Source organism: Tenacibaculum aquaeponti, assembly GCF_057221555.1.
This window is the reverse complement of sequence record NZ_CM170147.1, coordinates 2381955-2497297: the sequence shown is the minus strand read 5'-3', so window position 1 is coordinate 2497297 and position 115343 is coordinate 2381955. Positions and strand designations below refer to the sequence as shown.

At 29.1% G+C, this 115343-nt stretch carries 107 protein-coding genes (2 of these 107 cut by a window edge); 49 read left to right on the top strand and 58 right to left on the bottom strand.

Going from position 1 to position 115343, the window contains the following annotated elements; translation table 11 throughout:
- From AC2TEO_RS11225 to AC2TEO_RS11210, 4 genes are all read right to left on the bottom strand, one after another.
- Window positions 1-268: the 5' portion of an SMI1/KNR4 family protein gene (locus AC2TEO_RS11225; protein WP_442264913.1), read on the bottom strand. Its footprint begins 152 nt before the window's first position; the window shows 268 of its 420 coding nt (coding positions 1-268); the start codon lies at window positions 266-268; its stop codon lies beyond the left edge, outside the window.
- Window positions 269-439: 171 nt separating this feature from the next.
- Complete coding sequence (locus AC2TEO_RS11220; RefSeq protein WP_442264912.1) at window positions 440-859, bottom strand: SMI1/KNR4 family protein; 420 nt, start codon at window positions 857-859, stop codon at window positions 440-442.
- A gap of 8 nt (window positions 860-867) precedes the next feature.
- The gene (locus tag AC2TEO_RS11215; RefSeq protein WP_442264911.1) at window positions 868-3108 is read right to left on the bottom strand and encodes an HNH endonuclease; all 2241 of its coding nucleotides are present in this window, start codon (window positions 3106-3108) and stop codon (window positions 868-870) included.
- An 89-nt stretch (window positions 3109-3197) separates the two neighbouring features.
- Window positions 3198-6971: a hypothetical protein gene (locus AC2TEO_RS11210; RefSeq protein ID WP_442264910.1), complete on the bottom strand. Its 3774-nt coding sequence runs from the start codon at window positions 6969-6971 to the stop codon at window positions 3198-3200.
- 305 nt (window positions 6972-7276) lie between these two features.
- Here AC2TEO_RS11210 and AC2TEO_RS11205 point away from each other — a divergent pair, with 305 nt between their 5' ends.
- The 5 genes from AC2TEO_RS11205 (at window position 7277) to AC2TEO_RS11185 (ending at window position 13569) form a co-directional block, all read left to right on the top strand.
- Window positions 7277-8074, top strand: a complete 798-nt coding sequence (locus AC2TEO_RS11205; protein WP_442264909.1) for an XRE family transcriptional regulator — start codon at window positions 7277-7279, stop codon at window positions 8072-8074.
- A 201-nt stretch (window positions 8075-8275) separates the two neighbouring features.
- Window positions 8276-8938 (top strand): succinate dehydrogenase cytochrome b subunit, encoded by a 663-nt coding sequence (locus AC2TEO_RS11200; protein ID WP_442264908.1) that lies wholly within the window; start codon window positions 8276-8278, stop codon window positions 8936-8938.
- A 12-nt stretch (window positions 8939-8950) separates the two neighbouring features.
- Complete coding sequence (locus tag AC2TEO_RS11195; RefSeq protein ID WP_442264907.1) at window positions 8951-10966, top strand: fumarate reductase/succinate dehydrogenase flavoprotein subunit; 2016 nt, start codon at window positions 8951-8953, stop codon at window positions 10964-10966.
- 10 nt (window positions 10967-10976) lie between these two features.
- Entirely contained in the window at window positions 10977-11723 is a 747-nt protein-coding gene (locus AC2TEO_RS11190) for a succinate dehydrogenase/fumarate reductase iron-sulfur subunit (RefSeq protein WP_442264906.1), read from the top strand.
- 76 nt (window positions 11724-11799) lie between these two features.
- A complete protein-coding gene (locus AC2TEO_RS11185; protein WP_442264905.1) occupies window positions 11800-13569 on the top strand; it encodes a MutS-related protein in 1770 nt (589 codons plus the stop codon).
- Window positions 13570-13595: 26 nt separating this feature from the next.
- On the opposite strand, the gene AC2TEO_RS11180 is transcribed toward AC2TEO_RS11185, so the two are convergent.
- The gene (locus AC2TEO_RS11180) at window positions 13596-13976 is read right to left on the bottom strand and encodes a DUF1573 domain-containing protein (protein ID WP_442264904.1); all 381 of its coding nucleotides are present in this window, start codon (window positions 13974-13976) and stop codon (window positions 13596-13598) included.
- Window positions 13977-13982: 6 nt separating this feature from the next.
- Window positions 13983-14873 (bottom strand): thioredoxin family protein, encoded by an 891-nt coding sequence (locus tag AC2TEO_RS11175; RefSeq protein ID WP_442264903.1) that lies wholly within the window; start codon window positions 14871-14873, stop codon window positions 13983-13985.
- 475 nt (window positions 14874-15348) lie between these two features.
- On the opposite strand from AC2TEO_RS11175, the gene AC2TEO_RS11170 reads away from it, so the two are divergent.
- From AC2TEO_RS11170 to AC2TEO_RS11160, 3 genes are all read left to right on the top strand, one after another.
- Window positions 15349-16029: a sensor histidine kinase gene (locus tag AC2TEO_RS11170; protein ID WP_442264902.1), complete on the top strand. Its 681-nt coding sequence runs from the start codon at window positions 15349-15351 to the stop codon at window positions 16027-16029.
- The gene (locus tag AC2TEO_RS11165) at window positions 16026-16712 is read left to right on the top strand and encodes a LytR/AlgR family response regulator transcription factor (RefSeq protein WP_442264901.1); all 687 of its coding nucleotides are present in this window, start codon (window positions 16026-16028) and stop codon (window positions 16710-16712) included. Before AC2TEO_RS11170 ends, AC2TEO_RS11165 begins: the two co-directional genes overlap by 4 nt.
- 346 nt (window positions 16713-17058) lie before the next feature.
- Complete coding sequence (locus tag AC2TEO_RS11160) at window positions 17059-17391, top strand: hypothetical protein (RefSeq protein ID WP_442264900.1); 333 nt, start codon at window positions 17059-17061, stop codon at window positions 17389-17391.
- An 801-nt stretch (window positions 17392-18192) separates the two neighbouring features.
- Here AC2TEO_RS11160 and AC2TEO_RS11155 read toward each other — a convergent pair.
- The 5 genes from AC2TEO_RS11155 to AC2TEO_RS11135 all read right to left on the bottom strand — a co-directional run bounded on the left by AC2TEO_RS11155 (window position 18193) and on the right by AC2TEO_RS11135 (window position 25006).
- Complete coding sequence (locus AC2TEO_RS11155) at window positions 18193-18870, bottom strand: response regulator (protein ID WP_442264899.1); 678 nt, start codon at window positions 18868-18870, stop codon at window positions 18193-18195.
- Window positions 18863-20719: an ATP-binding protein gene (locus tag AC2TEO_RS11150; RefSeq protein WP_442264898.1), complete on the bottom strand. Its 1857-nt coding sequence runs from the start codon at window positions 20717-20719 to the stop codon at window positions 18863-18865. Before AC2TEO_RS11150 ends, AC2TEO_RS11155 begins: the two co-directional genes overlap by 8 nt.
- Window positions 20720-21599: 880 nt before the next feature.
- Window positions 21600-22001 (bottom strand): hypothetical protein, encoded by a 402-nt coding sequence (locus AC2TEO_RS11145; RefSeq protein WP_442264897.1) that lies wholly within the window; start codon window positions 21999-22001, stop codon window positions 21600-21602.
- 170 nt (window positions 22002-22171) lie between these two features.
- Window positions 22172-22711, bottom strand: coding sequence for an RNA methyltransferase (locus AC2TEO_RS11140; protein ID WP_442264896.1), 540 nt, complete (start codon window positions 22709-22711; stop codon window positions 22172-22174).
- 21 nt (window positions 22712-22732) lie between these two features.
- Complete coding sequence (locus AC2TEO_RS11135) at window positions 22733-25006, bottom strand: CocE/NonD family hydrolase (RefSeq protein WP_442264895.1); 2274 nt, start codon at window positions 25004-25006, stop codon at window positions 22733-22735.
- Between the two features lie 98 nt (window positions 25007-25104).
- Here AC2TEO_RS11135 and mutS point away from each other — a divergent pair, with 98 nt between their 5' ends.
- Window positions 25105-27714 carry a DNA mismatch repair protein MutS gene (gene mutS / locus AC2TEO_RS11130; protein WP_442264894.1) on the top strand — a complete coding sequence of 870 codons (2610 nt, stop codon included), beginning with the start codon at window positions 25105-25107 and terminating at the stop codon, window positions 27712-27714.
- Between the two features lie 90 nt (window positions 27715-27804).
- Window positions 27805-28206, top strand: coding sequence for a hypothetical protein (locus tag AC2TEO_RS11125; protein ID WP_442264893.1), 402 nt, complete (start codon window positions 27805-27807; stop codon window positions 28204-28206).
- A 211-nt stretch (window positions 28207-28417) separates the two neighbouring features.
- On the opposite strand, the gene folE is transcribed toward AC2TEO_RS11125, so the two are convergent.
- Both folE and AC2TEO_RS11115 read right to left on the bottom strand, forming a co-directional pair.
- Window positions 28418-29077, bottom strand: coding sequence for a GTP cyclohydrolase I FolE (gene folE, locus AC2TEO_RS11120; protein WP_442264892.1), 660 nt, complete (start codon window positions 29075-29077; stop codon window positions 28418-28420).
- A 12-nt stretch (window positions 29078-29089) separates the two neighbouring features.
- On the bottom strand, window positions 29090-29491 hold the full coding sequence (locus AC2TEO_RS11115) for a MerC domain-containing protein (protein WP_442264891.1): 402 nt from the start codon (window positions 29489-29491) through the stop codon (window positions 29090-29092).
- A gap of 82 nt (window positions 29492-29573) precedes the next feature.
- Here AC2TEO_RS11115 and AC2TEO_RS11110 point away from each other — a divergent pair, with 82 nt between their 5' ends.
- On the top strand, window positions 29574-29957 hold the full coding sequence (locus AC2TEO_RS11110; protein ID WP_442264890.1) for a Fur family transcriptional regulator: 384 nt from the start codon (window positions 29574-29576) through the stop codon (window positions 29955-29957).
- Window positions 29958-30034: 77 nt separating this feature from the next.
- On the opposite strand, the gene AC2TEO_RS11105 is transcribed toward AC2TEO_RS11110, so the two are convergent.
- A complete protein-coding gene (locus tag AC2TEO_RS11105) occupies window positions 30035-30430 on the bottom strand; it encodes a hypothetical protein (protein WP_442264889.1) in 396 nt (131 codons plus the stop codon).
- Between the two features lie 61 nt (window positions 30431-30491).
- Here AC2TEO_RS11105 and AC2TEO_RS11100 point away from each other — a divergent pair, with 61 nt between their 5' ends.
- A complete protein-coding gene (locus AC2TEO_RS11100) occupies window positions 30492-31829 on the top strand; it encodes an MATE family efflux transporter (protein ID WP_442264888.1) in 1338 nt (445 codons plus the stop codon).
- Here the strand turns inward: AC2TEO_RS11100 and AC2TEO_RS11095 are convergent.
- Entirely contained in the window at window positions 31824-32273 is a 450-nt protein-coding gene (locus tag AC2TEO_RS11095) for a GNAT family N-acetyltransferase (protein WP_442264887.1), read from the bottom strand. The two genes, AC2TEO_RS11100 and AC2TEO_RS11095, sit on opposite strands and share 6 nt — an antisense overlap.
- Before the next feature lie 58 nt (window positions 32274-32331).
- Between AC2TEO_RS11095 and AC2TEO_RS11090 the strand changes: the two genes are divergently transcribed.
- From AC2TEO_RS11090 to AC2TEO_RS11070, 5 genes are all read left to right on the top strand, one after another.
- Window positions 32332-33099, top strand: a complete 768-nt coding sequence (locus AC2TEO_RS11090; RefSeq protein ID WP_442264886.1) for an enoyl-CoA hydratase/isomerase family protein — start codon at window positions 32332-32334, stop codon at window positions 33097-33099.
- Between the two features lie 15 nt (window positions 33100-33114).
- On the top strand, window positions 33115-33834 hold the full coding sequence (locus AC2TEO_RS11085; RefSeq protein WP_442264885.1) for a suppressor of fused domain protein: 720 nt from the start codon (window positions 33115-33117) through the stop codon (window positions 33832-33834).
- Between the two features lie 13 nt (window positions 33835-33847).
- Window positions 33848-34297 carry a GNAT family N-acetyltransferase gene (locus AC2TEO_RS11080; protein WP_442264884.1) on the top strand — a complete coding sequence of 150 codons (450 nt, stop codon included), beginning with the start codon at window positions 33848-33850 and terminating at the stop codon, window positions 34295-34297.
- Between the two features lie 201 nt (window positions 34298-34498).
- Window positions 34499-34951, top strand: coding sequence for a 6-pyruvoyl trahydropterin synthase family protein (locus AC2TEO_RS11075; protein ID WP_442264883.1), 453 nt, complete (start codon window positions 34499-34501; stop codon window positions 34949-34951).
- A gap of 61 nt (window positions 34952-35012) precedes the next feature.
- Window positions 35013-35546, top strand: a complete 534-nt coding sequence (locus AC2TEO_RS11070; protein ID WP_442264882.1) for a hypothetical protein — start codon at window positions 35013-35015, stop codon at window positions 35544-35546.
- 75 nt (window positions 35547-35621) lie between these two features.
- Here the strand turns inward: AC2TEO_RS11070 and pth are convergent, their stop codons facing one another.
- Entirely contained in the window at window positions 35622-36254 is a 633-nt protein-coding gene (gene pth / locus AC2TEO_RS11065; protein WP_442264881.1) for an aminoacyl-tRNA hydrolase, read from the bottom strand.
- Window positions 36255-36971: 717 nt separating this feature from the next.
- Window positions 36972-38513: an L-piperidine-6-carboxylate dehydrogenase gene (amaB, locus tag AC2TEO_RS11060; protein ID WP_442264880.1), complete on the bottom strand. Its 1542-nt coding sequence runs from the start codon at window positions 38511-38513 to the stop codon at window positions 36972-36974.
- A 108-nt stretch (window positions 38514-38621) separates the two neighbouring features.
- On the opposite strand from amaB, the gene AC2TEO_RS11055 reads away from it, so the two are divergent.
- A complete protein-coding gene (locus AC2TEO_RS11055; RefSeq protein WP_442264879.1) occupies window positions 38622-39668 on the top strand; it encodes an isoaspartyl peptidase/L-asparaginase family protein in 1047 nt (348 codons plus the stop codon).
- A gap of 3 nt (window positions 39669-39671) precedes the next feature.
- Here the strand turns inward: AC2TEO_RS11055 and AC2TEO_RS11050 are convergent, their stop codons facing one another.
- Genes AC2TEO_RS11050 through AC2TEO_RS11010 form a run of 9 tightly spaced genes read right to left on the bottom strand, consistent with a single transcriptional unit; the run spans window position 39672 to window position 45199 of the window.
- Complete coding sequence (locus AC2TEO_RS11050; RefSeq protein WP_442264878.1) at window positions 39672-40202, bottom strand: GNAT family N-acetyltransferase; 531 nt, start codon at window positions 40200-40202, stop codon at window positions 39672-39674.
- Window positions 40203-40204: 2 nt separating this feature from the next.
- Window positions 40205-40564: a DUF6970 domain-containing protein gene (locus AC2TEO_RS11045; protein ID WP_442264877.1), complete on the bottom strand. Its 360-nt coding sequence runs from the start codon at window positions 40562-40564 to the stop codon at window positions 40205-40207.
- Between the two features lie 27 nt (window positions 40565-40591).
- Window positions 40592-41959: an outer membrane beta-barrel protein gene (locus AC2TEO_RS11040; protein ID WP_442264876.1), complete on the bottom strand. Its 1368-nt coding sequence runs from the start codon at window positions 41957-41959 to the stop codon at window positions 40592-40594.
- On the bottom strand, window positions 41959-42492 hold the full coding sequence (locus AC2TEO_RS11035) for an RNA polymerase sigma factor (RefSeq protein WP_442267760.1): 534 nt from the start codon (window positions 42490-42492) through the stop codon (window positions 41959-41961). The genes AC2TEO_RS11040 and AC2TEO_RS11035 overlap by 1 nt, the downstream gene beginning before the upstream one ends.
- 31 nt (window positions 42493-42523) lie before the next feature.
- A complete protein-coding gene (locus AC2TEO_RS11030) occupies window positions 42524-43246 on the bottom strand; it encodes a hypothetical protein (RefSeq protein ID WP_442264875.1) in 723 nt (240 codons plus the stop codon).
- Window positions 43247-43251: 5 nt separating this feature from the next.
- Entirely contained in the window at window positions 43252-43662 is a 411-nt protein-coding gene (locus AC2TEO_RS11025) for a hypothetical protein (protein WP_442264874.1), read from the bottom strand.
- An 11-nt stretch (window positions 43663-43673) separates the two neighbouring features.
- Window positions 43674-44066, bottom strand: a complete 393-nt coding sequence (locus AC2TEO_RS11020; RefSeq protein ID WP_442264873.1) for a hypothetical protein — start codon at window positions 44064-44066, stop codon at window positions 43674-43676.
- A gap of 2 nt (window positions 44067-44068) precedes the next feature.
- Window positions 44069-44494 (bottom strand): hypothetical protein, encoded by a 426-nt coding sequence (locus AC2TEO_RS11015; protein WP_442264872.1) that lies wholly within the window; start codon window positions 44492-44494, stop codon window positions 44069-44071.
- A 9-nt stretch (window positions 44495-44503) separates the two neighbouring features.
- Window positions 44504-45199, bottom strand: a complete 696-nt coding sequence (locus AC2TEO_RS11010) for a DUF6970 domain-containing protein (protein WP_442264871.1) — start codon at window positions 45197-45199, stop codon at window positions 44504-44506.
- A gap of 100 nt (window positions 45200-45299) precedes the next feature.
- Between AC2TEO_RS11010 and AC2TEO_RS11005 the strand changes: the two genes are divergently transcribed.
- The 3 genes from AC2TEO_RS11005 to AC2TEO_RS10995 are packed head-to-tail and all read left to right on the top strand — an operon-like array spanning window position 45300 to window position 47217.
- Complete coding sequence (locus tag AC2TEO_RS11005; protein ID WP_442264870.1) at window positions 45300-46274, top strand: LuxE/PaaK family acyltransferase; 975 nt, start codon at window positions 45300-45302, stop codon at window positions 46272-46274.
- A 44-nt stretch (window positions 46275-46318) separates the two neighbouring features.
- Window positions 46319-46771: a YHS domain-containing (seleno)protein gene (locus tag AC2TEO_RS11000; RefSeq protein ID WP_442264869.1), complete on the top strand. Its 453-nt coding sequence runs from the start codon at window positions 46319-46321 to the stop codon at window positions 46769-46771.
- Between the two features lie 2 nt (window positions 46772-46773).
- Window positions 46774-47217 (top strand): YHS domain-containing (seleno)protein, encoded by a 444-nt coding sequence (locus tag AC2TEO_RS10995; RefSeq protein ID WP_442264868.1) that lies wholly within the window; start codon window positions 46774-46776, stop codon window positions 47215-47217.
- Here the strand turns inward: AC2TEO_RS10995 and AC2TEO_RS10990 are convergent.
- From AC2TEO_RS10990 to AC2TEO_RS10980, 3 genes are all read right to left on the bottom strand, one after another.
- The gene (locus tag AC2TEO_RS10990; RefSeq protein WP_442264867.1) at window positions 47210-48481 is read right to left on the bottom strand and encodes an MFS transporter; all 1272 of its coding nucleotides are present in this window, start codon (window positions 48479-48481) and stop codon (window positions 47210-47212) included. The two genes, AC2TEO_RS10995 and AC2TEO_RS10990, sit on opposite strands and share 8 nt — an antisense overlap.
- Before the next feature lie 6 nt (window positions 48482-48487).
- The gene (locus AC2TEO_RS10985) at window positions 48488-49147 is read right to left on the bottom strand and encodes a hypothetical protein (protein WP_442264866.1); all 660 of its coding nucleotides are present in this window, start codon (window positions 49145-49147) and stop codon (window positions 48488-48490) included.
- 209 nt (window positions 49148-49356) lie between these two features.
- Window positions 49357-50352, bottom strand: a complete 996-nt coding sequence (locus AC2TEO_RS10980; protein WP_442264865.1) for an NAD(P)H-dependent glycerol-3-phosphate dehydrogenase — start codon at window positions 50350-50352, stop codon at window positions 49357-49359.
- Window positions 50353-50447: 95 nt separating this feature from the next.
- Here AC2TEO_RS10980 and dut point away from each other — a divergent pair, with 95 nt between their 5' ends.
- Window positions 50448-50879, top strand: coding sequence for a dUTP diphosphatase (gene dut, locus AC2TEO_RS10975; RefSeq protein ID WP_442264864.1), 432 nt, complete (start codon window positions 50448-50450; stop codon window positions 50877-50879).
- Here the strand turns inward: dut and AC2TEO_RS10970 are convergent.
- From AC2TEO_RS10970 to AC2TEO_RS10960, 3 genes are all read right to left on the bottom strand, one after another.
- Window positions 50876-51418, bottom strand: a complete 543-nt coding sequence (locus tag AC2TEO_RS10970; RefSeq protein ID WP_442264863.1) for a GNAT family N-acetyltransferase — start codon at window positions 51416-51418, stop codon at window positions 50876-50878. The two genes, dut and AC2TEO_RS10970, sit on opposite strands and share 4 nt — an antisense overlap.
- Before the next feature lie 129 nt (window positions 51419-51547).
- Window positions 51548-52066: a peroxiredoxin-like family protein gene (locus AC2TEO_RS10965; RefSeq protein ID WP_442264862.1), complete on the bottom strand. Its 519-nt coding sequence runs from the start codon at window positions 52064-52066 to the stop codon at window positions 51548-51550.
- A 10-nt stretch (window positions 52067-52076) separates the two neighbouring features.
- On the bottom strand, window positions 52077-52658 hold the full coding sequence (locus tag AC2TEO_RS10960) for an NAD(P)H-dependent oxidoreductase (RefSeq protein WP_442264861.1): 582 nt from the start codon (window positions 52656-52658) through the stop codon (window positions 52077-52079).
- A gap of 156 nt (window positions 52659-52814) precedes the next feature.
- Between AC2TEO_RS10960 and AC2TEO_RS10955 the strand changes: the two genes are divergently transcribed.
- Window positions 52815-53150, top strand: a complete 336-nt coding sequence (locus AC2TEO_RS10955; protein WP_442264860.1) for a winged helix-turn-helix transcriptional regulator — start codon at window positions 52815-52817, stop codon at window positions 53148-53150.
- Window positions 53151-53262: 112 nt separating this feature from the next.
- On the opposite strand, the gene AC2TEO_RS10950 is transcribed toward AC2TEO_RS10955, so the two are convergent.
- Both AC2TEO_RS10950 and recA read right to left on the bottom strand, forming a co-directional pair.
- Window positions 53263-53478, bottom strand: a complete 216-nt coding sequence (locus AC2TEO_RS10950; protein WP_442264859.1) for an amidohydrolase family protein — start codon at window positions 53476-53478, stop codon at window positions 53263-53265.
- Between the two features lie 296 nt (window positions 53479-53774).
- On the bottom strand, window positions 53775-54782 hold the full coding sequence (gene recA / locus AC2TEO_RS10945; protein WP_095074962.1) for a recombinase RecA: 1008 nt from the start codon (window positions 54780-54782) through the stop codon (window positions 53775-53777).
- Between the two features lie 91 nt (window positions 54783-54873).
- Here recA and AC2TEO_RS10940 point away from each other — a divergent pair, with 91 nt between their 5' ends.
- Complete coding sequence (locus tag AC2TEO_RS10940) at window positions 54874-55455, top strand: pseudouridine synthase (protein WP_442264858.1); 582 nt, start codon at window positions 54874-54876, stop codon at window positions 55453-55455.
- On the opposite strand, the gene AC2TEO_RS10935 is transcribed toward AC2TEO_RS10940, so the two are convergent.
- The 4 genes from AC2TEO_RS10935 to AC2TEO_RS10920 form a co-directional block, all read right to left on the bottom strand.
- Window positions 55452-55820 carry a hypothetical protein gene (locus AC2TEO_RS10935; RefSeq protein WP_442264857.1) on the bottom strand — a complete coding sequence of 123 codons (369 nt, stop codon included), beginning with the start codon at window positions 55818-55820 and terminating at the stop codon, window positions 55452-55454. The two genes, AC2TEO_RS10940 and AC2TEO_RS10935, sit on opposite strands and share 4 nt — an antisense overlap.
- A gap of 219 nt (window positions 55821-56039) precedes the next feature.
- The gene (locus AC2TEO_RS10930) at window positions 56040-56480 is read right to left on the bottom strand and encodes a GNAT family N-acetyltransferase (RefSeq protein WP_442264856.1); all 441 of its coding nucleotides are present in this window, start codon (window positions 56478-56480) and stop codon (window positions 56040-56042) included.
- A 14-nt stretch (window positions 56481-56494) separates the two neighbouring features.
- A complete protein-coding gene (gene rpiB / locus AC2TEO_RS10925; RefSeq protein WP_442264855.1) occupies window positions 56495-56926 on the bottom strand; it encodes a ribose 5-phosphate isomerase B in 432 nt (143 codons plus the stop codon).
- 783 nt (window positions 56927-57709) lie between these two features.
- A complete protein-coding gene (locus AC2TEO_RS10920) occupies window positions 57710-58624 on the bottom strand; it encodes a diacylglycerol/lipid kinase family protein (RefSeq protein ID WP_442264854.1) in 915 nt (304 codons plus the stop codon).
- 118 nt (window positions 58625-58742) lie between these two features.
- Between AC2TEO_RS10920 and rnr the strand changes: the two genes are divergently transcribed.
- The 3 genes from rnr (at window position 58743) to AC2TEO_RS10905 (ending at window position 61906) form a co-directional block, all read left to right on the top strand.
- Window positions 58743-60941: a ribonuclease R gene (gene rnr / locus AC2TEO_RS10915; protein WP_442264853.1), complete on the top strand. Its 2199-nt coding sequence runs from the start codon at window positions 58743-58745 to the stop codon at window positions 60939-60941.
- Between the two features lie 68 nt (window positions 60942-61009).
- The gene (locus AC2TEO_RS10910; protein WP_442264852.1) at window positions 61010-61687 is read left to right on the top strand and encodes a head GIN domain-containing protein; all 678 of its coding nucleotides are present in this window, start codon (window positions 61010-61012) and stop codon (window positions 61685-61687) included.
- Between the two features lie 36 nt (window positions 61688-61723).
- Window positions 61724-61906 carry a Sec-independent protein translocase subunit TatA gene (locus AC2TEO_RS10905; protein WP_095068690.1) on the top strand — a complete coding sequence of 61 codons (183 nt, stop codon included), beginning with the start codon at window positions 61724-61726 and terminating at the stop codon, window positions 61904-61906.
- 50 nt (window positions 61907-61956) lie between these two features.
- Here the strand turns inward: AC2TEO_RS10905 and AC2TEO_RS10900 are convergent, their stop codons facing one another.
- From AC2TEO_RS10900 to AC2TEO_RS10885, 4 genes are all read right to left on the bottom strand, one after another.
- Window positions 61957-62634 carry a LytR/AlgR family response regulator transcription factor gene (locus tag AC2TEO_RS10900; protein WP_442264851.1) on the bottom strand — a complete coding sequence of 226 codons (678 nt, stop codon included), beginning with the start codon at window positions 62632-62634 and terminating at the stop codon, window positions 61957-61959.
- A complete protein-coding gene (locus AC2TEO_RS10895; RefSeq protein ID WP_442264850.1) occupies window positions 62631-63668 on the bottom strand; it encodes a sensor histidine kinase in 1038 nt (345 codons plus the stop codon). Before AC2TEO_RS10895 ends, AC2TEO_RS10900 begins: the two co-directional genes overlap by 4 nt.
- Window positions 63665-64735, bottom strand: a complete 1071-nt coding sequence (locus AC2TEO_RS10890; RefSeq protein WP_442264849.1) for a serine hydrolase domain-containing protein — start codon at window positions 64733-64735, stop codon at window positions 63665-63667. Before AC2TEO_RS10890 ends, AC2TEO_RS10895 begins: the two co-directional genes overlap by 4 nt.
- Window positions 64736-64886: 151 nt before the next feature.
- On the bottom strand, window positions 64887-65834 hold the full coding sequence (locus AC2TEO_RS10885) for an SPFH domain-containing protein (RefSeq protein ID WP_442264848.1): 948 nt from the start codon (window positions 65832-65834) through the stop codon (window positions 64887-64889).
- A 117-nt stretch (window positions 65835-65951) separates the two neighbouring features.
- On the opposite strand from AC2TEO_RS10885, the gene AC2TEO_RS10880 reads away from it, so the two are divergent.
- Window positions 65952-66350: a DoxX family protein gene (locus tag AC2TEO_RS10880; RefSeq protein ID WP_442264847.1), complete on the top strand. Its 399-nt coding sequence runs from the start codon at window positions 65952-65954 to the stop codon at window positions 66348-66350.
- Between the two features lie 138 nt (window positions 66351-66488).
- Here the strand turns inward: AC2TEO_RS10880 and AC2TEO_RS10875 are convergent, their stop codons facing one another.
- The 4 genes from AC2TEO_RS10875 to AC2TEO_RS10860 all read right to left on the bottom strand — a co-directional run bounded on the left by AC2TEO_RS10875 (window position 66489) and on the right by AC2TEO_RS10860 (window position 73178).
- Window positions 66489-67337, bottom strand: a complete 849-nt coding sequence (locus AC2TEO_RS10875; RefSeq protein WP_442264846.1) for a class I SAM-dependent methyltransferase — start codon at window positions 67335-67337, stop codon at window positions 66489-66491.
- A gap of 139 nt (window positions 67338-67476) precedes the next feature.
- On the bottom strand, window positions 67477-69354 hold the full coding sequence (mnmG, locus tag AC2TEO_RS10870) for a tRNA uridine-5-carboxymethylaminomethyl(34) synthesis enzyme MnmG (protein WP_442264845.1): 1878 nt from the start codon (window positions 69352-69354) through the stop codon (window positions 67477-67479).
- A gap of 59 nt (window positions 69355-69413) precedes the next feature.
- Window positions 69414-69827, bottom strand: a complete 414-nt coding sequence (gene ybeY / locus AC2TEO_RS10865) for an rRNA maturation RNase YbeY (RefSeq protein ID WP_442264844.1) — start codon at window positions 69825-69827, stop codon at window positions 69414-69416.
- Window positions 69828-69830: 3 nt separating this feature from the next.
- Window positions 69831-73178 carry a coiled-coil domain-containing protein gene (locus AC2TEO_RS10860; protein WP_442264843.1) on the bottom strand — a complete coding sequence of 1116 codons (3348 nt, stop codon included), beginning with the start codon at window positions 73176-73178 and terminating at the stop codon, window positions 69831-69833.
- A 182-nt stretch (window positions 73179-73360) separates the two neighbouring features.
- Between AC2TEO_RS10860 and AC2TEO_RS10855 the strand changes: the two genes are divergently transcribed.
- The 5 genes from AC2TEO_RS10855 (at window position 73361) to AC2TEO_RS10835 (ending at window position 78009) form a co-directional block, all read left to right on the top strand.
- A complete protein-coding gene (locus AC2TEO_RS10855) occupies window positions 73361-73606 on the top strand; it encodes a hypothetical protein (protein WP_442264842.1) in 246 nt (81 codons plus the stop codon).
- A 105-nt stretch (window positions 73607-73711) separates the two neighbouring features.
- Window positions 73712-74545 carry a transporter family protein gene (locus AC2TEO_RS10850; protein WP_442264841.1) on the top strand — a complete coding sequence of 278 codons (834 nt, stop codon included), beginning with the start codon at window positions 73712-73714 and terminating at the stop codon, window positions 74543-74545.
- A 108-nt stretch (window positions 74546-74653) separates the two neighbouring features.
- Complete coding sequence (gltX, locus tag AC2TEO_RS10845; protein WP_442264840.1) at window positions 74654-76177, top strand: glutamate--tRNA ligase; 1524 nt, start codon at window positions 74654-74656, stop codon at window positions 76175-76177.
- A gap of 112 nt (window positions 76178-76289) precedes the next feature.
- Window positions 76290-77246, top strand: a complete 957-nt coding sequence (locus tag AC2TEO_RS10840) for an MBL fold metallo-hydrolase (RefSeq protein ID WP_442264839.1) — start codon at window positions 76290-76292, stop codon at window positions 77244-77246.
- Between the two features lie 10 nt (window positions 77247-77256).
- A complete protein-coding gene (locus AC2TEO_RS10835; RefSeq protein WP_442264838.1) occupies window positions 77257-78009 on the top strand; it encodes a DUF481 domain-containing protein in 753 nt (250 codons plus the stop codon).
- Here the strand turns inward: AC2TEO_RS10835 and AC2TEO_RS10830 are convergent, their stop codons facing one another.
- The 3 genes from AC2TEO_RS10830 to AC2TEO_RS10820 form a co-directional block, all read right to left on the bottom strand.
- Window positions 78010-78363, bottom strand: coding sequence for a 7(1) septoil knot domain-containing protein (locus AC2TEO_RS10830; RefSeq protein WP_442264837.1), 354 nt, complete (start codon window positions 78361-78363; stop codon window positions 78010-78012).
- A 9-nt stretch (window positions 78364-78372) separates the two neighbouring features.
- A complete protein-coding gene (locus tag AC2TEO_RS10825; RefSeq protein WP_442264836.1) occupies window positions 78373-78969 on the bottom strand; it encodes a putative outer membrane beta-barrel protein in 597 nt (198 codons plus the stop codon).
- Between the two features lie 64 nt (window positions 78970-79033).
- A complete protein-coding gene (locus tag AC2TEO_RS10820; protein ID WP_442264835.1) occupies window positions 79034-79468 on the bottom strand; it encodes a TerB family tellurite resistance protein in 435 nt (144 codons plus the stop codon).
- Between the two features lie 173 nt (window positions 79469-79641).
- On the opposite strand from AC2TEO_RS10820, the gene AC2TEO_RS10815 reads away from it, so the two are divergent.
- From AC2TEO_RS10815 to AC2TEO_RS10775, 9 genes are all read left to right on the top strand, one after another.
- On the top strand, window positions 79642-80637 hold the full coding sequence (locus tag AC2TEO_RS10815) for an alpha/beta hydrolase (RefSeq protein WP_442264834.1): 996 nt from the start codon (window positions 79642-79644) through the stop codon (window positions 80635-80637).
- Between the two features lie 165 nt (window positions 80638-80802).
- Window positions 80803-81366, top strand: coding sequence for a hypothetical protein (locus AC2TEO_RS10810; protein ID WP_442264833.1), 564 nt, complete (start codon window positions 80803-80805; stop codon window positions 81364-81366).
- A 91-nt stretch (window positions 81367-81457) separates the two neighbouring features.
- Window positions 81458-82063, top strand: coding sequence for a methyltransferase domain-containing protein (locus tag AC2TEO_RS10805; protein ID WP_442264832.1), 606 nt, complete (start codon window positions 81458-81460; stop codon window positions 82061-82063).
- A gap of 1987 nt (window positions 82064-84050) precedes the next feature.
- The gene (locus AC2TEO_RS10800) at window positions 84051-86969 is read left to right on the top strand and encodes an RNA-directed DNA polymerase (protein WP_442264831.1); all 2919 of its coding nucleotides are present in this window, start codon (window positions 84051-84053) and stop codon (window positions 86967-86969) included.
- 63 nt (window positions 86970-87032) lie between these two features.
- Window positions 87033-90434, top strand: coding sequence for a transcription-repair coupling factor (gene mfd, locus AC2TEO_RS10795; protein WP_442264830.1), 3402 nt, complete (start codon window positions 87033-87035; stop codon window positions 90432-90434).
- 158 nt (window positions 90435-90592) lie between these two features.
- Complete coding sequence (locus AC2TEO_RS10790; protein ID WP_442264829.1) at window positions 90593-91924, top strand: TlpA family protein disulfide reductase; 1332 nt, start codon at window positions 90593-90595, stop codon at window positions 91922-91924.
- Window positions 91925-92003: 79 nt separating this feature from the next.
- Window positions 92004-93353 (top strand): TlpA family protein disulfide reductase, encoded by a 1350-nt coding sequence (locus tag AC2TEO_RS10785; RefSeq protein ID WP_442264828.1) that lies wholly within the window; start codon window positions 92004-92006, stop codon window positions 93351-93353.
- A 40-nt stretch (window positions 93354-93393) separates the two neighbouring features.
- Window positions 93394-94128, top strand: coding sequence for a protein phosphatase 2C domain-containing protein (locus AC2TEO_RS10780; protein ID WP_442264827.1), 735 nt, complete (start codon window positions 93394-93396; stop codon window positions 94126-94128).
- Window positions 94121-94981, top strand: a complete 861-nt coding sequence (locus AC2TEO_RS10775) for a DMT family transporter (RefSeq protein ID WP_299678164.1) — start codon at window positions 94121-94123, stop codon at window positions 94979-94981. The genes AC2TEO_RS10780 and AC2TEO_RS10775 overlap by 8 nt, the downstream gene beginning before the upstream one ends.
- Before the next feature lies 1 nt (window position 94982).
- Here AC2TEO_RS10775 and AC2TEO_RS10770 read toward each other — a convergent pair whose 3' ends face one another.
- Window positions 94983-95570 (bottom strand): acyl carrier protein, encoded by a 588-nt coding sequence (locus tag AC2TEO_RS10770; RefSeq protein ID WP_442264826.1) that lies wholly within the window; start codon window positions 95568-95570, stop codon window positions 94983-94985.
- A gap of 5 nt (window positions 95571-95575) precedes the next feature.
- Complete coding sequence (locus AC2TEO_RS10765; protein ID WP_442264825.1) at window positions 95576-96637, bottom strand: hypothetical protein; 1062 nt, start codon at window positions 96635-96637, stop codon at window positions 95576-95578.
- 85 nt (window positions 96638-96722) lie between these two features.
- Here AC2TEO_RS10765 and AC2TEO_RS10760 point away from each other — a divergent pair, with 85 nt between their 5' ends.
- Both AC2TEO_RS10760 and AC2TEO_RS10755 read left to right on the top strand, forming a co-directional pair.
- A complete protein-coding gene (locus tag AC2TEO_RS10760) occupies window positions 96723-97751 on the top strand; it encodes an energy transducer TonB (protein WP_442264824.1) in 1029 nt (342 codons plus the stop codon).
- A gap of 50 nt (window positions 97752-97801) precedes the next feature.
- Window positions 97802-98365 carry an adenylate kinase family protein gene (locus tag AC2TEO_RS10755; protein ID WP_442264823.1) on the top strand — a complete coding sequence of 188 codons (564 nt, stop codon included), beginning with the start codon at window positions 97802-97804 and terminating at the stop codon, window positions 98363-98365.
- Between the two features lie 33 nt (window positions 98366-98398).
- Here the strand turns inward: AC2TEO_RS10755 and dprA are convergent, their stop codons facing one another.
- Window positions 98399-99496, bottom strand: coding sequence for a DNA-processing protein DprA (gene dprA, locus AC2TEO_RS10750; RefSeq protein WP_442264822.1), 1098 nt, complete (start codon window positions 99494-99496; stop codon window positions 98399-98401).
- Between the two features lie 100 nt (window positions 99497-99596).
- Here dprA and AC2TEO_RS10745 point away from each other — a divergent pair, with 100 nt between their 5' ends.
- Both AC2TEO_RS10745 and AC2TEO_RS10740 read left to right on the top strand, forming a co-directional pair.
- Window positions 99597-100517, top strand: coding sequence for an HU domain-containing protein (locus AC2TEO_RS10745; protein WP_442264821.1), 921 nt, complete (start codon window positions 99597-99599; stop codon window positions 100515-100517).
- Window positions 100518-100588: 71 nt separating this feature from the next.
- A complete protein-coding gene (locus tag AC2TEO_RS10740) occupies window positions 100589-101098 on the top strand; it encodes an acyl-CoA thioesterase (protein WP_442264820.1) in 510 nt (169 codons plus the stop codon).
- On the opposite strand, the gene AC2TEO_RS10735 is transcribed toward AC2TEO_RS10740, so the two are convergent.
- The 6 genes from AC2TEO_RS10735 to AC2TEO_RS10710 form a co-directional block, all read right to left on the bottom strand.
- Window positions 101095-102138: an AI-2E family transporter gene (locus AC2TEO_RS10735; protein WP_442264819.1), complete on the bottom strand. Its 1044-nt coding sequence runs from the start codon at window positions 102136-102138 to the stop codon at window positions 101095-101097. The two genes, AC2TEO_RS10740 and AC2TEO_RS10735, sit on opposite strands and share 4 nt — an antisense overlap.
- Window positions 102138-103346, bottom strand: coding sequence for a murein hydrolase activator EnvC family protein (locus tag AC2TEO_RS10730; protein WP_442264818.1), 1209 nt, complete (start codon window positions 103344-103346; stop codon window positions 102138-102140). Before AC2TEO_RS10730 ends, AC2TEO_RS10735 begins: the two co-directional genes overlap by 1 nt.
- A complete protein-coding gene (lolB1, locus tag AC2TEO_RS10725) occupies window positions 103346-104119 on the bottom strand; it encodes a lipoprotein insertase outer membrane protein LolB1 (protein WP_442264817.1) in 774 nt (257 codons plus the stop codon). The genes AC2TEO_RS10730 and lolB1 overlap by 1 nt, the downstream gene beginning before the upstream one ends.
- Window positions 104120-104122: 3 nt before the next feature.
- Window positions 104123-105103 (bottom strand): tetratricopeptide repeat protein, encoded by a 981-nt coding sequence (locus AC2TEO_RS10720; protein WP_442264816.1) that lies wholly within the window; start codon window positions 105101-105103, stop codon window positions 104123-104125.
- Window positions 105081-106097 (bottom strand): sugar phosphate nucleotidyltransferase, encoded by a 1017-nt coding sequence (locus tag AC2TEO_RS10715; protein WP_442264815.1) that lies wholly within the window; start codon window positions 106095-106097, stop codon window positions 105081-105083. The genes AC2TEO_RS10720 and AC2TEO_RS10715 overlap by 23 nt, the downstream gene beginning before the upstream one ends.
- A gap of 62 nt (window positions 106098-106159) precedes the next feature.
- The gene (locus AC2TEO_RS10710; RefSeq protein ID WP_442264814.1) at window positions 106160-107818 is read right to left on the bottom strand and encodes an ABC transporter ATP-binding protein; all 1659 of its coding nucleotides are present in this window, start codon (window positions 107816-107818) and stop codon (window positions 106160-106162) included.
- Window positions 107819-108006: 188 nt separating this feature from the next.
- On the opposite strand from AC2TEO_RS10710, the gene AC2TEO_RS10705 reads away from it, so the two are divergent.
- The 3 genes from AC2TEO_RS10705 to AC2TEO_RS10695 all read left to right on the top strand — a co-directional run.
- The gene (locus tag AC2TEO_RS10705) at window positions 108007-111480 is read left to right on the top strand and encodes a S8 family serine peptidase (RefSeq protein WP_442264813.1); all 3474 of its coding nucleotides are present in this window, start codon (window positions 108007-108009) and stop codon (window positions 111478-111480) included.
- A 244-nt stretch (window positions 111481-111724) separates the two neighbouring features.
- Complete coding sequence (locus tag AC2TEO_RS10700) at window positions 111725-114427, top strand: GEVED domain-containing protein (protein ID WP_442264812.1); 2703 nt, start codon at window positions 111725-111727, stop codon at window positions 114425-114427.
- Between the two features lie 237 nt (window positions 114428-114664).
- A protein-coding gene (locus AC2TEO_RS10695) for a GEVED domain-containing protein (protein ID WP_442264811.1) crosses the window boundary here: on the top strand, window positions 114665-115343 show its start. Its footprint extends 1895 nt past the window's final position; only the first 679 of its 2574 coding nucleotides appear in the window; it begins with the start codon at window positions 114665-114667; its stop codon lies beyond the right edge, outside the window.

Genomic DNA, 115343 nt, shown 5'->3' with positions numbered 1-115343 from the left:
TCCCTTCTGGATAATCATTTAAACCATCTTTTGTGTTATATTTTTCAAAAGTACTTGAACCGTATTTAATTGAAAAAACATAAAAAAACTCTATCTCGTCATCCCATTCTTCCGGCTTAAAGTATAAGTCAACCGTAGATGAAAAACCATTCATCTCTAATATTTTTTCTTTGTAATCTTCCGGTAATGAGATACCATATTCCAACTCTAAATTCAAAATCTCCGATTCAGAAATCAATTTTTCTTCTCTTTTTTTAAATTTCATCATTTATTAATCAATTAATTTCAGAAGCTCCTCTATTTGTTTGTTACTTTAAAAGGCACTTTTCTTTTTTTACAACACTCTCTAAACAAACTTTATCCAACTTAAAAAATATTTTTACACAAAAAACTACCCCACAAAAACTTGTAGGGCAGCTTTACAATTAATATATGTTACTTACAATTCTTTTAACCCTTCCAAAAATTCCGTAAAAGAATCCGCCAACTTATGCATTTCTCCATCTGAATAATAAACATGAATACTACCATAATCGTCTTTTTTCACAGACAAAGATATTGTTCCTCCCTGAACATGTCCAATAGATAAATGACCATTAGGGAAATCATCTAAACCTCCAATATTAGCTCTTTCAACATTATATTTCCCATATTTGATTGGTAACAAATACTCAAAATATAATTCCTCCTCCCATATTTCTGGTTTAAAAAAATATTCTCCTAACGGATTCATACCGTTACTTTTTAGCATAAAGTTTTTATAACTCTCAGGTAGCTTCACGGAATACAAATTTTCTAATTCAATTAATTCCTCTCTAGTTAAATCATTTCCTTCTGCTTCGAATTTTATATTATTCATAATATCAGTTATTTTACCAAATTTAAAATCTCTTTTAGTTGTTTATGACTGCCCATATGTTGGGTGGTTTGCTCATGAACCTCTCTAATAACTAATTGTAAAGAGCTTTTCAAATCAGAATCTAAGTCATCCATATGATGCCAAGTTAATTTCAATTTACTATTTATAAGAGTTCCTAAGGATGGCTCAATACCTAGTTCTATCCAACAGTTAGAAAAATCAGGAGTTCTATCACTCGTAATATTAACCTTGACAATACCTTTAACTTTTTTAATTTTGTCAAAAGCACTATTAATATCTTCTAAACTATAACCTTTAATTTTATAATAGTCGCCATTACCTAACTTACCCTCTAACGAAAACATACTTTCTCCCATTACAGAAAAATCAGGCGTAACACCATTACTCTTACCTAATTCGAACTTTGAAATAGGAATATCTAAATCATAACCTAGTTCTCTTAATTTTTTAACAGACTCTTCTTTTTTATAGGATTTACCAACATTTCCTTTAACCTTGGCATACATTTTCTCTAATAAATCCTGTTTCTCATCAGGTGTCAATTTAGAATATTTAATATACTTTTCAATACCTATTTCATTTTCAGTTCTAAAAAGAACAATATCTTTATCTTCATCAATTAATTCTATTTTACTCCCTCCAGGTGTCCTTCTTACTCTCCATTTCATTGCTCCTAAGAAATCTTTAAAAATAGCATTAAATCTTTCGGCTTCAAAATCAATATCCTTTTTCATTTTCTTCAAATACCTATTAAGCTCTTTTTCATTGTTAAACTTTTTAATAGATATTCCTTTATAAACAACTTCAAACTCTTTATTTTTAATTTCTAATTTAGGTATACCTATACCAGGTGTAGCAGAACTTAAAGGAAAGTTTGTATCGAAACTTACGTTTACAGAAATTCCTTCTTTTTTTAGTTCTTTTAAGATTTTATTATCAATCTTAAAAAGCAACATATTTCTTACTTCTTTGAAACGCTTAAATAGTGCCTTACGAGTTTCATTTATTTTTTTTACGGATAGAATTACTGTTTTAGAACCTAATACAATATTAATAGCTATTTCTATTAATTTTGGAAAAAACTTCCCCAATTCATACGCTTGTTTGTATTGGTTTTCTTCACCCCAGAAAGCAAATAACTTTTGAAGCTCACCTATGATAAACCCTTTAACAATTGACCAATCAAAATTTTTAACAAGCTGCTGAATAGCATTTACAAATTCTTTTAAGTTACGATAGTTAAATAACCCAATTATAAAACCGAAGCCTTCAAAAATACCAGCAAGAACATCGATACAACCGTTAATGAACCCTACTATAAAAGCATTGTTCTTTTTTATGTATTCATTTAGAGCTTTTAGAGGCTCAAGAATAATATCTTTAAATACCACTAAAATTTGTTTCGCTATATTTCCGAATCTAACAATAATACTATTTACTTCGTCATATTGTGTAGATTGGATACTGAAAGAGCTTAATTGATCAAAAATCGCCGTGATCCCTGCTTCAACATTAGAAAAATCTTTGAAAATTGGATTATAATTAGATTTTCCTTCTTTGTCTTTGCTTTCTGGATTCCATTTAACTTCTTCTAGTTTTAGTTTTTTAATCTCCGTAGCTAACGCATTAAAAACCTCTTCAGATAAATATTTAGCAATATCATTTATTCCAATTACCCCTAAAGAGATACAATCTTGCATCAACTTAAAAAACTCTTCATAAACTTTTTCTGGTTTAAAGATTTCAGAAGGATAATTTATCGCAAAATCTTGAATATACTTGTATAGTAAATTATACGTTTCTTCTTCTCTAGGTTTTCGAACATTTAACCAATTAAACAGATCATTTATAATAACCTCTGTATTCTTCTTTTTATTTTCATTTTCTATAGCTTTTACTAGGTTTTCTCCTAATGTAACTCCGTGAATCTTTCTAAAATCATTAAATAATATTCCGGAGTCATTTAATTTTTCATATTGTCCTTGTTGCTTTTTTATTCCTTTTTTAAGCTCTATAAAAACCCTAAATTTGTTCGGGTCGTTTTTTAGTAAACCGAATTTTTTTTTAAAGTCAACTTCATCATCAACCCAAATTATTCCGGTTTTTACTAATTTTTGATTTAAAATTCTTTTTTCTTTAAAAACATCAAATTCTTGTTCTTCAAGCGTCTTAAAATCAAATGGAGGCGTAAAATCAAATTTATCAGCAAACTTAAATTTGTTACTCATGTATTTTACTTTTTAATAAATATTGAAGCTTAATACGACCCTAAAAACTTAGGGCCGTATTGATTCTATAACAATAAAATTTAATGTTTTTATCTTATATCATTAGTTTCACCAACGATATCAAAATCTACGCCTTCTGGAGAAGGCTCTGAAGTTGAGTTTCCATCTCCAAGTTTATAAGTACTTGAATCAAACAAACTATGTTCTTTACAATCTGAATTACAAGGTAACCCCCCTTCTTTTAACACAACAGAATCTGCTTGTAAAATAGTTAAAGCTGTAGGTACACGAGTTTGCCATGATTCTCCTTCAACTACCCCTGAAGGTTCTAGCATTTCTTCTGCAACAGAAACATACAGATCATCTTCTGTATCAGTTATCATTCCTTGTCCACCCCACAATTCACCAGTATTCATAAACCAGTTCACGGCATACTCAAAACCTTGTTTAACTGGCACAACTGTTCTTGCCATACCACTCTGTAAAAATGCTTTAAATATAGGATCATTACCATCTAAGAAATCAAAATTAGCATCCCAATCATCCTGATTTTTATAGAAATAAGGATAAAAAGTATATGCCATAATTTCCCAATCGAAAGCTTGCTCAAAGAATCTTACCACAGAAGCATGATTATTAAGTTTTTCAGATTTTATAACAGTTTTACTATCAGCTCCATAATGACTTTGGCTTACCGTAAACTTATCTTTAAAAGGAGCCGTGATTAAATCAATAGCAATTCGTTTTAACTCTTGTTTTTCAATGCTACGATTTAATTGTGAGCTAAATTCTCGTTGTCTTTCTTTTTCTTCAGGAGCAACTTCTTGGCTTTGTTGGAAATCATTATACTCTTGTACACGATCATAGTAAGCCTCCATAATTGCATTAAAGGTTTCATTTTGCCATTTTTGATAATATTCATCAGTTCTTGTACAAACTGCAGAAATAGAAATAGCAATAGTCCCTGTATCATAAGATTCAAAAGCAACCCCTAATTTATTCTGAACACCTCCTAAATCTGTGAAAACAATATCATCTTTTTTAAAAGCAATCCCATCAAAATCTGATGAATTTAAATTTGGATGTGATGCTGAAAAAAACTTACCAAAACTTTTACCCCCTACATGAATAGAGAAACCTGGGTATTCGCGTTCATCTTTATGAAAATGATAATCAACACTTGCATAAGATTCATTAACTTCATAACCTTCAGGAATATCAATTTCCCCTGTTTCACTAGTTAAGAACCCTACTTCTATACCTCCTTTATTAAAATTTGACCCAAAACCTTTTGTCGCTCTTAAACTTAACTGAGGTACAGGATTAACCTCTGCATTATATTCTGCAGCTATACGTTGATAATTATCCTCTGTTAAAATCGAAGCACCAAATAAACCATTATTAATAACTCCTTCTATTTTAAGTTCTATTGGATGAATTGGTTTTTTAGGTACAATTAATTTATTACTTATTTTATCTGTATTCTTTTCTCTTTTTATATAAGAACTAATATAATATTTAGCAGGCTCTGGTATTGTAAATTCATACATTAAACGCTTACCATAATTTACCAACTTGTTCTTATAAATAACATCTACCCAGCGGTACACTCCTGTTACATGCTCATCTCCTTTTCTATTATCATAACCATGGGTAATATTTTCTTCGTACTCTTTTAAAATTCTACTTGTACGTTTTTTACTTACTTTTTCTACAACACGTTCTAAAGCACGTTCTGTAACTTCCTGTGCATATGTTTGTGCTTGTAAATTAGAATCAGATGATGAATTACTTGACGATGAATTAAAACTAGTTCCTGCAGAAAATTTTCCTCCAAAAATATCGCCAGTCACACTCGCATTAGCACCAAAATTTGTAGCATTATCTTTATTTACAATAGAAGAAGCTTCACTCTGTAATTCATTACGCTCTGTAGAAGTAGTATCCGTTAATACCTCTGCTTCTCTTTCATAACTTTCTTCAGTAATGCTTTCCGAAGAAGTTAAGTTACGGGTAGTTCGCTCTTTATATTCACGCGCCATAACATTTTCTATATGAGAAACTTCTCCTGGAACATAACAACAAACCTCCTGCTCTACACGTCTAAAATCTGCAATACCTAATTGGGTAACCCCATAAATAGTTTCATTACTAGGATTACCGCTATCAGGATTACTTACATCAGAATCTCCTTTAAATGAAAATTGCCCTTCTATTCCTTTAGAAGTTAAATAACCGTTTTCATCTCTAGTAATTGTAATATGTCTATCATTTTCAAAAACGATAATTCTACCATCGCTTAACGCAAGTTCACCATACATTTTATATGTTGCTGCTCTAAGTCCTATCTTTTCTGAAAACAACTCTACATCTAATTTAGTACTTGTAGTACTTGACAAGTTCTTAAAAGATCTTCCATCATAAACAATATCGCCAGTATCACTATTTGTAATTGCATATTGCGCATCTAAAACAGTAACATTACTAGTATTATTTAGAAAAAAAGAAAGTTTTATAGAAGATAAAAGGTCGTTTACACCACTATCAACATACCCTATATAACTCATTTTCAACTCTCTATTACTAACATTTTGAGTAACAGTTTCTCCACCAATGTTAATATTAGTAGTAACTTGAGGCGTATTAGTTAGAATAATTTCTTTTTCTCTTTTTATTTTAGCCTGTAATGCTGTTTTAACCTCAGCAAATGTATCGTAAATTAAAAACTCTAATGAGTTAATTAAATCTTGAGTAACAGATGAAAGTTGCTCTAAAATTTTAGATTGAAAAACCGTTGGGGTAACACCATCTGCCAACCTAATAATCTCTTCAGATTTAATATAATCTATAGATATATTACTTACATCTCTAATTATTTTTACAACTGATTCTTCATTAGTTACAGGATCTATTATAGTATCTATTATTGGCTGATTATTAACCTCTGCTATTTTTTGTTCATAAGCAGCAACAGCATCTTGATATTTCTTTTGCTCTTCTTTATTATATACAATTTCTGCCCTTTGTACTTCTAATAAAGCTGTATTATAAACTTTTAACCTAGATTTTGCTTGCTCTACAAGAACTGTTTTATCTAAAAAATCTGATTGAATAGATGTTAATCCATTTTTACTCGTTAAATCAATCTCACTTTTTGGAGCAAATAAAACTTCTTTAGGTATAATTACACTTGCATTAGCTCTTAAAACAAATTCTTTTTTTTGTTCTTCTGTAAACTCTATAGTAATTTCAGTAGATTCATTTACTAAAAATTCTGTTTCTCTTACAGTTGTACCATCAATTATATTCGATTGCGCATAACCCTCAACAAACTCATTATAACCCTTTAAAAAATGATTAGCAATCAACATTTGAATTAAACCTTCACGAACTGGAGTTGAAACTTTATGAATCGTTTGATAAAATAAATTGTTCCATAATAAAACCTCGTCCTCCTCTTTTAAAAGCAATGCATTTTCTATAGTTAAAATTTCTTCTGGGCTTGAATTTCCATTATAAAGAATTACATCTAAATTTTCAGCAATACTTTTAGCTGTAAAATAGTTTTTATTACGCATTAACCAACTTGAAAAATCATATAGTTTCCCGTAATTTTTCCTTAGTTGCTGTCTATTTTCAATTGCTTGGAAATTCTCAATAGTATATGCATTAGCTAAAGCTTCTGCCCTTTCTTTTTCTTGTACTAAACTTAACCCTGAAACCGATCTATGTGCTAAACTTTCTGTTTCTTTTTCTTCAGGATATGATACAAATAACAATTCTTTTTTTCTTTCATCTGCCAACTGAGGCGAACGCAATGTTACAAACTTAAATAAGCTTGATGTAATCGGTTTTTTTTCCATATAAATATATTTTTTAAATAATTTTTAAACTTTCAAAAAGCACATGTTACCTTTTTGTTTCTGCTTATTTAACAGCAAAACAACAAGTCTATAAAGTTTAAATCAGTAAAATAGGTTGTGTGAAATTTAAAAACAGAAGTATTAAAAAAATGAATTATAGCAAATTAACACCTCTAAAGAATTAGCAATTTTATCACATATGTTTAAGTTTTATTATATTTGCATTTAAACACAGCACAAAAATACAAACATTTTACATTAAAAACAAATGTTTTTGTTTTTAATCATATGTTATAAAATAAAAAATGGACATTTCAAAAAAAATAGCAGAGATAAGGGATTTTCACAAATTAAATAATTTGTCGTTTTCTAAGAGAATTGGTGTAACAGGAACAACTGTTGATAGTATTGTAAATGGTCGCCCACAACCAGATGGTAGTCGTAAAAAAACCAAACCTGGTTACGATGTATTAACATCTATTATCAATGAATTTAATATTAACCCTGATTATTTGTTTGGTAAAAGCGATATTATGTTATATGACGATGTTCCAAATAATAATTATAGCGGAACTCCAAAAGTTGTAGCCACTAATTCTTCTGGAGATGAAAATATTATTTTTGTTCCCACACAAGCGCGTGCTGGATACTTAAATGGTTATGGTGATTCTGAATATATTCAAAACCTACCTTCTTTTAATATGCCACACCTACGCCATGGTTCTTTCCGTTGCTTTGAAGTTCAAGGAAACTCAATGGTTCATACTTTTTTTGATGGCGACTTAGTTTTTGGTCAATATGTTGAAGATTTACAAGACATTAAAGACGGTAGAGTGTATGTTATTGTTAGTAAAAACGATGGAATTGTTTTAAAACGAGTAATAAATAGAATTAAAGAGAGAGGGAAACTCATTTTAAAAAGTGACAATAAAAAAGGAAACTATCCAACTTACACCATAAACGCTGGCGAGGTTATGGAAGTTTGGTATGTTACTATGTATGCATCAAAACAAATGCCTGAGCCAGTAGATGTTTATGATCGTCTTCATGACCTAGAAACTCAAATTGTATTATTACAAGAAGAAATGAACAAAAAAAAATAAAAAGGAGCATTTTCTTTATTTTTTTCAATTATCTACTTTGTAGTTTGAGTGCAAAAAACCAAAAACTGTAATTTCATTAAATTCACACACCTTCTATTTAAACCCATTCTAAATATAAAACAAAAGAATATTTAATCCTTGTACAAATACTACTTAGGTCTTAACTTTGCTAGTAATTATTTCATTCAACAATTAAAAATAATGAGCGGATTATTAAAATCTTCTATAGGAAGAAAGTTTGCCATGGCACTTTCGGCACTCTTTCTAATGGTTTTTTTACTACAACACTTTGTGATCAACATTTTATCGGTTTTTAGCCCTAATGCTTTTAATGAAGCTTCATATTTTATGGGTAATTTCTGGGCTGTGCAATATTTATTGCAACCTGTTTTAATGTTTGGTGTTATTTTCCATTTTGTAATGGGATTTGTGCTAGAAATTAAAAACAAAAGTGCTCGTACAGTAAAATATGCTAAAAACAATGGTGCTGCAAACTCTACTTGGATGAGTAGAAACATGATTTGGAGTGGTTTAGCAATATTAGGTTTTGTAATATTCCATTTAAATGATTTTTGGGTTCCTGAAATGGTTGAAAAATATATAGATGGAAAAAGCCAAGTTGGTAAAGATTTTTATACTCATGTAGTTCACATGTTTGAAAATCCTATCAGAGTAGGTGTATATGTGCTTTCTTTTGTGTTTTTAGCATTACACTTATTACATGGTTTTAACTCTGCTTTTCAATCAGTAGGAGCAAATAATAAATATACTAAAGGATTGAAGACGTTTAGTAAAGTTTATGCAATTGGTATACCATTAGGGTTTATCATCATTGCTTTAGTTCACCATTTCAATCACCACTAATACAATTTAAGTATGGCAACTTTAGATTCTAAAACACCAAAAGGTCCTATTGCTGATAAATGGACTAATCATAAAAATAAAATCAACTTAGTTAACCCAGCGAACAAACGTTTAATAGACGTGATTGTGGTTGGAACAGGTTTAGCAGGAGGTTCTGCTGCTGCAACTTTAGCTGAGTTAGGATATAACGTAAAAGCATTTTGTTTTCAAGATTCTCCACGTCGTGCACACTCTATTGCTGCACAAGGAGGAATTAACGCAGCAAAAAACTATCAAGGAGATGGTGATTCTACCTACAGATTATTTTACGATACTGTAAAAGGTGGAGACTACCGTTCTCGTGAAGCAAACGTTTATCGTTTAGCTGAGGTATCTGCAAATATTATCGACCAATGTGTGGCTCAAGGTGTACCTTTTGCTCGTGATTATGGTGGATTATTAGATAACCGTTCTTTTGGAGGTGTACTTGTATCAAGAACTTTCTACGCAAAAGGACAAACAGGACAACAATTATTATTAGGAGCATATTCTGCTATGAACCGTCAAATCGGTCGTGGGAAAATCAAAATGTACAACCGTCACGAAATGTTAGACGTTGTAATTGTTGATGGAAAAGCTCGTGGTATTATTGCTCGTAACTTAGTTACTGGAGAAATTGAGCGTCATTCTGCTCACGCTGTTGTATTGGGAACTGGAGGTTACGGTAACGTATTCTTCTTATCTACGAATGCAATGGGAAGTAACGTAACAGCTGCTTGGAAAGCTCATAAAAAAGGAGCTTACTTTGCAAATCCTTGTTACACACAAATTCACCCAACTTGTATTCCTGTATCAGGAGATCATCAATCTAAATTAACGTTAATGTCAGAGTCATTGCGTAATGATGGTCGTATTTGGGTTCCAAAGAAAATGGAAGATGTAAAAGCAATTCGTGAAGGAAGTTTAAAACCTACACAAATCGCTGAAGAAAATAGAGATTATTACTTAGAGCGTCGTTACCCTGCATTTGGTAACTTAGTTCCGCGTGATGTTGCATCTCGTGCTGCTAAAGAGCGTTGTGATGCTGGTTTTGGAGTTAACGCAACTGGTGAAGCTGTTTATTTAGATTTCGCTTCAGCAATTGAACGTTACGGAAAAGAGCAAGCGACAATTAAAGGTTTAAATGTAAACGATGCTGCTTTAGTTAAAAAATTAGGACAGGAAGTTGTAAAGAATAAGTACGGAAACTTATTCCAAATGTATGAGAAAATCGTTGATGAGAATCCATATGAAACTCCAATGATGATTTACCCTGCGGTTCACTATACAATGGGTGGAATTTGGGTTGATTATAACTTAATGACAACTGTTCCTGGATTATATGCTATTGGAGAGGCTAACTTCTCTGATCACGGAGCCAACCGTTTAGGAGCTTCTGCATTAATGCAAGGTTTAGCTGATGGTTATTTCGTATTACCATACACAATTGGTGATTATTTAGCTGATGATATTCGTACAGGACCAATTTCTACGGAAACTCCTGAATTCGATGAGGCAGAAAAGAGTGTTCGTGCTACAATTGACAAATTTGTTAACAATAACGGAACAAAATCTGTTGATTATTTCCACAAACGTTTAGGAAAAATAATGTGGAACAAAGTGGGAATGTCTCGTAACGAACAAGGTTTAAAAGAAGCTATCGAAGAAATTTCTGCTTTAAGAGCTGAATTTTACAGTGATGTTAGAGTTCCTGGTGGAGCAAATGAATTTAATGAAGAATTAGCAAAAGCTGGAAGAGTAGCTGACTTCTTAGAATTAGGAGAGTTATTTGCTAAAGATGCTTTAAACAGAACAGAATCTTGTGGAGGTCACTTCCGTGAAGAATCTGTTGAATTAGACGGCCCTCAAAAAGGTGAAGCTTTACGAAATGATAAAGAATTTGCTTATGTAGCTGCCTGGGAATACAAAGGTGAACCTAAAGATGCTGTTTTACACAAAGAAGAGTTAGAGTTTAACGATATTGAATTAAAACAACGTTCATACAAATAAGGAAAGAATTATGAAGTTAACGTTAAAAATTTGGCGTCAGAAAGGCGCTAGCGATAAAGGAAAAATGGTTGATTATAGTATCAGCGATGTGTCGCCAGATATGTCTTTCCTTGAAATGTTAGATGTTTTAAACACACAATTAATCGAAACTGGTGATGAGCCTGTAGCTTTTGATCATGATTGTCGTGAAGGAATTTGTGGAATGTGTTCTTTATATATTAATGGTGAAGCTCACGGACCAGATAGAGGTGTAACAACTTGTCAATTACACATGCGAAAATTCAAAGATGGTGATACAATTTATATCGAACCATTTAGAGCTAAAGCATTCCCAGTAATTAAAGATTTAGTTGTTGACAGATCTGCTTTTGATAGAGTTCAACATGCTGGTGGGTTTATTTCTGTAAATACTTCTGGTAATACTCAAGATGCAAATGCTATTCCTGTAAATAAGGAAAATGCAGATAAAGCTTTCGATGCAGCTACTTGTATTGGTTGTGGAGCTTGTGTTGCTACTTGTAAGAACTCATCTGCAATGTTATATGTTTCTGCTAAAGTTTCTCAGTTCGCCTTATTACCGCAAGGACAAGTAGAAGCTACAGATCGTGTATTAAACATGGTGAAACAAATGGATGAAGAAGGATTTGGTAACTGTACTAACACAGGAGCTTGTGAAGTAGAATGCCCGAAAGGAATTTCTTTAGAAAACATTGCTCGTATGAACACTGAATTCTTAAAAGCAAGTTTAAAAGGATAAAATAATATTATCTATATAAAAAACCCAAGACTATAGTCTTGGGTTTTTTGTTTCTTTATTATTATAATAATTGTGTATGGATACTCCTAAAAATTTCTATCAAAAACAAGTAGAAAAACACCAACAACTTATTAGTATATTGAACAAATCTGCAACTAATTTAAGTATGTTAAGATTATTAGTGTTTTTAATAACTTGTTTTGGTATATATACTTCTTTTAATAAGTGGAGAACTATTATTCTAATAACTATTATTGGAATAATAGTATTTATTTTTTTATTGTTAAAACACATTAAACTTAAGAGAAAAAAAGATTTAACAAATGCTTTATTAAACATTAATAAAGAAGAATTAGATATCTTATCTAGGGCATTTCATGATAAAAAAACTGGTATAGAGTTTCAAGATCCAAAACACTATTATAGTTTAGATATAGATTTATTTGGCGTAGGTTCATTCTTTCAATTTATAAATAGAACAAATATTAAAGAAAGTACGCTAAAACTAGCTGACATTTTAAAAGCAAATAATATAACTCATATAGATACACGTCAGCAGGCTATAAAAGAACTAGCATCTAAACCAAAATGGCGTCAAAACTATCAAGCTATTTCGAGTTTAATTAAAGTAGAAACTTCTGCAAAAAATATTATTCAATGGCTTAAGAGCTATACCTCTTTTATTCCTTCTCAAATGGAATGGATTTCTATAGTCTTTTCAACACTATCTGTAAGCTTGTTTATTGCAGTGTATTTAAACTATATAAGTTCTACATTAGTACTCATCTGGATGTCTTTGGGATTGGGAATTACTGGTCGTTATTTAAAGAAAATAAATACTGTATCTCAAAATTCAGATCAGATAAAAGACACATTTCGTCAATATTCGTTTTTACTGAATAAAATAGAAAACGAATCATTTACAAGTACTTTGTTAAAAGAAAAACAATTAAACATTCAATCTGAAACAAAAAAAGCTTCACTAATTTTTTCAGCTTTTACTAGTGCTTTAGATGCACTTGATAATAGAAATAACATTCTTGTTGCTATTTTAGGGAACGGATTCTTTTTACTTGATATAAAAAACACTTTACGAATTGAAAAGTGGATTGCGAATTATAAAAACACGGTAGAAAACTGGTTCGAAGCTGTTACTTTTTTCGATGCTTATAATAGCTTAGGAAACTTTGCTTTCAATCATCCAGAATATACTTATCCGGTATTAAGTAATAATGCGACTATACTAAACACGAAAAATTTAGGACATCCTTTATTAAAAAAAGAAAAAAGAATAGATAATGATATTTTAATCAACAGAGAGCAATTTTTTATTATTACTGGTGCAAATATGGCTGGAAAAAGTACTTTTTTACGCACCGTATCTTTAAATATTGTTATGGCAAATATTGGTTTACCTGTTTGTGCTTCTTCTTGTAAATATTCTCCTATAAAATTAATTACAAGTATGCGTACAAGTGATTCTTTAACTGATGATAGTTCTTATTTTTTCTCAGAATTAACTCGATTGAAATTTATTGTAGATCAAATCGAAACTACTTCTTATTTTATCATTTTAGATGAAATTTTAAAAGGAACAAATAGTACAGATAAAGCTATCGGCTCTAAAAAGTTTGTTGAAAAATTAGTTGGTTCTAAAGCTACCGGAATTATTGCAACCCACGATTTAAGTTTATGTGAAATACAAAACGAACTAAAAGAAGTAAAGAACTATTATTTTGATGCAGAAATCGTTAATAATGAACTTTTCTTCGACTACACTTTTAAAAAAGGAATCTGTGAAAATATGAATGCTAGTTTTTTACTAAAAAAGATGGAAATTATTTAAATCTCCATCTTTAAATAAAAGTGATATTATTGTATAGCTTTTTCTGATGTAGCTATAAACCCTTTTATTTTTAGCATTTTTCTTTCTTCCTTTGCGTTAGAAAAAACTGTTATTGCTTTAGAGAAATTTCCAGGTCTTTTCGTATCGTATGAGATTGCTATTTTCCCTTTCTCTCCTGGCATAATTGGTTTTTCTGGCTTCTGTGGAACTGTACATCCACAAGTAGATTTAATATGTTTTATAATTAATGGAGCGTCACCTATATTGGTGAACTCAAAAACTCGTAGTCCATCAGAACCCTGAGCTACTTTTCCATAATTAATTAATTCTTTCTCAAACTTAAATTCTTGACTGTGTAATAGCATTCCGAATAAAAACACGAATACTAATGTGATTTTTGTTTTCATAATTTATTATTTTAAAATGTGATGTTCTATTTCTTTTATTAACTCTTTTGCTTTTTCATTTTTAGAATATAAACTCAGAGATCTGTAAAGTGATTCTAAGGCTTTTTTGTAGTTCTTTTCCTGATGATAAAACTTTCCTAAACTATAATGAGTGATATAATGATTTGGATAAACTTTTGCATTTAATTCAAAAGCATATCTTGCTTTTTCTAATTCATTTGCTCTAAGTTTTACAAAACCATAAGTATTCAATTCTTTAACACCCTCAGCTATTTCAGGTAAATAACTAATGAGTTGCTTCTCCTGAGTTTTTAAACTGTCTTTTTGAGTATTTAATAAAGTGTTTATCAATTCAACAGCACTGTATTTCGATGTATACTTTTTTCCTTGAACTATTTTTAATAAATCACGTTCATAGGTTTCTTTTGGATGCTCTACAATTCTATTAATTTCTTTCCCGTTTTTATAAAAAATAAAAGTAGGTACACGATGAATATTTAACCCTTTCTCTTCTCTGTTTGGTGATTGTTTATATGCTTCATCTTTTCTATCTAAAGCTATAAACTCTATGTTTTCTTTAGGAAAATTCGACTCATCTAAAATCTTTAAAAAAATAGGTACATTTCGTTTACTATCTCCGCACCAAGAACCAAAAAATACTTTTATTTTATAAGGTTTAAGTTCTTTTTTAAGCAGTTTAGTAATTTTATCATTAAATAAATACGCCCTATAATTTTTAGAAAACCAATTAAAATCTTCGTGATTAAAAGAAGCTCTATTTACTTTTCCTAATAACATAGATTTTCCTTTTTCGTTTGTAACTAGCCCTTTTGTTTTTTGAGCAAAGCCAATATTAAAGAAAAAGAAACTTATTAAAATAAATATTTGTTTATTCATAATTAACATATTGTTTTTCACAAACATACATGCTTTTTAAAGTGATAAAAAATGAAATAAACGTTCTACATTAAAACAAGTACAAACTGGTGTTTTTAAATTAATTTTGTGTTTCGTACCTTCATTTATGCATTTTATACTCTTGTAATAGAAATTATACTATTAATATGTATTTTCATATATTATTATGGAAGTTATTAAAAAGCATATCACCGAAACAATTGTTCATTTATTATTTTGGACGCTATTTTGTTTTATTTCTCTATTTGTTTTTTCACAATATTATTGGTCTGAAAATCCGTTTTTACAATATGTATTTATATTGCTAATCTTAGTTTATAGCAATAATTTCTTCCTCCTCCCTTTTTTTGTAAAAAGAAAATGGTATTTATTATACGCAGTACTTTTTGTTTTGATATCTTTTTTTGCAACTCAATTTTACTGTAACGTATTTACTTCTTGTGGTTGCACAATAATGAAATGTTTAAGTGATTATTTATGGCAAACCATTGTTCCTCTTATCTTTTTCTCATTTATTTGGCTTTTGTTTAAGTATTTAAACACAGAAGAAGAAATTCGTAAAGCTCAAGAAGAAAAAACTATTATGGAATTAAAGTTTTTGAAATCTCAGATTAATCCACATGTGTTATTTAATAACTTAAACACAGTATATTCTTACGCCATAGAAAAACCTGAAGAAACTCCTGATTTAATTTTAAAATTATCCGAAAACCTTAAACACGTTTTATATGAAAGTAATGCTGATTTTATTCCTTTAGAAAAAGAATTAAATTATATCGATAATTACATTGCCTTTCAAAAGATTAGAACAGAAGGAATAAAAAAAATACACTATAAAAAATCTATAAATTCATTACAACATAATATTGCTCCGTTATTATTAATCACTTTGATAGAAAATGCTTTTAAACATAGTACTACTAATAGCGACATTCATATAACCATTAATGTAAATAATGGAGTTTTAATTTGTACTTGTGAAAATGAATATATAGTTTCTGAAGATAAGTTGAATCAACGTATTGGTATAAAGAACATGGAGAAACGTTTAAAATTACTTTATGAAAACCATTATAGTTTGAAAATAAATAAATCAAAAACTTATCTTGTTTCTTTAAAATTAGATTTGGTATGATTACATGTATTATTATTGAAGATGAATTGCCTGCTCAAAAAATTTTAAAGAGTTTTTTAAATAAGACATTAAACATAGAGTTATTAGCTAGTTTTCAAACAGCAAAAGAAGCTCATAATTTTTTACTCACTAGTACAGTCGACTTTGTTTTCTTAGACATAAACTTGCCTGACATTATGGGGATTGACTTTATGAAAACATTGATTAATCCTCCTTATGTTATAATAACCACAGCTTACCCTGATTATGCTTTAGATAGTTTTGACCTAGAAACTATTGTTGATTACTTAGTAAAACCTTTCTCATTCGATCGTTTTTTAAAATCCATTCGTAAAATAGAACAACGAATGAAGCAAATTGAAACTGAACCTAACGATAGTATATTTTTAAATATTGATAAAACCTTACACAAAGTTTTACTTCGTGATATTCTCTATATTGAATCTGATAGAAACTATTTAACCTTTGTAACTCGCGAAAAAAAATACGTTTTTATCGATTCTTTAAAGAATTGGCCAACTAAACTTCCTGATCACTTTATTCAAGTTCATAAGTCATATATTATTAATGTAAATCATATCAATAAAATATCTGGAAATGAAATTGGAATAAACAAAATTAGTATCCCGATAGGAAGAACTTTTAAATCAAATTTCATGATGAAATTTAATACTGAAATTTGACACAAATTTTAAACTTCACGCACAAATCTGACGTCCGTTTTTTAACCGAAAATCACCTTAAATTAACAGTGTTTTTTAAATTTTTCGTTTTTTAAAATTAAATATTCAATATTTAAACAGCCTTTTCAAATGTTATAAGTAAATAATATTCAACAAAAACAACTTTTAATTGAATATTATTCAATGTTTTTTAAATGTTAATTTTCAGAGAACTTTAACAAAAAACACCCTAAAATAGACGTTTTATTAACATTTTTGATAGTCAAAAATAAAGAAGGCTGAACTACTTTTGGAGTATCAAAATTTAATAAAAAAAATTATTTAAAACCCGAAAAAAACCAGAACAATGAAAAAGCTAGTAACATTAATCGTAGTAACATTAATTAACTTTTCTGCATTTGCTAATACAGACAAACCTGTAAAAACTGTAAAAGCAGAATTAAGAACTGAAATTATTAAACTTCTAGGAAAAGCTGATTTCGATTACAAAAGAGATATCAATACTTCTATTGAGTTTACTATTAACAACAAAGGTGAAGTTATCGTTTTAACCGTTAATTCTGATAACACTAATGTTGATGCTTACGTGAAAAATAAATTAAACTATAAAGTAATTACAACTGAAGCTAATGTTATCGGTAAAACTTATAAAATGCCTTTAACAATTTTAAAGAAATAATTAGAAAACACGAATACCCCGAAATAAAAAGAGACTAGTTTGATAATGAAACTAGTCTCTTTTTTTATATAGAATAAGTAGTAAGTTCTGTTTAAAAAAGAGGTTGACTTTTAGTGACCAACCTCTCATATAATCCCCTAAAATGTTTTCATCCTCTTTATCACATCGATGATGATCACACTACAAAGATATGATAAGGTCACAATTTATAAATGGGGATTTCCGCAATCTAAAATGTGGATTTATGCAACACTGTTTTTTAACCAAAAAAAACCTTTTAAGTAAACTTAAAAGGTAATTTATTTTTCTTTCTAATCTTTTCCTTGAATTCTTCCCTAAATGGTGAATTTTCTATTGAATTCTATCCAAAAGTACTTAAGTATCTATTCTTAAAAAAAGGGATATATGTAGTTAAAAATGTGGTTTTCCGCAGTGCTATTTTTCGAACAAAAAAAAAGAGGTTGACTTGTGATCAACCTCTCATATAATCCCCTAAATGTTTTCACCCTCTTTGTTACATCGATGATGATCACACTACAAAGATATAGCAAGGTCACAATTTTTTAAAGGGGATTTCCGCAATCTAAAATGTGGATTTATGTACACTTATATTTACCTAGTTTTAAACACAAAAAACCCTTTAAGCTTTTGCTTAAAGGGCCTATTCTTCTTTTCTAATCTTTTCCAGGAATTCTTCCCAAAATTTGTGAATTATTTGATTAATTCGATTCAAAAGTAATTAAGAGATAAAGATCCTGAAAAGGGATATATGTAGCCAAAAATGTGGATTTCCGCAGTGGGTTAATCTAAAATACCTAACTCCTTAGCTTTCAAAACTAAATCGGTATTATTATTGGCTTGTAAATCTGTTCTTAATTTGGCTAATTTATTTTCAATAGAACGAATCTTTAAAAAACTACCATCATCTTTAGTGATAATTCCTTCTAGATTACTAATTTTTGGATGATTCGGAAGTTCTTTTAAAATTTGAACTGCAACATCATCCATTTGAATTTCTATTAGTGCTCTTTTTAAAAGTTTCTGATGAATTTCATGTGTATAATACACCTCATCGGCTAACATTTTCTGAATAGCAAAATTTAATTCGTTCGTATTACACTTTCCTTTTAATAAGTATGCAGATGGTTTTAAATTCTGAATAACATTAAAAATTCTATTCGTTTCAGAATGTCCTGTAATTACACCAACTTTAATTGGAATTTCTTCTCTATTAATAGTTTTTATTAAACTCTCACCTCCATCTATTTTACACGTTTCATCTGTATTATCGAAACTTAAATCTGTAAATAATATTTGAAAAGGTTCATCTACTAAGGCTACTTTAATCTTAGCATAGGCATCGTCGCACGAATTTGTAGTTTCTATTTCTAAATTATCAATCCCTTTAAGATATGAAAGTATTCCTTCTATAATTAGCTGATGATCATCAGCAATTAATATTTTAATTGTTTCAGGCATTTAGCGGAACTTGAATTTCTATACTGGTTCCTTTGTGAACTTCACTAGAAATTGTAAGCTTACCTTGTAATTCTTCTACACGTTCTTGCATGTTTTGTAATCCAATTCCTTTTTTAGAAGTTGTTGTATCGAAACCAATACCATTGTCTTGTATTGCCAAAAATACTGATTTTTTATGGACTTTAAAACTGATATCCATTCTCGAGGCTTGTGCGTATTTTTCACAATTCTGAATACTCTCTCGAATACTTAAATACAACACTCTTTTAATAGAATTATCTATCTCTTCCCAATTAATCTTTTTTAAGTTGTGTGCTCTAATAATAAAGTTCGGAGCAAAATAATCACTTATCAAATTAATAATCTGATCGGTAAAGTTTACTTTCTCAAAACTTACACTGCTTAATTGGTGCGATAAATTACGCACATTATCTTTTACTAACTCTAGTTTTTCTGCTTCTGCTAATAAACTTGTTTGTGCTAATTTTAAATGTAACAAACGTAAATCTCCAGCCACTTCATCGTGTAAAGATTTTGCAATTTGTCGTCGTTCTTTTTCTCGAGCTTCTATTTTTTGTAGTTGTGCTTGAAACAATAACTTTTTTCTACGGAAAGAAAAGAAAGAAACACTAGACGCTAAAATTAAAATACTAAGTGTAGCCACCAGCCAACCTATAATTTTTTGTTGTCGTTGTTTCTCTACCTCAATAATACGTTGCTCGTTTTCTGCTTTTAAAAATGTATTCTCTTTCTCTTTTTTATCAGTCTCATAACGAATTTTTGCAAACTGATTTTTTAGTTTACGTTCTTCATTAAACAAACTATCATTTAATGTAATATACTCTTCTAGATATTTTTTAGACTCATCACCAGTACTTAACTCAGAAAGTGTTTTTAAGGCTTCTAACCAACGTTCATTATTATGTGTTTGTGTAGCAAATTTTAAACCTTCTTTGGCATGAAATTTTGCTTTACTGTAATTCTTAATATCTTTATAATATTCTGCTAAGTTCAAATGAGTTGTACTTACACCATGTAAGTTTTTCTCTATAACCTTAATTTTAAGTACTTCTAAATATTTTTCTAATGTAAACTTATTTTTACCCAATTCTGATTGACTGTAAGTCAAATTTTCTAATAACAAACTATAATGAGCTGGGAATTTTTCCTTGATACTATCAAAACTTAAACCTTTTTCAAAATATTTAGTTGCTTTTTTATGAGCCTTAGTTTCTTGATATAATAAACCTAAATTATTTAGTATATGTAAATACGATCTATCTTTTCTTCTTTTGTTAGATGATATTAAAGAATTAACATCTAAAGCTTTACTGTAATATTCAACCGCTTTTTTTTCTTGACCTAATTCAAGTGAAACTAAACCTAAATTATTATAAATATTAACAATATATTTATATGAATTCAAAGGTTCTAAATATTGTAACGCTTCTACAGAAGTTATTTCACTACCTAAATAATCACGTGCTTCTCTTTGTAAATTTGCAATACTTAATAGACGCCTGCCAACTTCTATTGAATCTTTTAAATATTTCGATACGTTTTTAGATTGATTATAATAATAATAAGTACTATCATTTATATATTCCAACTCATATCTCATCGCTTTGTATTGAAAGAATTTAGCTAATAATAAAGAATCATTAGTCTTTTCATATAAATTATTAATTAATTTATATGAATTTATTACACCAGAAATATCTTTGTTGTAATACGAAAATCTTCCTTCATTTATAATACTTTTTTTTAAGCTGTCTTGGTTGACTATTTTCCTATTCGTATTTTGACTATATACACTAGAGATTATAAAAAAAAGAAATAAAAACCTCATAAAACAAATAATATCATATTCTAAATATAAACAAAAACCCTCAACTAAAAGGAAGAGTTGAGAGTTTTAAATGTTTTTGATTTGGTAATAACTTATTTATTTCCTCCATCATTTCCTCCATCACCACCACCACCATCTCCAGAAACTCCATCATCTCCTCCTGGAAATTTAATATCTATTGCTTGTAAATTGTGAGTAAAAGTTTTCATACACTGTATTTTTTAAAAATTATTAATAATGTTTGTTAGCGTTTTAAATTTAGCTTTTTTCTTGTAGATACGCAAAAGTCGCAATTTTTTATACACTAACAATCGACCTTGCTTATATATAACAATAATTATGCCTTTTTTAACGTTTATTTATCATTTTTAAACTCTTGTAAAGTTTAAAATCATAATTATTTGACAAAAAAACACTTACAAAAGTTAATTTTTATAAATATAAAAAATGATAAAACTGTCATTTTTTTCTGTCATTATCAAATGACATATAAAGTCAAACTTTATATACACTTATCAGTTTCTTAGCTTCGACTGTGCTCAGCTACCGAATTATTCAAACTATAATTTTGTGAGATTCTGAAAATTGTATCGAGAAAGGCGATTTTGAGCACGAAAACATAGTTCTCGATATAAAATTCTTTCAGAATTTCACTCGAACTGACATTAAACTATTTAAACAACTTCAATTCTGTGTGATTCAAATCGTCATACTGAACTTGTTTCAGTATCTCATTATCGTTCCTTGAGGCTCTCGAAGGGAAAAACAAAAAAATTAAAATCATAAAAAAAACCGTTACAAAAAAGTAACGGTTATAAACAACTAATATTTAGCGTGACTTCTGCTCTGCTCGGTCACCAAATTTCATTAATAGAAAAAATTATTCTATAGTTTTATTAATATTGAAATTAAAATTATTGTTTCTTTGACTTGTTACACTATACTCGTTTAAGCTTCCTTTTTTCTTTGCTTTTACTTTTACCGTAACGTTTCCAGAAGAACTTACTGTACCACTTGCTTTAAAAACTAAGTCATACTTAGCAGCATCAACAACAAACGATTTATTCCAATTTCCTGTTATGGTTTCTGTTTGTATTTTACCAGTTGCATCACTATATTCTACTTTTGGGTTGTTACTTAACGTACCCGATACTTCTACAGTATAATTAACAGATATTTTTGGGTCTTTCTGTCCTTCTAACATCTCTACTTCTTTATTTTTTGAACAAGAAATGAATGTTGATATTGAAACTAAAGCGATTAAAAGTGTTTTGATTTTCATTTATTAAATTTTTTATTCTGTGTGTTCTTAAACAGATTAACGCTATTGAACCCTACCTTTTTTTTAAAAAAAACAACACTATTTAATTAACTTATTTAGCCATAAAGTTTTAGAAGAAAAAAAAACTTGAAACTAACTAAACCAAACATTAAGAATATGATTAATAAACTTTAAAATTCTTGCTTTTTTATTTTACTAAACAAATCCCACAAAACTACACCACAACTTACCGATATATTTAATGAGTGTTTGGTTCCTAACTGCGGAATTTCTATACATTTATCTGAAGCAGAAACTACTTCTTGTTGTACTCCTTTTACTTCATTTCCGAAAACAACCGCATATTTCTGATTGATTTCTGGTGTAAATTCATTCAACATTGTACTGTTTTCTGCCTGTTCAATTGACAATACTTTTATATTTTCAGATTTTAGTTTTTCTACTAATGTTAATGTATCTTCAACATACTCCCAAACTACAGATTCTGTAGAACCTAAAGCTGTTTTATGAATTTCTTTACTTGGTGGTGTTGCAGTAATTCCACATAAATATATTTTTTCAATAAGAAAAGCATCTGAGGTTCTAAATACAGATCCAATATTATTAAAGCTTCTAATATTATCTAACACAACAATAATTGGAGTTTTAGTAGCTGTTTTAAACTCTTCTACAGAAATTCTTCCTAACTCGCTATTTCTTAATTTTCTCAAAAGTTGGTTTTTATTTATTATTTATTTTGAATCGCTACCTATAGTTATGTAACTTTTATTTAAAATTTGTAAAAGTACTGGTTCTCCAGCATCTTTAATAGTTTCTTCACTAACTGGTTTACCTGTTCCATAATTAATTTCCCAACTTTTAGATTTATTAACTCCTATAACTACAAAAAGTTTACTTCCTTTCTTTATTTTTTTTGAAGTCATAAATGTTCTTTTCACAGGAAAAGCATAAGGTTTATATGGTTCTAATAGTTGTCTTTTTTCGTTGTTTCTTGCATAACTTACTCTAAAAACATGTGTATCTGACAATAAAAAATAAGAACCGTCTGGCTGAATTTCATAAAAAGTCATAGCAAGGTCTACGTCTTTTTTATTTGATATTATTGTCATTTCTCCATTAAAAAGTCCTGTAAGAGTTACCTCTTTTTCAAAAGGTTCTGAAATAAAACTTAGCGCATTTTCAGGAGTAACTTCAGAATTCACAATATTATAAGAAAATACACCATGTTTATCTGTTTTTTCTCTAGTGCTTAAATCTACTTCATAAGATATATGTCCGTTGTGCTTTGGCTTGTTGGTCGTCATTTTATAAGCATCTCCATTGGTAACGTTTGTTAAATATAACTTTAATGGATTCGCATTAATTTCATCAAAAGATTTTGCATGTCTCCATTCATTTGCTCCCATTACTTGATAATTAATTTTATCTTTAAGTAATGCTGGTTTTTCTTTTCCTTTTAAAATAAAATCAAACCATTGGTAAGCCAATTCATGAATACTAATTAATGCTGTTTCATCTAATGTATATTTCATTAATTTTTTAGTAGGATAATGTTGTCCTCCACCATGAGAATAAGGTCCAATAACTAAATAATGATTTGCATTGGTGTTATATTTATAATGCTTATTAAAATAATCTAATGCTCCTACTTGATCTGCATCGTAATATCCTGTTGTTGTTAATACTGGAATATTAATATTTTTAAATTCGTTTTTATATGGAATCATGTTTTGCCAATACGAATCATAACTTGGGTGACTTAACCATCTTTGAAAAATAGGATTCTTTTTACCATTTAATAAACTATCTAATGTATTAAATGCTAAACCTTTTTCATAATAAGTACTATTTACTTTATCCCATTTTTTATAATCTCTAAATAAAGCATCGTTAGTAAACTTATTACTATCAACGTATTTAATCCATTGCAACATATAACTCATAAAAACATTATTATGCATTGGGTAATCTACACCAATACCAACAGCAACCTGTGGTATAATAGTTTTTAATGCTGGGTGTGTTTTTTTTGTAGCAGACCACTGGCTAAAACCTAAATAACTTCCTCCCATCATTCCAATAGATCCATTACACCATTTTTGCTTACTAATCCAATCTATTATATGATATGCATCTGCTCCATCGAACTCAAAAGGATTAATTTCATTCTTACTCAATCGCTTTCCTCTAGTATTTACTACTACTCCAACATAACCATTAACAGCAGCTCTTTTTGCAACCTCGTAATCGTAAGAACCTGCATAAATATTATATATAAAAATAGCAGGGAGTTTTTGTTTTGTGTCTTTTTTGGTTATGATTAAAGCAGTTACTTCACCTCCATTTTTGGTTTTAATAACTACATCTTTTGTGATATTGAAAAATTCCTCATCAGCTTTTTCTAACAACTTATTTGCTTGTCCTCCAATTTCTTTTTGAACTTTATATGTATTGTAAGTGGTACATAATTTTGTTGCCTCTTCTATAGATAAACTATCTTTATCTTCATACTCTTTTAAAAGTTTTACAACATCTTCTTTAAATTCTGATAACGATTTCTCGTCATTTATACTTCTAGTTACTTCTGGTTTTAATACATCTTTTAAATCTTTGTAAGATTCTAAAAAAACATCAGTATATGCTTTATTAAAATTAATATTGCCTTTACTCGACAACTCTTTAGCTTTAGCATAAGTATTATATAAGAAAAAAGCTCCTTCTTTTAATCTATTTATTGAGTGAGCTTCTATATAATTATCAATCGTTTCTTGTGCTTTATCAAATTTATTATCTAAAAACTGTACATGAAAAAGTGAAAAATAATATGAAGTTGTAGAGTCAGGCTTGTTTTTACTCAGCACAAATTGAGAAACTTTTTTCATTTCTTTATCAAGCAAACCTAAATCTGTTGAGATCTTTTTAGGAAAGTATACTTTTTGAGATAATACTGTAGAAGCATACAAAACAGTAATAAAAAGTAATAAAAGTTTTTTTCTAGTAATCATAAAATGTTTTTAATAGGTGTTTGAATAAGTTCTTCTTATGATCGCAAACAAATTGAACAATTTTCTATCTTCGCAAAACTAACTTAAAATAGATAAACTTGGCAAAAACAAAGGCAAAAAAGGTAACGCCATTAATGCAACAGTACAACGGAATTAAAGCTAAATATCCGGATGCCATGTTATTATTTCGCGTAGGTGATTTCTACGAAACCTTTGGTGAAGATGCTATTAAAGCTTCGGAAGTTTTAGGTATTGTATTAACCAAACGTGGAAATGGAAGTGAAAGTGAAACGGCCTTGGCTGGTTTTCCACATCATTCATTAAATACCTATTTACCTAAGTTAGTAAAATCTGGACTTCGTGTTGCGATTTGCGATCAGCTAGAAGATCCGAAAATGACCAAAAAGATTGTAAAACGTGGTGTAACAGAATTGGTAACTCCTGGGGTTTCTTTAAATGATGAGGTATTACAATCGAAAACCAATAATTTCTTAGCTGCAATTCACTTCGGAAAAAAACGATTAGGAGTTTCTTTTTTAGATGTTTCCACAGGTGAATTTTTAGTAGCTCATGGAGATGAAGCTTACATCGATAAATTATTACAAAACTTTTCTCCAAGTGAAATCTTGGTGCAAAAACAAAATAAACAACGTTTTTTAGAAGCGTTTACTAACGATTTTCACACCTTTTATTTAGAAGATTGGGTTTTTCAAAAAGATTATGGTTACGATACATTAATCAATCATTTTAAAGTTCAAAATTTAAAAGGTTTTGGTGTTGAAGAAATTACGGATGGTATAATTGCTGCTGGTGCAGTAATGTATTATTTATCGGAAACACAACTGAATAAAATAGAACATATTCAATCTATAGGACGAATTGCTGAAGATTTATATGTTTGGATGGATCGTTTTACGGTTAAAAATTTAGAATTATACGGCGGTAATTCTGTAAACTCGGTTTGTTTATTAGACATTATCGACAAAACTATTTCTCCTATGGGAGGTCGTTTATTAAAACGTTGGTTGGCTTTACCGTTGAAAGATTTAAAACCGATTCAGCAACGACAAGAACAGGTTCAGTTTTTAATTGATAACGAATCATTTTTTGATACAGTTACCTACCAATTAAAACAGATTTCCGATTTAGAACGTTTAATTTCTAAAGTTGCTACAGGTAAAGTTTCTCCAAGAGAAGTTGTTTTATTAAAGAACTCATTAAAAGCGATTCATCCGATAAAATCTGCTGCTGAGAGCACTAAAAATGCTACAGTAAAAATGATTGGTTCTTTACTGAAAGATTGCAACGATTTAATTGAAAAAATAAGCACAACTTTATTTGAAGATGCTCCAGTAAACATTAATAAAGGAAATGCAATTTCTAATGGAGTTTCTGAAGAATTAGATGAATTAAGAAGTATTGCAAATTCTGGAAAAGAGTATTTAGACAATATGTTGGCTCGTGAAACTGAACGCACAGGAATTCCGAGTTTAAAAATAGCTTTCAACAATGTTTTCGGATATTATATTGAAGTTCGAAATACACATAAAGATAAAGTTCCTGAAGATTGGATTCGTAAACAAACTTTAGTAAATGCCGAACGTTATATTACTGAAGAACTTAAAGAATACGAAGCTAAGATTTTAGGTGCAGAAGATAAAATTCAGTCGTTAGAAGCTGATTTATTTATTGAATTGATTCAATACATCGTAAAAGATGTTCAAGATGTACAAAGCAACGCGCAATTAATTGCACAACTCGACTGTTTACTGTCTTTTGCAAATTTGGCAAAAGAAAACGATTATGTCCGTCCTATTGTTGATAACTCTACAATACTAGAAATAAAAAATGGTCGTCATCCTGTAATTGAAAAACAATTACCAATTGGTGAAGAATATGTGGCTAACGATGTGGTTTTAAATCGTGAAAACCAACAAATCATAATGATTACTGGTCCGAATATGTCGGGTAAATCTGCGATTTTACGTCAAACTGCATTAATCGTTTTATTAGCACAAATGGGAAGTTATGTTCCTGCAACTGAAGCAAAAATTGGAATTGTAGATAAAATATTTACTCGTGTTGGTGCTAGCGATAACATTTCTATGGGAGAATCTACATTTATGGTAGAAATGAATGAAACCGCTTCGATCTTAAATAACATCTCAGAACGTAGTTTAGTTTTATTAGATGAAATTGGAAGAGGTACTTCTACTTACGATGGAATTTCTATTGCTTGGGCAATTACCGAATATTTACATGAACATCCTTCAAAAGCGAAAACGTTGTTTGCTACGCATTATCATGAATTAAATGAAATGACAACCACGTTTAAGCGAATTAAAAACTTTAATGTTTCAGTTAAAGAATTAGAAGACAGCATTATATTTCTGCGTAAACTCGTTGCTGGTGGAAGTAATCATAGTTTCGGAATTCACGTTGCAAAATTAGCTGGAATGCCAAATGTGGTGATTAGAAAAGCGAATAAGATTTTAAAACAGTTAGAAGAAAGTCATACTAACAAAAATGTGGAAGACACGTTAAAAGATGTTCAAAACAACGACATGCAAATGAGTTTCTTCCAATTAGATGATCCTTTGTTAGAAGATTTAAGAGAAGAAATTTTAGCTACAGATATAGATACGTTAACACCTATTGAAGCTTTAATGAAATTGAACGAAATTAAGCGAATGTTGGTAAAAAAATAGGTTCAATATTCAATTATCTTTGATCAATTATCAATCACTAATAAACTCTATATTAACGTCATGCTGAATTTATTTCAGCATCTCATTATCATGTCAATCAAAAAACTAAACATATACCAAATATTAGATCATCTTGAAAAAAGAAAAGCCTTGTATTTAGGTAATCATTATTCTTTTAATTCTCTTGATGCTTTTATTAACGGTTATAGTTGTGCCGCAGATGATAGTGATTGGTATAGCGAGGAGTTTAACAATTTTTCCTTTTTTAATGTTTGGTTACTCGGTCATTTACCAAAACATTTTGGTGAAGCTGGAGGTTGGTATTGGCAAATTCATAATAGAAATTTAAATGATGATAAAAATGCTTTTAAAGAATTTTTCTTCTTCCTAAACCTATTCAAAACTTCTAAAAAGTTCACTAATAAAATAACAGATATCTCTTACTCTATTGAAAACAAAAAACTGCAACTTCTCATAAAACAGATACTATAGAAAAAGTAACTTTTGAAAATTCTACATCAATATGGATTTTTAGTTATTCAAACAACGAGTTAGTAGATGAAAATTGGTTTGTTACAGAAGCTAATTTTTTAAAATGGGTGCAACAGGTTAATAATACTGTCATTACCAAAGAAGGTTTTTGAGGAAAAAGCTTGATTACAAATATTTATGAGAACCTAAAATAAATTCAGGTTGACGTTATTTACTCTGCATTCTTAAAATCACAAATCTTAAAAAATTCATTTCGAATACTTGCTTCGTTATAACAACCTCCGTATTCTACAGTAGTCGTAAAGCTTTCTTTATCTTTAATTCCTCTTGAAGAAACACACAAATGTTTTGCATTTACTATCACAATTACATCTTCAGTTCCTAATGTTTCTTGAAGATCTTTTAAAATTTGAATACATAATCGCTCTTGTACTTGCGGACGATGCGAATAATAGTCTACCAAACGATTTATTTTAGACAAACCTACTACCTTATCTTTAGGAATATATCCTACATGAGCATGACCTATAATTGGTAAAAAATGGTGTTCGCAAGAAGAGTCTATTGTAATATTTTGCTCAACTAACATCTTTTGATATCCGTACTTATTTTCGAAAGTAGAAATCTTTGGTTTGTTCGCTGGATTTAATCCATAAAATAACTCTTTCACATACATTTTTGCAAAACGATATGGAGTACCAGATAAACTATCATCTGTTAAATCTAAACCTAACTCTTCCATAATCTTTTTAAAATGAACCTGAATGTTAGCTATTTTTTCATCATCGGACTTATCAAATGCATTAACAATCATTGGAGTCTCAATACTCGTTAATATATGATTATCTCCTATTAATTCGTGTTTTTCCATAAATATAAGATTTTAACTCACTGAACAGCATTTCTCATTAGAACATCTACAATATTTACTATTATATAGATGCAGTATTACCAAACTCAAAGAAGCTATATAAATGGTTTCTTCAGGTATTTTAATTAGAATGAATTTCTCATTTAAAATGATAAAGCTTAAAACAATCCAAAATGAATAAAATGCATATTTAATCCAATTTTTTGATGTTTGTTTTGCTGATTTATAAATTGCAAAAAAAGAAATCACTAAGAAAATATAATCGATGCTCTTCCACCAAAAAGGAACTTCACTCCCTTCACAACACGATCCATGCGTTTGAATTACAAATAAAAAAGGAGTAAAAACGCAATGAACTAAACATAAACCACTAGATAAAACCCCTATTGTGTCTGATTTTTGAGTTAATAACATCTATTTTTTTAATTTTGTTATTTGAGGTCAAAAATACAGATAATTTATCTATCGCAACAAAGTTGCTTTAATTTTTATTTTTATGGGGATTATTAGAAAAACAAAAGCAGTAAAAACTTTACTAGATTTATTTAGTAATGAATTTTCAGCAATTTCTGCTGTTGATTTAGTAGAGCGACTAAAAAAAGAAATGAATAAAACAACTGTATATCGTGCTTTAGATCGATTAGAAGATGAAGGAATAGTACATTCTTTTATTGGAAAAAACGGACTAAAGTGGTATGCAAAATGTAAAAGTAGTTGTACATCAGATCATCATAACGATGTCCATCCTCATTTTGAATGTACAAATTGTAAAAAAGTAACATGTTTATCTATAGATGTTACCGTTCCGAACATACCAAATTATAATATAAATAAAGCAGCTGTTTTTTTAACAGGAGTTTGTAATAATTGTAATACCTAATTAAAAACTAAATCATCTTTAGTATCTATTTTTCTATCATTTCCTGCTGAAGTTATCGTGTATTTATTATTTACAACTTAATAAGTAAAAGTAGTTCCCCAAGCATCGACAAGTAAATCATTACGAAGCGGATTGTTTCTTTTAATTATATTTAACTTTTCAGGATATTTACCAAAAACTTCTTTTTCCTTTTCTAAGAGCGCTTTTATTTCAACAACTTTATTTTTAGTCACGCTTTCATTCAAACTATTTCCAGAGAAAAAAGATATAATTTTCAGTACAATAATAACTCCCATAAATACACCTAATAAAATACCAACTCTTTCATAAGGTGATCTCATTTTCCTTGGTGGTAAATTATTAGCTTTTTCGTATGCTCTTCTTTTCTCTCTCTTTCTTCTGAAAAGAAATTCTTGTATATCTAAAGCTATAGAACCAAATATCTCTATAATGCTTCCTATAAATTCTAACATAGAAACAATTTATTAAAATTTCATTTTCAAGATTCAATAATAACTATTTTTGTTGACTATTATGCAACATGATATTAGTTTTAAATACATTAATAAATTAGCTATTCCTGCTCTAATTACCGGTGTTGCAGAACCTTTACTATCTACAACAGATTTAGCCATTGTTGGAAACATTAAAGAAAATGCTACCGAAAGTATTGCTGCTATTGGAATTGTTGGTGCTTTTTTATCTATGCTAATTTGGGTATTCGGACAAACACGTAGCGGAATTTCGTCTATTGTTTCTCAATATGTTGGTGCTCAGCGTATCGATGAAATTAAAAACTTACCTGCACAAGCTACAGTAATAATTGTTGGTGTTAGTTTACTAATTTTAGGATTAAGTTACCCATTTGCAAAGGAAATTTTTCAGTTTTATAATGCATCCGGACAAGTTTTAGAGTATTCTGTTGATTATTATAAAATCAGAGCTTTTGGTTTTCCTTTTACTTTATTTACAATAGCTGTTTACGGAACTTTTAGAGGTTTACAAAACACGTTTTATCCTATGGTTATTGCAATTATAGGAACTGTTGTAAACATTGTTTTAGACTTAGCTTTTGTTTACGGAATTGAAGGATATATTCCTGCCATGCATATAGAAGGTGCTGCTTATGCTAGTGTTATTGCACAAATTGTAATGGCTGTAATTGCTTTGGTATTATTATATAAAAAGACTTCAATTTCTTTACGTTTTAAACTACCATTTAATCAAGAAATTCCGAGATTTATTTCTATGGTTCTTAATCTGTTTGTTAGAACTATAGCTTTAAATTTAGCGTTATATTTCGGGACTTCTTATGCTACAGCTTACGGAAACGAATATATAGCTGCCTATACAATTGGACTCAACTTATGGTTGATGGGCGCATTTATAATGGACGGATATTCTTCTGCTGGAAATATTTTATCAGGAAAATTATTAGGTGCAAAAGCTTATAAAACTTTAGTAGAACTAGGAAAACGATTAATTCTATATGGATTTTTACTAGGAATAGCTTTAGCAGTTATTGGTTTCGTTTTATATCAACCTATCGGAAGATTATTTACACAAGAAACCGAAGTTTTAACTAGTTTCTACGAAGTATTTTGGGTGATTCTACTAATGCAACCTTTCTGTTCTTTAGCGTTTATTTATGACGGAATGTTCAAAGGTATGGGAGAAATGAAATATTTACGAAATTTATTATTGTTATCTACAGGGTTAGTATTTATTCCAACGTTACTTTTTTTCGATTATTTAGACTATAAATTATACGCTATTTGGATCGCTTTCTTCGCCTGGATTATTGTTCGTGGATTACCACTAATTCTTAAGTTTAGAAGTAAGTTTTTAAGATTAGCTAAAGACGAATTATAAATCTTTCTCGAAAACAATCTTTTGTTGTCCGCTGGTATTGGTGTACACTTGAACAATATCAAATCCGTTTTTAATATTTAAAATCAGCATTGGTTTAAAACGATTCATCGATTTTGTTCGAAGCTTTTTATATCCTTTCTTTTTTACTAATTCTTCTTGTTTCTTAGCTAGTTCTTGTGCAATTCCTTTTCTTCTGAAATCAGGTAACACTCCCCCAACCCAACTGTAAAAAGTAGTTTCATTATATCGATATCCTATTTTAAATCCAACTGGTGAATTTTCAAAATAAGTCAATACAATTGTTATATCTGTTTTATTTGTAATTCTATCAATAAAAAAATCAGGCTTTGCATCATCGAAAATTGTTTGATATAAGTGCAAAAGTTCCTTTAAAATAATATCTTTAGGAATACCTTCTATAATTACCATTTTTATGCTTTTCATGCTTCTTTTTTTCAGAAAAAATAAAATTAAGACTATTTTTGAACAAACAACTAAATAAATGACAACAACAAGACTTAACGGAAGTTTATACACACATATAGAGAATAAAATAGCAACTATAGAATTTGGGCATCCTGCCAGTAATTCTTTTCCTAGTGAATTATTAGATCGTTTAACAAAAGAATTGAATACATTATCAGATAACGATGCTGTAAATATTATTGTTTTAAAATCTGAAGGAGAACGTGCTTTTTGTGCTGGTGCTTCTTTTGATGAATTAGTTGCAATTGATAATTTAGATGATGGAAAAAAATTCTTTTCCGGATTTGCTAATGTAATTAATGCAATTCGTACTTGTTCGAAATTAGTTATCGGTAGAGTTCAAGGAAAAGTTGTGGGTGGAGGTGTTGGTTTAGCAGCTGCCTGTGATTATGTGTTAGCTACTGAAGCAGCAAGTATTAAACTTTCTGAATTTACTATTGGTATCGGACCTTTTGTTATTGCTCCTGCAGTAGAACGAAAAATTGGAGTAAGTGGTTTAGCAGAATTAACTTTAGATGCTACAAGCTGGAAAAATGCATATTGGGCGAAAGACAAAGGATTATATGCTAAAGTTTTTGATTCTCTTTCTGAATTAGACAAAGAAGTAAGTTTGTTAGCTGAAAAATTAGCTTCTTATAATCCTGATGCTTTATTTGAAATGAAAAAAACACTTTGGGAAGGAACTGAAAACTGGAATGAATTATTAGTTGAAAGAGCAAAAATTACTGGAAGATTAGTACTTTCTGAGTTTACTAAAAATGCACTAGCTAAATTCAAAAAATAATAAGAAACAAAAACTATGGAAAAGTCTAAATCAGGATCGCCAATTTACAGATACGACGAAAACAATAAAAATAAATTTGAAATAGCTTCTGAAGAATCTTCTCTGGAAGCTATTTCAGATCATATAGAAAAACACGTAGGAAAAATCGATATGGTTTTTCATGAAATTGTTTCCGATCAAGTTCATATTGATGTGCATTGGGTTAAACCTACTCCAGCAAAACCTTTTCATACTTTAGTTACTTCTGGAATGAGCGATAAACCTATGAATACTCCAGAAGGTATTGAAGGTTGCAATTATGCAGAATTAAGTATTTGTTTACCCGAAAATTGGAAAATTTCTGAAGAAGATTTTAAAGATGAAAGCAATTACTGGCCAATTCGATGGTTAAAGTTTTTAGCGCGTTTTCCTCATGAATACAACACATGGTTAGCTTACGGACATACTATGCCAAATGGAGATCCTGCTCAACCTTTTGATACTAAAACTAAACTAAGTTCTGTTGTTTTATTACCTTCTATTGTTTTTAATGAACAATTTCACACGTTAACTTTAGAAAATAAATCTATAGACTTTTACACGTTAATTCCTTTATATCAAGAAGAGTTAGATCTTAAAATGACCAAAGGTGTTGAATCTCTTTTTAATGGTTTTGATAAGCACAATATTTCTGATGTTTTGAACCTAACAAGACCTAATATTGCTAAACGTAAAAAGTTATTTGGATTGTTTTAAATCGTATTGAATTATGATATCTCTTGTTAGAACCGATTCAGAAAACAAAGATTTTAGAACTTTAGTAAAACAACTGGATGCTTTTTTAGCTGTTACAGATGGTGAGGATCATGATTTTTATAATCAGTACAACAAACTCGATCTTATTAAACATGTTGTTCTTATTTATGTTGATAACGAACCTTTAGCTTGTGGAGCCATTAAACAGTACGATACAACTACGATGGAAATTAAAAGAATGTTTACTTCTGAAAAAGCAAGAGGTAAAGGTTTGGCTTCTCAAATATTAAAAGCATTAGAAATTTGGGCAAAAGAACTTTCTTTTAATCGATGTATTTTAGAAACTGGAATTAGGCAAGTTGAAGCAGTTCATCTTTACAAGAAAAACAATTATAAAATCATAGAAAATTACGGACAGTATTCTGGTTTAGAAGAAAGTATTTGCTTTGAAAAACAAATTTAAAATAAACTCTTTCTTATCTGTTTAAATCTCATTTCAACTTTTAATTTTTCGTTTATAATACGAGTAAATTAAAGTTGTATTTTTGCTATATAATTTAATTACAATTATGGGTGATAATATTTTATTTCTTGGATTAGCTTTAGCTGTTGGTGTTGTATACTTTGTTAACAAATTTAGAAATAACAAAAAGTTTAAAAGATAGTGAACAACATAAGAATAACAAAACAGTTTAACTTCGAAACTGGTCATGCTTTATATGGTTATGATGGAAAATGTAAAAATGTACATGGCCACAGCTATAAATTATCTGTTACTGTAATAGGACAACCTATTAATGACAGCAGTAATGTAAAGTACGGAATGGTTATAGATTTTGGTGATTTAAAAGTCATAGTAAAAGAAGAAATTGTTGATGTTTTCGATCATGCCACAGTTTTTAATAAAAACACACCACATGTTGAATTAGCTAAAGAATTAAAAGATAGAGGACACGATGTTATTTTAGTTGATTATCAACCTACAAGTGAAATGATGGTTATAGATTTTGCACAAAAAATAAAAAATAGATTGCCAGAAAACATAAAACTTCACTCTATTAAATTACAAGAAACAGATACTAGTTATGCTGAGTGGTTTGCCTCAGACAATATTTAGTTCTTTTTTACTTTACATATATAATACATTTATTCAATAAAAATTAAAAAAGATATAAGCCATGAAATTATTAAAGTCATTTTTTTTATTTTTTGCTTTTGCAACATTAATTAGTTGTGGTAGTGATGATAATACACCTGTTTTTGAGTTAACTTCTGAAAATTTTACTGGAACATACGCAGTAACTAAATTAAGAGGAACTAATAAAACCTCTACAACTGCTTCTGGTCAAGTTGTAGATATTTCTACTGAATCTTATGAAGGAGATACTTTTCAAGTAGATTTAATACTTTCTACTAACGGAACATTCACATATTCGGGTGAATATAGAGAAGTAGCTGTTACTACTTTAAATAATGGTTCTGCTCCTGTACAAGAAACTTCTATTGAAACAGAAAATAGTTCTGGAACATATACTTTAGATGTTTTAAATAAAAGAGTTACTTTTTCAGATACTAATACTGGAGTTATTCATGGAATTTTTGAAATTACTTCTTTTAGTGCAAATACTTTAGTGATTAGAAAAGAATCTGAAACTACAGACAATCAAATTACAACAACAGAAGAAATTACTATTACTTTTGAGAGGAAGTAAGATTTAATTAAAAAAATATAAATAAGAAAAGCAGACATTAATGTCTGCTTTTCTTATTTATAAACTCTTCTATTTTTACTTACCGTTAAACTCATTCATAGTATTAGAAATTCCAGCATTTATAAACGATGTAATCGCATTTACACTTGTTGGTATTCTCTCTATAAGTTGGCTCTCTTCTTCATCGCTCCATTGTCCTAAAACAAAATCTACTTGTTTTCCTTTTCTATATTCAGAACCTACACCAAAACGAAATCTAGGATAAGAACCTGTGTTTAATTTATCTTGAATATCTTTTAAACCATTATGTCCACCCGCACTTCCTCTACTTTTTATTCTTAGTTTTCCAAAATCTATATTCAAATCATCCGTAATAATTAATACATTTTCAATTTGAATATTTTCTTTTTTCATCCAATACAAAACAGCTTTTCCACTTAAATTCATATAAGTATTAGGTTTTAATACAAAAACCGTTTTCCCTTTTACTTTTAATTTAGCTACGTCTCCTAATTTTTCAGTAGAAAAAGAAGCTTCATTATCTTTTACAAAAGCATCTACAACTTTAAATCCTATGTTGTGCCTAGTATTATCGTATTTTTCACCAACATTTCCTAAACCTACAATTAAAAATTTCTTCATAATATCTTCTTCAGATTCTTGTCTTTGTCCAAAAATTCTACCGACTAAGGAAAGAAAATTCATCATAAACATTAATTTATAAAGTGCAAATCTATAAAAGAAGCATCGTTTATAAGGAATTTTTTAATATTTATCTATAGTCAAACCTATATCAACCGATATTAAGTTCCATTCATCGATAATTAAAAATACCTAGCTTTTCTTTTTCCTAAATTTATGTAAGTAAATAATTTGATAAAAAAGATAATATATAGATATTATGGCTCGGGGGGGCTATATGGTTTATAAATAAAAAAGTCGGCTTATAAAGTCGATTTTTTTATTTATAAACACCCTTTTGATATGAATTTGCTGCCATTTATCTTCATTTCTCTCCCTTTTAAACGTTATTTAATATCAGACATCGATTTTAAGTGTTTTTAAAAAAACTTAATTCTATTTTTGACACGCTTAATAATTTGACTTAAAGGGAGTTGAATATTACTTACAGTTTCTAGTCGTCATAACTTGGCGACTAGCTCTTTTTATCCTTCAAAAACATTTAAAATAATAGCTATACTCATTAATCTATAAGTAAACTTTTATTAACTCAATAAAATTACCATTCGTCGATACTTAAACTTTAAAAAATGAATTTAGTAGTAAATTTAAGTGGAAAGAAAGTATTAAATGAGTTTCTGAATAACAAAATTTAAGGTTTATAGTTCGGGGGGACTATAGTTATTTAGACACACAAAGCCGTCTCCTGGAGACGGCTTTTTAACATTATTATATGTTTTTTTACTATAAATCGAATTTAATACCTTGAGCTAAAGGTAATTCCGTTGTATAGTTAATTGTATTTGTTTGACGTCTCATATAAATTTTCCAAGCATCTGAACCAGACTCTCTTCCTCCACCTGTTTCTTTTTCACCACCAAAAGCTCCACCAATTTCAGCACCAGAAGTTCCTATGTTTACATTTGCAATTCCGCAATCAGATCCAGCATGAGATAAGAAACGTTCTGCTTCACGTAAATTATTTGTCATTATAGCAGAAGATAACCCTTGTGCTACACCATTTTGTATGTTAATTGCGTTTTCAACATCACCAGAGTACTTTAATAAATATAATACTGGAGCAAAAGTTTCATGTTGAACAATTTCATAATCATTTGTAGCTTCTGCTATTGCAGGTTTTACATAACACCCACTTTCATATCCTTCGCCTTCTAAAACTCCACCTTCTACAATAATATTTCCACCTTCAGCAACTACTTTTTCTAAAGCTTTATTATACATTGCTACTGCGTCTTTATCAATTAATGGACCTACATGATTATTTTCATCTAAAGGATTTCCAATGCGTAATTGTTTATAAGCATCTACAATTGCATTTTTTACTTTATCGTAAATAGAATCGTGAATAATTAATCTACGTGTAGAAGTACAACGTTGACCTGCAGTTCCTACAGCTCCAAATACAGCTCCTATAACTGTCATTTTAATATCAGCATCTGGAGTAACAATAATTGCATTATTACCTCCTAATTCTAATAAACTTTTACCTAAACGACCAGCTACCTCACTAGCAACAATTTTACCCATTCGTGTAGAACCAGTAGCAGAAACTAATGGAATTCTAGTATCTTTAGAGATATACTCTCCAACTACATAATCACCATTTACTAAACAAGAAATACCTTCTGGTAAGTTATTTTCTTGTAAAACTTCAGCTATAATATTCTGACAAGCTACACCACATAATGGAGTTTTTTCTGATGGTTTCCAAACACAAACATCACCACAAATCCATGCTAAAGCTGTGTTCCAAGACCAAACAGCTACTGGAAAGTTAAACGCAGAAATAATACCTACAACTCCTAATGGATGATATTGTTCGTACATTCTGTGTCCAGGTCTTTCTGAGTGCATTGTTAAACCATGTAATTGACGTGATAAACCAACAGCAAAATCACAGATATCAATCATTTCTTGCACTTCTCCTAATCCTTCTTGGTAAGATTTCCCCATTTCATAAGAAACTAATTTACCAAGAGCTTCTTTCTTTTCACGTAATTTCTCACCAAATTGACGTACTATTTCTCCTCTTTGTGGAGCTGGCATTGTTCTAAAAGTTTTGAATGCATCTGTAGCTGCTTTCATTACTTTTTCGTAGTCTTCTTTAGTTGTTCCTTTTACTTTTCCTATTAATTTACCATCAACTGGAGAATATGATTCAATAATTTCTCCATTTGAAAAGTTAATAGAACCTGTAGAAGTTCCTTCATTTATTTCTTTTAACCCTAGAGTTTGTAATGCCTCTTGTATACCAAAATCTGCCATTTTGTAGTTACGTTTTAGTTGTTTAAATTGAAAGGTCAAATTTACAAATAAATCACCATTAATAAAATTAAACAAAAACTATATTTTTTGTTTAAAATACAACTTAAAATGAAAACCTTTTTAACTAGCTTATCTATAGTATTTCTTTTAATTGGTTGTAAAACTACACCAGAAAAGAAAGAAACCAAAAATGAAAAAATTAATGAATTTGCTATTGTAATACATGGTGGAGCAGGAACTATTTTAAAGAAAAATATGACTCCAGAAAAAGAAAAAGCTTATAAAGATAAATTAGAAGAAGCCGTTAGAGTTGGGTTTAATATTCTTAATAAGGGTGGAACAAGTATTGATGCTGTAGAACAAACAATTCATGTATTAGAAAACTCTCCACTATTTAATGCTGGAAAAGGAGCTGTTTTTACACATGAAGAAACTAATGAGTTAGATGCCTCAATAATGACAGGAAATGATTTAAATGCGGGAGCAATTGCAGGTGTTACTGATATTAAAAATCCTATTTCTTTAGCTAGAAAAGTCATGGAAAACTCTGAACATGTAATGCTTTCTGGTAAAGGAGCTTCTATTTTTGCTAAATCTCAAGGAATTGAGATTGTAGATTCTAGTTATTTTTATACAGAAAGTAGATTTAAATCTTTACAACGAGTAAAAGAAAAAATGAAAGCTGAATTAGATCATGATGCTAAAACTGCTTTTTACGATCCTATTATTAAAGACTCTAAATTTGGAACTGTGGGTTGTGTTGCTTTAGATAAAAATGGAAATATTACTGCTGGAACCTCTACTGGTGGAATGACTAACAAACGTTGGAATAGAATTGGTGATGCACCAATAATTGGTTCTGGGACTTATGCTAATAATGCTACTTGTGGTGTTTCTTCTACAGGTTGGGGAGAATATTTTATTAGAGCTCAAGTAGCTCATGATATTTCTGCTTTAATGGATTATAAAGGTTTATCACTTAAAGAAGCTGCAAGAGAAGTTATTCAAAACAAACTTACTAAATTAGGTGGTACAGGTGGAATTATTGCTGTTGATAAAAATGGAAATATGGTTTTTGAATTTAATACAACCGGAATGTACAGAGCTTCTATAAACGCTAAAGGAGAAACTGAAGTTAAAATTTATAAAGAATAAAAATTACAACTTTAAAAAACATTCTCTTTGCATTTCCCATAAATTAACTTCTTGCTCAAAATTTAATGATCCTGGAACAGTAGTATATTTCTTAACAAATTTAAAACCTGTTTTTTCTAATGTTTTATTTGGAGCAGTATTTAATGCATATGGTTGACAGTATAAAGATTTTAATTGTAGTTTTTCAAAATAAAAAGGAAGTGATTTTTTAACTAAAACTGCTCCAAAACCTTTTTTTCTTTGATTAGTATTCCAAACATGTAAGTGCATGAACGCTTCTTTACCAAAAACAATATTGTTTACATTAGAGTGACCTATTTGCTCTCCATTTTCTTCCCAAATTAATGCATATGATTTTTTTTCTTTAATTGGAGAATTTATTTGATTTACCAACATAGAATAAAAATCATCTTTTAATGGAAGTTTAGTAGCATCTGCTCCCATCTTTAACAAATGTTCATTACTTAAGTTATACCAGTAATTAATAAGAAAATCTATATCTCTTAATTCTATTTCTCTAACATTTAAATTCATTATTAATTGAAGTTTTTCCAAATAATTTTTTTATCTGTTGCGTTTTTAAAAAAATCAGGGCAATTATTAGTGTGAGCCAACATGCCTCCAAACACACACAACTGTTCTTTCTTTTTATTATACAAAACTTTAGGTGAATCTGGACATTGATAACATCCTTCTACTAAAAAAACAATTTCATTTTTGTACAAATATTGCGTAATTATAGCTTTAGTTGGAAAAGGATTTTCTTTTGTTTTTTCTATGTACTCTTTAATCCAACTAATTGATTCTATTTGATTTTTATTACTATTTTTTTTCTCTTTTTTTGATGTTCCACATGAAACGAATAGTAACAAAAGAATAATTATTGGAAATTTCATTTAATTGATTTTTATCAAATTTACAATTTAAAAATCAAATGTTATTCCAGAATATATTCCGAAAATAAAAGGACTAAATCCATTAGAGTTTTCTGAAAATGTATTTAACTGCGCTTTTAACATTGGATTAAAATTTAAGTTCAATTTTTTTGATAATTGAACATCAATGTTAATTCCTAAGTTTCCACTGAAATTTAATGTATTTAAATTATTTGCTTCTCCTATAGGTTGGTTTAAAATATTTGAATTTAAAGCTATAGTATTTTCAGTTAAAAATAATGTGCTAAATCCTGTTACAATTTGTGTTTTAAATGTCTTATTCTTATAAAATAAATATTGAACTTCAACAGGTATTTCAAAATAACTATAAGTTTGTGCTATACTCGCTCGTTCTGCTGAGTTTCCACTAGCATTATCGGGTTCTAAAGACATACTTTCTTCTGTAGGTTCTAAACTTACAAAGGTGAAAGCATCATTAATAGAAAAATTAACAGCATCTAAATTATTTTCTGATGTTGCGCTTGAAAATAAACCAACATTTTCTGTATTTATGACATTCTTTTGAAACTGTACTCCTGATCTTAAAGACCATTTTTTGTTTAATTGATAACCTACTTTTACTCCATAAGCTAAAGTTCCATTTGTTGAAATAGAATTAGATTTTAAACTTTTATCAATTGAAGAACCTTCTGAAAACGAACTAGAACCAATAATACCAACAATTGGTGTGACACTCCATTTTTTGAAAGTTTTTATTTTCTCTTTTTCAATTGGATTTTCATCGACAAAAGCTACCAATGCTTGTTTTTTTTCTTTTGTTTTCTTAGTGATTTTATCTTCTTTATTTTTTGTGTTTTCTAATTGATTATCTGCTATTAAAACATCGTTTTTAAAACTATGTACTTCCTTCTTTTTTAAGATTTTATTTATCTCTTTTTTAGATGAATTTGTTTTAGTTTTTAATTTCTCTTTGAAACTTTTATTCGTTTCTGTTTTAGCTATTTCAATTGTATTTTTTGTTGTTTTATCAGTTTTCTTTTGATTCAATTTATTATCTACTAGCTCCGTTATAACCTCTTCTTTTGATATTGTTTCCTTAAATTTTGAAGTTGTTGTGTCAACCTTTATTTGCTGTGTTTCAACAACAGGAAAATCTTCATTTACTGGTGTAGAAGAATTAATGGTAGCATCATTTTTAAAAGGATTTGTAATTAATAAAGAGATTAATAAAACTGCAGCTATTCCAGAAGAAAACCACCAAAAAGGTATAATTCGCTTCTTTTTCTTCTTTGAAAGTTTATCTTCAATATTCTGCCATAATTCAGGATTAGGCATTACCTCTAAATCCTTTAACTTTTCTTGAAATAATCTGTCTATATTTTTATCTTCCATCATTATGCCTTTTCTAATTTTAACTGATATGCTTCTAACTTACTCTTCAAAATTTTCTTTGCTCTAGATAAATTTGATTTAGAAGTTCCTTCAGAAATACTTAATAAATCTGCTATTTCTTTATGTGAAAAATTATCTAAAACATAGAGATTAAAAACTAAACGATAACGATCTGGAAGTTCTTGAATTAAGCTTAGTAACACATCAATATCGATATTACTTTCATCTAAACTTACCTCCTCTTCTTTAACGTCTATCTCTTCTTTTACAATGTATAATTGCGTTTTGTCTTTATATTTTTGAAGCGCAGTAGTAATTACAACTCTTCGTAACCATCCTTCAAAAGATCCTTTGTTTTTGTATTGATGTATTTTATCGAAAGCTTTTAAAAAACTATCTTGAAGTACATCTTCTGCATCTTGATAATTTCTACAATATTTTAAACTCAACGCAAAGAGTTTCGCAGCAAAGATTTGGTAAATCTGAGACTGAGCTTGTAAGTTATTTTGCTTACACTCTTCTATGAGTTGTTCTATTTTGATACTCCGTTTGATTTAAATTGTTGATCTAATATTTTAACGTTGGTTGTCCGTTTAAGCAAATTACTTTTTGGGGTTGAGCTACCAAATCACAAGTTGAATAAATTCCCCATTTTCTATTATACTCATCTTCTAATTGTGTATACTTTTCTACCTTTTGTAAAAAGGCTGTTACATCTATTAATGTTGAATAAGCTATATACCCTTGAAAACCTCCACAAGCTTTAGATCCATATCCTACAAAAGACCAATTATTTTCATCTGTACAACTTTTATTATTTGCCATTTCATAAAACTCATTATAAAGATCCATTAGTTCTTGTTGATCTTTTTCTTGTTCCGTTAATTCTCTTTTTAAAATTAAAACATCTTTAGTTAAAGAAACTATTTTAAAGTTATATAAAAGTCCATTATCTGGTCTGTATTGATTAGTTATATTTAAATCATAAATCTTTAATATATGTCCATCTTCAATTTGCCAGCTTCCCTTTATATCAAAAAAACTAAGTGGAGGTGTTCCGCAAAAACCTGAAGTTCTTTCTAAAAACTCTGGAAATTCTTCTTTAAACGAAAATCCGTAAGCTTCTTGTGGTAACTCTTTTACTCTTTTAAAAATTAGTTTTTCATTGTCATAAACTACTTCAGACCAATTTCCTAGTAATAAATTACTTTCTATTATTTCAATTTCTTCATTCTCACTACAAGAAATAAATACTAAAAACAGTATTACTATAAATTTTAAATTTTTCATGTTTTTTATCTAATTAATGTATATCGAACATCATCGAAAGCTACTCCATAATCTATGATTAATTTTCCTTCTTCTTTTTTTATGGTTCCTTTTCTTTCACCTACAACTAAAACTTCATTGTCATTTTCTGTTGTTATAGAAAAATCATAAACTCCAGTATGATTTAGACTAAAATTTTGCTGAATTCCTACGTTATGTTCTACTGAGTTTTTTATAGTAATTGTGTTATTATCAAAATTAACAAACCATACTATTTCTCCTTTATCATACGTTACAGCTTGAGCTAAACCTCCTTCAATAGTTACTAAACTCCAAGTTCCAACCAATGAATCTTGTAATACATCATTTTCACTTTTACTACAACTAAAAAAACTTAAAATAGTTGCAAGACAAACAATTACTAATCTTTTATACATTTTTATCTTTTTTATTGAAATTGACATTCGATTTGATTTGATTTCCAAATAATTGTTCCTTGTTCAAAAGTTTCAAATGGTACATCTTCTACTCTACTGCCAACAATATTAGTTGTTATTCCGGAACAATTTTTTACTTCAAATACTGAGTTTATCGCAGGATTACAATTAGCTAAAACAAACTTCATTTCATTATTATGTTTTATCTGAACGATATAATTGTATTTAGAGAGCTCTGTAGAATTATTAATTATTTCTATTTTAGACTTTAACCAACTTAAATCTTCTATTGGTTTTTCAACCGAACAAACTAAATTTATATTATTTTCTATTTCTTTATCACTACAATTAAATAGTATAAAAAGAGCAACAATGCTTAAAATAGTGTTTACTATTCTTCTCATAATTAATTTAAAATTTTAGTAGATGAATCACAATCTTCACAAAATATAGTTCCATTTACTACGATACTATCTATTTTAACAGTTGTAAAACACTTTCCTTCTATAGTTTTATATGTAAATTCTAAATCAAAAGTTTTTGCTGGTGTTTTCAATGTGTATTTTGTAATATTAGGATCTAAAAACAATGAATTAAGTTCTTCATGTAATTCTAATCTATTTTTACATTCGTTTATTTCATCATTGACATGACAAAAGACTTCAATTATTGATAAATCTGTAATTGGTGGATTAAATTTAAAATCAAATGAAAGAGGAACTTCCGATGTCCTAAATGCTAAATCATCGCACTCATTTTCTTTTGAATCACAAGACATTAAATAAAATAAACCTAGTAAAAAAATAACTTTTAGTAATTTATAATTCTTCATAACAACCTATTAATAATTATAATTTATTGGTGAATTCCAACCATTTAAGTTTAAAATAACTTGATTGATTCGTGTTACTTGTAATTGAGAAATATTAAACTTTACTTCTTTTGTTACAACAGATGTACAAGCTTCATTGTTTATCAGTTCTAGTTTTAAATTTCTTTGTGGAGGAAAAGATTCAGAGATTTCATCAGAATCAATTAAATTCATAACCCAACTATCACCACTACAACCTGAAGAGGTAACTTCAAGTGTTAAAATATTATTTTGAATAGAAACTAATGTTATTGAATAACTATCTGTATTTGTAGCATTATATCTTCCTTCATCAATAATTAACTGATTATAATTTCTCCATAGAACTCCTAAGAATTTAGCTTTGTCTTGAAAATCTGGACAAGTATTTAATCCAGTAATTCCGCCAAACTCACAAATTACTTCACCATCACAATTATATACTTTTGTTAGCGCATCTGTACAACCTACACAATCGTTAATTAAAAACACATCATGACCTTCGTACTTGTATTGATGTATTTCTACTTTTACAGAATTCATTAGTCTTTCAAAATTTTCCTTTTTCTCTTTTAACCATTCAAAATTTTCTAAAGGATTTAAAGCATTAAAATTTGTAATATTTTCATCCTTTAAACAAGATATAAATGAAAGACTAATGATTAGACTGTAAAATACCCTTCTCATAATTTAACTATTAACTTTAATTTTTTAACTATTTTATTTATCTAATAGATTAGCTTTTTTTACAAAGGTTGCGTGAGTAACTTGTATTTTTGTCTGTATTATGGAAAATTGTTTCACACATATTAATTCTAATGATGAATTTGAAGCAAAAGCATTACAAACTTTTGCACATCAATTCGAAAATAATCGTGTATATCGATCTTTTTGTGATTTATTATACATTCACCCTAGTGATATAAAAGAAATACATGAAATTCCTTTCTTACCAATCCAATTTTTTAAATCACATAAAGTAGTAAGTGGAACAGCTTCTATTCAAGAAACTTTTAGTAGTTCTGGAACCACTGGAAGTATTACTAGCAAACATTATGTTTCTGATATTTCTTTATATGAAAAGAGTTATTTAGAAGGTTTTAAACATTTTTATGGAAACATAGAAGATTATGTTGTTTTAGCGCTTTTACCAAACTATTTAGAAAGAAAAGGTTCATCTCTAATATATATGGTTAACGACCTTATAAAAAGATCTAAAAACGCGGATAGTGGGTTTTATTTAAACAACTTAAATGAACTTGCTAATAAACTAACTTCTTTAGATAATGGACATAAAAAAGTGCTTTTAATTGGTGTTTCATTTGCTCTTTTAGATTTAGTTGAAATACATCAATTCAGTTTAAAAAATACCATTATTATGGAAACTGGTGGTATGAAAGGTAGAAGAAAAGAATTGATTAGAACAGAACTTCACCATATTTTAAAAAGTGGGTTTGGCGTTAATAAAATTCATTCAGAATATGGTATGACAGAGCTTTTAAGTCAAGGATATTCTACAGGAGATGGAATTTTTAATTGCCCTCCTTGGATGAAAATTCTTACCAGAGACACAGAAGATCCACTAACTATCACAAAAACAAAAAAAACAGGTGGAATTAACATTATTGATTTAGCTAATTATAATTCTTGTTCTTTTATTGCAACTCAAGATTTAGGAAAAATTTACGATGATAATTCTTTTGAAATTATTGGTCGTTTCGATAATTCTGACATTCGTGGTTGTAATTTAATGGTATTTTAAGAGACAAATAATATATTTATAAACTGATTTAAAATAGTTTACCAATGAAAAAAGCAATCTTTCTTCTATCTACAATTTTCGCATCAATTACATTTTATCAATGCGGACCAAAAACAGATGATAAACTAGCTGTTGGTGGTTACGATGTAGTTTCTTACTATTCAACTGATGGACCTGTAAAAGGAAACGAAACATTTACCACAGATGTTAATGGAAAAACCTATTACTTTTCTAACAAAGAAAGTTTAAACGAATTTACGAGTAATCCAGATAAATATATTCCTCAATATGGTGGATATTGTGCCTATGCTGTGGCTGAAAAAAAGATTAAAATGGGTGTAGATCCGGAAGTTTATGAAATAAGAGATGGTAAATTATACCTTTTCTATAATTCATTTTTTGCTAATAAATTAAATGATTGGCAAGAAGGAGATACAAAAGCTTTACAAGCTAAAGGAGATAAAAATTGGGAAGAAATGAAAAATTCAGATAAATAATTATGGGTCGTTTTTTATTCGCTTTACTATTTATAACAACAACTGTTTTTAGTCAAACAGAACATTTTAATACAAAAAAAGGAATTGTAGCTAAAGGTTACGATGTTGTGGCTTATTTTAATAATACTGCTGCCATTAAAGGAAAAAAGAAATTAAGTACAAATCATAACGGTGCTACATATCGTTTTTCTTCAGAAGAAAACTTAAAAATTTTTAAAGAGAATCCTGAGAAATATGTACCTCAATATGGTGGATATTGTGCTTATGCAATTGGTGTTAATGGCGAAAAAGTAGATATAAATCCTAAGACTTTTGAAATAAGAGACGGAAAATTATATCTTTTCTATAATTCTTGGGGTACCAATACCTTAAAATTATGGTTAAAAGAAGATCCAAAAAAATTAAAAGAACAAGCAGATAAGAACTGGTCGAAAATTACTAATTAGTTTTTTCTTCTTGTTCTTGCATATCTTTAGTTAAATCCAGCCTTCTTAAGGTTGGATTTAATATTCCTGTACTAATCACAGTTAATAAAGTCATTGTACCTCCAAAAACTACAGCAGTTACTGTTCCCATTAATTTGGCTGTTAATCCACTTTCTAAAGCTCCTAATTCATTTGAAGAGCCAACAAACATTGAGTTTACTGAAGCGACTCTACCTCTCATATGATCTGGTGTTTTTAACTGTAAAATAGTTTGCCTAATAACCATAGAAACTCCATCAGTAACACCACTAAAAAATAAAGCAATAAGTGATATCCAAAAACTTGTTGATAAACCAAAAATTATAATACACAAACCAAATCCAAAAATCGCAGCTAATAATTTCATTCCTGCATTTTTACTAATTGGTATATACGCGGTAGTTAACATCGTTAGAAAAGCTCCTACTGCAGGTGCAGCTCTTAAAAAACCAAATCCTTTGGAACCTACTTGTAAAATGTCTTGAGCAAAAACTGGTAATAAAGCTATTGCACCTCCAAAAAGAACAGAAATCATATCTAAAGTTATAGCACCTAATATAGCTTTAGTTTTAAAAACAAATGAAATACCTTCTTTTAAACTTTTAGAAACAGGTTCACCTTTTTTAGGATTCATAATTGGTTTTCTTTTTATAAGAAATACTAAAAAAGAAGAAAGTAAAACTAAACTAAAAACAATACATAAAGATAAATTTACACCAATTAGATATATAGTATATCCTGCAAAAGCTGGTCCTAAAACACTCGCCATTTGCCAAGTAGAACTACTCCATGTTGCTGCATTTGGATATAATTTCTTAGGTACAATTAAAGCTATTAAAGAAAAAATAGTTGGTCCAAAGAAAGATCGTAATAAACCTCCAAAAAACACTAATGCATAAATTGAATATAAAACTGTATTAGAACTCCATCCAAAAATAAAATCTGGATTAGTTAAAAAATATAGTCCAAAACTTATTAATGAAAATAAACCAATACATAACGCAAAAAGATTCCTCTTCTCTTTCTGATCTACAATATGACCAGCAAATAAAGCCATAGAAAAAGCTGGTAAGAATTCAAATGCTCCTATTAAACCTAAACTCCATGGATCTTTAGTTATCGAATATACTTGCCACTCGATTATTATAAATTGCATAGACCAAGCAAATACAAGTAAAAACCTTACCAATAAAAAAATATTAAACTCTTTAATTCGTAAGGACGCGTAGGGATCTTGTTTTTGCATAAAGTGTTAGCTTAATTTTAAATCCATAAGGATTGAAAATGTTTCATTTACATCATTCTCTTTTACAACAATTGTCATTTCATGTGTTGTTGAAATTACTTCTTGAACAGCAATGTTTGCCCAAGCAAATTGTTTTAAAATGAAATAGTAAATTCCTGATTGCTCTAAGTTTTCTTTTGGTAATTTTATAGTAATAGAGGCTAAGTTATCTACGTTATTAATTAAAACCTCTTTTAAAAAAGTTTCCTGTATTAATGGTTGTAAACTTTTACTGGCTACAATATTTGTTTCAAAAATACCTTGAGATATGGTTAAAAATAAATCGTTATTCTCTGCAGACTTACCTAAAATAGTGGCTATTTTTTTAAATAATGTGGGAGAATTTTTAAAGGTAAAATCACATAAATCCGAACGCACAATTACATCTCCTAAATCTAAAGCTAATTTCTTAATATTCTTTCGAATACGAAGTTCATTAGCAGGTGATAATCTGTTTATTGCCATCATTACAGCTCCAACTTTTACTTCTTTTTTTAATTGTTGAGCTACTTCAGGTAAAATTAACCTGGCTAATGAGGAAACGTTGATTAACTTTTCGTTTAGGGCTTCTTCTATAAAGGGAGTTTTTCTTATAGTAATTTCAACAGCTTCTTGAATTGTTTTCATCGTTGTTTAAAAATATACTAGTTGTTGTAAAAATATTAAAATTTGTTAATTTTTATTTAACTTTTTCTAAAATATTTAATAACCTATTTATGCCTCTAAAATTTTTTTTTAATTTACTTTTGTGGCGTAAAAATTTTAGGCGTTAGATGATGTTTGATTTCATTTTGTAGGTATTATTTGAAGGGTTTTTATACTTTTAATTTGAAAAATTAATCTAACATATTTGTTAGTTTCTCAAACACTTCTTTCGCCTCTTTTTTTCCATATAAAATGCTGTAAATAGCATCTATAATAGGCGTTTTTGCACCATTTTCTTCATTAATCTTATAGGCACTTTTTGTTGCATAATATCCTTCAGCTACCATATTCATTTCTAACATTGCAGATTTTACTGTATATCCTTTACCAATCATGTTTCCAAACATTCTATTTCTACTGAATACAGAGTAACCTGTTACTAGTAAATCTCCTAAATAGGCAGAGTTATTAATATTTCGTTTCATTCGGTGTACTTTTTTAATGTATCGTTTCATTTCACGAATAGCATTACTCATTAACACCGACTGAAAATTATCACCATATCCTAATCCATGTGCTATACCTGCAGCAATTGCATAAATATTTTTCAACATGGCAGAATATTCTGTTCCAAAAATATCGTCAGATACTTTTGTTTTTATATATCTTCCTTTAATACATTTACTAAGCTCCTCTGCTTTCTTTTCATCTTGAGAAGCAATTGTTAAATACGATAAACGCTCCATAGCAACTTCCTCTGCATGACAAGGTCCTGCAATTACTCCTATATTTTCATAAGATACATTATAGTGTTTATGAAAATGTTCACCTACAATTAATCCTGTTTCAGGAACTATACCTTTAATCGCAGAAAAAATGATTTTATTATCTAATGATACATTTAATTTTTCTAATTCTGAATTTAAAAAAGCTGAAGGAATAGCAAAAATTAATACATCATAGTTTTCTACTAAAGAATTAATATCATTTGTTAAATCTAATTGTTCTGGATGTAATTCTGCAGAACTTAAATAATTCGGATTATGCTTATTTCTTTTAATATGTTCTATCGCATAAATGCTTCTCATATACCAACCTATTTTGGTTTTATTTTCTGATAACATTTTAACAATTGCAGTAGCCCAACTTCCTCCACCAATAACGGCTATTTTTTCAAATTCGCTCATTTATATCGTTTGTTTTATGATGCTAAATTAATAAAACTATAATCTAGTGCGTAATTGTTAGTATTATTTATCTTTGAAACGCTAAAAAATGTGAAATGAACGTTGAAATAATTAACAAATCGAAGCATCAAATTCCTACTTATGAAACTGAAGGTTCTGCAGGAATGGACTTAAGAGCTAATTTAAACGAACCTGTTGTTTTAAAGCCTTTAGAAAGAGCTATTATTAAAACAGGATTATTTATTGCTTTACCTCAAGGTTTTGAAGCACAAGTAAGACCAAGAAGTGGTTTGGCTGCTAAAAAAGGAATTACTGTTTTGAATTCTCCTGGTACTGTAGATGCAGATTATAGAGGTGAAATTGGAGTGATTTTAGTAAATCTTTCTAATGATGAATTTACCGTAAACGATGGTGAGCGAATTGCACAATTAGTAATAGCTAAACACGAACGTGTAAACTGGCAAGAAGTTTCTGTATTAGATGAAACTGAAAGAGGTGATGGTGGATTTGGAAGTACTGGAGTTTAATTCAGTATTTTATACACTTGACTCATTTTTCTGTATTTATCAAATAATAAATCAAAAGGTAAAAAGCAATGTGAATGGTATTGGTAACCTAGTTTTTTATAAAACTCAAAAGCTTGTGGTTTTTCATCCATAGCATCTAACCAAATCATTTCATATTGTTTTTTCTTTGCTTCATTTTCCAACCATAATAATAATTGCTTTCCAACACCTTTACCTTGTGTTTTAGTATGTAAGTAAATTCGATGTAGTTTTACTGCTTTTCTTTTCTCAGTAAAATTTTCTAATTCACTATTCCAGTTTACTTTAAAATTACCAACTTTTTCTCCATCAACAACTACAAAATAATAATCTGAATTTGTTTCAGCTAACTCTTTTTCTATATTTTCTTTAGAATACTGGCTATTTATATACCAATTACCAGCGTCTTCCCAGAAATAATGATATGCTTGAGAATATATTTCGTTCATTAAAACAAACAAAACTGAAGTGTCATTTGAAGTTATTGGAATTAAACTTATTTGCTTACTTACTGTAATCACTTTTTTCTTTTAAAAATAAAAAAACAGCTGTAGTTTAACTACAACTGTTCTTGAATTTCACAGAAATCTATTCAATGTTTATTTTTTATAAATTTCATTTCCATTAAAAACAGTTGTACGCAAGCTAAACTAAAGCATTTCACCTCTTGCAGGATAACCTGACTGAACAATATAATCTACCGCTTTTACAAAAGAAGGAAGATATGGTCTTCCCCAAGGACTACTGTTTATAGCTGAATAATAAATTTGATTACTATTATCTATTAAAAATAATCCTGGTTCACTAAACTCACTTGGTTCACTATCTTTTACTCCTGCACTTAAATACAAAGCCCAATCTCTGGCTAATTTTTCAGATAAACCATAACCCAAAGTAAGATTAGACAATTCCCACTTTTGACGAGAAAGTCTTGCTCTCTTTTCTGTATCCATACTCACAGCTACGACATTAACGCCTCTTTGCTCAAATTCAGGCAACAACTCTTGTAGTTGTTGTAAGTACTTTTTGCATAGTGGACAATGCAATCCTCTATAAAAAACAACCAAAGTAAAATTTTCTGGATTTTGTTCTTCTAAAATCCATTGATTTCCATCTAATAATGGAAATTGTAAATCTGGTGCTATATGTTTTGGTGTTGGTCTATCCATAATGAATACTTTAAAAGTTTGCTTTTAAATGATTTTCAAAACGATTAAAATCATTCTCGATTTCTGGGTTTTTCATTACATCATATGCCATAAATGTTGGTAATGATTCAAAACCAAACCATTTAAAATTAAGATGCATTGGTTTTAAAAGTTCATCTTCGCTTATTCCATTAAAAAATGTTTCTTCTGGATTGTTAAATGCCTCTTTAGGTGCATTAGCAGTTACTGACATCATATACTTTCCGTTTAACTTTCCACCTAATCCGTAATTCTTCTTCGGTGCTTCTTTACTTCTTCCATCACCATCGGACATTTCGCCCATCATACCCATCGAAAAAACTTCATCAATGTATTTTTTAAACGACCAACTTACGCCCATCCAGTTCAATGGTGTTTGAAAAAAGACCACATCTGCCCATTTGAATTTTTCGATTTCTTCATTAACATCATAATTATCTTCCATTGTAGTCTTCTTTATATTATAACCATTGCTCTTAAAGTAGCTTTCTGCTTTTTCAGTTAAAGTTTTGTTTAACTTTCCTTCAGAAAATGGGTATTTCTGATGACCGTTGATTATAAAAATATTTTTCATTTTAAATTTTTAATTACATTTGTATCACAAAGAAACTAATATTAGTTTAAAAATGAAACTATTAAGTTTTCATTTGAACAAATAGTGGTAACCAAAAAGTAACTAATGGCAAGAAAATATATAGACAACCCGAATGCTTGTTCACTTGTACATACAATGAACATAATTGGCAATAAATGGAAACCGATTATTTTATATTTACTATCAAATGGTTCTATGCGATTTGGAATGCTGAACACTCTAATACCTACAATCTCAAAAAAGGTGCTGACTAATCAGCTGAAAGAATTAGAAAACGATGGATTACTTTTAAGACAGTCTTTTGCCGAAATTCCACCAAGAGTTGAATATTCATTAACAGAAAAAGCTGTTGGACTTTTGCCCGTTTTAAGAATGTTAAGTGATTGGGCAAATGAAGCTTATCCTGAAGTGGAATTTGAACAATGTAGAATAATAGAAAATGGAAAAACCAGCGTACAACAACATGAATAAGCAATAGTGATTTAAGCACTTAACTTGAACTTTATTTTACTAAAAATAAGTACATTGCTAATCGTAAAAATATTCTGATCTACAACAATAAATCTGCTAATTTCCCTACCTCTTAAGAACCAACTTCATTTTCTTGTCGCATAACATAAGCACGATTAATTGTATAAGATTTTATAGCTTCTTTTAATGAAATATTTTGCGGATTACGTGTTACTGCATTTTGAATTCCTACAAATGGATTTAATGTACTTACATTCCAATCACTACTTAATGTTAGTCGTACATTAGCATCTGTAAGAGATTTAATCGGAACTAAATTATTCGCCAATTTTGTTCCTACTAATTCAGCATTTTCTTGCCAGAATTCTGGTTTTGTAAATTTCTGTATGAAAAACTCGATAATTATTCTAATTCTGTAATAGAAATTTTCTGATTGTATTGAGTTCTTAAATAGGAAACTACTTGTTGCAAACGTTGTTTATAGAATTCTTTTGTTTCCATACCACAAATGTAATATTGAAGATAATCAGTATTTTTGTCCTAAATTGACAATTGACTTTTTAAGATACAAAAAAAGCAATTGAGTTATTCAATTGCTTTTTTACATATTATTAGAAAATCTATTTATTCTTGATTTTCTATAGCTTCTTTAATTTTGTTTTCAAGCTCTTCCATTAATTCAGGATTATCTTTAATAATACCTTTTACAGCATCTCTACCCTGACCTAATTTTGTATCTCCGTAACTAAACCAAGATCCACTCTTTTTAACAATACCAAGTTCTACACCGATATCTAAAATTTCACCAACTTTAGAAATTCCTAATCCATACATAATATCAAATTCTGCAGTTTGGAAAGGTGGTGCTACTTTGTTTTTAACAATTTTTACCTTAGTACTGTTACCAATAACACGATCTCCATCTTTAATTTGTGTTCTTCTACGGATATCTAAACGAACAGAAGCATAGAATTTTAATGCGTTACCACCTGTTGTAGTTTCTGGATTACCAAACATTACACCAATCTTTTCACGTAACTGGTTAATAAATATTACTGTACAGTTTGTTTTACTAATAGTAGCAGTTAATTTACGCAATGCTTGAGACATTAAACGTGCATGTAATCCCATTTTAGAATCACCCATTTCACCTTCAATCTCAGATTTTGGAGTTAAAGCTGCTACAGAATCGACAACAACAATATCAATAGCTCCAGAACGAATTAAGTTATCCGCAATTTCTAGTGCTTGTTCACCATGATCTGGTTGAGATATAATTAAGTTATCAACATCTACACCTAAACTTTCAGCATAAAAACGATCGAAAGCATGTTCTGCATCAATAAATGCTGCAATTCCACCAGCTTTTTGAGCTTCAGCAATGGCATGTATAGTTAAGGTTGTTTTACCAGAAGATTCTGGTCCGTATATTTCAATAATTCTTCCTCTAGGATATCCACCTACACCTAACGCTAAATCTAAACCTAAAGAACCAGAAGAAATCGCATCTACATCGTCGATTACTTTATCTCCTAATTTCATTACAGTTCCTTTTCCGTAAGACTTATCTAATTTATCTAGAGTGAGTTGAAGCGCTTTTAATTTCGCTTCTTTTTCTTTATCTGTTGCCATAAAATTGGTAAAAATTATTATAAAATAAGATATGCTAAGTTATGAAAAAAGTAGTGTAATTTTGATTCCTTTTTCAGATTAACTATTTATTATGGAACATCGTCATTTTATTATTCATAAACCTTTCGGATTTCTTTCTCAGTTTATCAACAATCAAACTAAGAGACAGAAAAAAATGTTAGGAGAATTACACGATTTTCCTGAAGGAACAATGGCTATTGGACGTTTAGATGTAAAATCTGAAGGTTTATTATTGTTAACAACAGATGGAAAAGTAAGTGATTTTATTACGACACGCGGTAAAGTAGAGAAAGAATACTATGTACAAGTAGATGGTGCAATTACTAACAAAGAAATTGAATTGTTAAAAACTGGTGTTAAAATTGGTATTAAAGGTGAAAAGTATCTGACAAAACCTTGTAAAGTTAGTGTTATTGATACTCCTAATTTTCCGGAACGATCTATGAAAATTAGAGACGATAGACACGGACCAACATCTTGGATTTCAATTATATTACAAGAAGGAAAATATCGTCAGGTTCGTAAAATGACTTCAGCTGTTGGTTTTCCAACACTACGTTTGATTCGTGTTCGAATAGGAAATATATGGTTAAATAATTTACCTTCAGGTGGTGTTAAGGAAGTTGATGATTTAATGGAACTTGTTAACTAAATTTTCATATTAACTCTCACATTTCTACCCTTCAAATCATTATAAAAATCATCTAAGTTTTTTTCTGTCCAGTTTTCATCGTAACAATCTACATCTAAATTAGAGCAATAAAACTTTCTAGTGATTGTATTTTGCAATTTTAATTTTATATAATTACTTCCTAAATCTAAAAATAACCAAGAAATTAAATTCATTGGAAAACTTTTTCCTTTATTAATTTCTATATCTCTCAAATCTTTAAAATTATATTTTTCAAATCGTGTAAAAGGAAAATTTCTATTAATAATTATAATTTTGTCTTCTAATATTACAAATGAATTACTATAGTATGCTGTAAGTAAATAACCTAAGAATAAGTATGACATTATAGGTATTAATACTATCAAATTTGATACAATAAATTTAAAAAAATCATAATTTAAAAAAATAGAAAAAGGTAATAATATTAAAAAAAGTAGAGATAAACTAAACAACCAAGACTTTACAGGACTATAATAAATTGTATAATTAGAATAATTATGAACCTTTAAATATTTATCAATCCTTCTATCTTTAAATTGAAAAGAAATTCCTGTTAACATAAACTATTTTCTAATCATATGAATATGAGGAATCCCATCTTCTATGTAACCTTCACCAACTTGTTGAAAACCATGGGATTCGTAAAACTTTTGTAAATAAGTTTGCGCTCCTATTTTTATAGTTTCTGTAGAAAATTTGTTGATAACAGTGTTTATAGAGAATTTCATTAAATCGTGGCCATAACCATATTTACGTTCTTCTTGTTTAACAATAACTCTACCTATACTTGCATGTTCATAGTAATCATTTGGTTTAAATAATCTAGTATATGCTACTAAATTCCCGTTTTTCATACCTAAAACATGTAAAGCTTTATCATCTTTACCATCAATATCTTGATACACACAATCTTGTTCAACAATAAATACTTCCGAACGAAATTGTAATATATTATAAAGCTCCCTTAAAGAGAGCTCATTAAAAGATTTTACTAAAAATTCCATTTATTAACTAGTTATTAACTACAAGCGATTTTAGATACTCTATTTTGGTGACGACCACCTTCAAATTCTGTATCAAGGAAAATTTTTACAAAACCCAACGCTTGTTGTAATGAAACAAAACGAGCTGGAATTGTTAATATATTCGCATTATTATGCTGTCTTGATAAAGCAACTAATTCATTATTCCAACATAAGGCAGCTCTAATTCCTTGATGTTTGTTTGCAGTCATTTGTGCTCCATTACCACTTCCACATAAAATAATACCTAAATCGGCTTCATTATTTTCAACTGCATTAGCTGTTGGATGAATTGTGTCTGGATAATCCATACTACCATTATCATCTGTTCCAAAATTAACTACAGTATGACCTAATTCTTCTAATAATTTGATGATTTCAAACTTATATTCTGTACCTGCGTGATCATTACCAATAGCAATAGTCATAATTTCTTGATTTTAATTGTGTTGTTGGTCACAAAAATAGTGTTATTAACGGTTATCAACAGTAATTAACAATGCTTTTTTTGAAAAGAGTAATAAACAACTTAAAATAAACGATTTACCAATATTTCTAAATTGTTAAGAACTACTAAGAAGTTTATCAAAAGATTTTTTGTCTTTCTGAGTTTTTTTTACAATACAGCGGTCTACATGAATTATGCAACTTTTTTTTTTAGTTTTTTAATCTGAATTTATCAACATAAAATTTACAATTTATTTACAGTGAATAAGAAATTAACTATTCATAATAAATAGTGTATTTCTGTTTAAGATGATTGTTAATAACTATGTTTTATAGTTGATTTTCAATCTATTTTTATACTCATAAATTGTTAACTTCATTTAATAAGTGACAAAACCAAATTTAAATTCATAAAACAATTCCACAAATTAACAGACTATTATAATCAGTTTTCTTTTTTTAAAATTTTAAATAAAAACAATTAATAATAATATAAGTTGTTAATAAGGAAAAAGAGTTAAGACATTTTGATTAGGTAAAGAATGTCTTTTTTAGAAGAAATAACTTTAGATGAGTCTTTTTTACTAAGTGATGTATTGATACTTACTGCTGCAACAATAATGCCTGTAATAAATATTACAAGAAAGAAGATAATTATTTTACGTAAGTTTTTCACTTTGTAGTAGTTAGTTTATATAAAGACGAGAAAATTTAAGAAATGTTACATTTTTCTTAAGATTTTTTTAACTAACTTTTTGGTAGTACTAAGTATTTACTACAAAATTTATAGCTTTTTTAATAATTTGTACAGTTACTGGACCTGTACCAATTAATTCTCCATCAGCTTGTATATATATATTAGAAGTTGATAAATCAGGTACAATTGTTATTTGATCAGATAAAAAAGTTTCTACTTTGTTATGATTTATTATTTGACCATTATATAATTTTTTAATATTTAAAATTAAATCTTTAAATGTTAGATTCTTAGCTATAGTAATATCTAAAAATCCATTTGAAGAATTTTTATAATTAGTTAATTGCATTCCTCCAGCAGAATATTTACATATACCAAAAAGAGTCATTAAACATTTAGTTTTTATAATTTCATTGTTAACTTGTATAGTAAATGAAGTTTTTTTATAAAAAAGCAAACCATACAAGCCACTTATTAAATAAGCAATACTGCCTAATTTTTTTAATTTTTTTAGTTTATTAACAACATAACCATCATAGCCAATTCCCGCTACGTTATTGAAATAAGTAGAATTATTTTTAAGTTTTAAATAACCAATATCTTGACAAACAGTTTTTTCCGATTTAATTATTTCAATATTTTTAGAAATTTTTTGAGGTATTTTATAAGTTTTTACCCAATCATTACCTGTTCCTAAAGGAATTACACCAACTGTTATTTCATTAGAAGAAACTTTATTTTGAGTCATTATTCCATTAACAATGTTATGAAGAGTACCATCACCTCCAACAGAAATAAATTTTTTAATTCCGTTATTAATAGCTTCATGAACTAGTTCTATTTCATGTTTTTCATGTGTTGTTAATGCATAAGAATACTTTATGTTGTTGTTATTTAAGTGATATTTAATTTCTCCTAAAATTGAAGATAAAGAAGTATTACCAGCAGTAGGGTTTATAATAACAAACCAACATGTATTCATAAATAAAAAATTAAAAATAAGCTTGTAAAGTACAAAAATGTATTGATAACAATTATTTAATAGTTATAACCACTAAATTTCTTTGTACTTTGCTTTCTGATAAATTATAAAAGATTATATGCCTAAAAAGAAGAAAATTTACAAGAAGAAAGGTAAGGTGATAAAGGATTTAACGAGAAAGATTTTTAAAATCTTAAATGAAGACAGTAACAAGGCTTTTAATTACAAGCAAATTGCTAGCAAAATTGCTATTAGTGATACAGACGGAAGAAATCAAATTATAAAGAAACTTCACGAACTGGCTGCTACAAATAAAATTGTAGAAGTAGAAAAAGGAAAGTATAAAATTAATGCAGATCGTAAATATCATATTGGTACAATGGATCTTACTAGTAATGGTAACGGTTATTTTATTTGTGATGATTTTGAAGATGATATTTTTGTTCCTTCAGTAAATATAAATAAAGCTTTACAAGACGATATTGTTAGGGTTTATGTGTATAACAAAAGAAAAACATCTAAACTTGAAGCAGATGTTGTTGAAATCATTGAAAGAGCTCGACAAGAGTTTGTAGGAACATTACAAATGAGTAAAAATTTCGGTTTTGTTTTACCAGATAATTCTAAAATGTATGCAGATATATTTGTATCGAAAGGAAAATTAAATGGGGCCGATAATGGAGACAAAGTAGTCGCTAAGATTACAGATTGGCCAGAAAACTCTAAAAATCCATTTGGAAAAATTACTCAAATCTTAGGAAAGCCAGGAGATCATGATACTGAAATACACTCGATTTTATTAGAATACGGATTACCTTATGAGTTTCCAAAAGAGGTAGAAGAAGATGCAGAAAAATTAACTATAGCTATTACCAATGAAGAAGTTGCTAAACGTAGAGATATGAGAAATGATCTTACGTTTACAATAGATCCAAAAGATGCAAAAGATTTTGATGATGCTTTATCATTTACAGTTTTAGAAAATGGTAATTATGAAATTGGAATTCATATTGCTGATGTTTCTCATTATGTACAACCAAAAACAATTTTAGATGACGAAGCTTATGACAGAGCAACTTCTGTGTATTTAGTTGATCGTGTTGTACCTATGTTACCAGAAATGTTATCTAATGGAGTTTGTTCTTTACGTCCGAATGAAGAAAAATTGACTTTTTCTGCTGTATTTGAGATGAATGAAAAAGCGCAAATTTTAAATCAGTGGTTTGGAAGAACAGTTACTTATTCTGATAAACGTTTTGCATACGAAGAAGCTCAAGCCATTATAGAAAGTAAAACGAATGTGGTTCCTGTTGAGGTTTCATTATCAGGTTCAGCATATACTGTAGATGAGAATATTTCTAATGCTATTTTAAAATTAGATGAATTAGCTAAGAAAATGCGTAGTAAGAGAATGAAATCTGGAGCAATATCTTTTGATAAAGTGGAAGTAAAATTTCATTTAGATGAAAATGCTAATCCGGTTGGTGTATTCTTTAAAGAAGGAAAAGATGCTAATAAATTAATTGAAGAATTTATGTTATTAGCTAACAGAAAAGTAGCAGAATTTATAGGAAAAGCTAAAGGAGGAAAACCTAGTAATAAAACATTTATTTATCGTGTTCATGATGAACCTGATATTGAAAAACTAGCTTCTTTACAAAACATTGTATCTAAATTCGGATATAAAATTGATACTCAAACAAGAGAAACTACTTCTCAGTCTTTAAATGAACTTTTAAAGGAAGTTCAAGGAAAAGGAGAAGCAAATATGGTTGAGACTTTAGCAATTCGTTCTATGAGTAAAGCCGTTTATACCACACAAAATATTGGACATTACGGTTTAGCTTTTGAGTATTATAGTCACTTTACTTCACCAATTCGAAGATATCCAGATGTAATGACACACAGATTATTACAACATTATTTAGATGGAGGTACTTCACCAAAAGTTGAAGCTTATGAAGAACGTTGTAAACATTCTTCAAAAATGGAAGAACTTGCAGCAAAAGCAGAACGTGAATCTATTAAGTATATGCAAGTTAAGTATATGCAAGATCATAAAGATGTGGAATTTGAAGGTGTTGTTTCTGGTGTCACAGAATGGGGGATTTATGTTGAAATTATAGCTAATAAATGCGAAGGAATGGTTCGTATTAGAGATATAAAAGATGATTATTACATTTTTGATGAAAAACAGTATGCAGTTGTAGGTCAGGCTACTCAAGCTGTAATTCAATTAGGAGATGAAGTTGTTGTTAAAGTTAAACATACAGATCTTGAAAGAAAACATTTAGATTTTGATTTAATTTCACATTAAACTTTAACTTTTTCAATATACTAATCACACAAATTTTTAGTTTAATTTGTAATTATAATCACCTAATAATGAAACAAATATTATTTTTTAAATTTTGTTTTCTTTCTATTTTTACTTTTGCTCAAACTACAATTACGAAGCAACTGAAAGATTTTGAGATTCTTAAAGTATACAATGGTATCGATATAGAATTAATAAAATCTGATAAGCAAGAAATTTATATTACTGGAGAGAAAGCAGAAAAAGTAAGAATTAAACAACAAGGCAAGAAATTAAAAATATCATTACGCTTTCCTGAAACTACAGCAGATGGAAAAGTAAAAGCTAAATTATATTTTAATAAAGATATTAACATTATAGATGCAAATGAAGGAGTTACGTTAACATGTAAAGAGATAAATCAAAACCATGTTGAAATTAAAGCTCAAGAAGGGGCATTTATGAACTTAGTTGTTAATACTAAACATTTAACTGTAAAGAGTTCTTCTGGTGGAGTTATTAAACTCTCTGGTGAAGCTAAAAATCAAACAGTTAAATTAGATTTAGGAGCAACTTATCATGGTTACAATTTAAAAGTTACTAATGTTTGTACAGTAACTGCTGGTTCTGGAGCAAAAGCTGAAATACATTCAGGAGAGACTTTAAATGCTAAAGTAAGTTTTGGTGGAACAATACTTTATAAAGGCAAGCCAGAACTTATTGAAGAAAAGAAAGTAATTGGTGGAACTATTGAAAGAAGTAACTAAAGTTTTTTATATCTTTGCAATATAAAATTTTGGATGATGAATACATTAACAACATTTTTAGCAATTCCTGGTGGAGCGTCTATAGCATTAATAGTAGTTGTAGTACTATTATTATTTGGAGGAAAGAAAATTCCTGAATTAATGAGAGGTTTAGGTTCTGGTATTAAGGAATTTAAAGATGCTACCAAAGAAGAGGACGATAGAATCGAAGAGAAATAATTTTTAATAAATTATATATGTAAAGCTCACAATTTTGTGAGCTTTTTTTATTACATTAAACTTTGCAGTACTTCTTTTTTTAATCGAACACTTATAGGTACTTTACAATCACGTATTACAATTAAATTACCACTAATCTCATCGATTTTATTTTTTGATATGATATAGGATTTATGTGTTTTTATGAACTCATTTTTAGGCAATTGATCATGCATTTGTTTTAAAGTAATATGTGTAATAATTATTTCTTTTTCTGTAATTACTTTCACATAGTTTTGCATAGATTCTATGAATAGAATATCACTAGTTGCAACTCTTTTTATTGCATCAGATGTTTTAATAAAAATTGTATTGTTATTATCTTCTTTAGTTAACAAACGCTCTGCTTTATTAACAGCTTGTAAAAATCTATTGAAAGGAATAGGTTTTACTAAATAATCTATAACTTCAAAATCATAGCTTTCTAATGCATGTTCAGAATATGCACTGGTAATTATTACAAGTGGTGAGTTTTTAAGTGTTTTTAACCATTCTAATCCAGTTAATAATGGCATGTTAATATCTAAGAAAATTAAGTCAATTTCATGAGATTGTAAATATTCATTAGCTATAATTGCATTTTTACACAAAGCAATAACTTTTACTAAAGGAATCTGATCACAATACTCTTTAATTCCTTCTCTGGCTAAAGGCTCATCATCAACAATTAAACAATTTATTTTTCTCAATTTAAATGTATTATAAGTTCAACTTCATGTGTATCTTCAGTAGATTTAATATTTAAATCATATTTATCTTTATAGAGTAAATTTAATCTCTTTCTTACATTTTTTAAACCTATTCCCCCACTCTTTGCCTGATGATGAAAAGAATCTTTAGAGTTATTAACTATTAGTTTTAAAAGGTTATTTCTTTCTACAATTGAGATTGATATAATATTATTTTTTGCTTCATTATGATTACTAATATGTTTAAAAGCATTTTCTATGAAAGGAATTAATAATAAAGGCATAATCAAATTATGTTCTTTTTCAATATCTATATTTAAATTTAAAACGATATCCTCTCCTTTTCTTATTCTTTCTATACTAATGTATTCTTCTATGTAATTTATCTCTTTATAGAGCTCTATTTTGTTTGTATTACTCTCGTAAAGTTGATAACGTAATAAATTAGAAAACTTAAGTAGTGTGCTTTTAGCATTAGCGTTATTCTTTCCAATTAAATGATAAATACTATTAATTCCATTGAATAAAAAATGTGGATTTAATTGAGCTTTTAAGTATTTTAATTCAGCATTATGATTCTCTATTAGTAATTCTTGTTTTGCTCTCTCAGATTTGATGTATTCTTGTTGAAAACGGTAATAAAACCCAACTATAAAATAAATGAAATGAAATATTGAATTATGATAAAACCATATTATTCCAGCTGCAATTGGTTCAAAATTATACACATGATACTTTACTGCTAAAGCAACATCTAAATAGGTTTCAACATAGGTTATTAAAAAGAATAGTACTATAGAAAAGCCCCAAAACATTGCTTTTTTATTTTTTACATAATACTTAGGAACTAGCCAAAACACTTGAATGTAAAATAATAAAGCATTAAAAAACATACCATATAGGTATGCTTTTTTTAATAATCCTTCTTCTTTTCCAAATCCATTCCAATTTAAATTACCGGAAGTTATATATATATAGCTTAATAACCAGAAAGTTAAATGTAATAAGATTATAAAAATTCTCTTTTTTATCATTTCATTAGTTTCTTAAATAAAGAAAAGCATAAATTATCTAAACTCGATGATTTACCATGAAAAGCTGAAATATTAGATAATACTAAAACTGCTTTTTTAGATTCCTTATGAAATACTAAACAAGATCTATATCCACCAGTTCCTCCATTATGCCAGTACAACTTTTTATTTTTACTGTCTATAATTTGCCAACCTAAACCAATTTTAGCCACTTTATTTACAGCAAATGTTTCTTTTAATGGTAATGTATACATTGGATCATTTTCGAAGTTTTTACGGATAAATTTTTCCATATCTTCAGTTGTAGATTTTATTCCTCCTGCTCCAACCAAAGCATCCGTAAAATCCCAATTACTTGCAAAACTACCATCAGGATTTAGACCTTTTACCAATTTACTTTTGTCTTTTACATTTGTTGAAGTACTATTCATTTGTAAAGGATTTAGAATAGTTTCATTTAGCAATTGATGATAAGTTTTCTTTGCTTTTTTTGCTAATATATATCCTAATAAACCCATTCCTAAATTAGAATACACACTGTTTTCACCAGCTTTATATTCATAGTCAATTTTCCCATTCAAATACTTTTTTAAGTCATCATTAGTATACTCTTTATATGGATTTGTTGGATTCTTTTCCATTTGTTTATACATGTTAGAAGGTAAAACTGGAAGTCCAGAACTATGATTTGATAAATGCTGTAAAGTAATACTATCGCCTTTATCAATAGTAAAATCAAAGTTACTTTGTAGAGTTTCATTCAAAGTAGTCTTACCATGCTGTATTGAATTAGATAACAAAATATTAGTAAATACTTTTGTAATAGATCCTATTTCAAAAATACTTTCTTTATTATCAATACTATTTATAGTACCATTTTGTTTTCTAACACCTAAGTACTCTGAATTATCTCCATCTATAACTAACACTGATAACTCTGTATTAGTGGGAAATTCTTTTATGAAATTTTTAATATCTGAAGAATAATCTTTACCATCCTTTTGAGCTTTAAGATTAAAAAAGCTTATTAAACCTAAGATAATACAAGTGTTTTTAAAGTACTTCATTTCCATTATTTTAATATTTTATAACAAAGAAATAAAGGATTTGAATACTTTACTATTTTGTTTGATGAACGTATATATTTATTTGATAAACGTAAAAAATCCAGTAGTAAAACTACTGGATTTTAATATATTTTAATTTATAGATGTATCATTAATCTTCAGAATCATCTTTCTTTTTGTTTTTTGCTTTTTTCATAGCTTCACCAATTTGGTTACTTGCTGTAAAAGAGGCCACCATGTTATTTAACATGTCACTACCTGCTTGTGGTGAGTTTGGTAGTAAAATTAAATTACTATTTGTCTCCTCTCCTATCGATTGTAATGTATCGTAGTGTTGCGTTACAACGATTAATGCAGAAGCTTCTTGACTGTTAATACCAACTTTATTTAAAACTTCTACAGATTCTTCTAAACCACGCGCAATCTCTCTTCTTTGGTCTGCAATACCTTGACCTTGTAATCTTTTACTTTCTGCTTCTGCTTTTGCTTTTTCAACAATTAAAATACGTTGAGCATCTCCTTCATATTGAGCAGCAATTTTTTCTCTTTCAGAAGCATTAATTCTATTCATTGCAGCCTTTACTTGAGCATCAGGATCGATATCTGTTACTAACGTTTTAATAATGTCATATCCATACTCCATCATTGCATCATTTAATTCAGATTTTACTGCAATTGCAATATCATCTTTTTTAACAAATACATCATCTAACTTCATTTTAGGTACTTCAGCACGAACAACATCAAATACATAACTTGTAATCTGATCGTGTGGATAATCTAATTTATAGAAAGCATCATATACCTTATCTTTTATTACTTTATATTGAACAGAAACCTTTAAACGTACGAATACATCATCTAAAGTCTTTGTTTCTACAATTACATCTAATTGTTGAATTTTTAAGCTTAACTTCCCTGCAATACGGTCTACTAATGGTATTTTTATATGTAAACCAGACTGTCGAATACTGTGAAACTTACCAAAACGCTCAATAATAGCAGCAGTTTGTTGTTTTACTATAAAGAATGCAGATATCAATAATATTATAGATAAAAATATTATTAATGGTATTAATGGATTGGATAATAATGACATAGTTAAATTTTTTTAAGTTGATTTATTTATAAATATAGCTATTTAAGTTACTTATATGACGCAATTTTTTTTAATTGTTACAATATGTAGTAATTTTATCCTAAAACAAACTTTTTTATGGAACTTTTTCAAAAACACATAACAGAAATTTTATTACTTTTATTTTTAATAGTTACTTTCTTACAGTCCGGTATAGATAAAGTTACAGACTGGAAAGGTAATGCTTCTTTTATTAAAGAACATTTTAAAAATTCTCCTTTAAAAAATTCTGTGCCTATCTTATTAGCAATTATTTTAATTATGGAACTTTTAGCCGGTGCTTTAATGTTCGTTGGAATTTTTCACTTATCAACAACAGGTGCAAAAGAAATAGCTTTAATTGGTGCAGTACTTTCTGCATTAAGTTTAATTTTTCTTTTAGTCGGACAAAGATTAGCAAAAGATTATGCAGGTGCTATGACATTAGCAGTTTATTTTATAATTGCAATTTTCGGAGTGTATTTATTAAGTAAATAAAATTTATATTAAATAAAATAAATATAATTTTTAATTATAATAAACGCTTTAAATAATGGGATTTAAAGCGTTTTTATTTTTAATTAATATAATTTTATAGATGAGTTGTAAATCCTTTTTAAAACCACCTATAAATGATTATTTCTTATTTTTTATGATGTAGATATGAGATGAATATTCTTCTGTTGATAATCCTTTTATATTAGACCATAATCCAACAAAAAAAGCATTTAAAAAGTTGTTTCTTCCTCTTTTATATTTTTCAGATAACATAGAAACATAGAATGAATCAAATAACATTGGTTTTATATTTACAACTTCCATTTTGATTTTATCAAAGATTCTTGAGATACTATTTTTTGAAAAATGCCAAATATGTCTTGGTACATCATAAGCAGCCCAATAATTTTTATAATAAACAGCATCAAAACTTTTATAATTTGGTACAGCAATAATTAAAGTTCCATTTTCTGTCAACATGTTTTTAATTTTGTTAATAGTATTATCTAAATCTGTTACATGTTCTAAAACATGCCACATTGTTATTACATCAAATTTCTGTTCATGTAATTCATCAATTGAATTTAATATAACTAAATTTTTAGTTCGTCCTATATCTCTTGCTTTAGAATTTGGTTCAATACCTACAACTTCCCAATCGTTGTTTTTACATTCTTTTATAAAATCTCCAGTACCACATCCTATGTCTAATATTGACTTACTTTTATTGATGTAATTATTTATTAATTTTATTTTTTTTGATATAGTATATTTTCTTACACTCTGATATATCTTATTAATTATACCTTCACTACTGTCTGTATGTGAAATGTATTCTTCGCTTTCATAATAAGAACTCAAATTATCAGGTATTGGGTTTGTAATTAATAAATCGTATTCTTCGTTTCTTAATAATTTAAATTCTTCTTTACTTACTGAATGATCTTTACAATCTATATAAAGGGAAGTGTTTTTATTGTAGTTCAAGTTACTTTTATTTTAAGTTCCACGTGAAACTTTACGGTTTCAAAATGGTAAATTTAAAAAATGTTCCACAAGGAACATTCTCTTTTTTGATTTAAATTTTAGTGAATAAAAAAAACGTTCCATGTGGAACGTTTTAAAATTATCTACCCATATAAACTAATAATACAGAGACATCGCTTGGAGAAACTCCACTAATTCGACTTGCTTGCGAAATGCTGGTCGGTTTTATTTTTAGAAGTTTTTCCCTTGCTTCGTATGATAATGATTTTACTTTAGTGTAATCAAAACTTGAAGGTATAGGAACGTTTTCTAGTCTGTTTAATTTATCAGCGTTGCTCTTCTCTTTTTCGATATACCCCGAATACTTTAAATGAATTTCAACTTGTTCTATAATTTCTTTATCTATTGAGTTTTCTTCTATGAAATTATTTAATTTTTCTATAGATAAAAAGTCATTAAAAGTAAGTTGAGGTCTGGCTGCTATTTTGTATAACTTCATAGATTGATTTATAGCTGCTAGATTTTTTTTCTCAAGTATAGGGTTTATTTCTTCTTTTGTTACGCTTAGTTTTTTTAAGAACTCTATTGTTTCTTCTGTTTTCCTTTCTTTGTTAGTTACTCTTTTTAATCTTTCTTCTGAAGCTAAACCAATTTCGAAAGATTTTTTAGTTAATCTTAAATCAGCATTATCTTGACGAAGTAGAGTTCTGTATTCTGCACGAGAAGTAAACATTCTATATGGTTCTTCAGTTCCTTTTGTGATTAAATCATCAATTAAAACTCCTATATAAGCTTCACTCCTTTTTAAAATAAAAGGTTCTTTATTTTGTGTTTTTAATGCTGCATTTACACCTGCCATTAATCCTTGCGCTGCTGCTTCTTCATATCCAGTAGTACCGTTAATTTGTCCTGCGAAAAATAAGTTTTCGATAAGTTTTGTTTCCAACGAGTGTGTTAACTGTGTTGGTGAAAAATAGTCGTATTCTATCGCATATCCATATCTAAAAAACTTTACTTTTTCAAAACCAGGAATAGAACGTATTGCTTTATCTTGAATGTCTTCTGGTAAAGATGTAGAGAACCCATTTACATATATCTCAACTGTATTCCACCCCTCAGGTTCTACAAAAACTTGATGTCTTTCTTTATCAGCAAAACGATTTATTTTATCTTCTACAGACGGACAATATCTTGGTCCAGTTGATTTAATTCTTCCGTTAAACATAGGAGATCTATCAAATCCTTCTCTAAGTAAATCATGTGTAGTTTGATTTGTATAAGTCAAATAACAAGATCTCTGTTCTTTTAAAACAGATGTAATCGGTAAATAAGAGAATTTTTCAGGATTATCATCACCAGGTTGTTCGGTCATTTTAGAATAATCTAAAGAACGACCATCTACTCTTGGAGGTGTTCCTGTTTTCATTCTTCCAGATTCAAAACCTTTTGCAACTAAGTCTTCTGTTATTCCAGTTGAAGCCCCTTCTCCTGCTCTACCACCACCAAATGTTTTCTCTCCGATATGAATTAAACCATTTAAAAAAGTACCTGCTGTTACAATTACAGTCTTGGCTTTTATATCTAATCCAAGGTTTGTTTTTACTCCAATTATTTTGTTTCCATCGAAGATTAAACCGTTAACAGAATCTTGATAAAAATCTAAATTTTCAGTTTGCTCAAGCATATTTCTCCAACATTCTGCAAACTGCATTCTGTCAGATTGAGCTCTCGGACTCCACATTGCAGGTCCTTTAGATTTGTTAAGCATTTTAAATTGTATAGCGGTCTTATCCGTAACAATAGCACTATAACCACCTAACGCATCAATCTCTCTAACTATTTGTCCTTTTGCTATTCCACCCATAGCAGGATTACAACTCATTTGAGCAATGTTCTGTAAATTCATTGTAATTAAAAGAGTGTGTGCTCCCATGTTTGCACTTGCTGCTGCTGCTTCACTACCAGCGTGTCCTCCTCCTACTACAATAACATCGTATGTTGTTGTGAATAAACTCATCTTTATATTCTGTATTGGATATTCTTTAAAATAAAAAAGTCCGTTCCACGTGGAACGGACTACAAATTTAAGACTTTTAAACAAGTATTTTCTTTGTCTCTCATGATTTGTTTTTCATTATCTGTCTTATCTTTAAAACCCATATAATGAAGTATGCCATGAATAATGACTCGGTGTAGTTCTTCTTGAAAAGAAACTTCAAATTTAGAAGCATTTTCCTTTACTCTTTCTATAGAGATAAAAATATCACCACTTACAAGTTTACCTAAAGAATAATCGAAACTAATAATATCTGTGAATGTGTCATGTTGTAAAAATTCAACGTTTATTTTATGTAAATAACTATCATCACAAAAGATATAATTCACTTCACCTAGTTCGTGGTTTTCTTCTTCTATACATTTAATAATCCATTCAGATGTTCTTTTTTCATCTGAAAGTTCAAAGTTGGTTTCGTAATTAAAAGCTATCATTTTTTAATTTTTAGAAGTGTTCTTATTATTGAAATATTCCTGAACTTTCTTCTTGTAATTTTGTTGTAAAGGTAACGATTGTCTGTTTAAAATTTCAGTTTGATTGTAATACTGTTTTTTAAATTCAAGTTCCTTGATTCTATTTTTATTATATTGGATTAAATTAGTGTTTGACTTTCTTTTCTTTTCTTTTCCTTGTTCGAAAGTTGCTTTTTCTAATTTTAAAAGTTGATAGTTTAAACGCTGCATTCTTTGTAAAGTACTTTGATTAAAACCTTTTTCTAAAATTTCATTTTCTAACTGTTCCATCTGTTTTAATGCTTTTTTACCTTCTCCATTTCCGTCTTTTCCATCTTTTATAGCATCTTGTAATTGCTGTCTAAGTTCACTTTGTTGTTTGTATATTTCGTATAATTCTCCATTTAAATCATCGTTCTGTCCTTGTTGTCCTTCTCCTTTTTGTTGTCCTTTATTCTCCCCTTTTTGACCTTTTTTATCTCCTTTTCCATCCTTTGGTTCACCATTTTCACCATCTTTAGGTTTTCCATCTTTACCATTTTTATTCATTCCTTTCTTCATTTTATTCATTAAGTCTTCTTGTTTTTGAATAATATCTGGTAAACTAAATGAATCGCCGCTCTTCCCTTTTCCACTACCACTACCTGGTTTTGGGTTTTGCATTGCGTCTAAAGTATTACTTAGCATATTAGCTAATTCATTTGCTGAAGTCATAACATATCTTTGGTTAGAAACACCATTTCGGAATCTACTATCTGCAAAGTTTTCTAACGATTGATCTAAATTATAATGCGCATCAGCTAAATGATCTTGTATTTTAGAACTAATTTCAGGTACACGAAGAGATAAAACAAACAAGCTATCATCGATATGTTCGAAGTATGTTTTTAATTGATTCTGCTTCTTTAAATTCTTTCCAAAATTAGGATGTCCTGAATTAATTTTAGAGAAATCATTCATTAATGTTTCCTGATCAAAAGAGAATGTAACTAGGTTTTCAAGAATACTACGAAGATCTTCCATGTTCTCTTCAGCCATTTCATTACTCATCATTTGCATTGATTGCTGCATTTTCTGACTCATTTCTTTCATTTTTTGAGCAGCTTTCTTCTGATTTTGTTTAGCTTTTTGACTGTTATTTTTCTTTTGGTTTTCTTCTGCTTTGTTTAATTGTTCTTGTGTTTCCTTCTTTAAGTTTTCAACTGAAGGAATATCCATTGGTCTTTTTAATTTTTCGTTTTCCTTTTTTAAATCATCTAATTCCTTTTTTTGCTTTTCAAATTCTTCTTTTAATTTTTTTTGTTCCTCCTCTGTGTTCTCTTTGTTGCTTAATTCTTCTTGTTTTTTAGCTAATTCATCTAGTTTTTCAGCAATTTTATTCATTTTTTGTTCTACATAATATTGCTTAGCTAATTCTAAAACTCTTTCTAAACTCTTTTCTTGCTGTTTGTTTTGTTGAGCAAGTTGTTTTGACTTTTTAATTAAATCTTCCTTGTTCAGCTTTTCTGCCATTTTTTTAAGTTGATCTAAAAGCTTTTTTTGTTTTTGAATCTTTTTAAGTTCTTCTATTCTTTTCTGTAAGTTTTCTTTTTTCTTTTGTAAACTTTCATTTTTTTCTTCCTTTTCAGAAAAGTTCTCTTGAAGTTTCTTTGTTTGTCGCTGCATCATGTTCTGATACTGCTCTTGTCGCTTAATAATATTTTCTATTTTCTTCTGATCATTCCAATTCATATTCTTCTTGTTTTGAAGATCGAATTGAACTTTTTCTAGTTCTTGTTTGCTGTCTTGTTGCTTTTGTAAAGAATTCTGAATGTTTTCTAAGTAATTTTGTTGTTCATTTAGTAATTCATTATCTAACTCTTCAGTCGTTTTCTTTCTATACGAAAACTTTTTACTGACTGCCTTTTTATTTCCTTGTATAGCATCATTATCAAAAACTCTAAAGAATAATTCATAGTCTATACCTTCTATTAATTTTAAATCATCTGGAAACTTAGCAAAGAAACTCTGTACGTTTTCTCTAGAAATTTTTATTTGTTTAGTTTTTTTATTTTCAGGATTGTGAATATCATAATAAACCATTTCTAATTTTTGAAATCCATAATCGTCAGAAATTTCACCAGCAAAATAAACGGGACCTCTAGAAATACTATCAATATTTGATTTAACTTCAATTGTTGGAAATTCATCAGAAATTGTATTAATAGAAAAATTTAGTTTTTCGTAATTTTTTAGTTTAATATTTGAAGTACTTATTAAATAATTTACATCTTCTAAAATTCTCTTTTGAAAAGAAAATTCGTTGTTTTTATCTGTTTTAAAAGGTTTAGTTTTATTGTTACTCGTGTAATTAACACTATCTGTATCAGAAGTTAAAACTTTCCAAGTAACGAATGTTCCTTGTGGAACAGTGATGTTTGTTGCGTTAGAAAGTTGTTCGTTTTTTTTACCAATATACCTCGGGTAATTGATCTGCATACTGATGTTTTTTATTGAAGGAGTCTTAATAATATTTACTTGATAATTAGTAGACTTAATCTTATTTGCTTCAATAAAGAATTGAATGTTTTTATTTACAGATTCAAAGGTGTATGAAAACAAACCAGAACCATTATTATCTAAATAATAAGATTCATTATTAAAGTTAATTTTTGCTTCATCAGGAATAACTTGTCCTTTAGTTTGTATGTAAACAGTTAAAGGATCACCTTTAATTACCTCTAAGTTTTTTGAAGTAAGTTCAAAGAAAAAAGGAGCAGGTGGATTGTAAGCAATGCTATGATTTACTACCCTATTTAAACTATCATTAAGTTTATCACCAATACCAGTAATAAAAGTAAGTAACCATAAAACCACTGGAATTACTAAATATTTTAAATATTTTACGTTTACTGAGAAATTTATAGCATTTGAAAAAGGAATCGGTTGTAGTTCACTTGCTTTTTGATCGATACTTGCTAAAAGTAATTCCGATGAATTTGTTTCGTTTTTAAGCTGTAAAAAATTAAGTAATTTATCTTTTACTTCTGGAAAATGATTTCCAATTAGTTTAGAAGCTTCTTCTTGAGTAATTCCCTTTTTAAGTCCAAAAAGTTTAAAAATCGGAAAACAAATAAAACGAATTAATAAAAATACTTCTACGGTTATAAATAACCAGAACAAAACTGTTCTTGCGTTAGGTTTTAACCAGAAAAAATACTCTATAAATAGAGTAAATAAAAGATATAAAAGTCCTAACGTTAAAAATAGAATACTTCCTTTTATTAGTTCATTTGTGTAAAATTTTCTACTAAACTGCTGAAGTTTTTGCTCAATTCGATTGAAATTACTCATAAAACAAATATTAACCTATAAAAGTAATCAAATTTCGTATTCAAAAACAGTATTAAAAAAGTTAAAAAGGCGTTTCACTCTAGTTTTTGTTAAATAAAATTTAAAATAATACTCTTTAACACTATTAAAAAGAAAATAACAATAGATTTAAAGTAATTATTAACCTCATAAATTTAAATATTATGAAAAAAGAATTTTTAAAACTTCAAAACACTAAGATTTTATCCAAAAAACAACAAAGAACTATTCAAGGAGGAATTTGGGGAAGTTCTAATTGTACTGCAACTGGTTGTGTAGCATCTCACCATGCAGGCGGACAAGGATTCATTGGGTCTGAAGGTGGTACTTGTGTTTTAGATGCTCCTGCTGGAGAATCTTGTATTGGAACTGTTCGAAACGGTTTATGTTGTATAGGTTCTTTTAATTAAATAAAGAAAATAAATAAACCTAAATGCTTAGAAGTTTCTAATTTCTAAGCATTTTTTTGTAAGGAATTGACTTATATTTTAACTAATAGTGAAAATATTTAAAACATGAAAAAACTAACTTATTTTTTACTTATTTGCCTATCAATAAGCACATATGCTCAAAGTCCTTGGACACAAAAGAAAGATGAAACTTATTTACAATTATCTTTTACTACTATTCCAACATACTCAGATATTTTTGGAAATCCAGATTTTCAAACTGAAAGAGAAATTAATGATAATACATTACAATTATATGCTGAATACGGAATTTCAGATAAAACAACTTTAATAGCAAACTTACCTTTTAAATTTGTTGCTACTAATGATTTAGTTAATCCAACTCCATTTCCAGTAACTGCAGAAGGATCTAAAAGTTCTTTAGGAAATATACAAGTTGGAGTTCGTCATAATTTTTACAATAAAAAGTGGTTAATTTCTGGTCAATTGATGGTTGAAGCTAATACAAGTAATTTTGATGCTGCTACTGGTTTAAGAACTGGTTACGACGCTTGGACTTTTACTCCTGTTATTTCTGCAGGTAGAGGATTTGATAAATGGTATATTCAAGCTTTTACAGGAGTTGATATTAGAACAAACGATTATAGTTCTGCATTTAAATTAGGCGGTGAAGCTGGTTATAAAGTAGGTTCTTGGTTATGGGTTGCTGGTTTTTTAGATGGTGTTGCTTCTTTTCATAATGGAGAAATTTTACAACCAATTACTAATTTAAGAACAAGTTTATATGTTAATGACCAGAGCTATGCAGCTTTTGGATTTAAAATTATAGGAGAAATTAATAAAAACTTTGGTGCAAATGTTGGTTTAGGAGGTGCTTTTAGCGGACGAAGAGTTGCAAAATCTCCTGCATTATCATTCGGTTTGTATTACAAGTTATAATTTTTTTATATAAATATTAATGAAGAGAGTTTCGAAAGAAACTCTCTTTTTTTGTCTTTTTTGCTTTGTCTTTTAAAACTATCTTTGCCACGTTAAAAAATTAAAAAAATGTCTGACAACGTTCGTGTGCGTTTCGCGCCAAGTCCAACAGGACCGTTACATATAGGTGGCGTAAGAACCGCATTATTCAATTATTTATTTGCAAAAAAACATAATGGAACATTCGTTTTACGAATCGAAGATACCGATCAAACACGTTATGTAGCTAATGCAGAACAGTATATTGTAGATGCCTTAGAATGGTGTGAAATTCCTTTTGATGAAGGTCCAGGAAAGAATGAGAAATTTGGTCCTTACAGACAATCTGAACGTAAAGATTTATATAAACAATATGCTGATGAATTATTAGCAAACGGTTGGGCATATTATGCTTTTGATACTGCGGATCAATTAGATGCACATCGTAAAGATCATGAAGCAAAAGGTAAAACATTTATTTACAATTGGCATAATCGTGAAAAAGGAAGATTGGTGAATTCTTTAGTCCTTTCTGAAGAAGAAGTTCAGCAAAAAATAGAAGCAGGAGAAAAATATGTAGTACGTTTTAAAACACCTCAAGACGAAACTTTAATTTTACAAGATGAAGTAAGAGGAACAATTAAGATTGATACTAATACATTGGATGATAAGATTTTATTTAAATCTGATGGTATGCCAACTTATCATTTAGCGAATATTGTTGATGATCATTTAATGGAAATTTCACATGTAATTCGTGGTGAAGAATGGTTACCTTCTCTCCCATTACATTCACTATTATATACTGCATTTGGTTGGGAATCACCAAAATTTGCGCATTTACCTTTAATTTTAAAACCAGTTGGTAAAGGAAAATTAAGTAAACGTGACGGTGATAAATTAGGTTTTCCAGTCTTTCCATTAGAATACACGAATGAAAAATCTGGAGATGTTTCACGTGGATATAGAGAAGATGGATATTTTTCGGACGCTTTTGTAAATATGTTAGCTTTATTAGGTTGGAATCCTGGAACGGAGCAAGAATTATTCTCACTAGAAGCTTTAATTCAAGCCTTTGATTTAGCTAGAGTAAGTAAATCTGGAGCAAAATTCAGTCTAGATAAAACAAAGTGGTTTAATCAACAATATTTACAACAAAAACCTGATAATGAGTTAGTTAGTTTGTTTTTACCAATACTTGAAAATCAGGGGATTACTGCTAATAAAGACTTTGTAGAGAAGGTAGTTTCTTTAATTAAAGAACGTGCAGTTTTTGTACAAGATTTTTGGGATTTATCAAGTTTTTTCTTCCAAGATCCTAAAGAATATGATCAAAAAGCAGCTAAAAAACAGTGGAAAGAAACTACTGGAGCTTTAATGACGGAATTGGTTTCTGTAATTGAAGGAATTGAAGATTTTACTATTGAAAATGCACAAACTGAAATTAAAGGTTGGATTACTTCAAAAGAAATAGGTTTTGGTAAAGTAATGCAACCATTACGATTAAGTTTAGTTGGCAAACTTGCTGGACCAGATTTATTTGAAATTATGATTATGGTTGGTAAAGAAACAACTATTAAAAGAATACAAAATGCGATAACTAATTTAGGATAGTTTATCACAAATGAATATTTTAAAAGCGTTATTACACTACTTAATAACGCTTTTTTCTTTCAATCATTTTAGATTTTTGTTTCTTTGCAACGAATTAGAGAAAAAGAAAAAAATGTTTACAACTACAGTAAAAAGTACTACAGAAGAAGATATTTCTATTCTTGTTCAGAAAGACAATCATTCTTGGAATTATTTATGTGATTGTGGTGAAGCGAGTTTATTAACAGTAAAAGAAATACAAAACATAAAAGCTGTTTTTATAAGTCATACTCATATCGACCACTTTATTAATTTTGATGCTATAATTAGGCATCAGATTGGTACTGAGTTACATGTAATTATTTTAGGTCCAAAAGGTATTGCAGCCCAAGTACAATCGAAGCTAAAAGGTTACACGTGGAACCTTATTAATCAAAATTCAATTACTTATGAAGTAAGAGAATTGATATCAGCTAATTACTATATTGTTTATGAATTAAAACCACCAATTTGGGAACTAAAAAAAGTAAAAGAAGTCACAAATAAACAGGTTTTCGAAGACAAAGAATTTTCAGTTTCTTGTGTGCTGTTAGATCATAAAATTCCAACGGTAGCTTATAAATTTCAAGAAAAAGAAAAAATTAAAATTAATATAAAGAAAAGTGATTTTAAGCCTGGTAAATGGGTGAAAGAATTAAAGGAAGCTTTTGAAAATAATGATAAAAGGAGAGAAATTATTATAGCTGAAAGTAGTTATACAGCAGAAGATCTTTTTTATTTATTGGAAGTTCAATTAGGAGATAGTTTAGGAATTATTATGGACCACGCTCCTAGTGAAAAAAATCATCAAAAAATTCAAGAACATTTTAAAGACTGTGAAACTGTTTACATAGAATCTTTTTATTTGAATGAAGATAAAGAGTTGGCAATCAAAAACTTTCATAGTTATGCAGCAAAATCAGGTGAAATAGCTAAAAAAGCTAGAATAAAAAATCCTATTCCTGTACATTTTTCAAGAAAATATAAATCAGCACAAATAGAACAACTTCAGCAAGAGTTTTATAATGCTTTTAAATCAACAATAGTTTAGCTAAAACAAAATGAAAAAACGTATTTCTTTTCTAATACTACTATTCCCGTTTATATTATCCTCTCAAATTATTAATGTTGAAAACTTGAGACGGGTTACAGATACAACAGGTTGGTCTGGTTTTGCACGATTAGATTTACATTTAATAAAAAATAGAAATACAATATTTGGTTTTTCTAATAGAATACGTGTACAGTACAAGACCAATAAGCATTTATGGTTGTTTGTTAATGATTTAGATTTTAGAGAAGCGAATTCTAATAAGCTTGTAAGCAAAAACGCACAGCATTTAAGGTACAACTATCGATTTCGTGAGAAAATCGCTCTAGAGGCGTTTTTACAGTCTCAGGAGAACGAAATAGCTGCAATTCGATTAAGAGGTTTAATTGGTGTGGGTTTACGCTTTAAATTGTCTAAATCGGAGAAATACAAGCTATATTTTGGTAATTTAGTTATGTATGAAAATGAAAAGGTGATTGAGTCTGATGAAAAAATAACGAATAGAGATTGGAGAAATAGTTCATATTTTTCTATGAGTTTATTTCCAACAAAAAATATCTCGATTGCGAGTACTACATACTTTCAACCGAGATTTGATTTATTTTCTGATTTTAGAATTTCTAGTCAAACAACAATGTCTTTTAAAATCGTTAAAAATTTAAGATTTGCTACAACTTTCACTTATCAATATGATGAATTTCCGGTTTTAGGTATTCCAAAGGAACAATACCGATTAACAAACGGAATTATGTATAGTTTTTAATTAGCGAGACATTCCTGGAAAAGAATTCACAGGTTTAATTTTTAAATCTGCAAAATTTTCTGTGATGTATACACGTAAGTCTTCACCATGTTCAACGATTTGCCATTCACCACAATTATCGGCGAAACTTTCTACAAATTTTACCTTTACATCAGGAAAAGAATTAACGATTTTAACTTTAATATCTGCTTGAGATGAATATTCAACAAGTTTAATTTTACCGTAAAGTTTTTTGCCATCAAAACTACAGATATCAGTCTGTACTTTCGGATTCTTTTCTTCTTTATTTTTTCCTTTAGAAATAACTAAAAATAGAGAAATACTAATACAAAAAAACAAGGCAAACACTTTCATTACAAATAATTAATGTTGGTTAAAATAACAAGCTCCTCCAATGGCAGAAGTTGCTCTTCCTGAAAATAAATTACCAATATCGAAAGAATAAATTAAACTACCTGTAATCTGTATATGAGAACGCATACTTTCAAAAGATTCTAAAGAATGTTTATAATACAATTGTGTGTTTAAACCTATAGAATTAGTAATCCAATAAGTAAGACCAGCACCTACATTAAAAGTAGGAGTCATTTTTCTTTCGGAATCTACTAAACTTCCACCAGCAAAAACATAAGGAAGAAAATCTTCAGATAATTCAGTAAAATTGTAACGAATAGAACCGTCTAATGAAAAATATTTTACTGAGTTATCAATAAAACCGACACCAAAACTATTAAAAGACATGGCACCATCTAAAGATAATTGTTCACCAATGGGAATAGTTAAATTCAATCTTGGAATTTGAATCATGTTTTTGTCTCCTATAAAACTTGCATCTTCATCTGAAAATTTAACAACACCGGCTCCGAGACCAATTTGCCATTTTCTGTTTCTATTTGACTCTACTTGGGCAAAAATATTAGCAACTACGAATACTGTTACGACGAAAAAAAATTTTCTCATAATCATAATTTGGGGATGGTTATAGTTTACTAAACTACTAAATTTTTGTTTTAGTATGTAAAATCTATATAGAATTTACTTTTTTAATTGCCTCTGTAAATACCTCTAAATCATTGTTGTTCATTACTAAATGAATAGCTTCATCACAAACTTTTTCAACATTATCTAAAGGGAAACTTAAAGCTGTTGTTATTTTTCTCATTAACAGAACTTCATCTTTATCAACATTACCATCAGCAAAAATCATCGTAGTTAAACGATATAAACGTTCAATACTTTCATCATAACCAATTGGTGGGTTTATAGGGTAAACATCTGGGTTTTTAAGTATTTCTTTATATTCTTCTTCGCTAATATTTAATTTCTTAGCAGCTTTATCTAATAATTTCTGTTCAGCTTCAGTGATCATATTATCAACTAAAGCAATTTTAACGATACTTGCAAAATGACCTATTTCTTGTTTGTGTTGACCGCTAGCGTATAAATCTGATATAGACATATTTTTTTAATTTTTTGTTGTTATAAATTTAAATAATCCTACATCTTTTTAGATAAAAAAATCGATAAAAAGTCACTCTTTATAGCCCAAGAAATTTTATATATTGAAGAGAAATAATTTAAAATTAAACTATTAGCAATAATTTTTGTCATATAAATAAAAATATACGAATCATGAAGTATACAATTTATACCCTATTGTTTTCTATTTTATTAATGTCTTGTAGTGAAGAAAATAATGAAGAAACTCCTGAAATAAATGAAGAAACACCAATAGTTACAACAGATGCTGTTTATGAAGTTTTAGTTACGCGTGATATAGTATATGCAGAAGGATTAAGTCATGAAACCATAAATAGTACAAATTACACTATAAAACAACTAAAATTAGATGTTTACATTCCTAATAATACAAATGATAATAGACCAGCAGTTTTGTTAATACATGGTGGTGGTTTTATATCTGGATCTAAAGATGTTCCACAAATAACAAATTTAGCAAACTATTTTGCTTCGAGAGGTTGGGTTGCATTTTCTATAAACTACAGATTACAAGGTGATTTAGGAACAATTCCAACTGCTTGGATTCCTTTTGCTCAGAATAGTTTAGAACCTTCTCAAATAGATCAATTTTATGCAATTTATCCTGCAAGTAGAGATGCTAAAGCAGCTTTACGTTGGCTACATTCAAATGCTTCAAATTATAAAATAAATACGGATTATATTACTGTTGGCGGAGGTTCTGCAGGAGCAATAACAGCAACAATGTTAGGTGTTACCGCAGCAGAAGATTATACAGAAGAAATTTCTATGACTTTAGATCCTACATTGGCAACAACCAATTTAGAACAATCGACAAAAGTTCATACAGTTTTAGATTTCTGGGGAAGCGGTATTTCTGTAAAAATTATTAATGATTTGTATGGTAAAGAACGCTTTAATGCTTCAAATGCACCAATAATTATAATGCATGGAACAGAGGATCCTACAGTATTATTTAGCGAAGGTGAAGCTTTAAGAGATAATTATATTGCTACAGGAGTTAACCATGCTTTTTATCCTTTAGAAGGAAAAGGTCATGGTCCATGGAACGCAACTGTTAATGGTAAAAGATTAGAGGATTTGTGTTTCGATTTTATGGTAGAACAACAAAAGCTTAATGTACAATAAAAATTAATTTATGTAAAATCGATTAAAAATTTCAAAAGAAAACTTCATTAAGTTGTTAAGTTAACTTTAAGAATATTATACAATTATCACCATTTTAAAACCTTGTTTTTCCGATGATGATTTTGGGTAAATTCGTTTCGAATTAACCTTTTAATCTTCATAAAAATGAAAATTTTTAAATTATTTTTTGTTGCTGTGGCATTGGTAGTATTTAATAACTGTCAAAATGATGACACTGTAGCAACAGAAACTGTACCAACTAGCAACCTAAACCAACAATTTGTTAAGGTAATCGATGTTTCTAACACTCCAGATATTCAAGAAATAGTAAAAGAATTACAATCGGGAACAAAACAAAATAAAGCCATTGTTTCTCAAAGAATTGTAAACTGTACTTTAGATAGCGATATCGGTTGTGGAAGTGAAACAGCTTTAGAAATTGAAGAATATGTAAATACTTCAAATTGTATTAATTTTACACAAGGAACTTTAATTTTCCCTCCACAAGCACAACAATTTACTTTCGATTATTCATATTATATCGATGGAGATTCTGATATTAATTTAGATAGATATCAATACCAATTTGATGCTCATATTGCAGAAATCGAGCGTCAAATCAAGCCATTAAAAATCGCTTTTATTCAAGCTGATGCACAAAACGGATGTTTCAACGAAAGAGGTTGGAATGTAGACCAAGTTGTGTATACTGTAATTTTAGGAAACTAATATCAAAAATTAGGAATTAAATAGTTATTGTGTAGTACCGGTAGTGAAAGCTATCGGTATTTTTGTATTTTTAAGTAAAACAAAAAACAATTTGAGTACAACAAAAGATTATTGGTCGCAACGCTACATTGAAGAAAGAACTGGTTGGGATTTAGGCGCAGCTTCCCTCCCATTACAAACGTATTTCGATCAATTAATCAACAAAGATTTACGGATTCTAATTCCTGGAGCAGGAAACTCTTACGAAGCAGAATATTTATATAAAAACGGATTTTCAAATGTTGAGGTTTTAGATATTGCTAACGAACCTTTACAAGCATTTGCAGAACGAAATCCTGATTTCCCTAAAAATCAACTTTTAGAAGCCGATTTTTTCGAGATTGAAGGTCAATATGACTTAATTATTGAGCAAACATTTTTTTGTTCTTTTCCTCCACTTCCAGAAACTCGAAAAGCTTATGCAAAAAAGATGTACGAGTTATTAAAACCAAACGGGAAATTAGTTGGCTTATGGTTTGATATTCCATTAACTGGAGATCTAGAAAAGCGTCCATTTGGCGGTGATAAAGAAGAATATTTGAGTTATTTCTCTGAATATTTTGAAGTCCTATCTTTTGAAAAAAGTTACAATTCCGTTCCAGCCAGAAAAGACATTGAACTTTTTGGAATATTCAAATCAAAATGTCAGTTCGAGTGACGATCTTGGGGAGTTGTATCGAGAACTATTTTCGACTTTAAAGTAAAATTTCTATACAATTTAAAAAACGCATTAAGTAAAAGTAAAGTATGACGTTTACCGTGGAACATCACGTTCCCGTCAAGCTGAATTTATTTCAGCTTCTCATACTGCTGAGATTAGGTTTAAATTTTAGTTGATTTAAAAATTATAATTCATTCTTTTTTCCATTGATGAAAAAAGAAATCGACTTTAGGAGATTCATGAAGACTTAAACCAATAAAAAATGACTGAACTAAACAAAAAAATCTAGTCTTCACAGCTTTTCACACATAAAACTCACATCCTCGAAACGAAATGAAAAGAACTCGCTATCGCTCAAACAGCTTTTCATTTTGTTCGTTTCTTGCGGTGGATTTTATGGTTCAATCTCTGTATGACGTTTACCGTGGAACAATTTCGTTCGTCAAGCTGAATTCATTTCAGCTTCTCATAGTGTTGAATTCACTTGTACTTCTCTTGATGAGATTCCGAAACAAGTTCGGAATGACTTCTGTTTTGAAACAATTTTATCAACGAAGTTCGCTAATAGTTTCGCAGAGTTTCATAAGTGTTAACGAAGTTCGTTGATAGCTTTGTAGAGTTTTGAAATCCCTAGCGAATGTCGCTTATAACTTCGTAATATTTCAGAGTTAACAGCGAGTATCGCTGATAATTTTGTAGTATTTTGAAACAATCATTAAACTCTCTTAACACTTTTTTCTTTTCATAACGTTTAAAATACAAGTGTTTACTGTGTAACAATTTCGTTCTCGTCAAGCTGAATTTATTTCAGCTTCCTGTAACGTTGTTTTTTAAGCTTTATATAACTTCGACCTCAGAGAATCAACGTAAAGAAAATAGAGAATAAATTCGTTAAGAAATAAAATCTGTTTGAGGTAAAGCCGAGTTATTTTATTTTAGAATTCATTCGAAGATTTTTAGTTGATGATCTGAAGTCTTGACTTTTGTGAAGCCTGTCTTGAGCGAAAGTCGAAAGGTTTTGTCAAGAAAAAGAAAGGAAATAATAACAAATATATTTATCGATTAAGAAACATTATACCTTTCATTCTTTTTTCCATTGATGAAAAAAGAAATCGACTTTAGGAGATTCATGAAGACTTAAACCAATAAAAAATGACTGAACTAAACAAAAAAATCTAGTCTTCATAGCTTTTCACACATAAAACTCACATCCTCGAAACGAAATGAAAAGAACTCGCTATCGCTCAAACAGCTTTTCATTTTGCTCGTTTCTTTCGGTGGATTTTATGGCTTAATCTCTGTATGACGTTTATCGTGGAACATCACATTCGCCAAGTTAAATTCATTTCAGCTTCCTGTAACGTTGTTTTTTAAACTTTATTGAATTCTGACCTCAGAGAATCAACGTAAAGAAAATAGAGAATAAATTCGTTAAGAAATAAAATTTGTTTGAGGCAACGCCGAGTTATTTTATTTTAGAATTAGTTCGAAGATTTTTAGTTGATGATCTGAAGTCTTGATTTTTGGTTCTTTGTATCAAGACAAAGAATGATAAATACATGTATCGAGTAAGACACAATTGTATAACTCATTTTTTCTATTCACGACTTTTAAAATACAAGTGTTTATCTTGGAACATCACATTCGTCAAGCTGAATTTACTTGTGCTGAATTTATTTCAGTATTTCAGCTTCTCATCATGGTTAGATTATAATAATCTGATTTCTAATGGTTAAAAACAAAATTACACTAATAAAACATTGATCATTGTTTACTGACAACAGATCACTGACCAAAAAAAGGGTGTTTTTCCCCTATGTTACAGGTAAACAACCCTAAATAATTTTATTTTCTTTAGCAACCGAAAGAAGATAAAGTAATAGAATAATCCTCCTATTCCTTCATTTTTATTAAATCTATTTTGATGACTCTATAGCTTTAAGAAATTCACAGATCTTAAAGCTAATTTATATATAATAATATAATGAATAATTTCGAATTAATTAGAGATTTAGAATATGCTTACAGAAAGCTAAAATCTTATATTTATCACGAGAACTTTTCGCTGGATTTGAGAATGAAAATTTCTGAATTTGAAAGAGATAGGGATGTAGATGAAAAATTTAGATTGCTTGCAAAAAAAATAAGTAATTATATAAATAACAAAGAACTATGCGACTTATTTTCAGAAATAACTTATTCCGTTTTTCCAAAAAGAATTGAAAAGAATACTATTTCTGAAAATAGTTCATTTTACTTCTCTAACTCAAACATTCAAGATTCCTATCAAGTTACAAAAATAACTCCCTTTATAAATTGTCCAGTTGAAATTCATGTTATTTCTGTACTTTGGATTATGAAGATCGGTAAAAACCTTGACTTTCATTTATCTAAGAACTGTTATGGAAATATTTTACAAAGAGACGAAGAGCAAGTATTCGATAATAATTCTATTCACTTATTTGAAAAGTACTTTAATAAGTATAATGAATGGAGAGATAATGCGATAAAAAAAGCTAAAGAAATCCATAATCAGAAAAATGATGTTGCAATACTTAATTTAGACATTAAAGAATATTATAATTCTGTTGATTTAGAAAAAAAAGAAATTATAAAATATGTACCTGAAGATTACAAATGGTTAAATGATTTTTTATTTGAAGTTCATGAAGAATACAGAAAAATAATTAATAAACAAGGAATTTTAAATACCTCGAAAAATATTTTGCCAATAGGTTTACTCTCTTCTAGTATTCTTTCAAATTTTTATTTAATTGATTTAGATAAAAGAATTGAAAATAATATAAAGCCTGAGTATTATGGAAGATATGTTGATGATATTCTTTTAGTTATTTCAAATCCACAAATTTCTAAAGATGATAAAGATCCCGTTTCCGTTTTTTTAGACAAATATTTAATTAATCAAGATTGCTGGAATGAAAACTTGAGAATCGTAAGAAACATTGATAATCAAAATGATTACAATATTGAAATAAAAGGGAATACATTAATTTTTCAGGATGAAAAGGTAAAATTATATCATTTATTTGAAGGTGAATCAATAGAGATTTTAAACAAGTTTGAAAAGGAGATTAAGAAAAACAGTAGTGAATTTAGATTACAACCTGAAGCAAAACAAATTTTTGAAACTTTCAATTCAGAATCATATGAGTTAATATATTCAGATACGGTAAATAAAATAAGATCTATCGATGGAATTAAAACCAATAAACTTGGAGCTTCAAAGCATCTAAGAAAGTTAATATCTGCAACTCAATATTCAAAAAAACTAGATAAAGAAGAACTCGATAATATTTCGTCAAAGATTCTTGATTATTTTTCTGGTGTTAGAAGTTTAGAATTAAATTTATTATGGGAAAAAGTGATTACTTTCTTTGTAATTAATAAAGCTGAAAATCATTTAATTGATTTTATAAAAGCTCAATCATTAATAATTTCGAGTATTGAGATATCGAATTCACTTTCAAGTGAAATTGAAAATGTGAAAAAGTCAATAATTGAAACTTTAAAAAATCACTTACATTATTCTATTTCAATGTCTGCAACTTTGAATAGAAAGTTTTTTAAGGAGAAGGTTATTAAACAGTTTTTATTCAGTAAAACTGAAAATGACATCAATAAATATTTAAAAAAAATTAATAATGATGCTCATTCTTTAATTGAAGCTAATATGTTCAGGCAGAACTATTCTTTTTTCCCTTTATTGAATTACTGTAAACAATCTGATGACTTTTCATATACAAATCAAGTTGTAGAAAAAAACACTAAATTTAAGATTGATCCCTTCAAAATAAAGTATTCGCCGAGATTTATACACTATCACGAAATAGTTTATTTCCATTATTTAAAGAGGTGGAATTTTGAAAAATTTGATAGAGCATTTAATCCAGAAAAGAAAGCATTAGAAGAGTATTTGAAATTTAATAAATTGGACGAAAATAAAGGATATGGAAACGTGTATCCTAGAAACTTTAAAGCAGTTAAGTCAAATTTAATCAAAAGTGTTGTTATTTCGGATAAACCAAAAAGTGATAAATTAAAAATAGCTATTGCGAACATTAAAGTTAATTCAAAGAATTCAATTTCTTCAATGCTTGGTAAACCAAATTTATCGTTTAATAGATTAAATGAATTGAATGTTATTTTGAACCAAGCACTAAAGAATAAATGTGAACTTATAATTTTTCCAGAAATATGTTTACCCTATCAGTGGGTTTCTATTTTAACAAATTTTTCTAGATTAAATAGCATTGGTATTATTGCAGGTGTTGAGCATTTTACGAAGAATAATAGAGTTTATAATTATATCTTAACTACTCTTCCCTTTAAATTTAAAGGATATAAAAACCTGTATATAGATTTTAGATTAAAAAAAGATTATTCTCCTGATGAAGTTAATCAAATTATTGGACGTAAAGATTATTCATTACCTTTAAAAGCAGAGTTTTCAAGTGATAAATTACGTTTATACTTGTGGAAAGGTTTGATGTTTAGTTCATTTAATTGCTTTGAATTATGTGATATTGAAAAAAGAAGTCTTTTTAGAGGAAATGTAGATTTTCTTGTTGCCATCGAACATAATAGAGATTTAACGTATTTTTCAAATATTGTAGAAAGTGTTTCTAGAGATATCCATGCCTATATAATACAAGTTAATACTTCTCAGTATGGCGATTCTAGAATAAATCAACCTTCTAAATCTTATCTTCGAGATATTGCTAAAATTAAGGGAGGTGAAAATGTTTCTATTCTAACAGCTTTTATTGATATTGAAAAATTGAGGGTTTTTCAGTCTTTTAATAATATTCTTCAAGAAAAGAATAATCATTTTAAACCAACTCCACCAAATTATGAGATGAATAAGTATCGTAATAAAAGTTAGTTTTTAATATTGTTTTTTTAGAATATTGATCTATCCCCGTATCTTTGCTCAAAATTTTTACCGTTGAGTAAGCAAACCATTGTAAACTACTACCAAAATGCTACAAAGGTAGCTTTGGTACAACAGGCCTTACAACAAGAAAAAAACCACTTTCAATTATCGAATTTGGTCGGTTCTTCGTTGTCTTTTGTGATATCCGAAACTTTTAAAACTGCCGATAAACCTTTTCTATTTATTTGTAACGATAAAGAAGAAGCGGCATACTATTTAAACGATTTGGAGCAATTACTGGGAGAAAAAAACGTACTGTTTTATCCTGGTTCGTATCGTCGTCCGTATCAAATTGAAGAAACCGACAACGCCAATGTATTGTTAAGATCGGAAGTGCTGAACCGTATCAATTCACGAAAAAAACCAGCGATAATTGTTACCTATCCTACTGCGCTATTCGAAAAAGTAGTAACGAAGAAAGAACTGGAAAAAAACACACTCAAGGTAAATCAAGGTGAAAATTTATCTCTCGATTTTATCAACGAAGTATTATTCGAATACAATTTCAATCGAGTTGATTTTGTTACCGAACCTGGAGAGTTTTCAGTACGTGGAGGAATTGTAGATGTGTTTTCATTCTCAAACGACGAACCGTATCGAATCGAATTTTTTGGTGATGAAGTAGACAGCATCCGAACTTTTGATGTAGAAACACAATTGTCGAAAGAAAAACTCACCAAGGTGAGTATTATGCCAAATGTAGAAAACAAGGCATTACAAGAATCGCGAGAAAGCTTTTTAAAATATATTTCGGCAAAAACGGTATTGCTGATTAAAAATCAGGATTTACTTACCGGAAATCTCGATAAATTTTTCCGCAAAGCGGAAGTAGAATTTGAAAAACTGTCGGAAGACATTAAACATTCAAAACCATCAGAATTGTTCTGCGACGGAACATTGATTAAAAATCAATTGCAAGATTTTACTGTGGCTTATTTGGACAAGCGTCATGCTGAACTTGTTTCAGCATCTCATCCAGATAAAAGCGCTGCTCACTCAGGTGAGACCCTGAAACAAGTTCAGGGTGACGGTAAGATTTCATTCTCAGTCCGTTCACAACCATCGTTTAATAAGCAGTTCGATTTATTAATCGAAGATTTAAATGTTCATCATTCCAAAGGATATACTAACTATATTTTCTGTGCCAATGAAAAACAAGCACAGCGTTTTCATGATATTTTTGAAGATGCCGATGTTGAGGTACATTACGAAACCGTAGTTTTTCCGATTTATCAAGGATTTATCGATGAAGATCAGAAAATAGTTTGCTATACCGATCATCAAATTTTTGAACGTTACCATAAGTTCCGACTGAAAAATGGCTACGCCAAAAAACAATCGATTACGCTAAAAGAATTAACCAATTTAGAAAAAGGTGATTATGTAACACATATCGATCACGGAGTTGGAAAATTCGCAGGATTACAAAAAATCGATGTTGAAGGAAAGAAACAAGAAGCGATTAAATTAATTTATGGCGATCGCGATATTTTGTATGTGAGTATTCACTCGCTACACAAGATTTCTAAATTCAATGGAAAAGATGGAAAACCACCAAAGATTTTTAAACTAGGATCGAATGCGTGGAAGAAAATCAAGCAAAAAACGAAAACTCGAGTTAAAGAAATTGCCTTTAACTTAATCAAACTTTATGCAAAGCGTAAATTAGAAAAAGGACACGCTTTTGGTCCAGATACGCACATGCAACATGAGTTAGAAGCGAGTTTCTTATATGAAGATACGCCAGATCAGTTTTCTGCAACTCAAGATGTAAAAACCGATATGGAAAAAGATCAACCAATGGATCGTTTAGTTTGTGGTGATGTTGGTTTCGGAAAAACAGAAGTTGCGATTCGTGCCGCTTTTAAAGCTGTAGACAACGGAAAGCAAGTTGCGGTATTAGTACCCACTACAATTTTAGCATTTCAGCATTTTAAGACGTTTTCTGAGCGTTTAAAACAATTTCCTGTACAAATAGATTACTTAAACCGTTTTCGTACCGCAAAACATAAAAAAGGCGTTTTAGAAGGTGTTGCCGATGGTTCTATAGATATAGTCATTGGAACACATCAATTAACGAACAAAAATGTACAGTTTAAAGATTTAGGTTTATTAATTATTGATGAAGAACAGAAATTCGGAGTTGCAGCAAAAGATAAATTAAAAACCATTAAGGAAAATGTAGATACATTAACTTTAACAGCAACGCCAATTCCGCGTACGTTACAATTTAGTTTAATGGCAGCGCGTGATTTATCAGTCATAAAAACACCACCACCAAACCGTCATCCAGTAGAAACCAATGTGGTTCGTTTGTCGGAAGAAACTATGCGTGACGCGATTTCCTATGAAATTTCACGAGGAGGTCAAGTATTTTTTATTCATAATAGAATCGAGAATATTAAAGAAGTTGCCGGAATGTTACAACGTTTGGTTCCTTCAGCAAAAATTGGAATCGGACACGGACAAATGGAAGGGAAAAAGCTAGAGGAATTAATGTTGGCTTTTATGAATGGAGAGTTCGATGTTTTAGTGTCAACGACAATTATTGAAAGTGGATTAGATGTACCAAATGCCAACACGATTTTTATTAATAATGCCAATAACTTCGGATTGTCAGATTTACACCAAATGCGTGGTCGTGTAGGACGTTCTAACAAAAAAGCATTCTGTTATTTTATCACGCCACCTTATCATATGATGACGGAAGAAGCGCGTAAACGTATTCAGGCTTTAGAAATGTTTTCTGAATTAGGAAGCGGATTGAATATTGCCATGAAAGATTTAGAAATTCGTGGAGCTGGAGATTTATTAGGAGGAGAACAAAGTGGATTTATTAACGATATTGGTTTCGATACCTATCAGAAAATTCTGAAGGAAGCGATTGAAGAACTGAAGGAAAATGAATTTAAAGATTTATATCCTGTTGATGAAAATGCTGGTCCGAAAGAATATGTAAAAGAAGTTCAAATTGATACTGATTTTGAGATTTTATTCCCAGATGATTATGTGAATTCTATTACAGAACGTTTGAATTTATACAAACAATTAGGCGAATTAGAATCAGAAGAAGAACTACAAGTTTTTGAAACCAATTTAATCGACCGATTTGGTGAATATCCAACTCAGGTTCAAGATTTACTAGATTCTGTTCGTATCAAATGGTTAGCAAAATCATTAGGATTAGAGAAAATCATTCTAAAACAAAAACGTATGATTGGGTATTTTGTATCTGATCAGCAAAGTGATTTCTATCAAACAGAAGCATTTACCAAAATGCTGAAGTATGTACAGCACAATTCTAAAAGCTGTGTGATGAAAGAAAAGCAAACCAAAAATGGTTTACGATTGTTAATCACATTTATTAAGATTGATACAGTTAAAAAAGCTTTAGAAACATTGCAAAAAGTGTAATATATAAAATAGGTGTCTGAGGTACTCGAAGGCGCCTGTTTTTTATTCCTTAATATGGCGAAAAACATAGTCGAATACAGCCTTAAAATCCGTTATAAATACCTGAAAAAAAGAATATGTACATTTGTCGTCAAATTCAAAAAGAAAAAAGGAAAAGAATGAAAAAAACGATAACAATTTTAAGCTTAGCATTTTGTACGACATCAATATTTGGACAATCCATTTATGGTACGGCAAAAAACTCATCGCAAGATGTAACCTTTTCATTAAGAAACATTCATAAGAAAATGGTGAAGGAAATACCAATTCAAGGAACAAAGTTTAATACTGGAGATCTTGGAGGAATTGAGGGCTATTTTCTACTTAGAAAAAACAGTAATTCAACTTACATCTATTTAAAGCCAGAATTTAATTTAGAGGTACATTTTGATGCTAAAGATTTTAATAAAACGATAAGTTTTTCTGGTAAAGGAGCAGAGGTAAATAATTATTTGTTAGCAAAAAAGAAGTTGTTAAAAGAACGTTGGAAAGATGCTGATAGCTTTTATAACGGAAGTGAAAATGAGTATTTATCTAAAATTAGAGGGATTCATAAAGAGCTAAAAGGATTATTAAATAAAGTAGATGATGAGAGTTTTAGAAAACACGAATTGGTAGACTTACAGTTCAATTATTTAAATGATGTTTTTTACTATCCACACGCAATAAAATATCGTACAGGAAAAGAACCAAAGTTAAATGCTGATTTCTTTAGAGAGTTAAAAGATGTGTATTACGACGACGCAAAATTGTATAGTATTTATCCGTCTTACAAGAATTTAGCATCTAGTAAATGGAAGAAAGAATTAAAAAAAGCGACGAGTTTTAAGGAAATGGAAACTTCGTTCAGAAAAATTAAAACCAATCAAATTTTTGTTGATGTAATTGTAGATGCGTTATATCGAATTTCAGACACACCAGAAAAGTCGAAGTTTTACTATGAGTTGATTAGAAAATACGTTCCTAATCAAGAATTTGTCAGCAAAGCAAGAAAAAAATACAATAAGGTAAAATCTACAGCAATTGGTAAAAAAGCACCTGGATTTACTTTTGAAGATAAAGACGGAAACAAAGTATCTTTAAAAGATTTTAAAGGGAAATATGTGTTTATTGATATTTGGGCAACTTGGTGTACGCCATGTTTAAAGGAAGTACCACATTTAAAAAAAATGGCCACACAATATCAAGATAAAAACATCGTTTTTGTAGGAATTTCAGTAGATGAAAAGACAGAATACGACCTTTGGAAAAAGATGTTAAATGAAAAGGAATTAAATGGAGTGCAGTTGTTTTCAGATAACGCTTTCAACTCTGAGTTTGTGAGTGATTTTGGTGTAAGTTCGATTCCTCGTTTTATTTTAATTTCTCCTGAAGGAAAAATCGTAGAAAGTCATTTAAGCAAACCATCTCAAGAAAAAACAAAGCAGCTTTTAAACAAGCTTTTAAAATAATAGAAAGATTTATTTTAGGCATATTTATTGCTTAATAGAGAGATAAATGAGTTAATTTGTAGTGTGTAACGTAATGATTATGAAAAAAATAGTTACTTGTTTATTATTATCTAGTATTACTAGTTTATTTGGACAAAAGATATTTTTTAATATAGAAAATGATACAATTGGAAGCACTTTTTCGATTCGAAAAGTGACAAATGAAGTAGTGCGAAACATCACACTAAAAGAACTAAACTTCGAATTAGAAAAAATAAGTTTAGATGAAGGATATTACTACTTAAAAAAAGAAGATGAAGAAGTAGTTCTGTATATCAAACCAGAACATGAACTTACTATAAAATTTGACTCGGAAGATTTTAGAAATTCAATGGAGTTTTCTGGCAAAGGAGCTTCAATCAATAAGTTTTTATCAGAAAAAAACGCTTCGCGTTTAAATGGAAATGCAAATACAAGAAAGTATTTCGATCGTGAATTTTATGAAGGAGATGAAAATGCGTATCTCCGTAAAATCGACGGTTACTACAAAGGTCTCTATGGAATTTTATTCTCTGGAAACTTAGATAAAGATTTTGTTGATGAAGAAATGAAAAACCTTCAGTTTGGTTATTCTTTAGATCTATTAAGGTTTGAAGATGCTAAATCTTTTTATCAATTTAAAGATAGTATTAATCCTTCAAAAAGGTTTTTAGAACCACTAAGTCATATTCATTTTGATACCGATCATCTTTTTGAAAAATACAATTCTTACGCAGAGTTAAGTATTCTAAAATGGCGAAAAGATCTTGAAAATGCTGAGAATCTAAAAATGATGCGAGATATCTTGTCTTCAATTCGCACTGATGCTTTAAAACAAGGTGTTTTAGAGAGTTTGTTTGAATTAATGAGTAAAGACACTCCAAAAAGAACAAGAGACTATTACAGCTTAATTAAATCGAATTCTTCTACACTAGAATTAATTGCTGATGCAAGAGTGAAATATGATCAGGTTCGTTTGGTAGAAGCGTCTAAAAATTTATCTAAGTTCGATTTTCTAACAGAAAATGAAGAGGAAGTAAAACTTTCAGAATACAAAGGCAATTATATTCTAATGAATATTTGGGCTTCTTGGTGTGAAACTTGTGTCGAAGATTTTAAAACTATTGAAAAACTTAAAGATGATTACCACGATTATAATATCGTTTTTGTAAACATTTCTGTAGATAAAAAAGAGGATTTTGAAAAGTGGAAAAATATTGTTGAAAAAACGAATAAAAAAGGAACACATTTATTTTTCAATGGATCTAAAGGAAAGTTTGTGAAAACCTATAATATTTCTTCTTTTCCAACAGTAGTTTTGTTATCAGACAAAGGAAAAATTTTAAATGATAAATTGAAAATCAATAGTAAAAAAACAAGAAAAATCTTGAATAAGATTTTTATAAAGTAAAATTATAGTAGTTAAAAGTCATTCCCTATTTTTGCAGGGAATGCACATAGATTATATACTTCAAATAGGTGAATTTCACACCAACCATTGCGAAGACTTTTTACTTATTGAGAATACAGCTGATCATGAAAGATTAGTGGCTGTTTTTGATGGTTGCTCATCTGGAAATGAATCTGTTTTCGCCTCAATTTTATTCGGGAAACTATTAAGAAACATCAGTAAAAAAGAGTTCCACAAAGACTTTATCACAAAAGAAAAAACGAAATTATCGGATAAATTATATACTATTTCCGAACAATTTTTTAATGAACTAAAAGTAATTAAAAACCTGTTAGATCTAGATGTTTATGAACTACTTTCTACTCTAATTTTGGCTATTGTAAATACAGAAACAAAAGAAACAGAAATTTTAATAGCTGGAGATGGTTTAGTTACTGTTAATCAAAAACATTATGATTTTGAAAGTAGTGATAAACCTAATTATTTAGCATATCATTTAAAAGATTCTTTTCATAATTGGTATCATAATCAAACACAAAAAATTACGGTTCCTAATTTTAAAACACTTAGTTTAGCCACAGATGGAATTTTTGCTTTTAAAAACTTAAAAAACAGTAAAACGTATAAGTCTGAAAATGAAATTATTTGTTTTCTTTTACATGAAGAAAAATCAATGACATTAAAGTCAAAAATTAAGACCTTAGAAAGAAACTTTGATTATGTTCCTACAGATGATATTGCGATTATTAAAATAGAAAGTTACACAAATGAATAACTCACATTTTAAAAAGGTTTTAGGCTTACTATTAGCTACTTTTTTTATCAGTACATCGGGAGTTTTAGGTCGATATATTGCCATGCCTTCTGAAGTAATTATCTTTTTTAGAGCAGCTTTTGCTATGGTAATTTTATTTGTGTTTTTACAAATTAAAAAAGAACCGTTATCGTTAAAATCTAAAAGTCATTTTTTACCATTTCTTATTGCAGGTGTTTTCATGGGAATCCATTGGATTACCTATTTCTATGCATTAAAACTTTCGAATGTTGCAGTAGGAATGTTGTCTTTATATACATTTCCTGTTCTTATTGCTTTTTTAGAACCGGTTTTTTTAAAGGTAAAATTCAATCCGATTTATATTGTTCTTGGAGTTTTAGTTTTACTTGGTTTATACATTTTATCACCAGATTTTACTTTTGAAAACACAACCGTTCAAGGTATGATTTTCGGAGTAATTTCAGCATTGTGTTATGCCATCCGAATTTTGATTTTAAAACGTTATGTTAGTCAGTATAACGGTGTGGTTTTAATGTTTTATCAAACCGTAATTATTTCAGTTTGCCTCTTCCCTACACTATTTTTTATGGATATTTCTGGTGTACAAAGTCAGTTACCATATTTACTATTGTTGGCTTTTTTAACTACAGCAATCGGACATAGTTTAATGGTATATTCTCTCCAGTTTTTTACAGCATCAACTACAAGTATTATTAGTAGTGTACAACCAATTTTCGGAATTATTCTAGCATTCATTTTCTTACACGAAATTCCAAATATGAATACATTAATCGGTGGAAGTTTAATTTTAGCTACTGTAGTTATAGAAAGTATTCGAAGTAAGAAAAAGTAAATTAGTCAATACCTAAATCTGTTGTCATAGCATGACGAAGTTCAATCTCATTCACAGGTAAACCAACAGAATCACTTACAATTCCAACAACTATTCGTTGGATATCATACTCAGAGATTGATTCTGTAATATCAATGATTTTTTGATAGTTCAAAGAAATTATCCAGTCGACTAATTGGCCGATATTACCCTTTGTTACAGGTGATCTACGTTTGAAAATTTTTAAACCTAAAATTTTGACATGAGTATCTAATTTATCGTTAAAATCTAAAGGAACCAATTTTGGTAGTGTAAGTTGTAAAAATCTTTCTAAATCTTTCCATTGAAAGTCTAAATTATTAAGCTTAAAAATGTCCATTATCGGGGTTTTTAATTCAATGGTTATTGTACTTGATGTAGTTTCTAAGATTGCCTTTTTAAGGCGGTTAAAAAGAAGGTCTTTTCTTTTATTATTTTGATGTAAAATCCTTTTAGTTACAGCATTTATCAAATCTTGAACAGTGTAGATTTGCTCACATTCTTCATCTGGAATATCAATTTTAAAGATTTTCTCTACAGTAACAATAAGTTCAACACTATCTAATCCCATAAAACTTATCGCATAGTTACATCTTCATAATTTCGTCGTACAAAATCAAGAGCATTTTCTAAAACTTCCCCCATATTTTTACTCTTTTTAAAAGAAATATCTTTTGTAAAATCGTGAATCTGCATTTTTAAACGATCTATGTTTTCATTTGTAGAAATCTCATCATTTTTCATACAAAAAATTAATTCATTTAAACGATCTTCAGAAGATAAAATACGTTTAGCTACAATCGATCTTTCTTCTAATTTATATTGTTCAATAGAATTTTCTTGAAGCTTATCTCCTACTAATTGTACCATTGGATAATTTTCTTTGAAAAACTGCGGATAATACACTTTAAATTTTCCTTCGAAACATTGTTGATCAAAGTCAATTGCTCTAATTTTATATACCACACTATCAAAATCGTGGGTAGGAACAATCACATAATTGTACGAACGCATATCACCTAGCAAACGAATCATACAACGTTCGTTAAATTTTACAAACTCTTTGGCAATTTGAGATTTTTCAGGTTCAGTACAACTCGGTAAAATTTCTTTAATAAATGTATCTCCAGGAATTCCGGCAATATGTTCTTCGATTAAAGTGTCTTTATACACCAAAAAGTTAAGATTGTATGGCGATAAAATATGCTCTAATTCTAAACCATAAACACGTGAAGCATCTGTTTTTTTAACGTAAAAATACGTGTAGTTATCGTTCAAAACATTTCTCACTTTCACACGGAAAGGTTTTGAGTTTCCAAAAGTACAATAATCAACAGCATCAATATTTAAATATTGAATGTTGTCTTCGTTACCGTTGGAGTGTAAAATGTTGTAGACTTTCTTTAAACTCAAATCAATTTCTTGTCGATCAAATTCAGAAAAATAAACACGAACCCAAAGCGTATCTTCATCGTTCTTATCATACACAACAACAGAGCCTTGAAAGCGAAGTAAATCTTCATAAAAAATTGGAATCTTAATATTTCTGCTGTGTTCTATCAAGTAATCATTTAAAAAGTGATTGATAGGAAAAGCAGGTTTTTTTTTCGACATTAATTTTTCTTCTGAATGCTCCATTGGGGTGTTTTTTTCAAATGTAAGTATTTTAAATGAAGATTTTTTTGGAATAGTATTTGCAACCCAAATGAAAAGCTAAAAGACTATGAAAAACTATAAGATTACTATTCCAGAACCTTGTCATGAAAACTGGCAAAAAATGACCCCAAATGAAAAAGGAAGATTTTGTGCTTCTTGTTCTAAAACTGTAGTTGATTTTACTAAAAAATCGACAAAAGAAATTCAAGAATATCTTACAGAAAATAAAGGAAAAAGAGTTTGTGGTCATTTCTACAGAAAACAATTAGATTCTATAGTAATTCAATTACCAGATACTGTTTTCAATACGAATTTATCATTTCAAAAACTGTTTTTTCTAGCGCTATTTATTGCGATGGGAACAACATTATTCAGTTGTAAAACAGAACAAAAAACTCAGAAAATAGAGAAAGTGATGTTGATTGATAGCATTACTAAAATTGAAAAAACAATAGATTCCTTAACAGTTTTCAATCCGAAAGATTCTGCAATGAAAACTTCTTGTGAAACCAAAACTGTTACTAATGAAGAAGTACCTGTTGTTGGAGGTTTACCTAAACCTGAAGAAATAGAAATTGTTGAAGAAGGAGAAGTAATTGTTGAGGTAATGGGAGACATAATTGAAGAAGAAGTTATAGATATTGGAGGTGTACCTATTGTAGAAAATTACGTTGAAAGAAGAGATGGAATTGAACCGGTAATGGGAGATCTTATAACTGAAGAAAAGAAGGTTCAAGAATTTCATTCTTTTCGTTTTGTAGACAAACAACCAAGATTTAAAGGTGTTGTTAAAAGAGCAAATGAAACATGGGAAAAGAACTTTGAACGAAAAATGAATGAATTTGTAACAAAAAACTTTGATTTTTCTACTATTGAAAACTTAGGATTATCAGAAGGAAAAAAGAAAATGTTGACTCAAATTACAATTGATAGTTTAGGTAATGTAAGTAAAATTGAAACTAGAGCACCGCATCCTTTACTTAAAGAAGAACTCAAAAAACAGTTTGAAAAACTACCGCGATTTATTCCAGGAAAACACAACGGAAAAAATGTAAGTGTTCGCTATATAATTCCAATAACCTTTATGGTTGAGTAACACTTTATAAGTACATTTGTAGATAAACTTTTGAAATAGAAATTAAAAAGATGAAAATTTTAATCATCACAGGACCACCATATTCTGGAAAAGGAACACAGTGTGAAATTTTAAAGAACCTTTTAAATTATAAACACATTTCTACAGGTGATCGTTGTAGATTGGAAAAAGAACAAGGAACTGAAATCGGCAAAGAATTATCAAAATATGAAAAGAAAGGAGATTTAGTTCCAGATCAAATCATGAAAACATTATTCAGTCAAATTTTAGATGAAAACAGATCTGAAGAAGGAATTATCTTAGACGGCTATCCAAGAACTATTCCGCAAATGGACGATCTGTTAACTTTAGTTTCTGAAAAAGGATTAAGCATTGAAAAGGTAATTGATATTGAAGTTCCGAAAGAAGAACTATTACTTCGAGCTAAGAAACGAGCAGAAACTTCAAATCGAGAAGACGATAAAGATCCAGAAACGCATTTAAAACGAATTCGAATTTTTGAAGAAACCACAAAGCCAGCGATTGCTTACATGAAAACAAAGTTAGAAGTAGCAACTTTCGATGGAATGGGTTCAATAGAAGAAATTACAGCACGAATTACAGCAAGTATATAACAACAAAAAAGTCTCTTGAAAAAGAGACTTTCTTTATATTTCAAACATCTTTCCTGGCAAAGGTTTTATAATTCCTCTTAATTCCATTTGAAGTAATAAAGATGATAGTTTATATACCGGAATTTCACAATCTAATGCAATTACATCCAAGAGTTGTTTGCCGTTTTTTAATAAATAGTCATATACTTTTTGTTCTAATTCATTTAAATTAATGAATAATTCTGTCTGTTTAACAGTAGGTTTTTCTTGTACATCCCAATTCAGCATTTTTACTAAATCTTCAGCAGAACTCAATAAATGTGCTTGATTCGATTTTATTAAATTGTTACAGCCTTTACTGTAATAATCTGTTATTTTTCCTGGAACTGCAAAAACATCACGATGATAAGAATTAGCGATATCTGCGGTAACTAAAGCTCCTCCCCGTTCAGCAGATTCTATAATAATTGTTGCTTTAGACATTCCAGCAACTATTCTATTTCGTTTTAAAAAATTTTCACGCATAGGTTGTTCGTTATGCCAAAACTCAGAGATAATTCCGCCGTTATTCATAATTTTTGGCAAAAACTGTTTGTGTTTTTTCGGATAAATCTCATTAAGTCCGTGAGCCAAAACAGCGATATTTTGTAAATCATAATCAAAAGCTGTTTGATGTGCGCAAATATCTACACCATAGGCAAGTCCGCTTACAATTAAAGGATTATATTTAGCTATATCTTCAATGAAATTTCTGCAAAATTCCCTTCCATAATTTGTCATATTTCGAGTTCCAACAATAGAAATAATACGATCAGTTTTCCAATTTAATTTTCCGTCATAAAAAAATAATAATGGAGCATCTGTACAATTTTGTAGATTTTTAGGATAATCAGCATCAAAACAATATGAATAAGAAATTTTATGTTTCTGAATATATTCAAGTTCTTTGGTGGCTAATAGAAGTGTTTTTTCATTGAGAAGATGTTGAACAATGTACTCTCCTATCCCATCGATTTTAAGTAAAGCAGATTTTTTTTCTTTAAAAATTTGCGATGCAGATCCCAGCGTGCGTATCAATTTTTTTGATATAATATCACCAACTTTTGGTGTTGACTGTAAACGCAATACAGCCAATAGTTCTTTTTCTAGCATTTTCTTTTTCTTAATTTAGAAGACCAAAATTTTAAAAAATCTAGTCTACTAAACACAAATATACTTTTTTTAAATCAACAAAAAAGCTAACTTTGTACTTATGATGATGAAAAGCTACATAAAGGAATTATTATATCGTTACGATTGTGTGATCGTTCCGAACTTTGGAGGATTTGTTACAAACACAACTACAACTCAATTAGTTGATGGTGTTTTTTATCCACCTACAAAGAAGATTTCTTTTAATGCACAGTTGCAACATAACGATGGTTTGTTAGCAAATGAAGTAGCTTCGATTTTAAACATTTCATTTGAAGAAGCTGTAGCTAAAATTTCTGAAGTTGTTACTGAATGGAAAACAACTTTAAAAGTTGGAGCTTTAGAAATTAATGAAGTGGGTACTTTGGTTTTAAATGAAGAAGATCAATTAGTATTTAAGCCAGAAAGTACTACAAATTTCCTTACGAGTTCTTTTGGTTTCTCATCTGTAAGTTATCCTGTAATTGAAAAAGAAGAAAAGGTAATACCTCTACCAACAATTACTTCTTTTGATGAAGAGCAAATAACACAAGATGAGCAAACTACAAATAAGCCATTTAGAATTACTAAATACGCAGCAGCGGCTGCAATACTTTTAGCTGGTGCGGCTGCATTTCAACAATTTGCACCTAAAAGTAACCTTGATACTTTAGTAGCAGAACAAAATTTAGTAGAAGAGAAAATTCAGAAAGCGACTTTTGTTATTGGTGATAAATTACCAACAATAAGTTTAGACATTACTAAGGAAAATAAGGAAACTGTTTTCATTATTGCAGGAGCTTTTCAATTAGAAGAGAATGCAGAAAAGAAAATAGCAGAATTAAAACAAAAAGGATATAGTAATGCTAAGATTATTGGAAAAAACCAATGGGGCCTTACTCAAGTTTCTGTAGCTAGTTATTCTTCTAAAGAAGCTGCAAAAGAGGCTATTGAAACTATTCGTGAAGAAGCATCTAAAGATGCTTGGATTCTTGTAAAGTAAAAACGATATTTTCTTGATTAAAATTTTAATCCTTTCTTAGGGTTTAATTATCTTTGCGGCAAATTTTAGATATGGAAGCTAAAACGCCACAACAATCAAAAACAGTACTTACAGATTTAGTATTACCTGGAGAAACGAATTATTTAGATAATCTTTTCGGAGGAGAATTATTAGCTCGTATGGATAGAGCGTGTAGTATTGCTGCTCGCCGTCATTCTAGGAGAATTGTTGTAACAGCTTCTGTAAATCACGTAGCATTTACCAAGTCTGTTCCAGTTGGAAGTGTAGTTACTTTAGAAGCGAAGGTTTCTAGGGCTTTTACATCGTCTATGGAGGTTTTTGTTGATGTTTGGATAGAAGACCGTCAATCAGGTGAAAAAACGAAGGTAAATGAAGGTATTTATACGTTTGTAGCCGTAGACGAAACAGGGAAACCTGTGCCAATTCCTAAAATAAATCCACAATCAGAATTAGAACAACAACGTTTTGATGGAGCTTTACGAAGAAAACAATTAAGTTTAATTTTAGCTGGTAAAATGCAACCTAAAGAAGCTACAGAACTTAAAGCTTTGTTTGATTAGTCTTTCTTTGTAATTTTATCTATTTCACCATTCTCTGAAAGCATAATAGCTATTGATCTTGTTTTTTCAAATTGAGAAAATACAATAATCATAATTACAGTGATAGGAACCGATAGTACCATTCCTGTAATTCCCCATATTTTGCCCCAAACAGATAAAGCTAAAATAGTTACTAAAGGGCTTAAATTTAAAGATTTACCAAATAAACGTGGTTCAATTACATTACCTACAACAACTTGAATTGCTCCAACAGCTAAAGCAATAATTATAAATGGAGTAAACTCTCCAAACTGAAGTAAACTAAAAATTGCAGGGAAAATTGTTCCTATCAAAGAACCTACAGTTGGAATGTAGTTTAATAAGAAGATTAAAAAGGCCCAAAAAGGTGCGCTATCTACACCAACAAAAAGCAAAACAAAATAGCTTAAAATACCAGTTAAAAGGCTTACATAGGTTTTTAAACGCAAGTAATTTGAAATTGAATCTTCAATTTTATCTAGCATTGTTTGGATATTGTTATAATTATTTCCTTTGCTTAGAATCATATATAACTTTTTTACAAAGCTACGCTCCTCAAGAAATAAGAATAAGGCATAAATAATAATCATAAATGTATCACCTAATAAACCACTTACACCATTTGCGATATCACCTAAAACAGAACCGTAATTAAAATCTCCTACAACAGATTTTATAGATGTTAAAATATCTACATTTAAATAATTACCTAAATCAGTTATAATACGTTCTATATTAGGTTCGTATTTTGTGTATGATTCGGTAACATTAGTAACGCTATTAGTAATAATTTCAGAAATAAAACCAAAGGCTAAAATGATTATAGAAAAGACCAAAATGTTGCTAATCCATTTTGGGATGAATTTTTCTGCAAAAGGAATTTTATAGATAAGTTTTCTGATTTCTCTAGTAAAAAACCAGAAGATAACAGCAAAAATGAACGGAATTAAAATTCCTTTACCAATTACTAAAACAGCAATAATAGCTGTAGTAACTATAATAAAATTAGAAGCTTTATTCATTAATTTGATTTAATCCAGTTAGCAGGATCTAGTTTTTGGGTGTTTTTTGAAAGTACAAAAAGCAATTCTGTTTTTCCGGTTACTCTATTGGTAAAAACTTTTCCAATAGGAGTTCCAGTAGTAACGTTTTGGTTGTTTTTTACAAAGACAGTTCTAAGGTTAGAGTATGTTGTAATATAATCTCCATGCTGAACCATAACACTTTTTGTTCCTTTATCTGTTTTAATAATACTTAAAACCTTCCCATTAAAAACACTTTTTGCATCATCTCCTTGTTTTCCTCTAATGTGTAAACCAGTACCATTAATCGTAATCGATTTAAATGTAGGATGCGGTTGTTTTCCAAATTTTCTGGTAATAACCCCATTAATTGGCCAAGGTAATCTCCCTTTATTTTGCTCGAAGTTCGCTTTTAAAGTTTTTTCAGCTTTGGTTAATAAAAATTCTCCTTTTTTTGCTTTTCCTTTTTTTCCTTTATTTGCCTTTGCAATAGCTGCTCTAATAATTCGATCAATTCTTTTAGCAACAGCTTTTTCTTCTTTTATTTTTTTATTTAACTGTCGTTTATATTTACTTTCTTGTTTTTTTATTTTCGTAACTAACTCTTCTTGTTCTTCTTTTTCGCTTTCTATTCTGTTTTTTTGGTTAGTTTCTGTGTTAATTAAAACTTTTTTCTGATTTTTCTTTTTAGTTAAAGAATCATTTAAGCGTTCTATTTCTTTAGTTTTATATATAATTTTTTGCGCTTGTTTTTTCCTAAAACTTTTATATTGTTCAATGTATTTTATTCTCTTATATGCTTGTAAGAAATCTTCTGAAGATAGTAAAAACATGGTTTTACTTTGCTGTGATTTACTCTTATACGATTTAAAAACCATATCAGCATAATCGGCTTTTAAATTTTTTAGTTCTGTATTATTTACAGTTATTTTCTTTTCATTTTGCTTAATTTCTTTATTCAATTCTTCTGTCTCTAACCGAATTGTTTCAATAAGCTGTTCACGAACAGTTATTTTCTGACTTAAATCTTTTAAGTCATCTAAAGCGTTTGTTTTTTCTTTTTTAGTTTCAAAAAGTAATGAGTTAATCTTTTTTATGTCCTTGTTTATCTTTTTACGGCGTTTTTCAAGCTCTTTTCTCCCTTGTGCATGAGATGAAAGAGAAATGCATAAAAAACTTAAAATAGATATGTAAAAAAGCTTTTTCACTATAATTTGATTTCTTTATATCCAGAAGGTATTCTGAATGGCATTTCTAAATTAGTATTGAAGTTAATAGATCTAACTTCTATATTAATGTTGGTAAATTTATTCTTCTCTTTAGCTGTAATTACTGTTCTTTTAGGAAATAATAAATTATCTTTTTTAATATAATCAGTATAATCAATATCTAATCGCTGTTCTTTTAATTGATTAACTAAATATTGTTTTTTTAATTTATAGTGATCGGGGTGTATTTGATAAAAAATATCAAATAACAAAGGTTGTTTTTTAGGATGAAGTTGATAAGAGCGATTCACAATATCAACTTTTTGTTTATTCTCAGATATATTTAGAACGGCTTGACCCAGTAACATATTTTGAAGTTGTTCAAAATTAACATCAAAACCTAAAAGTTTCTTTAGCATAGTAAAATCACCTTCAAAATAATTTTTTTTGTACGGAGAATAAAAGCTTACTTTTTCTGGAGTTATTTTAGCTTTAAAAACAGTAATAATTTTAGTTCCTTTTAACCATATAACTTCATCTTTTTTGATTTTCATTTTTACTGAAAAACCAATATCTTCTTTTTTGTCTTTGTATCTAACTTTTAATTTTGCATCGATAGTATTTCCTTCAAAATTAGAAGCTAAATGCCTTTTAACTACTTTTCTTGCAGATAAGTTTTTTATAGCAGAAGTACTTGTAGTTTCTTTAGTAGATTTACAAGAACTTAAAGTTGCGATAATTAATGTGGTAAGTATAAAGTATACTTTTTTCATTGATTACTTAATTTTTTTCTGGTATTTGTTAATGTTTTGGGTATCTCCAGTTCCTTTGTAAGCTTTCAATAACTCTACATAAAACTTTTGTTCCATTTTTCTGTCATCAATAACAAAATCAATACCATTTTGAAGTGTTTCTATAGCTTTTTTATATTGCTTAGTATTATTTAACGCAATACCATTCATAAGATATACCAAAGGTTGTGCAGGAAATAAACCTAAACCTTTTTCACTATATAAAAGCAAATCTTTATTGCTCTTGTTTTTTTCAAGTTGTTTTAAAAGAGAAGTTAAGTTTTTGAATGATTTATCATTGTTAAATACAGTTTGTAAATCTTCCTTTACAATAGATTTTTTAATCGAACGATCAATTTTATTAACGTTCTCTAACTGATTTTTTAATCTGCGTAAACGGCCATCTAAAAGTTTTGCTTTTTCTAAATCGTTAAGAAGTTTTTTAGCTTTAGACCTTTCATTATTCATTAAATAAAGAAAGGCTAACTCTCTCTTTTTTTTAGGGAATTTTTCGCCTATTTTCTGTTGAATTTCAATAGCTTTATCAAAACGACCAGATTTCCTGTATACTTTAACTAAGTGTTCACGAATCCAAAGATTTTCTGGGTCTTTAGTTAATGCTTGATTTGCATATTCTGTAGCTTCTGGAATTTTCTTTAATTCAAAATAGTTTTTAGAAAGTTCGAAAAGTACTGCTTTATCATCGGGGATGATGGTGTTACATTCTTCTAATTGTTGTATTGCTTTTTGATGATTGTTTATAGCTTTAGAAGTTATAGCATCAAAAAACAATTGCTCAAATTCAATTAGCTTTTTTTCAGAAATAGAAGCTTCTAAAACAAGACTGTCTTGAGCATAAATTTGAGAATTAATAAAAAACAAAAAGGAGAGGAGAAAAGGTAAGATTTTAAATACCTTTTTATACTCTCCTAAAGTTTCTTTTTTATGTAAGTTCTGTATAATCACCGATACTTATTGATGTAAATTTTCCATTAAATTTAGTAAAATTACCAATCATAGCGTTATCAAAATTGGCATTGCTTATTTGCACATTCGTTTGAATTAGAGAGTTTGTTATCGTAGCGTTTTCTACAATACTGTCTTCTCCTATAGATACATAAGGACCTATTTTTGTGTTTTTCAACACAACATTTTTACCTACATAACAAGGTTGAATAATTTCTGAATTTTCCAATACAACATCATCAGAAACTAAATTATTACCGTCAGCAGCTTCAAATTCTAATACTTGTTTGTTAGTATCAACCGTTGGATCTTTTTTACCGCAATCCATCCATGCATCAACTTTACCAGGTATAAATTTAGCACCTTGTTGCTTTAAAGATTCTAAAACATTTGTTAATTGATATTCATTATTTTCTTTTAGGTCGTTATCAATTAAATATTGAATTTCTTCTTTAACTTTATCTCCGTTTTTAAAGTAATAGATTCCAATAATTGCTAAATCAGATACAAATTCTTTAGGTTTTTCAATAAAATCTGTAATAAATCCGTTGTCTAATTTTACAACACCAAAAGCGCTTGGATCTTCAACTTGTTTTACCCAAATAGCACCATCAGCATTTGTGTCTAAAGTGAAATCAGCTTTAAATAAAGTATCAGCATAAGCTACAACACATGGTCCACTTAAAGATTCTTTAGCACAGTAAATAGCATGTGCAGTTCCTAGAGCTTCTTCTTGAACATAAACTGAACCTTTTGCTCCTAAATTATTAGCAATTTCAATCAGTTTTTGTTTTGTGTTTGAAGGAAAACCTTTTTTAGCAGGACCGATAACAAAAGCGATTTCTTCTATTTGTTGATCGATTACTTTACTGATATCTTCAACTAATCGCTGTACGATTGTTTTTCCAGCAATTACAGTTAAAGGTTTAGGAGTAGTAAGAGTATGAGGACGTAAGCGAGAGCCTACACCTGCCATAGGAACAATAATTTTCATTTAATCTTTCTAGTTTATTTTATTACCGCAATATACTATATTAATTTTTTTTGAGGTAAGGATTATATTCCTTTAGGAATAGCATTGATTAGAGTTTTTGTATATTCTTTTTTAGGGTTTTTATAAATATCATCTGCATCACCAATTTCTTCAATTTTTCCAGTATTCATTACAATAAGTTGATCAGACATATATTTTACAACAGAAAGGTCATGAGATATAAAAATGTAAGTGAAATTGTATTTTAATTTTAACTCGTTCAAGAGGTTTAAAATTTGAGCTTGAACAGAAACATCTAAAGCAGAAACTGATTCATCACAAATTAACAATTTGGGGTGTAAGGCTATAGCTCTAGCAATTCCTATTCGTTGACGTTGTCCACCTGAAAATTCATGAGGATATCTATTATAATGAGTAATATCTAAACCAACATTTTTAAAAAGTTCTAAAACATAATCTTTTCTTTCTTTTTTATTAGATAGAATTTTATGAACTGTCATTGGTTCCAAAATCGCTTCACCAACTGTTTTTCTGGGATTTAATGAAGAAAAAGGATCTTGAAAGATAATTTGAATATCCTTTCTTATTAGTTTTAATTCTTTTGTGTTGAGTTTAGTAATGTCTTTTCCTTGAAAGAAAATTTCACCGTCTGTAGCTTCTTCTAATTGTAAAATAGTTCTAACTAAAGTTGATTTTCCACAGCCTGATTCTCCTACTAAACCTAATGTTTCGCCTTGGTATAAAGAAAAAGAAACATCATTTACTGCTTTTACTATGTTTGGTTTTGTAAATAAAAATGATTTAGAGATAAATTCTTTTTTAAGATTTTTGACTTCTAAAAAAGGAGCTGTATTATAAATTTTTTTATGATAAGCTTTTCTTTCTTCTTTTGAAAAAAAATTGTTTTCTACAGTTTCATTAATAAAATCTTTTACCGTTGGCAGCTTTTTTAAACGCACATTATCTTTTGGTTTAGAGTTAATCAATGCTTTGGTGTAGTTTTCTTTCGGGTTTTTGAATACTGTAGTGGCATTTCCGTATTCTACAAGTGCTCCTTTGTACATAACAAGAACATCATCTGCAATTTCTGAAACTAAATTTAAATCATGTGAAATAAAAAGAATGCTCATTTTAGTTTCTTCTTGTAAATTTTTTAATAATAATATTATTTCTTTTTGAACGGTTACATCTAGTGCTGTTGTTGGTTCATCAGCGATTAACAAAGCAGGTTTACATGCGATAGCCATAGCTATCATTACACGTTGTTTTTGACCACCACTAATTTCATGTGGAAAACTATTATAAATTTGTTTAGGTCTTGGTAATTTTACTTTTTCAAATAAAGAAATTACTTCTTCTCTAATCTCTTGTTTAGATAGCTTTGTGTGTAGAGATAAAATTTCAGCAACCTGTTTGCCACATGTTATTGTTGGATTTAAAGAACTCATAGGTTCTTGAAAAATCATAGAAATTTTGTTTCCTCTATATTTTCGAAATTCTTTTTCTGAAAGAGTTAATAATTCTTTTTCGTTAAACAAAATTTCTCCACATGTTTTAGCTTCTTTTGGTAGTAATCCCATTATAGCTAAAGATGTTAACGATTTTCCACTGCCACTCTCACCAACAATACCTAAAATCGAGTTGAATTTTATTTTGAAATTAAGTTTGTTAATTACTTTAATTCCTTTGAATGAAATTGAAAAATCCTTAATTATAACCATAAAAAATGATGTAAAAATACTGTATTATTAAAAAACATAGGGTAACTCTATCTATTTTAAATAATTAACCTTGTTTTTTTTGGATTAAAATAAAAAAAAATTATATTTGGCGCACTATTAACAAAATTTTAAGGTTTCGTTTAGGTTTAATTAAACACGAAAACTTATATTTTATAACCCTTCAAAAAATGAAAAACAATTACTTGCCAAAAGTATTGCTTTTCGCTGGTTTGTTGTCTTTTGGATTACAATCTAATGCACAAAGCGAAAAGCAAATTGAGCAAATTCGTAGTAAGTACGATTTGACAAAACTTCAAAGTATTAAAAAGAACATCCAAACCAAAGAAAGTAAGCAAAAGCGCGAAGCTCTTCAAATGGCTAAACAAAAAGGATGGGAAACAAGAATTCTTAAAAAAGATGGAAGTATTATGGAGCTTCAGAGAGTTGTAAATGGTAAGCCTATTTACTATACAACTTTTAATGTTGATGCTGCAAAATCTACTAGAACAAATCATTTACATTCAGGAGGATCGTTAGGATTAAACTTAATGGGACAAGGAATGACTGCAAATGTTTGGGATGGTGGAGGAACACGTAACACTCACCAAGAATTTGATGGTGCAGGAGGAAATAATCGTGTTACTACAATAGATGGTTCTACTTTAAATGGAAATAGTTTTCATGCTCAGCACGTAACAGGAACAATTGTTGCTTCTGGTGTACAAGCTGATGCTAAAGGTATGGCGCCACATGCAAAAGCAAGAACTGCAGATTGGAATAATGATAAATCTGAAGCAACTACAGAGGCTTCTAATGGTATGATTATTTCTAATCACTCATATGGTTTTGCTTTTAGAAATCAGTTAGGTCAAGTTCAATTACCACAGCATTATTTTGGTGGTTATATAGATGAATCTCGTGAATGGGATGAGATATTATTTAATGCACCAAACTACTTAATGGTTGTTGCTGCTGGTAACGATGGTAATGATAACACTGCAAATAATAATCCAACTGGAGGATCAGGATGGGATAAATTAACAGGACATTCAACTTCTAAAAACAATTTAGTTGTAGCTAATGCTCAGGATGCTAATATAGACGCTAATGGAAATTTAGTTTCTGTTTCTATAAATAGCTCGAGTAGTGAAGGACCAACTGATGATATGCGTATTAAACCAGATATTACTGGTAATGGAACAGGAGTATATTCTACTTATGATAATAGTGATACAGCATATAATTCTATTACTGGTACGTCAATGGCTTCTCCAAATGTAACAGGTTCTTTATTGTTATTACAACAACATTATGGAGATCTTAATAGCGGAAGTTTAATGAGAGCTGCAACTTTAAAAGGTTTAGCGCTTCATACTGCTGATGATGCAGGAGCTTCAGGACCAGATGCTGTTTTTGGATGGGGGCTTTTAAATACAAAGAGAGCTGCTGAAGCAATTACTGCTAACGGAAATGGATCAAAAATAGAAGAGTTAACATTAAATAGTGGACAAACATATACTATTACTGTTGATTCAGATGGAACAAGTCCATTATTAGCTTCTATTTCTTGGACAGATAGACCAGGTACTGCTAATACTACTGTAAATTCAACTACGCCAGTTTTAGTAAATGATTTAGATATTAGAGTGACTAAAGGAGGAACTACTTATTTTCCATATGAATTAACAAGTCCTACTACGAGTGCAAAGCAAGATAATAATGTAGATCCTTATGAAAGAGTTGATGTTAATGGAGCGTCAGGAACTTATACGATTACAGTTACTAATAAAGGAAGTTTAGTTGGTGGAAGTCAAGCGTTTTCATTAATAGTTACTGGTGTTACTGGTACTCCTGCAGTTTGTAATGCAACTATTCCTACGGGTGTTGGTGTTACTGGAGTCTCTCAAACAGAAGCTACTGTTAACTGGTCGTCAGTTGCTAGTGCGACTTATGATGTAAGATATCGTCAAACAGGTACTTCTTCTTGGACTGTAAATGCAGTTTCATCAACTACTACTAGTTTATCAGGATTAAGTGCTGGAACTCAGTATGAAGTACAAGTTCGTAGTAAGTGTTCTGATGGAACAAATTCTGCGTATAGTTCTTCAACTACATTTACAACAAATACACCAGCTGCATGTCAAGCTTTACCATACAGTGAAAGTTTTGAGAGTAATGATGGTTGGACTCAAGTTGGTGGAGATGATGGAGACTGGGTTAGAGATAGTGGAGGTACTCCTTCAAGTAGTACAGGACCAAGTTCTGGAGCGGATGGTTCATTCTATATGTTCCTTGAAGCTTCTACTAATGGTAGTGCAGGGCAAATAGGAAATAATGCTACGGCTATTTTAGAAAGTGGATGTTTTGATTTATCAGGAAAATCATCAGCTACATTTGCGTTTAAAAACCATATGTATGGTACAGATATGGGATCTTTAAAAGTTCAGGTTTCTTCAAATGACGGAGCTACTTGGACTGATGTTTGGAATCTATCAGGAAATCAAGGAAATCAGTGGAATTCTGCTTCTGTAGATTTAGCTAGCTATTTAGGAGCTACTATTAAATTAAGAATTGTAGGTTCTACAGGAAATGGATGGAGAAGTGATGTTGCTATTGATGATTTAGAGTTAACAGCTGTAAATGCAGGATCAGATACTCAAGCACCTTCTGCACCATCAAATGTTCAAGCCTCAAGTATTACACAAACTACAGCTACTGTTAGTTGGTCTGCTTCTACAGATAATGTAGGTGTGACTGCTTATGAAGTATTCCAAGGTTCTACAAGTTTAGGAACTGTTACAGGAACTTCTGCAAATTTAACAGGTTTAACAGCTGATACATCTTACACAATTTCAGTAAGGGCTCAAGATGCTGCAGGGAATGTTTCAAATGCTGGAACAGTTACATTTACTACATTAAGCGATAACCCAACACCAACTTATTGTACTTCTAGTGGTAGTAGAACTCAATATGAATGGATTGATAAAGTAGCTATAGGAGGAATTAACAATGTTACAGGAGCAGGTTCTGGATATTCAGATTTTACTGACCAAGTAGGAACTTTAGTTAGAGGAACTACCAATTCTATTGTAATTAGTGCTGGTTTCTCAGGATCTTCTTATACTGAATTTTGGGGTGTTTGGATTGATTTTAATAGGAATGGAACATTTGAAGATAGCGAAAGAGTAACTTCTGGATCTTCTTCAAGCTCTGGAGATTTAACAGATAGTACTGTTATAGTACCAGCTGATGCAGTATTAGGAAATACAAGAATGCGTGTTTCTATGAAATATAACTCTAACCAAACAGCTTGTGAAAACTTTGGAGATGGAGAAGTGGAAGATTATACTATTAATATTGTTGCTTCATCAACAAGTTCAAATTTATTCACAACATTTAGTGATGCAGATGAGTTAGGTAATGAAGATGCAATGAGTGTAGTTGCATATCCAAATCCTGCAAGAGACTTTGTTGAAGTAAAACTTAATACTAAAGGAGATGCATTAAATTCATATAAAATTGTTAATACTATTGGACAAGTAGTTCAAAAAGGTGAATTAACAAATGGAAGAATTAATGTTTCTAAATTAAATTCTGGTATGTATATATTAGAAGTTAATTATGGACCAAAAATATATAACACTAAATTGGTTAAAAGATAAACCCTTCAATTATTTACAACCAATCATAAAGCTCAAACTTTTGTTTGAGCTTTTTTTTTAGTTTTTAAGAATAAAAAAAAACAGGATAAACCCCTGTTTTTTAGTTTTTAAGAGTTTTTAAGAGTTTTTTTAATTAACTTTATAATGAAGCTCTAACTAACCTATGAGTATCTTTATTGGTATCCCCCTTCCTCGAAAGGATTAGATTACTAATCAATTGTGTAACCCCCAAACACGAGAGGACATGAAGAATACGTTCTTATTATTACTAACTATTCTTCTTTCTGTAACAATTACTTCGCAAGAAAGAAGAACCTGTTACTCAAATGAAAATCTAGAGTACAGGAAACAAAAGACTCCAGAGATCCAACACAAAATGGATCTAATTGAGTATCATGCTCAAATGAGAATACAACGAATGGAAAGGTTTCAAAACAAACAAGAAGAAAAACCTATCACTATTCCAGTCGTAGTACACATTATTTATAATAATGAATTAGAGAATATTAGTGACGATCAAGTTCAATCCCAAATTGATGTATTGAATGAAGATTTTAGTAAGACTACTCCGTATCTAACTGATAAATGGCCTCAAGCTGCAGATGTAGGTATACGATTTCAGTTAGCTTCGGAAGATCCTTATGGTAATTCAACTAAAGGAATTACTAGAAAATCGAGTAAAAAAACATCTTGGGGAGCTCAAGACGTTATGAAAAACTCAAAATCTGGTGGAACGGATCCATGGAATACCTCTGAGTATTTAAATATATGGGTTTGTAATATCGGAAACGGAATTTTAGGTTATGCACAATATCCTGGTGGAAAATCAGAGACTGATGGTGTTGTTGTAAATCCAAAATATTTCGGCTCTTCAGATAAAGGAAATAACTTTTATTTAAGTCCACCTTTTGATAAAGGTAGAACAACTACTCATGAGGTAGGACATTTTTTAAACCTTCGTCATACGTGGGGAAATAGTAGAAGTTGTGATTCTGATGATTTGGTTACTGATACACCAAAATCTAATGGACCTAATTATGGTTGTCAAACTGGAACTATTTCTTGTGGCTCTGAAGATATGGTAGAGAATTTTATGGATTATTCAGATGATGCTTGTATGAGTGTTTTTACATCTGGACAAAAGGTTAGAATGCATGCTGTTTTAATGGAAGGAGGATTTAGGCATGATCTAACAAAATCTAATAAATTTAATACAATATCAACAGAATTATTTACACCTAGAAATATAATGATTTCAGAGTTAAAATCTACAGAAGCTCATGTTTCTTGGGATGAAGTAAAAGGAGGGTCTTATGTTTTAAGATACCGTTTGGTAGGTGCTGAAGATTGGAACGAAACTTTTGCGTTACAAACATCAATCGTTTTAAGAGGATTGCAAGATAATTCGGAATATGAAATGCAAATAAAAAGTGTTAGCGCACAAGAAGAATCTTCTTATTGTGAGTATGTTAAGTTTACTACTTTAGAAAAAGATAGATACTGTGTATCTAAACCTTTAAATGCTAATGAACTTTATATCGATGAATTTGTTATTGGTGGTGAAAGTAATAACTCTGGACTTACAGAGGGTTATTCTGATTTTATTAGTCAAACAAAAGAGTTGATTAAAGAACATCAAATCAATATAGAAATCAAACCAAAATGGAAAGATGATATAAAATATGATAGTGGTTATGCTGTGTTTATAGATTATAATCAAGATGGTGATTTCGACGATGAAGAAGAAATGGTATGGAAACAAGAAAAAACATCAAAATCACTAATTGAGGGAAGTTTTTTTGTTCCTGAATTTGCTGTAGAAGGAGAAACAAGATTACGTGTTATAATGAAATATGAAGGTGTGCCTGATAGTTGTGGTGTATTTGATTATGGAGAGGTGGAGGATTATACAGTTATAATTACTAAAGAAGATCACGATAAGCATGAATATGAAGAGTACATAGATTTTGAGGTTTTAGGTATAACAACCACATCAATTAAAGTAAATTTAAATCATACTCGAAATAGATTAAATGTTTTAGGTTATGAAGTGTATCTAAATAATCAATTGTATGGCACAGTTAAAGCTCCTCAAATTGAATTTTTAGATTTAGAACCAGAAACAGATTATATAGTTGGTGTTAAATCAATTTTAGAGTGTCCTGATGTAGATGTAGAAGTATTCGAAGTTTCTGTTTCAACATTAAAAAATGAATTGCTTTATTGTGATTCACGAGGACAGAAATCAACTTATGAATGGATTGATAAAGTTGAAATAGGAGAAATTTCAAATTATTCAAACTCCAATGATGGTTATGCAGATTTTACAGCTTTAGAAACTAATTTAATAAGAGGAGTAGAAACACCAATTGTAGTTAGTGCAGGTTTTTTAAGCTTTACTTATACGGAGTTTTGGTCGGTTTGGATTGACTTTAATCAAGATGGTTCGTTTTCTGATGAAGAAAAAGTTGTATACGGATCTTCAAATAGTAGAGAGGATTTGTATGGTATGATTAATATTCCTGAAACAGCATTACTAGGTAAAACAAGAATGAGAGTTTCAATGAAATATAAATCAATACAAACATCATGTGAATTTTTTTCAGAAGGAGAGGTGGAAGATTATACGATTAATATAATTGATGATCAAAATTCTGGAGATTTAAAAGAGGCTGATATCACAGGAGCGTTTGCTATAGGTGAGGTTGATGTGTTAAAAATTACGGCATATCCAAATCCAACTATAGATTATATTAATGTTGTTTTAGATGAAAAACAAGAACATGAAGTGATTTCTTATAATATTATAAATTCTAAAGGACAAATTGTTAAAAGTAACAATGTTAATGATTTAAGAATAGATATTTCAAATTTAACCTCAGGTGTATATATATTTGAGTTTTTTGACGGTCAGAAGAGATTTCAAACCAAAATAGTTAGAAAATAATCCCCTTTTTTTAATTGTTTAGTTTAAACCCGAGTCTAACTCGGGTTTTTAATATTAATTAACATATATTAATATTAGATGTTAAATTGTTAATTTTATTTATAATTATTTGTTTTTTATGTAACAAAAATATATTTTCGGCCTCCATTTTTGTAAAAAAAACCTATTGTAAGTTTTCAAATTCAATAATTACTAGTGTTTTTTATGGAAATAGGATAAATCATTAAAACCCTTTAAATGAAAAACAAAATTACTTTAGTTTTGGTAGGAATCCTTTTGGCTTCTTCTGCCATTTACTCTCAAACAACAGTAAAACGTAATTGTATAGCTTCTGATCTTTTTGAAGAAAAAATTAAAAAAAATCCTAGTTTAGAAAGAAAGATGCTAGATATGGAAACATATACTCAACAAAAAGTTGCTATAATGAATAATCTTCAAGGTAGAATTGTAGGTGACGTATATCAAATTCCAGTTGTAGTTCATGTATTATATACAAATTCTTCTAATAATATAAGTAATGCACAAATTCAATCTCAATTAGATGTTTTAAATGCCGATTTCCGTAGAACAAATGCTGATAGAACAAATAAATGGTCACAAGCAGCAGATACAAAAATTGAATTTTATTTAGCTGAAGTAGACCCAAATGGAAACCCAACTACAGGTATTACTAGGAAACAAGTAAGTAAATCAACATGGAATACTTCTTTAGGGGAAGGAGATGATCTTAAAAAATCCTCTAGTGGAGGAGTAGATCCTTGGAATCCTGCTGAATATTTAAATATGTGGATTGTTGATAATATTATCAGAAATACACCAACAGGAACAGCAACTATTTTAGGTTTTGCTCAATTTCCTTGGGATACAGATGCTTCTACAGATGGTGTTGTAATGGCAGATCAATATTTTGGAACTA

Excerpts from the sequence above, each read along its gene's own strand:
- AC2TEO_RS11220 (WP_442264912.1), bottom strand. The coding sequence starts at position 859 with ATGAATAATATAAAATTCGAAGCAGAAGGAAATGATTTAACTAGAGAG.
- AC2TEO_RS11215 (WP_442264911.1), bottom strand. The coding sequence starts at position 3,108 with ATGAGTAACAAATTTAAGTTTGCTGATAAATTTGATTTTACGCCTCCA.
- AC2TEO_RS11210 (WP_442264910.1), bottom strand. The coding sequence starts at position 6,971 with ATGGAAAAAAAACCGATTACATCAAGCTTATTTAAGTTTGTAACATTG.
- AC2TEO_RS11205 (WP_442264909.1), top strand. The coding sequence starts at position 7,277 with ATGGACATTTCAAAAAAAATAGCAGAGATAAGGGATTTTCACAAATTA.
- AC2TEO_RS11200 (WP_442264908.1), top strand. The coding sequence starts at position 8,276 with ATGAGCGGATTATTAAAATCTTCTATAGGAAGAAAGTTTGCCATGGCA.
- AC2TEO_RS11195 (WP_442264907.1), top strand. The coding sequence starts at position 8,951 with ATGGCAACTTTAGATTCTAAAACACCAAAAGGTCCTATTGCTGATAAA.
- AC2TEO_RS11190 (WP_442264906.1), top strand. The coding sequence starts at position 10,977 with ATGAAGTTAACGTTAAAAATTTGGCGTCAGAAAGGCGCTAGCGATAAA.
- AC2TEO_RS11185 (WP_442264905.1), top strand. The coding sequence starts at position 11,800 with ATGGATACTCCTAAAAATTTCTATCAAAAACAAGTAGAAAAACACCAA.
- AC2TEO_RS11180 (WP_442264904.1), bottom strand. The coding sequence starts at position 13,976 with ATGAAAACAAAAATCACATTAGTATTCGTGTTTTTATTCGGAATGCTA.
- AC2TEO_RS11175 (WP_442264903.1), bottom strand. The coding sequence starts at position 14,873 with ATGAATAAACAAATATTTATTTTAATAAGTTTCTTTTTCTTTAATATT.
- AC2TEO_RS11170 (WP_442264902.1), top strand. The coding sequence starts at position 15,349 with ATGAAATGTTTAAGTGATTATTTATGGCAAACCATTGTTCCTCTTATC.
- AC2TEO_RS11165 (WP_442264901.1), top strand. The coding sequence starts at position 16,026 with ATGATTACATGTATTATTATTGAAGATGAATTGCCTGCTCAAAAAATT.
- AC2TEO_RS11160 (WP_442264900.1), top strand. The coding sequence starts at position 17,059 with ATGAAAAAGCTAGTAACATTAATCGTAGTAACATTAATTAACTTTTCT.
- AC2TEO_RS11155 (WP_442264899.1), bottom strand. The coding sequence starts at position 18,870 with ATGCCTGAAACAATTAAAATATTAATTGCTGATGATCATCAGCTAATT.
- AC2TEO_RS11150 (WP_442264898.1), bottom strand. The coding sequence starts at position 20,719 with ATGAGGTTTTTATTTCTTTTTTTTATAATCTCTAGTGTATATAGTCAA.
- AC2TEO_RS11145 (WP_442264897.1), bottom strand. The coding sequence starts at position 22,001 with ATGAAAATCAAAACACTTTTAATCGCTTTAGTTTCAATATCAACATTC.
- AC2TEO_RS11135 (WP_442264895.1), bottom strand. The coding sequence starts at position 25,006 with ATGATTACTAGAAAAAAACTTTTATTACTTTTTATTACTGTTTTGTAT.
- AC2TEO_RS11125 (WP_442264893.1), top strand. The coding sequence starts at position 27,805 with ATGTCAATCAAAAAACTAAACATATACCAAATATTAGATCATCTTGAA.
- folE (WP_442264892.1), bottom strand. The coding sequence starts at position 29,077 with ATGGAAAAACACGAATTAATAGGAGATAATCATATATTAACGAGTATT.
- AC2TEO_RS11115 (WP_442264891.1), bottom strand. The coding sequence starts at position 29,491 with ATGTTATTAACTCAAAAATCAGACACAATAGGGGTTTTATCTAGTGGT.
- AC2TEO_RS11110 (WP_442264890.1), top strand. The coding sequence starts at position 29,574 with ATGGGGATTATTAGAAAAACAAAAGCAGTAAAAACTTTACTAGATTTA.
- AC2TEO_RS11105 (WP_442264889.1), bottom strand. The coding sequence starts at position 30,430 with ATGTTAGAATTTATAGGAAGCATTATAGAGATATTTGGTTCTATAGCT.
- AC2TEO_RS11100 (WP_442264888.1), top strand. The coding sequence starts at position 30,492 with ATGCAACATGATATTAGTTTTAAATACATTAATAAATTAGCTATTCCT.
- AC2TEO_RS11095 (WP_442264887.1), bottom strand. The coding sequence starts at position 32,273 with ATGAAAAGCATAAAAATGGTAATTATAGAAGGTATTCCTAAAGATATT.
- AC2TEO_RS11090 (WP_442264886.1), top strand. The coding sequence starts at position 32,332 with ATGACAACAACAAGACTTAACGGAAGTTTATACACACATATAGAGAAT.
- AC2TEO_RS11085 (WP_442264885.1), top strand. The coding sequence starts at position 33,115 with ATGGAAAAGTCTAAATCAGGATCGCCAATTTACAGATACGACGAAAAC.
- AC2TEO_RS11080 (WP_442264884.1), top strand. The coding sequence starts at position 33,848 with ATGATATCTCTTGTTAGAACCGATTCAGAAAACAAAGATTTTAGAACT.
- AC2TEO_RS11070 (WP_442264882.1), top strand. The coding sequence starts at position 35,013 with ATGAAATTATTAAAGTCATTTTTTTTATTTTTTGCTTTTGCAACATTA.
- pth (WP_442264881.1), bottom strand. The coding sequence starts at position 36,254 with ATGATGAATTTTCTTTCCTTAGTCGGTAGAATTTTTGGACAAAGACAA.
- amaB (WP_442264880.1), bottom strand. The coding sequence starts at position 38,513 with ATGGCAGATTTTGGTATACAAGAGGCATTACAAACTCTAGGGTTAAAA.
- AC2TEO_RS11055 (WP_442264879.1), top strand. The coding sequence starts at position 38,622 with ATGAAAACCTTTTTAACTAGCTTATCTATAGTATTTCTTTTAATTGGT.
- AC2TEO_RS11050 (WP_442264878.1), bottom strand. The coding sequence starts at position 40,202 with ATGAATTTAAATGTTAGAGAAATAGAATTAAGAGATATAGATTTTCTT.
- AC2TEO_RS11045 (WP_442264877.1), bottom strand. The coding sequence starts at position 40,564 with ATGAAATTTCCAATAATTATTCTTTTGTTACTATTCGTTTCATGTGGA.
- AC2TEO_RS11040 (WP_442264876.1), bottom strand. The coding sequence starts at position 41,959 with ATGATGGAAGATAAAAATATAGACAGATTATTTCAAGAAAAGTTAAAG.
- AC2TEO_RS11030 (WP_442264875.1), bottom strand. The coding sequence starts at position 43,246 with ATGAAAAATTTAAAATTTATAGTAATACTGTTTTTAGTATTTATTTCT.
- AC2TEO_RS11025 (WP_442264874.1), bottom strand. The coding sequence starts at position 43,662 with ATGTATAAAAGATTAGTAATTGTTTGTCTTGCAACTATTTTAAGTTTT.
- AC2TEO_RS11020 (WP_442264873.1), bottom strand. The coding sequence starts at position 44,066 with ATGAGAAGAATAGTAAACACTATTTTAAGCATTGTTGCTCTTTTTATA.
- AC2TEO_RS11015 (WP_442264872.1), bottom strand. The coding sequence starts at position 44,494 with ATGAAGAATTATAAATTACTAAAAGTTATTTTTTTACTAGGTTTATTT.
- AC2TEO_RS11010 (WP_442264871.1), bottom strand. The coding sequence starts at position 45,199 with ATGAGAAGGGTATTTTACAGTCTAATCATTAGTCTTTCATTTATATCT.
- AC2TEO_RS11005 (WP_442264870.1), top strand. The coding sequence starts at position 45,300 with ATGGAAAATTGTTTCACACATATTAATTCTAATGATGAATTTGAAGCA.
- AC2TEO_RS11000 (WP_442264869.1), top strand. The coding sequence starts at position 46,319 with ATGAAAAAAGCAATCTTTCTTCTATCTACAATTTTCGCATCAATTACA.
- AC2TEO_RS10995 (WP_442264868.1), top strand. The coding sequence starts at position 46,774 with ATGGGTCGTTTTTTATTCGCTTTACTATTTATAACAACAACTGTTTTT.
- AC2TEO_RS10990 (WP_442264867.1), bottom strand. The coding sequence starts at position 48,481 with ATGCAAAAACAAGATCCCTACGCGTCCTTACGAATTAAAGAGTTTAAT.
- AC2TEO_RS10985 (WP_442264866.1), bottom strand. The coding sequence starts at position 49,147 with ATGAAAACAATTCAAGAAGCTGTTGAAATTACTATAAGAAAAACTCCC.
- AC2TEO_RS10980 (WP_442264865.1), bottom strand. The coding sequence starts at position 50,352 with ATGAGCGAATTTGAAAAAATAGCCGTTATTGGTGGAGGAAGTTGGGCT.
- dut (WP_442264864.1), top strand. The coding sequence starts at position 50,448 with ATGAACGTTGAAATAATTAACAAATCGAAGCATCAAATTCCTACTTAT.
- AC2TEO_RS10965 (WP_442264862.1), bottom strand. The coding sequence starts at position 52,066 with ATGGATAGACCAACACCAAAACATATAGCACCAGATTTACAATTTCCA.
- AC2TEO_RS10960 (WP_442264861.1), bottom strand. The coding sequence starts at position 52,658 with ATGAAAAATATTTTTATAATCAACGGTCATCAGAAATACCCATTTTCT.
- AC2TEO_RS10955 (WP_442264860.1), top strand. The coding sequence starts at position 52,815 with ATGAACATAATTGGCAATAAATGGAAACCGATTATTTTATATTTACTA.
- recA (WP_095074962.1), bottom strand. The coding sequence starts at position 54,782 with ATGGCAACAGATAAAGAAAAAGAAGCGAAATTAAAAGCGCTTCAACTC.
- AC2TEO_RS10940 (WP_442264858.1), top strand. The coding sequence starts at position 54,874 with ATGGAACATCGTCATTTTATTATTCATAAACCTTTCGGATTTCTTTCT.
- AC2TEO_RS10935 (WP_442264857.1), bottom strand. The coding sequence starts at position 55,820 with ATGTCATACTTATTCTTAGGTTATTTACTTACAGCATACTATAGTAAT.
- AC2TEO_RS10930 (WP_442264856.1), bottom strand. The coding sequence starts at position 56,480 with ATGGAATTTTTAGTAAAATCTTTTAATGAGCTCTCTTTAAGGGAGCTT.
- rpiB (WP_442264855.1), bottom strand. The coding sequence starts at position 56,926 with ATGACTATTGCTATTGGTAATGATCACGCAGGTACAGAATATAAGTTT.
- AC2TEO_RS10920 (WP_442264854.1), bottom strand. The coding sequence starts at position 58,624 with ATGAATACATGTTGGTTTGTTATTATAAACCCTACTGCTGGTAATACT.
- rnr (WP_442264853.1), top strand. The coding sequence starts at position 58,743 with ATGCCTAAAAAGAAGAAAATTTACAAGAAGAAAGGTAAGGTGATAAAG.
- AC2TEO_RS10910 (WP_442264852.1), top strand. The coding sequence starts at position 61,010 with ATGAAACAAATATTATTTTTTAAATTTTGTTTTCTTTCTATTTTTACT.
- AC2TEO_RS10905 (WP_095068690.1), top strand. The coding sequence starts at position 61,724 with ATGAATACATTAACAACATTTTTAGCAATTCCTGGTGGAGCGTCTATA.
- AC2TEO_RS10895 (WP_442264850.1), bottom strand. The coding sequence starts at position 63,668 with ATGATAAAAAAGAGAATTTTTATAATCTTATTACATTTAACTTTCTGG.
- AC2TEO_RS10890 (WP_442264849.1), bottom strand. The coding sequence starts at position 64,735 with ATGAAGTACTTTAAAAACACTTGTATTATCTTAGGTTTAATAAGCTTT.
- AC2TEO_RS10885 (WP_442264848.1), bottom strand. The coding sequence starts at position 65,834 with ATGTCATTATTATCCAATCCATTAATACCATTAATAATATTTTTATCT.
- AC2TEO_RS10880 (WP_442264847.1), top strand. The coding sequence starts at position 65,952 with ATGGAACTTTTTCAAAAACACATAACAGAAATTTTATTACTTTTATTT.
- mnmG (WP_442264845.1), bottom strand. The coding sequence starts at position 69,354 with ATGAGTTTATTCACAACAACATACGATGTTATTGTAGTAGGAGGAGGA.
- ybeY (WP_442264844.1), bottom strand. The coding sequence starts at position 69,827 with ATGATAGCTTTTAATTACGAAACCAACTTTGAACTTTCAGATGAAAAA.
- AC2TEO_RS10860 (WP_442264843.1), bottom strand. The coding sequence starts at position 73,178 with ATGAGTAATTTCAATCGAATTGAGCAAAAACTTCAGCAGTTTAGTAGA.
- AC2TEO_RS10855 (WP_442264842.1), top strand. The coding sequence starts at position 73,361 with ATGAAAAAAGAATTTTTAAAACTTCAAAACACTAAGATTTTATCCAAA.
- AC2TEO_RS10850 (WP_442264841.1), top strand. The coding sequence starts at position 73,712 with ATGAAAAAACTAACTTATTTTTTACTTATTTGCCTATCAATAAGCACA.
- gltX (WP_442264840.1), top strand. The coding sequence starts at position 74,654 with ATGTCTGACAACGTTCGTGTGCGTTTCGCGCCAAGTCCAACAGGACCG.
- AC2TEO_RS10840 (WP_442264839.1), top strand. The coding sequence starts at position 76,290 with ATGTTTACAACTACAGTAAAAAGTACTACAGAAGAAGATATTTCTATT.
- AC2TEO_RS10835 (WP_442264838.1), top strand. The coding sequence starts at position 77,257 with ATGAAAAAACGTATTTCTTTTCTAATACTACTATTCCCGTTTATATTA.
- AC2TEO_RS10830 (WP_442264837.1), bottom strand. The coding sequence starts at position 78,363 with ATGAAAGTGTTTGCCTTGTTTTTTTGTATTAGTATTTCTCTATTTTTA.
- AC2TEO_RS10825 (WP_442264836.1), bottom strand. The coding sequence starts at position 78,969 with ATGAGAAAATTTTTTTTCGTCGTAACAGTATTCGTAGTTGCTAATATT.
- AC2TEO_RS10820 (WP_442264835.1), bottom strand. The coding sequence starts at position 79,468 with ATGTCTATATCAGATTTATACGCTAGCGGTCAACACAAACAAGAAATA.
- AC2TEO_RS10815 (WP_442264834.1), top strand. The coding sequence starts at position 79,642 with ATGAAGTATACAATTTATACCCTATTGTTTTCTATTTTATTAATGTCT.
- AC2TEO_RS10810 (WP_442264833.1), top strand. The coding sequence starts at position 80,803 with ATGAAAATTTTTAAATTATTTTTTGTTGCTGTGGCATTGGTAGTATTT.
- AC2TEO_RS10800 (WP_442264831.1), top strand. The coding sequence starts at position 84,051 with ATGAATAATTTCGAATTAATTAGAGATTTAGAATATGCTTACAGAAAG.
- AC2TEO_RS10790 (WP_442264829.1), top strand. The coding sequence starts at position 90,593 with ATGAAAAAAACGATAACAATTTTAAGCTTAGCATTTTGTACGACATCA.
- AC2TEO_RS10785 (WP_442264828.1), top strand. The coding sequence starts at position 92,004 with ATGAAAAAAATAGTTACTTGTTTATTATTATCTAGTATTACTAGTTTA.
- AC2TEO_RS10780 (WP_442264827.1), top strand. The coding sequence starts at position 93,394 with ATGCACATAGATTATATACTTCAAATAGGTGAATTTCACACCAACCAT.
- AC2TEO_RS10775 (WP_299678164.1), top strand. The coding sequence starts at position 94,121 with ATGAATAACTCACATTTTAAAAAGGTTTTAGGCTTACTATTAGCTACT.
- AC2TEO_RS10770 (WP_442264826.1), bottom strand. The coding sequence starts at position 95,570 with ATGGGATTAGATAGTGTTGAACTTATTGTTACTGTAGAGAAAATCTTT.
- AC2TEO_RS10765 (WP_442264825.1), bottom strand. The coding sequence starts at position 96,637 with ATGGAGCATTCAGAAGAAAAATTAATGTCGAAAAAAAAACCTGCTTTT.
- AC2TEO_RS10760 (WP_442264824.1), top strand. The coding sequence starts at position 96,723 with ATGAAAAACTATAAGATTACTATTCCAGAACCTTGTCATGAAAACTGG.
- AC2TEO_RS10755 (WP_442264823.1), top strand. The coding sequence starts at position 97,802 with ATGAAAATTTTAATCATCACAGGACCACCATATTCTGGAAAAGGAACA.
- dprA (WP_442264822.1), bottom strand. The coding sequence starts at position 99,496 with ATGCTAGAAAAAGAACTATTGGCTGTATTGCGTTTACAGTCAACACCA.
- AC2TEO_RS10745 (WP_442264821.1), top strand. The coding sequence starts at position 99,597 with ATGATGATGAAAAGCTACATAAAGGAATTATTATATCGTTACGATTGT.
- AC2TEO_RS10740 (WP_442264820.1), top strand. The coding sequence starts at position 100,589 with ATGGAAGCTAAAACGCCACAACAATCAAAAACAGTACTTACAGATTTA.
- AC2TEO_RS10735 (WP_442264819.1), bottom strand. The coding sequence starts at position 102,138 with ATGAATAAAGCTTCTAATTTTATTATAGTTACTACAGCTATTATTGCT.
- lolB1 (WP_442264817.1), bottom strand. The coding sequence starts at position 104,119 with ATGAAAAAAGTATACTTTATACTTACCACATTAATTATCGCAACTTTA.
- AC2TEO_RS10715 (WP_442264815.1), bottom strand. The coding sequence starts at position 106,097 with ATGAAAATTATTGTTCCTATGGCAGGTGTAGGCTCTCGCTTACGTCCT.
- AC2TEO_RS10710 (WP_442264814.1), bottom strand. The coding sequence starts at position 107,818 with ATGGTTATAATTAAGGATTTTTCAATTTCATTCAAAGGAATTAAAGTA.
- AC2TEO_RS10705 (WP_442264813.1), top strand. The coding sequence starts at position 108,007 with ATGAAAAACAATTACTTGCCAAAAGTATTGCTTTTCGCTGGTTTGTTG.
- AC2TEO_RS10700 (WP_442264812.1), top strand. The coding sequence starts at position 111,725 with ATGAAGAATACGTTCTTATTATTACTAACTATTCTTCTTTCTGTAACA.